This is a genomic window from Amphibacillus sediminis NBRC 103570, assembly GCF_001552275.1.
In the GTDB taxonomy this organism is placed as follows: Bacteria; Bacillota; Bacilli; order Bacillales; family Amphibacillaceae; genus Amphibacillus_B; species Amphibacillus_B sediminis.
In genome coordinates, this window is record NZ_BCQW01000003.1 from 57672 (window position 1) to 173014 (window position 115343).

The following is a 115343-nucleotide window of genomic DNA, read 5'->3' on the forward strand; positions in this document are numbered from 1 at the left end:
AAACCTACATGTGAATCTCCCATTTCACCCTCGATTTCTGCTTTTGGAACAAGTGCAGCGACAGAGTCAATAACTACGATATCGACAGCACCACTTCTTACCAAGGCTTCAGCAATCTCTAACGCTTGCTCTCCCGTATCTGGCTGCGATAATAAAAGTTCATCTACATCTACCCCAAGTTTGCCAGCATAAACAGGATCTAACGCATGCTCTGCATCAATAAAAGCAGCTGTGCCTCCCTGCTTTTGTGCTTCCGCAATTGCATGAAGTGAAACAGTCGTCTTACCTGATGATTCAGGACCATATATTTCAATAACTCGCCCACGTGGATACCCACCGACACCTAAAGCAATATCCAAAGCCAAAGAGCCTGTTGATACTGTAGCAACCTTGCGTTCAGCCTGCTCCCCTAGCTTCATTATTGAGCCTTTTCCAAATTGTTTCTCTATTGATTTCAAAGCCATATCTAAGGCCTGTTTACGATCACTCACGCGAATTCCTCCTCTAATATCAACTAAACCTATCATACCTTGTTTCAAGCAAACATACAAGCAAAAAGCGAATAAATGTTCTTATTTTTTCAAAAAAGAACAGAGCTACTTTTTAACAAATTTGAACAAAATCAATAAAAACTAGGAGCTTGAGGCCTCATTCTTTTTTAATGTTTGATACAGCAGTTCTAAGCCTTTTTTTACTGAACGATTACGAACCAGTTCTCTATTTTTCGGAAAATGATACAGCTGTAAAAGATAATTATCCTCCGATTGATACAGACAAATGTAAACGGTCCCTGGATCTTTTCCCTCTAATTGATCAGGCCCAGCTACTCCGGTAAAGCTAATTCCATATGTAGTATTAAATTTTTCTTTAGCTTGTTTGGCCATTTGTAATGCGCACTGCTCGCTCACCATTCCATGCAGCTCAATGATCGTTTGATCGATCCCAAGTACATTAACCTTAGCATCTGGCGTATAACTTACTATACTTCCCTTCAGAACATGGCCAGCTCCTGGAATCGTCACTAAAGCATCAGCAAATCTCCCCCCAGTTAAGCTTTCAGCTGCTGCGACTGTCGCTGATTGTTTGGTCAACAAATCAATGACCACTTCACTCAATGACTGATCATCATATCCATAGATATATGAGCCTACAAGCGCTTCTAATTCAGCTTGTGTAGCAGTAATGAGTTGATTGGCTCGTGCAACAGAGCCCGCTTTTGCTGTTAAGCGCAAGGCAACCTCACCATCAGAGGCTAATGGAGCAATAGTTGGGTTGGATTGTTGCTCAATAAGGCTCTTCACCTCTGTTTCAAGTTGCGATTCACCTATACCGATGAAGCGAAGCATTTTAGATACAATGACATCATTGAGCTCAAACCTATCACTAAGATACGGTAAGACAGACGCTGTCATCATATTTTTTAGTTCACTAGGTACACCAGGCATCATAACGATTGTAGATCCTTGAAAATCAACGATCATTCCTGGAGCAGTACCAACTTTATTCGGTATTAGGGTAGCTCCAGTAATCAATTGTGCCTGCTTACGATTATTTACTGTCATCTCACGATTAGTCCGTTGAAAATAACGTTCAACCTGAGTTAATGCTTCCTCATCCTCAGATAAATTTTGTCCAACAAATTCTGCTACCGTTTCGCGGGTTAAGTCATCATCAGTTGGTCCTAATCCTCCTGAGATCAAAATTAAGTTTGATCGCTTAACAGCCTCTGCCAAAACTGATAGCAATCTTTCACGATTATCCCCCACAACCTGATGGTAGTAGACACCTATTCCTTTTGTTGCTAACTGCTGTGAAATCCATTGAGCGTTCGTGTTAGCAATCTGACCAAGTAATAATTCTGTACCGACAGCAATAATTTCTGCTTTTACCTTTACCATTTAGTTCGACTCCTTCATCACGTGCCAATTCTTAATAAAATAATCAACGCCTGAGATTACCGTTAAAAGAAGAGCGATATAAAGGAGTACTTCACCTACCGGCCACCCTAAGTAGGAAAATGGATAATTATGTAGTAACAAGACCGCTATAGAAACCAATTGAAAGGTCGTCTTCCATTTACCAAGATTACCAGCTGCCAAAACAATACCTTCTCCAGCAGCAACTAGTCGAAGGCCAGTCACAGCAAACTCTCTAGATAAAATAATAATGACAATCCAAGCGGGTACTAGCTTTAGCTCAATCAACAGAATAAAAGCTGCGGAAACTAATAATTTGTCAGCCATTGGATCTAGAAATTTACCAAGGTTTGTGACTAAATTGAGCTTACGAGCGAAATAACCATCGATCCAATCCGTTCCCGATGCAACGATAAATAAACTTGCAGCGACTAAATGAACAACCGGCAACTGATTATGCCCAATATCGATTACGCCCCAATCTAACGGTAAAGCTAATAATAATATAAAAACAGGTATAAGTAGGATTCGAGATAAAGTAATACGATTAGGTAAATTCATTTTATTCTTCCTTTCTAAAGTTAAACGATTCGGTGAGAAATATTTAGGGTATACCTCTCATTATAAGCTAACATGCTTTATCTGATCTATCAAATGCGCCCTAGCGTATTTGCACCCAAATTTCATCGCGCTTCGCAACGTTCTCTGAGATCGGGCAGCATCTACCACAGGCTTTAACTTTATTCAGCAGCCGAGGCTTGTACCCCCACTGCATCAAAGACAAATAGGCATTCATCTCTCCACTTTTAGTGGTGGGAAACTTCTACTGAATCAAGTTAAAAGTTTTTGCCGCCTTCTAGACAATGATTCTATCAGTTAGCTAGTCTCAGTGAGAAACCCTTCTCATCATATTTTGAGAGAAGGGTCTAATGAGTATTATTGATCTGGTTCACTATTAATATACAACCATAATTGTTGAACGGCCGTCGGAGCGATCTCTTCCGAAAGCTCCAGTTCAAGATCATTGATCGAAATTGAAATGGCTCCTGGATTACCAAATCTTAAATAGACATAAGGATAGTCAGAGATGGTAAATGTTTGTGGTGATTGACTTAGTTGCAGTGTGTTATAGTATAAACTTTCACCTGTGTTTGTTTCAACCTCTAACCAATTACTATCTGTCGTTTCTATAGTCATTTCGATTTCATCATCATCAGTCTTAAGTAGATAAACGGATTGATTATTTTGGTAAGAATCGAGTGATAAAGTAGGGTTAACTTGCTCTGGTTCCTCATCACCTTCATCCTGATCTTCTTGATCGCGCTCTGACTGTTCGTTATCCTCGTCCGCATCAGAGCTTGGTTGATCCTCAGTTTCTGGTGGTAGCGACACCTGATCACCGGCAGACCGGTCAACCTCTACTGGGTCACTGCTATCCGGATCTGGATTCCAAGCTATACGCCAAATAAAGAAGAGCACACCTGTAATCAAGATAACCACAAAGATGGTCGGGAGCAAAGCAGCAAATGGCGACGTCTTAGAAGAAGAGGTCTTCCCTCTTGTTCGTTGCATTCTCGAATATTCTACTGCATTTTCCTGTTCGGGCTTTGGCACCTCACCTCTGTGTTCAGCTAAAAGTTCGTCAGGATTAAGACCAACCACTTGTGCATATTCTTTAATGAATGCACGCACATAAAAGCTACCAGGGATCAAGGAAAACTCACCTTTTTCAATGGCTTGTAAATGACGTGTTTGTATTTTTGTCATTTGCTGGACATCATCAAGTGAGAGTCCCTTTTCCAACCTCGCTTCTTTTAATCTTTCACCGATTTGCATCTATAACACCATCCATTACCTTTAACATCCTTTTCTTAGAAAATATAAACATACAACTCTATAATAAATGATTTTTCATTAATATAAAAGAGAGAATATCAGTTTGCTAAATTTTTCTGACCAAGTTTATATACTAAATATTAACAAATAAGTTGCAAGTCAATCACAACCTGCCGTTGCTTGCTACTTGGTCAACGTTACAGTTCAGCATTTTAATTGTTTACCAGCCTCCATAATCGGACACACTCTCCATTTATATAATTAGACTTGTTAGAAAGCAAAAAAGTTACTAAATTGTCTACATCATTTGTTGTGCCTATACGATTAGAGCGCTTCTTACTATTTCAGTCATGTTTTCGCTAATTATTGAGATACATATCTTTGGTGTGCCCTTCACCTATCACAATGTTCTTCACTTTTAACATTCTTTTCACCTCATTTAAAGAAGCTTCATCCAATTATATGATGATTTATTAATAGTGTAGAACAGTCAACTTTACTTAAAAGGAACACTACCTATCAAAATATTGCTCGGTAGCATTTAAAATTAACTGATTAACTTGGGAGTTTGCTTGCCTATTTAATCTTTTTTTGATAGGTTCCATTTTCTAATAGCTAAGCAAGCTTCACCAGAAAATTCGATCTTATCCTGTCCTTCCAGTGGATAGAGCCTCGTCGTCATGACATACTCGCCATCATTTATAAATATTTCTAAAGATGAAGTGTCAGAAAATATGTGTAGCTGAGTAAGCGATTCGACTAAAACCGAACGCTTATTCCTTCCATAACCTGATTCACCAAGTTCTAGCGTTAATATTTGTTGTCCTGCATCATAATTAATTAAGGTATCTTGGCGCAAATGAATGCTAAGCCCTTCTCCCAAATCAAGAACGTCGATCACCATTTCATATACCTCACCAGATAATTGGTTAGCTCTATTTCTTTTTCCGACCTCTAGTTTGCATGTAACCAATTGATCTCTTAACACTTGAAATTCAGAAAGTGGGCGTTGCATTAGTTTCCCATCTTTTATCGTAAGCTCGCGCGGCATTGTCATCGCATGCTGCCAGCCCCGCTCAATAGTCGGATTACTATAAGTGGGCTCAATATCTGGTAAACCCATCCAGCCCCACATAATACGTCTCCCTTGTTCATCCTCAAAGGTTTGTGGGGCATAAAAATCAAATCCATGATCTAGCTCTCTAAAAGGGGAGCTTGGCTGAAAATTTACCTTCTCCCAATTTGTCCTACCAAAGAAATAGCCAGACTGGTATACATTTTGATAGTGCAATCCATCTACTTCTATACCTTGGGGAGACATTAATAAGATTGCTTGGTCGCCAATCTCGAAATAATCTGGACACTCCCACATATAGCCCATTTTAGGTAAACTTTTTAAGAAGATACCACGAAATGACCAATCAGCTAAATTAGTTGATTGGTACACGATAATTTGACCCTCAGCATCATTAGTACGCGTGCCTAAAATCATGTAATAAAAGCCATCTTTTTCGAAAACTTTTGGATCTCTTATATGTTTTGTAAAACCAGCAGGGTAATGATCAGCGCCTATTAATAATTTCTTCTCGCTAAAGCTATAGCCATCTTTACTGGTAAAGTGGAGTATATTTTGTTCACGACCCTCGGTAATATAATCATAATCTCCTTGATAACGAACATTACCAGTGTAAAAAAAGTGGATGACTTCTTGCTTAATAAAGGCACTGCCCGAATAGACACCATGCACATCAGCTGGATGATCAGGAAATAATGCGATTTCCTCTTCTTTAAAATGAACAAGATCCTTAGATGTTTTATGTCCCCAATACTTCAGTCCACCTTCTGGATCTATAGGGGAATACTGGTAAAACAAATGATAAACACCACTAAATTGACAAACACCGTTCGGATCATTTAACCAACCCGTCGGTGGCATTTCATGATAAATCAATCGCCAGAAGTCCTGCTTCACCTTGTGAACAAGCTCTGGCTGTTTACTTGCTATACCCAGCCTTAATTCTTGTTGTAATGGATTCATTCTATCTCTCCCAACTTGACTTCAAATTAAAGAGTCTCCTGTTCTTATTTTATAAATTCTAATGTTTCTGTAAGGGTAGGTAATGATTCAACAGCACCATGTTTAAGTGTCGTTAATGCAGCATAACCACTGCAAAATGCAAGTAGTTTATCCATTTCTTTTACACTAATCTGTTCCAAATCATTTTTATTTACTTTTTCATTTGATAATTGAAATAGTAATGCAGCCACAAACGCATCGCCAGCTCCAGTCGTGTCAAGCGCTTTTACTTTATACCCGGGGTGCTCACACTTTAGCAAAGCTTGATTAAGTATACAAGCCCCCTTCTTCCCTTTTGTATAGACAACCCATTTAACATTCCCTTTGAATAAGCTTCTTAACGCTTCTTCTTCATTATCTATTCCAGTAATAAATGCTAGCTCCTCATCAGAAACCTTCACAATATGTGCTAGCGGAATGAATGCTTGAATGGCTTTCTTACATGCCTCTTCGCTATCCCAAAGTGGCAAACGTACATTAGGATCAAAACTAACTAAGGCATCATGCCCTAGTGCATAGTTTATGATTTGCTCATGTGCACCCTTTATTGGCGCATCAATTAAACTGACTGAGCAAAAATGCAAGATATCGTTTTCGCCTATCCGCATTTTAGCAACCTCATCAGCAGTTAGCAGCATATCTGCACTTGGCTTACGATAAAATGAAAATTCCCGCTCTCCATCTGCCTGCAAAGAAACAAAAGCCAAACCAGTGTTAGCTTGATCGGTTCTCAATGTCCAGGTTGTCTCTACATTATGATTCTCTAATTGCTCTAAAATATGATCGCCAAAAGCATCTATACCTAATTTGGAGATAAAACTACTTTGACCTCCAAGCTTTGCTACAGCCACAGCCACATTCGCTGGAGCTCCACCCATTACTCTTTTAAAAGCCGTGACTTCCTTAAGGCTACAATTTGTTTGGTTAGGTATAAAGTCAATCAGCGCTTCTCCTATGGTATAAACCTTTCTATTCATATCATTGCTCCCCTGACTATTATGATTTTAAGAGTGAGGGGATTTCGCCCTCACCCTTATTTTAGCAGATTTATCCACTTAATTAATTTCACTTTCAATTGTTTTGCTTTGTATCCGGACAAGGACAAACCCAACGACAAAAGCAATGACAATAACAATTAGGTATTGCATTAATGCACCCAAACTACTTGTATAAAGCAACAGCCCAGGAATAAATGTGATCCCCATACCAGTTGCCGCTAAGCTAAAGATATAGGTAACAAGTCCTCCAACTGCTCCACCTACCATACCTGATCCAAAAATACGGAAGTGGCGTAAATTCACACCAAATAATAGTGGTTCAGTAATACCAAATAATGTCGATGCTGAGGACGATAATGCATTGGCTCGCTTAATCTTATCCTTCATCATCAATGAAGCCGCAATCGCTGCGCCAAATTGTCCTGCCATACTTGCAGTAATTAGCGTCTGGAGGACATTTGTTCCGCCTGTATTTAATAGACTAATTTCAACAATCTGTAATGAATGATGTAGGCCTGTAATCGTAAGCAGCTGTTGGAACATAGCGAAAATAATGTAACCGATTCCTAAAGGCGCTTCCAAACCGTAAACGATAGCATTAATGACACCAGATTCTATTCCATGAAGGATTGGTCCTAAAACGAGTAACATCACAGCTATTGTTATCGTAATCGTTAAAAATGGTGTAAAGACAAGATCCATAATTTGTGGTATTACTTTACGCAAGCTTTTCTCTAGCTTCGCAACCATTAATCCCGCTACAATTGCCGGAATAACGGAGCCTTGATAACCAATTATCGGTATACCAAAGAGATATAATGGGTCAGCTGCTCCCTCAGCTACAGCCCAAGCATTTGGTAATTGAGGCGCAACCATCATTAACCCGACAACAATACCTACTATCGGGGTACCACCGAATTTTTTCGTTGCACTAAACACGATTAAGACCGGTAAAAACGCAAACGCTGTATCCGTTAACATTTGAAAAACAGTTAAAACTTCCTCTGATAGGTTTAAGCCTAGTTCTAGCAAGAGGCCTCTAATTCCCATAAGCAAACCGGTTGTAACAAGTGCTGGGATCAATGGCACTAAAATATCGGCTAGTGTACGTACAACCTTTTGTACTGGGCTTAAGTTTTGATAAACATCATCTTTAAAATTACCGGTTGATTCTTGATCCTTCTCCCCCATTTCTGCTTTTAAAGCACTGTATACCTCATTAACCCTACCAGTTCCAAAAATAAATTGATGCTGACCGGTATTAAAGAAATAGCCTTTAGAATCCGGGATGCTCTCTGTTTCTTCTTTATTTAACAAACTATCATCACGTAAAATAAGTCGTAATCGTGTCGCGCAATGCTCATAATTCTTAATATTTTCCTTTCCACCAACGACTTCTAATATTTTCTTGACTGTCTTTTCATTTGCCATGATCGATCCTCCTATTTATATACTTTATAATTATCCTTCCCTAATATGAAATCGATTTCATATTTACATAAAGAAAAAGTAAATACTCTTTCTTTATAAGCTTACCTTTTCTTTAAGCTGTTCCGAATAACCAAATCATAATCAATATAAATATCTTCTGCAACATATTTTTCTTCTTGATCCATTTGGTTAAACAATTGCTCAGCCGCGATTTGTCCACTAGTTTTGAAATTATAATGAACCGTTGTAAGCGGTGGTGACAAATACTGTGCTAGTTTAATATCACCAATTCCAGTCACAGATACATCTTCTGGAATCCGATAGCCACAATCTCGAATCGCTTGAATAGCCCCAATTGCTAAATGGTCTGTAACAGCCATTACAGCTGTTGGCAGCCTCTTTTCTAGTATACGTGTCATCGCTTTATAACCTGATTCAATTGAAAAATCTTCAATAGCCACTAAATCTGGATTGTAGGGAAGTTGATGCCTTTCCAATCCATCTAAGTATGCTTGTTTTCTAATTTGTCCAACCTCGATATCCCTTTGATCAACACCGATAAAGGCTATTTCCTGATGACCAGAGTCCACAATGTAATTAAACAAATCGGTTACTGCATTATAGTTATTGTACAAAACGCAAGTAAATCCTTCCATCTTTTGACCGATTATCACTAGAGGTACCGTTAAACGTCTAGCCACCTCAATATGCTGATCTGTTACCTCAGTAGCAGACATAATAATTCCATCAACTAATTTGTTTGAAAGAAATTTAAGTGAATTAATCTCCTCCTCTATTTGTTGATTGGTGTTTGCTATTAATAATTGATAATTTCTTGTTTTGGTAACTTGAGTAATACCGTCAACAATTCTACTAGCTGTCTCAGTACTTATTTTAGGAACAATTACGCCAATAATCTTAGACTTTTGATTTTTCAACGATTTAGCAATTTCATTGGGTTGATAGCCAACCTCCTTAATGACAGCCTCAACAGCTTTACGCTTATCAGCCTTCACGTAACCATTATTATTCATCACTCTGGAAACAGTTGCTGGTGAAACACCAGCCAGCTTTGCAATATCTTTAATCTTCATACATTCTCACCTAACTAACCTATGCTTCAAATCTATCCAGCACAGTTTTCCTCTAACACCCTATCACTTAATAATAAGGTGGTTTACTTAATTGAAATCGATTTCAGTTTTATTATAACAAAGATAATTTCTCTGTCAACAGATTGAAAAAAATCCTTTATTATGTGACGTGAATTGAAAAACTTGCTTCGTCTAATTGGACTAGGAAGCTTGAAAGTCGAAGACACACCTCTACGGAATTGTGTGTTTAGAAGGCGCATTAAAACAGTGATTCAGAGCTTGATTACACGCGCTTCGAAGCTTATCTATCATTCACGGTGCCTTTATCTTAAATTCGGTCGACACAGTCTGTGGCCCCCAACCTTTAAACGAATCTACCTTGCTTTTTCATCCTAACAAGTTATTTTTTCAAATCATGCAAGGGCAGGAAGTGACGAGACTCTCAACGGGATTAGCTGAAGCCGTACCCGTACCAAGAAGGGAGAAAAGTAAGAGTCTATGATTACATTGATTCAAGATTTACACTTGAAGGTATGTTTGCAAAATTAGCTTTAACCATCCAAAAGAAAAGCAATTGGACCCAATCCAACACATAAAAAAACAAACATTTAAGCCGTTTGAACGCACTTAAATGTTTGTGAAAAAATTGAATAAAATTGTCGGCAAAAATTCTTACCCTTGTCATTTGACAAAGAGCCTAAATCTTTCTGCTCAAGTCTATGTGCCAAATGTTAGCAAAAAAGTTGCAAGTCAATCACAACCTGCCGTTGCTTGCTACTTGGTCAACGTAACAGTTCGGCATTTTAATTGTTTACCAGCCTCCTGATAAACGGACACACTCTCCATTTATATAGTTAGACTTGTTAGAAAGCAAGAAAGTTACTAAATTGGCTACATCATTTGTTGTGCCTAAACGATTAGCAGGTATCTCACGCATAATCGCTTCTCTTTCTACCTCTGACAACTGCTGATTCATTTTGGTCTGAATAAAACCTGGGCTTATCGCATTTATCCTAATCTGACTCGATGCTACCTCTTGAGCGAGGGCTTTTACAAAGGCAATTTGCGCCCCTTTAACTGAAGAATAGAGCACCTCTTGACTTGCCCCTCGTTCCCCCCATAGCGAGGCTATCACTACAATATTACCTGAACGCTGTTGGATCATATTCGGTAAACAAGCCTGGCTAATCTGCCAAGTTGCTTTAAGATGAGTGTAATATAGCTGATCGATTGTTTTTGAATCAAGCGCTTGAAATAAACCATAACAAGGCTGACCCTGTGCAAACACAAGGTCAGTCGGCATAAAGGTTAAATGATTGATCAGCTGATCAATGCCGGTTTGATTCGACAAGTCAGCTTGTAGCAGCTCCAACACTGATTCATCAGGAAGTATGCCGCATAGTTGATCAATTACGGTACGATTAGTATGATAGTGTAATGACAGAGAGTAGCCTTGCTCTGCTAATGATTGAGTGATGGCTTGACCAATTTCACCACTAGCTCCAATAATTAAAGCATGCTTTCTCATAGGATTACTCCTTGCCTGGCTTTATTTGAAAAACCGCTACATTGTCTGATTTAATCCAATTATTTAAGAATTGGTTTGCTTCCTCTCGCGTCAGTTCTTCCAATACCGGTAATAATTCAAAGAAATCAATATCAAGCATCTGATATTGGCTCACCTGATTAGCGATCTCAGAAGTACTATTCATATCGCGTAATAAACCACCAATCATTTTACGCTTCATTCTTTCAAAGTCCTGTTCAGCAATTTGATATGTTTTAAATGTATCCAATTGTTCCTTCACTTTATCAGCAAACCGATCCGGATCTGATGTATTGCCACCAATAATGGAAAAAGCAAATTGCTTTTGCCTTTCGGTTTCAAAGCCAATGCTACCATCAATCAGGTCAAGATCATATAATTCTTGATAGTAGGCACCTGATTTCGAGTAAAAGTAATCTAAAAGCATATCTGCTAACAATTCCTCTTTTAGAAAAGCCTTTCCATCAGGATTAGGGTTTTCCTTAATCCCAACCATGCACTTAGGTACTGCCACAGGCATGGTAATCATCGCCTGTTTATTAGCAACATGATCTGGTTCACTCGGATAATATCGCTCAAGTTCAGAAAGTGTATCAAAAGTTTTCTTACTTTGATTAGCCTTGATTAATTCCATTATTTCTTCAGGATTAAATTGACCAACAATGGTCAATACCATATTTGAAGGGTGGTAAAAGGTATGGTAACACGTGTATAAATCATCTTTTGTAATGGCTTGAATCGACTGAACGGTTCCAGCTATGTCAATATTGACGGGATGCTCCAGATACATGGCTTCGATCACCCCAAAAAAGGCGCGCCAATCCGGCTGGTCATTGTACATTTGAATTTCCTGTGCAATGATTCCCTTTTCCTTCTCAACAGATTGATCGGAAAAATAAGGGGATTGAACAAAATCCAATAAAATCTCGATATTTTTGGCAATATCAGATGTAGCTGAAAATAAATAAGCCGTTTTCGTAAATGAAGTAAAAGCATTAGCCGAAGCACCGTTTTTAGTAAAGTCTTGAAAGACATCACGATCCTCTTTTTCAAAAAGCTTATGCTCTAGAAAATGAGCAATACCATCTGGTACGGTTATCGGTTGATCGCCATTAATAGGAACGAAGGTTTGATCAATTGAGCCGTAATCTGTCGTAAAAACGCCATAGGTTTGGGTCATTTCCGGTTTGGGTACAAGGACAACCCGTAAACCATTTTCAAGTGTTTCACGATAGACGGTTTCATTTATTTGCTGATATTCTGTTTTATGCATGAGCTTGTCCCTCCTTAGCTGTTAGAAAATAAGTGGTATCTAGCTTAATTTTATTGGCCATCTTGACAACGGCTTGGTGATCGACACGATCAATAGCTTCAATAAATTCAGCAACCGTACGTTGGGTTTGTGCCACTCTTTGATTATATAGGACTTCAATCATGCCAAACGGATCATCTAGTGTCTCTTTATACTGGTTTATAATTAATTTTTTCGCTTCTGCTAGCTCTGCTTCGGTAAAATCCCCTGCTCTCATCGCATCCATTTGCTGCAAGATAATGGTTTTTGCTTGATCAAAATCTGCTGGAGCAATACCACTAAACACAAACAATAGGCCTTTGTGACTCTCAAAGCGTGAAGCAGCATAATAGGCAAGACTATTTTTCTCACGAACATTAATGAAAAGTTTAGAGCTAGGGAAACCGCCGAAAATGGCGTTAAATACTTGTAATGCTGGATAGTCTTGATCAGCGAATTTCGTATAGGTACGGTAACCAAAGTGTAGCTTCCCTTGCTGTACCTCCTGCTGTTCAACTATTTCTTTTTCTTGATCAATCGTCTTATCTGAAACAGCGATTGACTTAACAGGTTCCGTCGTATTGTCACGATCGAATTGTTGCCCGATTAAGGCTTCGATATCGATCGTTTCAAAATCACCTAACAGATAAAGCTCCATATCATCGGTTTGAATGCTTGATTGATAATAATTAAAAAGATCTTTGGCTGTTATTTCTGTCAAATCCTCCGGATAACCATGTACATGTAAATGATACGGTTCATCTTGACACATTTCATCAATCATCCGGATATTCGCGTAATGCATTTTATCATCAACAATAGCTGCAATTTTCTGTCTCAAAGTCTGCTTTTCGCGTTCAACAATTTTCGGATCAAAACTCCCATTCACAACCTTAGGATGAAAGAGAACCTCACGAAAAAAAGCTAAAGCCTCTGATAAGATGTTTTGAGTAGTTGTTAAATAAGCCTGATTAGCTACTGTCATTCGAGCTGTTAAAATATGCTCTTCACCTTTTTTGGTTCCGTCCATCGACATAACAGCACCGTATAATTGATCAAGTGCTTGGCGGAACGCATTCGCTGTCGGGTATCGTTCTGTTCCTTGTTGCAAAACAAAAGGTAGTAACGCACGTTTCGTCACATCCTGTCGATTTAATGGGGCCCGAAATTTAGCGGTTAAATGAACGGTTTTAAATTTTTTACTATTGACAATATGTAAGGTATAGCCCTTCTTTTCGATGGTGCGCTCTTGTATTTCTAGCATTAAAATCCTCCTCAATTAACTGTGCTTTCTAACTATCATACCCTTTTTTCCAATCACCACTATATTTTACACTAAAAAAATAGCGGTAACAATTACCAACACTTATCTCTGCTTTAGCTCGGTTAAGGAATTCAGGCAAAATGTCTTTAAGAATAGCTTTTCCTATTTTAAAAACCCCAATAAGGACAATAAGAGCCATTCGGTCTTACTGGAATTCCTTATTGGGGTTCAAAAACAACGCTTATGGATGATTAGCTTTTAACGACTACCTTTAATGTAAGGCTCGCCATTTGCCTTCGGTGCCTCTGCACGTCCAATAAAGCCAGCTAATGCCAAAATAGTGAGTACATAAGGTGCAATAACTAAATACACATTAGGTACATTCGCTAAAAATGGTAAATTTCGACCGGCTACACTTAGGGCTTGCGCAAAGCCAAAGAAGATCGCTGCGCCCATAGCTCCTAAAGGATGCCACTTACCAAAAATAACGGCGGCTAAAGCCATAAAACCCTGTCCAGAAATGGTACTACCACCAAAGCTTAGTGAAATAGTTAGCGCATAGGTCGCTCCACCTAACCCAGCTAATAGCCCGGACAAGATAACAGCAATATACCGTATTCTCGTTACACTAATTCCGTTTGTATCAGCTGCCATCGGGTGCTCCCCTACAGAACGTAGGCGTAAACCAAATGATGTCTTATAAATAACAAACCAAGACAATATCGCAAAAATAATAGCTATATAAGAGGTATAGTAGGATCCACTAAAAAACATCTCACCAATAATCGGAATATCAGATAAAATTGGTATAGAACGCGTATAAAATGGTTGAGTAATTGAATCGGTTTGTCCTTTACCGTACCAATCATGGATTAAAAAGATACCAAGTCCAACAGCCATCATATTAATGGCTACACCACTTACAACTTGATTGGCATGAAAGGTTACTGCAGCTACCGCGTGCATGATTGAAAATACACCAGCAACTATCGCGCCAACCAACAAGGCTAACCATGGCGTCAATGAACCAAATGTTTCCGCAAAGGTAAGGTTAAAAACAATGCTTGAAAAAGCCCCCATCACCATTAAACCTTCTAGACCGATGTTAACAACACCTGAACGCTCACTAAATACACCACCAAGTGCCGTGAAAATGAGTGGAGCAGAATAAAATAAGACCATTGGCATAATCGATTGTAATAACTCAATGAATTGCATCTTAACGCTCCCCCTTTTTAAATCGAAGTAATACCCAACGAATAATATAGCTAGACGCTACAAAGAAGATGATAACAGCGATCACAATATCGACAAGTTCTGTTGGTACACCAGCGAGCGGTGGCATACGTAATGCACCGACTTTAAGTGCCCCAAATAGGATGGCGGCTAGTACTGATCCAATTGCTGTATTTGCACCTAAAAGTGCAACCGCAATGCCATCAAAACCTAAGTTTGTATAAGAGGCGTGTGTGTACATATAACCAAATGTACCAAGCCCCTCCATGGCACCCGCTACCCCTGCAAATGCTCCTGCAATGATCATAGCCATCATGATATTTCGTTTTACACTCATCCCTGAGTAATGCGCAGCATGCTTGTTATAGCCAACAGCACGTAGCTCGTAGCCAATTGTTGTTTTTTCTAACAAAAACCACATAAATAAAGCAAGGATTAAGGCAATGATAAAACCCCAGTGTACTTGGGAATAGCCAAATAACTCTGTTAAACCATCTGATCGTAGTGACGCTGTTTCCTTGATACGCTCAGATGTATCACCATTCTCTGATAGTACATTACGAATCATATAATTGGTTACGTGAAGCGCAATATAATTCATCATAATGGTGACAATCACCTCATGGACACCACGTGTAGCTTTAAGTAGACCAGGAATAAAGCCCCAAAAGCCACCAGCTAAACTAGCTATGAGAATCGCTAGTGGTACATGAATGACAAGTGGAAGATCAAAGTTAATTCCTACCCAAACGGCAGCCACCCAACCAATAAAGACCTGACCTTCTGCACCAATATTAAAAAGTCCGCTCCGGAAGGCAAAGGCGATGGATAAACCAGTTAGAATCAGTGGTGTCGATTGACGAATGGTCTCACCAAGGAAGTACATATTTCCAAAGGCACCGTTCCATAGTGCAACATAACCTTCAATTGGGTTATAGCCAAAAGATAGCATGATAATTGCACCAACAATCAGTCCCATAACTACCGATATAACGGGAATGAGAATATTAAATAATCGACTGGAAAACATTTATACATCACCTGCTTTCGCTTTGTTACTGCCTGCCATAAGTAAGCCGAGTTCCTGTTCATTTGTTTCTTCTGGCTTAACTTCAGCAACAATCTTACCATCAAACATAACAGCAATTTTGTCACTGACATTCATGATTTCGTCTAATTCAAATGAAACGAGTAAAACTGCTCTTCCTTTATCACGCTCTTCAATCAGTCGTTTATGAATATTTTCAATTGCACCGACATCTAAACCACGCGTAGGCTGTACGGCAATTAATAGATCAGGTGAACGATCAACCTCTCGAGCAATAATAGCCTTTTGCTGATTTCCACCTGATAATGCTCGAGCCTTCGTTCGTGGACTAGGCGTTCTAACATCATATTCTTCTATCAGTTTTGAAGCATGCTGATAGATATTTTTAAACGATAAGATCTTATACTTGGAATATGGTTTTTGATAGTAGGTTTGCAGAACAATATTTTCACCAATAGGATAATCTAGCACCAAACCAAATTTGTGACGATCCTGCGGAATATGGGCGACACCAGATTCTGTTACTTTACGTGGTGATAAGTTGGTCAGTGGTTTGTTATTTAATAAAATTTCTCCACTCTCAACCTTACGTAGCCCCGTAATGGCCTCTATTAATTCTGACTGTCCATTACCGTCTACTCCAGCTATCCCTACAATTTCACCTGCACGAATATCGAGATTTAATCCTTTTACCATCGTTGCAGCTCTCGCATCTTTAACCTCGAGATTTTTGACCGATAACACGACAGCTTCAGGGTTAGCAGCTTGTTTATCTGTTTTAAAACTAATATCTCGTCCAACCATAAGTGAAGCTAGCTCGTCAACATTGGTTTCACTTACATTAACTGTGCCAATCCCTTCTCCTTTTCGAATCACTGTACAACGATCACAGACCTCCATAATCTCTTTTAACTTGTGGGTAATCAAGATAATGGAGATGCCTTCTTTTATTAGTGCCTTCATAATGTTGATTAATTCTTTAATTTCTTGTGGGGTTAAAACTGCTGTTGGCTCGTCCAAAATAATCACATCTGCCCCACGATATAATGTTTTTAAAATCTCTACACGCTGTTGCATTCCAACAGAAATATCCCGAATTTTAGCTTTTGGATCAACACGTAAACCATAGCGTTCAGATAATTCGGTAATCTCTGCTTCAGCTTTTTTTAAATCTACGATTGCCCCAGCTTTTGTTGGCTCACTACCTAGAATGATATTTTGGGCAACAGTAAAAGTTTCCACAAGCATAAAGTGTTGGTGAACCATTCCGATTCCAAGACGATTAGCAACATTAGGATCAGTAATTTTGACTGGTTTACCTTTAACACGAATTTCTCCTTTTTCGGGTTGGTACAGACCAAAAAGGACATTCATTAGAGTACTTTTACCTGCACCATTCTCTCCAAGAAGGGCGTGAATTTCGCCTTTTCTTAACTGTAAATTAATATTATTATTAGCAACAATACCAGGGAATTCCTTTCTGATATTCAACATTTCGACAACATAATTATCCAAAATGTTCACTCCTTATTCAGCTGATTGGCAAAATCGTTAAATGAAGAGGGGAGAGTTACAACCCTTCATTTAATGACTTTAGACTCTGAGACCATCTTGCTATTTAAAGGCCGCTTAAAAAAGCCACCAAACAATAAGCGACATCCCTCTTTGGTGTCTTGTTTTTTCCGACGTTCTAAATGCGTGACGAAGCACAAACAAACGCCTCAACTTACTAGATGGTAACTTTTAACTTGTTTCAGCAGGTGCCTCCGGCGGATGCCACAGATTTTTAGATAAAATCTAGCGCAAATACGTACGATTAATTAAACTTATTAGGGTTTGAGTCATGGGGCAAAAATTAATATAGTGTTGAATCTAAGGACGAAATAAATCGGCTTAATATAGAGCTAATCGGCATCTAAGCAAGCCTATTAGCATTAGCTAAAACAAATGAAGCCTTATAATATCGTTACTAAGCATTTCTTAAAAAGAAAAAGGCTAGAGATCTCTAGCCTTTTCGCATTAATTAAGAGATTCTAAATACTCTTCCAATTCGTCATCTGTTTGCGGTATAACGATTTCACCGTTAAGGATCTTTTGCTGCCATTCTTGAACAGCTGCAGCGATCTCATCTGTAAATGCTTCTGTATTTGTATCAGCTACTGCAATCGCATCATCCTCAAGACCAAAGACAATTTGTTCACCACCAGGGAAATTCCCAGCTAATTGCATAGCTGCAACTTCTTGAACGGCTACATCTACACGTTTAACCATTGACGTTAGTGTTACATTATGGTCTCCTTGTTGTCCTTCTTCATATTGATCACGGTCTACACCGATAACCCATACATTAGCATCTGGATCATTTTCGACTCTGTTTCTTGCTTCACTGAATACACCAAGTCCAACGCCACCTGCCGCATGGTAGATCACATCAATTCCGTTGCTGTACATGTTGTTCGCAATAGAACGACCCATAGCATCATCACTAAATGATTCAGCGTAATCAACACGAACCTCGATATTAGGATCTACAGCCTTAACGCCGGCATAGAAGCCTGTTTCAAAGCGTTTAATTAGTTCACTTTCGACTCCACCAATAAAGCCAACTTGATTGGTTTCAGTTTTAAGCGCCGCAGCTACCCCAACTAAGAATGAGCCTTGCTCTTCTGCAAATGTGATACTAGCCACATTGTCGCCTTCTGCTACCTCATCAATAATACCAAAGTTTGTTTCAGGGAAGTTACCAGCTACTTCCTCAATAGCGTCTTTTAATGCAAACCCTACCCCAAAGATTAAATCATAGTCCTGTTGAACTAATAAATTTAAGTTAGGTAAGAAATCAGCAGCATTATCTGATTGAGCATAGTCGTAGCCAGCGTTACGTTCTAAACCGTGCTCTGCACCAAACGCTTGAATTCCTTCCCATGCGGATTGATTAAATGAGCGATCATCAACACCGCCCTCATCTGTTACCATGGCTAATGAGAAATCAGCTTTATCTTCTGTATCATCCCCAGCACCTTCTGTTTGCTCTGTATCTGTGTCATTTGTATCTTGGTCATTATCGTCACCATTAGAAGTGCCGCATGCACCTAGAACCATAACAGCAGCTAGCAATAAAGCAAGAATAAGCATTAATCTGTTCTTCTTCACCTTTATACCCCCAAAATTTTTTATTCATCGACCAATTTGATTAGGCATACTGGAAACATCAACACGACCTTTGGAGTGAAAGCTACAGACGTTTTCTCACCACATGGAAATGAAAAGCATCACTTCGAAAATAGTTTGCAGAGTACAAAATCGGCTGATGATCTTCAGTATAATGCATTTGTCTAAGTAACAGTAAGGACTGATCAGGACGACAATTTAAAATCGCAGAAATTTTTTCATGAAAGCCGATTGGTTCAATATGGGCATTCGCATATTGAATGCGTTTTCCCGTATAACGCTCAATTAAACGAAAAATTGAGTCTTGACTATGTATTTGACCAATTGGAATAAGATCATTATTCACTTTGTCAATACAATAGACAACTGGCTCTCCATCTGCTGTTCTAACACGCTCCACTCGAGCTATTGCTAGGACGTCCGACGAGTTAAACCTTTCCAAATCTGTCGCCGTTGGTTCAATTACTTCAGCTGCTACGTATTGCGTACCAGGAACTTTTCCTGCTTTCCTAATCATCTCGGACACACTACCTAGCTCTTCAATACCAGAAGAGTAGATAGGCTTAGGATTAACAAAAACACCCATTCCTAACCTTCTCGTTACGATGTTTTCTTCAACTAATTGATCAATGACAGCCTCCATGATTGTACGTGTTACGTGATAGGCTGTAGCTAACTCATAGAGAGGATGGAGCTTCTCATTTGGCGGATAGACACCTTGTTCGATGTCCTGTCGCAGCCGTGAAAGCGTCGCTTTAAACAGGTCATAATTATCATGTTCACTCGCCATTTAAAATCCTCCAGTAAGTAAATCAAATAGATTGGTCACTAACAATATACCATTTAAGATTAAATAAATAAACAAAAAATAATACAAATTACACAAAATCTCTTAAATACAAAAAAGTATTATTTATCTGAATATTCACTAATAAGAACCGTTCTTGGTTTTGATCCCTCATAGGGTCCAACAATCCCCCGAGCCTCCATCATATCTATTAAACGAGCTGCTCGCGTATAGCCTATTCTAAAGCGACGTTGTAGCATGGACACACTAGCACTTTGCATTTCCACGATGAGTTGTACCGCTTCGTCAAAAAGCTCATCTTCCGGCTCTGCTGGTCGTTGTTCTTGTTCATCTGGAATCATGTCCTCTTGATAATTCACTTGTTGTTGATCAATACAATGATCGACAATACGCTCAACTTCTTCATCAGAGAGAAAAGCACCTTGAATACGGGTTGGCTTAGACGCACCAACCGGTAAAAATAGCATATCTCCTCGACCCAGTAGCTTCTCAGCACCGCCCGAATCTAGAATCGTGCGTGAATCGGTTTGTGAGGAAACGCTAAAGGCAATTCTCGATGGGATATTTGCTTTGATAACACCTGTAATAACATCCACTGACGGCCGCTGGGTAGCAATGATCAGATGAATTCCCGCCGCACGTGCCATTTGGGCTAAACGCGTAATGGAGTCCTCAACATCATTCGATGCGACCATCATTAAATCAGCTAACTCGTCAACAAGTACAACAATATACGGGAGTAACGGTTGAGTATCCTGCTCAGAAGCCGTTTCATTATAGCGCTTGACATAATTATTGTAGCCTTCGATATTTCGATTACCCGTATCAGAAAACAATTCATAACGCCGCTCCATTTCGCTTACCACCTTCTTTAAGGCTTGAGAAGCTTTTTTTGGGTCTGTCACTACTGGAGCTAACAAATGAGGAATACCATTATAAATGTTCAATTCGACCTTTTTCGGATCAATCATCATCATCTTAACTTCATGTGGTTTTGCTTTCATTAAAATACTGGTAATAATTCCATTGATACAAACACTTTTACCGCTTCCTGTTGCACCAGCAACGAGTAAGTGTGGCATTTTGTTTAATTCAGCTACAACAGCATCACCCGAAATATCACGACCAAGGATAAAAGATAGAATAGAACTTTCTTGAGCTTGCTTTGTTTCGAACACCTCACGCAATGATACCATTGAGATTTCATCATTAGGGACTTCAATTCCAACAGCTGATTTACCCGGTATTGGTGCTTCAATACGAATGTCCTTAGCCGCAAGCGCCAATGCCAAGTCATCATGCAAGTTGACAATCTTGCTAACTTTCACACCCGCCTCTGGGTAAATTTCATATTTAGTCACTGCTGGTCCGACATGTACCCGTGTTACCTTTGCTTTCACACCAAAGCTATTAAAGGTCCGCTCAAGCTTGCGCACAACAGCTTGAATTTGTCCGCGTTCTTGTTGGTGTTTTTTGCTACTTGATTCATTTAACAAATGAATCGGAGGTAATTGATAATCAACATTCTCCATTTCGGTCATGGGGGCCACCGCTAGCGTTTCATCATCTTGATCATCATTTTGTTTTGCTGTTGCTTGTTCAGCTTTGTCCAGTATTTGGTCAGCATCATTGATCGCCTGCTCTGCATATGCAATTTCAGGAAACGCTTGAATAACCGGTTCCTCTTCCTCCCCTAGTTCAGACGGTTGATTCGTCATTTCAGTTTGTGCTTCATTATTGGTAGACTCTTGCTTTGCTTTTGCTTCTTTTTGTTGCTTCCGTCTTTCTTGGCGTTTCTTTTGTTTTTTCTTGGCATACTGACGGTAATGTTTCATTAAGCTTTCTATTAAATGACCAATCGAGATATTTGTCATAAAAATAAACCCAACAATTAACATAGAAACAGCTAAAAAGATCGCTCCAGTTGTTGAGAAAAGTACATATGTAAAAGCATAAAGACCAGCTCCAAGCATTCCTCCTCCTAATACGCGTCCATCAACGGTCCCATTTAAATAATTCATATATTGTGACCAGGTCATCCCAATAACTGAGGCTTGGTCTGAACTGGCTAAGTAATGTCGATATTGATCAATATGACTTAGGAGTAACATAGCTAAAAAAAGGATGAACAAACCTAGCATTTTACGTGTAAATAATTTAGGAAGCTTTCGTTTTACCATTAAATAGACTCCAATGGCAAATAGAGCTATTGATGCAACCATATACCAAAAGCCGAAAAAGAAGCGAAAAAAGTTTTCTAGCCATGCTGGAATGATACCATCGCTTATCGTACCAGCTCCACTTCCAAATATCGCCAATAAAATAAATAGAATACCATACAGCTCATACTTAAGCTGTGATTTTTGTTTAGCTGTTTTTCGTTTGTTTTTTTTACGAGCCATCGAGAAACCTCCTTTACCGTAAAATGTCAACTCTATCATTATATCATAATTTCCCTAAGAGAATCAGAAACTTTTGAGCTGTTTGCTATACCTACTCGAAAAATTCCATCATCAAATATAGTAATGTCTTTGTACTAGGGAAATTGAAAAGAGTACAATATCTGACCCAGATATTGCACCCAACTTTAATCAACGCAATCGCTCCTCGTCCTGACCGATACAGACAAGTACAAAGAGCTAACAAAACATCTCCACTAAGTAAGCTAAGAGTCGGCTTGATAAAGTAAAACTTCGTTCAATGGGGGGCATAGGATGTGCTCGTGCAGACGTTGCAACACGACGTCGCGAACTTAGTTAGCTTCCTCTCTTCCCTACTGAACGTGAGTTGAACCAATCGGGCCGTTACTGGCTGTTGGATCTCCCACTTAGACATGACGTGCTCCCTTATTTCTTGAAGGGGAAGGCTTACAAAAGCCCTTCGATGGGGCGAGTAATCGCAGCCCCAGCCAGTTACACTGCGATAAGCATTTAATCTGTAGCAGCAAACTTCTTTTTGACAATGCTCTAAGTTTTAGTCTTTTGATCGTGCTAAATCATTTAAATGAAAGGCTTGATGCAAGGCATTTATGGCTGGAACTAAATCACTATCTTTAACTAATACCCAAATCGTGGTATGACTATCGGCTGATTGCAAGATCTGAATCCCAGCATTGGTTAAACTCTCGACAATCTTGGCTGTCACGCCAGGGACACCTGTCATACCAGCTCCTACTAATGAAACCTTCGCACAGTGTGGAACAAACTTAGGCTGATAACCCAATTCTAGCAATACCGTCTGCGCTTTTTCACTGTGTAATTCTGGGATAGTATAAATCACACCACTAGGAAATATATTGATAAAATCGACTGATATACCTGCTTCCGCCATCGCTTTAAAGACTTGGGCGTGTAGGACCTCAACCTGCTGATCTGATTCAATTTTGACTTGGGTAATATTTGACATATGAGCAATACCCGTAATTAACCGATCCGGAATATCCTTGCCTTTACCTTGATCAGCTGAAGCTGTAACCAAGGTTCCGACATGTTCTTGAGCAGTTGAGCGAACCCGTAATGGGATCTTTGCCTGCATAGCGATCTCAACAGCACGTGGGTGAATAACTTTGGCACCTTGATAAGCTAAATTGCATATTTCATTATAAGTAACCACTTTGAGTGTACGGGCATCTTTTACCATGCGCGGATCTGCTGTCATGATTCCGTCAACATCAGTAAAAATATCGATAAATTTCGCATCTAAAGCCGCACCTAGTGCTGCTGCTGAAGTATCACTACCTCCTCTTCCTAGAGTCGTGATTTCTCCACTGTCTGTCTGGCCTTGAAAGCCAGCGACAACTACAACATCATTCACTTCAAGCTCTTGCTTAATACGATCCGTCTCCATTGACTTAATTTTAGCTGATGTAAAATCAGCTGTTGTAACAAAACCAGCCTGTGCTCCAGTTAAAGCTGTGGCTTGAAGTCCTTCTGCCTTTAATTCATTTGAAAAAACAACAGCTGATATCATTTCACCACAAGAGAGTAATAGATCCACTTCACGCTTTGAATGATAGCCATTCGGAAAGTCGATTAAGCTTAATAAAGAGTCTGTGGCATAGGGCTGTGGTGATCGTCCTATGGCAGAGACAACGGTCACCACTTTGTATCCTTCCCTTCGTGCAGCTTTAACATGCTTAATGGCTTGACTGCGGGTTTCTTTATTTTGAACAGAGGTTCCACCAAATTTTTGAATTAAAATCTCCATACATCCACCTCTAATTTACTTGAGCCAATTTTGATTAATCAAAGATTCTGCAATTTGAACGGAGTTCCAGGCTGCCCCTTTTAATAAATTATCTGATACAATCCATAAATGAAAACCATTAGACTGGTCTAGATCCTTTCTGATTCGCCCAACAAAAACATCTGGTTTTCCAGCTGCATCAAGTGGAGTTGGATAAATTTGATTGGATGGATCATCTACTAAGGTAACGCCAGGCGCTTGGATCAAGGTTTGTTGAATGGATCGAACTTCAGCTGCTTTGTCCTCTACTTCGATATAGACACTTTCGGCATGGGAAGTAAAGAATGGTAGCCGCACACAAGTTGCAGCCACAGCTAAGTCTTCAGCATGCATAATTTTTCTAGTTTCGTTAATCATCTTCATCTCTTCAAAGGTGTAGCCATTGTCTTGAAAGACATCGATTTGTGGCAGTGCATTAAAGGCAATCGGATAGTGCTTTGCCGCTCCTTTGACAGGGAGTAGCTTTGCGGTTAGGTCTTCACCATTTAAAAAGGCCTGGGCCTGATCCTTTAACTCCTCCACTGCAGCAGTCCCTGCACCCGAAACAGCTTGATAAGTCGAAACAATGACTCGTTTTAAACCGAATTTGGCTTGAATTGGTTTAAGCGCGGCAACCATTTGGATGGTCGAACAATTTGGATTGGCAATAATCCCTTTATGCGCTTTGATATCTTCTTCATTCACCTCTGGCACGACAAGAGGTACATCCTGATCCATACGAAATGCACTGGTGTTGTCGATCACAACAGCACCTCTCTTAACAGCTTCCTTAGCAAGGGATTTAGAGACAGATCCCCCAGCAGAAAATAACGCAATATCAATGCCTTCAAAGCTCTCAGGCTTTGCTTCTTCTAATGTATAATGAACACCCTTAAAACTCATCTTCGTTCCTGCAGAACGACTAGATGAAAGTAATTTTAATTGTTTAATAGGAAAATCTCTTATTTCTAGTGTTTCTAGCATCTTCTGGCCAACTGCTCCTGTTGCACCAACAACGGCTACATTATAGCTTTTTACTTCCGACATAAAAAATCCCCTCTCCACAAGCTTAATAAAATTGTAATTACTATTTTAACATATATTCTTATGGGGAAGGGAGTGATCGTTTAAATTTATTGATCATATTCTTATTATAAGCGCCTTAGTATGTCATAATGATGGGCTGATACTGTTCATGCTGTAAAGCAGCTTTAACTGTATCTACTAAATACTCCATCTTGGCAACAAGCGAGTTGGGTTTGCTAAATGGTGCATCTTGACCAAATGGAACGAAATAAATTCCTTTGGTGGCCATTAGGCGCATTAAATTAACACCGTTTAATCCTAAAGCATCATTAGTTGAAATCGCTAGTACTACAGGGGCTTGATTGCGCATGGTTGCTTTTGTTGCCATTAGTACTGGGCTATCTGTGATCGCATTGGCTAGCTTGCTCAGTGAGTTACCGGTCAATGGAGCCACTACCATGCAATCAAGTGGATTGGCTGGACCAAATCCTTCGGCTAGTTCGATTGAACGAACAGGACTATGGCCTGTTAATTCTTCTAAACGCTTCAGGTGATCTTCTGCATCCCCGAAGCGGGTATCAACAGTCTGTACTGTATAGGATACAACTGGCTGAACGTCAGCTCCTTCTTTGACCAACTTTTCGATCATTGGAAAGACCTGATCGTATGTGCAATGGGATCCTGTTATGCCAAAGCCTATCTTCTTATTTGTTAACACGAGGCTGCCGACCTACTTTCTATTTAGAGTCGTTGATCAATTGATCAATAACTTTGGCCAATATTTCCCCAGCCGTTTTAGGTGCAACACGTGCTGGTAAACCTAACGCATGAATACTGGTTAATCCTCGCTGATTAGCATATTCAAAATCTATTCCACCAGGCTTTGAGGCCAAATCAATTAGTAATGCATCTGTTTTCAATGTATTAATCTCGTTTTTATCAACAACTAGAACGGGTATGGTATTAATCAAGAGATCACACTTTTCAGTATATGCTGTAAGCTGATCGAGGTGAAATCCAGTAAAGCCAAGGGTCGAAGCTCTGGCGATGTCGCTTGCTTTACGGACACCAACGGCTACTTCCGCTCCCAATTTAGCAAACTTATCCGCAACGGTTAAACCGACTCTACCTAATCCAAGTACAATCACATTAGCATCATGCAAGGTGATTTTCATATGCTGAATGGCTAACATGATTGCTCCCTCAGCAGTTGGGATTGCATTATATATCGCTACATCATCACGTTCCATAAGCGGAATAAGCTTAATGTTGTGACACTTTACTACCTTATCTAAATATGGTGTTGATATGCCTGTAAAAACAAAACAATGGTTAGGTAGTCTACTGAACCAATCTTCTGGAATTGTTACGACTTGGTTGGAAAAAACAGCACTAATCTCCCCATTAACATTTACACCAGTAATGGGTAAGATCACTGCATCCAATTGACTTGGTTCCACTTGATTAAGGTCGACGGCACTCACCCCAAAATAGCCGGGATCTAATTGATCATAGCCAACTAAATTAATTTTTAGCGTTTCTTGACAAGCAAGTTTTTTGATTAATTCCAAATAGCGAGCATCACCGCCGATAACGGCAATCTGCTTTATTTCACCCATTACCTTATCACTTCCATTTCTAATCAAAATTGCTGGTTATGCACTATACTCTCTCTTTATCTTATGCCAGCGGCTTTTCACAGTGCAAATGATTAATGAAATAGGTGATTAACATAAGCATGTTAACCAACACAACATTACGACAAGATTAATAACAATAGATTGTAAAGCGTAGATTAGTTTTGGATCAAAGTTATTTCTAGACATAGGTTTTTTTCAATTAAGGCAACCTGAATGGTTACGTTACCGGTGAAAATCCCATACTTATCAACTCAATGTCCTGAATAATTAACTTAAAAGAGATAACATGTTATCAAGAATTTTTCACTAATGCTAATCCAATAATAAGAAAACCTAATCACAACACCAAAATGGTGTCGAGATTAGGAATGATTAATCTGTGCGGTTTACAATAATCGTGTCTTGGCCGATCTTTTTTATTTGTTGCCAGTTAATCTTTGTCGCACCTTGATCACGTTTCATACCAAACATACGGTAGCTCGGAATAATAAAGGCGTTAATCTGTCCCGTTTTTGGATCAAGTTCTATATCCGTCTGACCAAGTAACCCTAACCGTGAGCCATCCTGCAAATTCACGATTTCTTTACTACTTAAATCACGATAACGCATGTACTTCCCTCCCTCATTGTATGATATGAAAGACATAAGCAAAAAAGAAGTTGAAGTCGTATGCTTAAAATAAGTTGATAATCCATCAATTTTGTATATTTAAAATTGACATGTTACTTACTGGCTGTTGAATCTCCCACTTAGACATGACGTGTTCCCTTATTTCTGGCTCTCTGTCAAATGTGGTGGTGCGAATTTCACTCCACCATCGCTTTTGTTAAAAGGCTTTATACACAAATAGTGATTATGCATAGACCGCAGAGGGAAATATACTCGCTTTCCGCGGACGAACGCCCGAGCCTCCTCGCAAAGCCCCGCTGTGGGGTCTCGGATCGCCCGTTTTTCCGCAGGAGTCTCGCATATTTCCTCTGCTAAGTTCCTTTATGCCAAAGCTTACTAACCTCTTGTCACCACAATATTTTCTTTTTCAATCGTTCAAAATCTTTAATACCATATGACATACGCTTTGTCACTTTGATTGTATTATTGACACCTTCAATTTATCCATTGTTAAAAGGATACATAAATGACTGTAGAATCTCCTGTTTCCAACGTTGAAATGTTCTCCTTACTTTATGAAAAGACTCCATATTAGAAGCCTTCATAGCCAATAGACATTCTTCTAATCCTTGCGTAGCAGTCTTTTCATTACTCTCTTTAAACCATTAATCGAGCTTATTTTTTAGTTCATATGCTTCTTGTAATCGAGGATGTATTTTTACTAATTGGTTTACTTTTTCTCGCTCTTCATCTGAGAATTTATAGATGGATTTCCAAAGTAATTTCTTGCTTCTTTTCATGTGTATTCTTTCTTTTTTCTCCATATTTCGTTGTACTTCACGTCTTACTTCATCTAACTGTTATAACGGAGGGCACCACCACATTTAGTATAGAGCCTTATTTCTTGAAGTGGGAGGCTTTCAAAAGCCCTTCGATGGGGCGAGTAATCGCAGCCCCAGCCAGTTACACTGCGATAAATGGGGGATCACAATTTCAAAAAACAAAAAACAGGTGAAGAAAAACAATTCGTTTTTCTTCACCTGTTTGATTTAGGAATTGACTGCTCATTGTTTAAGCTATGATTTGTCTTTCTGTTTCTCTTGTTCATCTAATAGAACGGCTTTTCTAGATAAATTGATTCGACCTTGTCGATCAATTTCTTTAACTTTTACCATGACTTGATCGCCGATTTTAACCACATCTTCAACTTTATTCGTACGTTCAATCGCTAGCTCTGAAATATGAATTAACCCTTCTTTACCTTTAAATAACTCAGCAAATGCACCGAATTTCTCAATACGCTTGATCGTAGCTAAATACATCTCACCAGCCTGAACTTCACGCACAATATCTTCAATGATCTGTTTAGCCTTTTGGTTCATTTCATTATCTGTTGAGGAAATAAACACTTTTCCATCTTGTTCAATATCAATTTTAACCCCAGTTTCTTCGATGATTTTATTAATCTGTTTACCACTTGGACCAATCACATCACGAATTTTATCCGGATTAATGCTTAATGTTAAAATCTTTGGTGCATATTCTGATAATGTTTCATTTGGCTCAGCAATGACTTCAGCCATATGCTGCAGAATATGCATACGCCCTATACGTGCTTGCTGTAGGGCCTCTTCTAATATTTCACGAGATAGACCTTCAATTTTAATATCCATTTGTAAAGCAGTTACACCTTTTTCAGTTCCTGCTACTTTAAAGTCCATATCACCAAGAAAATCTTCCATACCTTGAATATCACTTAAAACGGTATAGTCTGAACCATCTTTAACCAATCCCATTGCGATACCAGCTACAGGAGCTTTAATTGGAACGCCTGCATCCATCATAGCTAGAGTCGAGGCACAAATACTAGCTTGTGACGTTGAACCATTTGATTCCAGTACTTCCGAAACCAAGCGGATGGTATACGGGAACTCATCCTCTGTAGGAATGACTTTTTCTAAGGCTCGCTCTCCTAAAGCACCATGCCCAATTTCACGACGGCCAGGTCCACGTATTGGTCCTGTCTCTCCTACACTAAAGGAAGGGAAATTATAGTGATGCATAAACCGTTTAGACTCTTCTAAATCTAAACCATCAAGGATTTGGACATCACCTAATGCACCAAGCGTACAAACACTCAGAGCTTGAGTTTGTCCACGTGTAAATAATCCTGAACCATGAGTACGTGGTAAAAGGCTAACTCGAGAGGTTAAAGGTCGAATTTCTTCTGGTTTCCGACCATCTGGACGGATTTTCTCTTTCGTAATCAAACGACGAACCTCATCCTTTACCATCTTATCAAGAATATCTTTTACTTGAGCAATAGTTGCTTCGTCAGCTTCTTGTTCTTCGTATGTGACGACAATTTCTTGCTTAACAGCATCAATCGCTTCTTCTCTAGCATGTTTTTCAACGACTTGAATCGCTTCAATAAGCTTTTGCTTTGCTGATTGTTCAAGTTCTGAAGCTAAATCTTTATTTAACTGGTAAAGATTAACTTCCATCTTTTCTATTCCTACCGTTGCGTAAATTTCCTCTTGAAACGCGACTAATCGCTTAATTTCTTCATGTCCAAACATGATTGCTTCAAGCATGACATCTTCTGAAACCTCATTTGCACCGGCTTCTACCATGTTAATGGCGTCTTTCGTACCAGCAACCGTCAAGTCGATATCACTTTTTTCCCGCTGTTCAGTTGTCGGATTGATAATAAACTCTCCATCGACACGACCTACAATAACACCTGCAATTGGACCACCAAATGGAATATCTGATACACCTAATGCGATTGAGCTACCAATCATAGCCGCAATCTCTGATGGAGCATTCTGATCAACACTCATCACCATACTAATGACTTGCACATCATTACGGAACCCATCAGGGAAAAGTGGACGGATAGGTCGATCAATTAAACGTGAGGTTAGAACAGCTTTTTCACTTGGACGTCCTTCACGTTTAATAAAACCTCCAGGAATCTTACCTACAGCATAAAGCCGTTCCTCGTAGTTAACCGTTAGTGGAAAAAATGGTAAATCCTTCGGTTCTTTTGAACCTGTTGCAGTTGCTAAAACGGAGGTATCACCATAGTGAACCATACATGCTCCGTTTGCTTGCTTTGCTAGCTCACCAACTTCAACAACAAAGGGCTTACCGGAAATTTCAGTTTTAAATACATGTTTATTTACCATACTTTTGAATTACCCCTCTCTTATGTGTGAATAACAAGCACACTTAAGCAAAAGCATCTAGACTATCGTAAAAGATGGTGAGGGCTGTCCAGCATATCCCGTTGCATCATATTATTATCTTGCTCCATCCTGATCAAAACATTAAATAAAAAATGATTTAATGCTTAGATCAGAATCGAGCGCAAGGATATAATGGCTGTTTAGATGCCCCTCGGCCGTTTACTCATGCTTGAGCTTAAGCTTAGCTCTCTCACTTTAAAATGCTAAAAACAGCCTTTTTACAGGTTGTTCAATATATCACCGAATAATTGCAGTGCATCTCCTAGAGTTTTTCTGCTGCCCATGCTCTAATCGCATACATCTTGCCACTCAAAACGGAGCCACTTAATTTGCTTCTAATCAGGCTTTTTGAACACTAATTTAGTAAAGAAGCTGATAACATTTCAGTGAGGAAAACGTCAACTGTTATTGACGCTTTCATCACTGAAATCAAGTCATTTTAACGCGAATTAGTTGAAATGAAATTAATATACAGAAAAAGCGGGAACATATCCCGCTTTTTAGTGCATTATCGACGTAAGCCAAGCTTTTCGATCAGCTGACGGTAACGCGTAACGTCTTTATTACGTAAATACGTTAATAAATTACGACGCTTTCCAACCATTTTTAATAAACCACGACGAGAATGATGATCCTTTTTGTGGACACGCAAGTGATCATTTAAGCTCGTGATTTCCTCAGTTAGGACAGCGATTTGAACCTCTGGAGATCCAGTATCGTTCTCATGTGTTTTGAATTCATTAATGATTTCATTTTTACGTTCTTGTGTGATTGCCATCCTTTTCACCTCCTAATAATACGAATTAAAACCCCAATCCCCTAGCAAGCGTTGGAGAAGCGCTTTGCCAAGTGGATGGTTTCCGTTAATTAGATTAACGCTTTTTTGAATAAAATGCAAGTCTTAGTTAGTATTTCTTGAAAAAAGTTGACGAATTTCTACTTCATCTTGTTTAATCCGTTCAATAAGGGTATCAACACTGTCAAATTTATATTCAGGTCGAATGAAGTTCTGCCAATGAATTGAGATCGTCTCATCATAAAGATCCCCATCAAAGTCGAGAATATGAACTTCTAATTTAACATCATTATCTGCTTCATCACTAACAAATGTCGGATTATAGCCTAAATTCGCCATCCCGTGTAGGCACTGATTTTTTGCTTGGACAGTGACATAATAAACGCCTGTACGTGGCAATGCCTGACTTGGGTCAATCTTCAGGTTAGCAGTTGGGAATCCGATTAAACGCCCTCTTTTATAGCCTGAAATAACGGAACCTTTTGTTGTTAATGGTCTCGTCAGTAGCTGTTTAGCAATGTCAACCTTCCCTTCTGCTAGTAAGTGACGAATTCGGGTTGAACTTACTTTCTCTTGGTTAACGGTATGCTTTTCGACAATCGTTACTTGAAAATGCCCTCTAGCATGTTGGTCAAGTGTATTTATATTTCCTTTACCCATATGTCCGTATGTAAAATCAAAGCCACAAACTAGATGGTTAATATTGAGATCGACAATGAAATGATTGATAAAGGCTTGTGGTGCTAGCTTGGCTAAATTCAAATCAAAATGAACGAGATAAAGAATATCGACACCAAGCTCAGCTAAAATCGCTTCTTTTTGTTCCAATGGTGTTAAATATGTGATGCGCGCTTTATCCTTTTTTAATATAGCTGATGGATGGGGAGTAAAGCTCATCACAGCTAACTTTTGGTTTGACTGCTCTGCAAGTTGTTTAGCTGTTTGAATGACCTTCTGATGCCCTTGGTGTATCCCATCAAAAAAGCCAATCGCACATACAGAGCTATCTTCTGTTTTTGGGATGTATTGATGTTGAAAGTCTAGTTGTATTTTTTGCACATGCGGCACCTCCTTACCTTTCACTATTAAAGACACGTAATGGTTTAATTTCCCCTGCCTTGGTCGGGTGGCTCTGGTAAATAGCTAGTAATTTTCCCTTATGTTCAACACGATATGCCCGATCACTATTCCAGTCATCCGGTTGTGATAATTTTTGTCCATTTAAAACACGGCTTACTAACTTTTCATTTACTTGATAAACAGGAAGATGACTTAAACCTGACTGAATGGGATAAAGACATTCAGTTAAGCGTGCACTATCTTTCAACTGTTCTAATTGTTCCAGTGTATAGGTTTGCTTTTTCGTAAAGTCAGCTGTACCTGTTCGGATAAGCTGCGACATATGAGCAGGATAACCTAGAGCTTTGCCAATATCAACAGATAAGGTGCGGATATAGGTACCTTTTGAAACAGTCGCTTGAAATTGAAATACTGCACGATCCGATTTAAAAGACAATGAATGCTCTATATAAGTAATATCATCAACTCTAACTTGACGAATAGGACGCTCTACTGGTTGATTTTCTCTAGCATATTGATAAAGTCTCTTGCCATTTACTTTCACAGCTGAATAGAGTGGAGTAACTTGTTCGATCTGCCCAAGAAAATTTAATAACACACGTTCAATCACTGTTTCCGTTATGGCGCCTTTGTTGACTGGGGTCTGTTCGATTACCTTCCCCGTCTGATCTTCAGTATCAGTCGCATAACCTAAAGTAACTTCAGCCAGATAAGTTTTACTTGTATCCGTTAAATAAGGAACAATTTTCGTTGCTTCTCCAATACAAATAGGTAAAACACCTTGCACTTCTGGGTCTAACGTACCTGTATGTCCAACTTTTTTCGTTGCAAAAATTCGCCGGAGTCTAACCACACAGTCATGTGATGTCATTCCAACAGGTTTCCACAATGGAACTATACCATTCATGGTCATTCCTCCAAACCTTCACTTCTAATAGACGTTGCTGAAAAAGCGACGTAATACGTGCCCGTTTATTCGAATCGTTTTCCAATTCAAATGATCTATATACCGCTAATATTTAGCCTTTAAAGGTTTTACGAATAAAACAAAACCCCTGTATCATTATAGACCAAGGGTTTTGTGAAGTAAAACATTATTCATTTGATTGATTTAGATTGCGAATTAAACTTTCAATACGATTTCCTGTTTCAATCGTTTCATCAATCTCAAATAATAATTCCGGTGTCTTTCGAAGGCGAATACGTTTGCCTATCTCAGAACGAATAAAACCTTTAGCTTTTGTTAAACCGAGTAATGTGCTTTGTTTTTCCTTTTCCTCACCTAGAATGGTTAAGTAAACGGTAGCCTGCTGTAAATCACCAGTTACTTCTACATCTGTGATTGTAACAAAGCCGACTCTAGGATCCTTAATCTTTCTTGTAATGATGTCACCTAGTTCCTTTTTCATTTGTTCAGCAACACGGTTTGCTCGCATTTCACTCATCAATGCTCACCTCAATTTCTAAATCATGGCCTTCTTATAGCTTTACCCGAACCATTGTTTTTCTACACGCGTTCGTTCTATTTCTGGAAAAGAATCAATTAATGCTAAGCAGGCATCTAGTACCTGCTCAGCGTGAACGCAATCTGGCGAAATGGTCCCAATTCCAATTAAGGTAGTTTGCCATAAATCTTGAAAGTCAAGCTCACTAATAGTTATGTTGTATCTATTTTGTAGCCTTGTTATCACTCGCTTTAAAACTGAACGCTTTTCCTTTAGTGAATGGGCTTCATAAATGAAGCATTCAATTTCAGCATACAAAATCATGTTCGTTCAATTTCTTCCATGATAAAGCATTCAAAAACATCACCGACTTTGATATCATGGAAGTTTTGTAGCGTGATCCCACACTCATAGTTTTGGTTAACTTCTTTAACATCATCTTTAAATCGTTTAAGGGAGTCAATTTCCCCTTCGAAAATAACCACACCATCACGAATGACACGCACGCCAGAATCCCGAGTAATTTTACCATCGGTTACATAGCTACCAGCAATTGTACCAATTTTTGATACTTTGAAGGTTTCACGTACTTCTGCTTGACCAATGACCTTTTCTTCATACTCTGGATCAAGCATCCCTTTCATTGCAGCTTCAATTTCTTCAATGGCTTTATAAATAATTCGGTGAAGACGGATATCTACTTTTTCTGTTTCGGCAGCTTTTTTAGCGTTTTGGTCTGGACGAACATTAAAGCCAATCACAATCGCATTTGATGCAGAAGCTAAGATAATGTCAGACTCTTTTATTGCCCCAACACCTGTATGAATAATATTAACTTTAACACCTTCAACGTCAATTTTCTTCAATGAAGCAGCCAATGCCTCAGCAGAACCCTGAACGTCAGCTTTAAGGATAATGTTAATATCTTTAATTTCACCTTGCTTGATTTGATTGAATAAGTCTTCTAAGCTGACCTTCGCTTGGTCACCACGACGTTCTTCAATTTGCTTCTGTTGACGGAGCTCACCGATTTGTCTGGCTGTTTTTTCATCCTTGAACACGACAAAACGGTCACCAGCTTGAGGCACATCACTTAAGCCTGTAATCTCAACTGGAGAGGATGGACCAACCTTCTTCACGCGTCTGCCTAAATCATTTACCATCGCCCGGACACGCCCATAAGTGTTCCCAACAACAATTGGATCTCCAACCTGTAACGTACCATTCTGTACAAGTAATGAAGCAACTGATCCGCGACCTTTATCTAACTCAGCTTCAATGACCGTTCCATCCGCACGTTTATTAGGGTTGGCTTTTAATTCCTCAACCTCAGCAACAAGTAAAATCATTTCAAGTAAATCATCGATTCCCTCACCTTGAAGAGCCGACATCTGAACAAAGATGGTTTCTCCTCCCCAATCTTCAGGAATTAACTCATATTCTGTTAGTTCCTGCATGACACGATCAGGATTCGCTCCTTCTTTGTCCATTTTGTTGACAGCTACAATAATAGGAACCTCTGCTGCCTTAGCATGGTTTATCGCTTCAACAGTTTGAGGCATAACCCCATCGTCGGCCGCGACCACCAAAATAGCAATATCGGTCACTTGAGCACCACGTGAACGCATACTAGTAAAAGCTGCGTGACCTGGTGTATCTAAAAATGTTATTTTCTTATCATTTACCTTTACTTGATAGGCACCAATATGCTGCGTAATCCCACCTGCTTCTCCTTCCGTCACTTTTGTATGACGAATCGAATCAAGTAATGTTGTCTTACCATGATCAACGTGACCCATAATGGTAACAACAGGAGGACGTTCAACTAGCTGATCTTGGTCATCTGCTTCAATATACTGAAGTAGGTCTGTTTTATCTACCTCGACTTCTTTTTCAACCGTCACATTATATTCGCTACAAATAAGTTCGATTGAATCATCGTCCAAATCTTGATTTTTAGTAGCCATTACTCCTAAAAACATCAATTTTTTAATGATTTCACTAGCTTCTTTCCCTAATTTACTCGCAAGTTCGCCAACAGTTAATGACCCAGAGTAGCTTAAAACCTGACTATTAGATTTAGTATTTACAGGCTTAGGCTCAGGCTTCTTTTTACTTGGTTCTTGCTTGGTGTTATCCGTGTTTGTAGACTTATGTTTTTTAGATGGGTTTGTTTTGGCTGGCTTCGCATTAGCTTCCTTCTGTGGTGTTGTTTTTGGTTTTTGATAAATTGCATCTAATTTAGTTAAATCTTGATCAGAAATGGTCGACATATGATTCGATACTTCTATTCCCATTTCTTTTAATTTATTAATCAATTCCTTGCTTGAAACATTATGTTGTTTGGCATATTCATAAACTCTTACTTTTGCCATACAGTCACCCCCGAATAATATTTAATCGAGTAATGAGCAAATCTTTTGAGCAAATCCTTGGTCCGTAATGGCTACTGCCACTCGTCCCGATTTACCGATAGCATGAGATAGAGCCTGCCGATCTGTTATGGAACGGTAGGGTACCTTGTAATATCGACATTTATCTGTTAGTTTCTTCCCTGTTTGAAAACCAATATCCTCAGCTAACAAGACAAGCTTTGCCTGTCCGCGCTTGATATCCTTTAAGATTTGATCCTCTCCAACAGATAGTTTGCGAGCTCTTGCCGCTAAACCGATCATATTCAAATATTTTTGCTCGTTACTCAATGTCTTCACCTTTAATTACACGTCTTAAATTCTGGTACAAGTCAGCAGTTTGCTTTGTTTGAAAGTGCCGTTCGATGACTTGTTTTTTTTCTGCCTCATCAACAACGGATAAATCATTCGATACATAAGCGCCACGTCCATTTTTCTTACCAGAAGGATCAACAAAGACGTCTCCTTCTTTCGTTCTCACAATACGAATTAATGATTGCTTCGGTTTCATTTCTTGTGTCACAATACACTTTCTAAGCGGAATTTTTTTATTCTTCTTAGGCATCGTCAAGCTCCTCCTTAATCAAATAAATCTTCATCCGCATCAAACAATGGTTCGTATTCCTGTTCTGGTTGGTCAGATAAAAGGTTTAATTCACTTGCGTCTGACTCACTTTTTATGTCTATTTTCCAACCTGTTAGCTTAGCGGCCAGACGTGCATTTTGACCTCGTTTTCCGATCGCTAGGGAAAGCTGATTGTCTGGTACAATCACCGTGGTTGCTTTTTGTTCTTCATTTACAATAACCTTTGTAACTTTAGACGGGCTTAGAGCATTAGAGACATAAACAACTGGATCATCAGAATATTCGACGATGTCTATTTTTTCACCCTTCAACTCATCTACAACGGTTTGGACACGCTGACCCTTTTGACCTACACATGAACCCACAGGATCCACTTCAGGATCACGGGCATATACAGAAATTTTCGAGCGATCTCCAGCCTCCCGAGCTACAGATCGAATTTCGACTGTCCCATCATATATTTCAGGGACCTCTGTCTCAAATAATCGTTTCAATAAACCTGGGTGAGAACGTGAAACAAAGATTTGTGGGCCTTTGCTTGTATTTTCCACTTTTGTAACAAATACTTTAATCCGATCATGCACTTGGTAGCTTTCTGTTGGCATTTGCTCTGATTCTGCTAATTTAGCTTCAACTTTACCTAAATCGATGTAAACAAATCGTGGGTCAACCCGTTGAATAATACCGTTCATAATATCTTCTTCTCGATCGATATATTCACTAAAGATGACACTACGCTCAGCTTCTCGGACACGCTGTGTAACGACCTGCTTCGCTGCTTGGGCAGCAATTCGGCCAAAGTCTCTTGGTGTTACCTCTACCTCAACAACATCGCCCAATTCATAATTAGGATTGATTTCTTTTGCTGCATCAATATGAAGCTGTTGTTGACTATCTTCAACCTGATCGACTATTTCCTTACGTGAAAATACATGCATACTGCCCGTTTCCTCATTTAAATCTACACGGACATTGGTTGCTGATTTAAAATTCTTTTTATAAGCCGAGATAAGCGCAGCTTCTAAAGCTTCAATTAATATATCCTTATCAATGCCTTTTTCTTTACTTAAATAATGAATGGCATCAAAAAGCTCCTTACTCACAATACTTCCCCCTTTAATTAAATGATACCGCTAATCGAGCCTTAGCCATTTTTTTGAACGGTATTTCAACGTATTTGGTACGTGCTTTATCTTTAATTTCTAATTTTGCCTGCTCATTTTCATCAAATGAAACTAATATGCCTTCATATTCTTTGGCACCATCAATAGGCTGGTAAAGCTTGACATAGACATGATGTCCGATATGTGCATGAAAATCTGCCGGTTTTTTTAATGGGCGTTCTGCACCAGGTGAAGATACTTCTAAGTAGTAAGGTGTTGAAATAGGATCACTGTCATCTAAGCGTTCACTCAATTGCTCTGATACTCGTTCACACTCTTCGATGTCTACACCGCCAGGTTTATCGATAAACACACGCAAAAACCAGTTTTTCCCTTCTTTTGTGAATTCAACTTCAACTAATTCTAGATTCATATCTGTTAAAATAGGTTGAACTAATTTTTCCGTTTGCTCAGTTACACTTGCACTCATATTTTCCCTCCTTTGAAATCAATTGACTGACTCAGCACATCAATATTCTTTCATTTAGTTTTAGACTTTATCGTGATTTTAACTTCATTCAGCAGAAGTCTGCCACTTGAGATGAGTACCTATTATTATCCCATTCAGTAGGGGTTCAAATCCCGGCTGAATAAAGTTAAAGCCTCTGGTGGATACCCAAGGCGAATTTGATTTAAGTCTAGAATACTTTACCAAATAAATAAAAGCAAACTGAAGACCAATCCAGCTCCGCATGAATAGGTCGGACAATGATAAATCCCTTGCCAAGCGGCAAGGGACAAAGCAGTCGACATTGAAATAAGCACGAAAACCGAACAAGCTGTAAGAAAGAGTGGGTTACCCCACTCTTTCCAAAAATACCAGTCGATTCAAAACTAACATCATTCTAACATATTTATCCCATCTAGGCAAGCTTAGTCACAATCAAAATAGCGATAATTGATTCTTCTCTTCCATCCCAGCTAAGCAACCATGGTTATCAAGATATTCTAAGACCGTTTTTGATATACGGCTTCTTTCACGCAAATCTTCTTTAGATAAAAATTCACCTTGTTCACGTGCTTTCACTATATTTACAGCTGCATTCGTACCTAAGCCATCAATGGCATTAAACGGTGGAATGAGACTGTTACCATCAACAAGAAAATCTGTCGCACTGGAACGGTATAAATCAACCTTACCAAATGAATAACCGCGCTCATTCATCTCTAAAGCAAGTTCAAGAACAACCACTAAGCTTTTTTCTTTTGGTGAAGCATCGTTACCTTTCTTGTAAATATCCTCAATTCGCTGACGAATCGCACTCGATCCTTTAATCATCGTATCGAGCTCAAAGTCACTTGCTCTCACAGTAAAGTATGCAGCATAAAACAGCAGTGGATGATGAACTTTAAAATAGGCAATCCGAATTGCCATTAAGACATAGGCGGAAGCATGTGCTTTTGGGAACATATATTTAATTTTCTTACATGAATCAATGTACCAGTCTGGAACATCATGTTTTTTCATTTCAACTATCCATTCATCTTGCAGCCCTTTACCTTTACGTACCGATTCCATAATTTTAAAAGCTAGAGAAGCCTCGAGCCCCTTATGCATTAAATAGACCATAATATCATCTCGACATCCAATTACATCAGGAAGCTGGCAAATCCCTTCATTGATCAGCTCTTGAGCATTGCCTAACCAAACATCGGTCCCATGCGATAGACCGGAAATAATAACTAATTCAGCAAATGTCTTTGGCTTGGTATCCTCTAACATTTGACGAACAAATCGTGTACCAAATTCCGGTACACCTAGAGTACCCGTTTCACACATAATTTGCTCAGGTGTGACACCAAGTACTTCTGGAGAAGAGAATATCTTCATGACTTCTTCATCATCAGTCGGAATGGTCATCGGATCCATCCCACTTAAATCCTGTAGCATTCTAATCATGGTTGGATCATCGTGTCCAAGTATATCTAATTTAAGCAAATTATCATGGATCGAGTGAAAGTCAAAATGGGTGGTACGCCATTCAGAATTTCGATCATCTGCTGGGTATTGAATCGGGGTAAAATCATATATATCCATATCATCTGGTACAACAATAATACCACCAGGGTGCTGGCCGGTTGTTCGTTTTACTCCCGTACACCCTTGAACAAGGCGATCGACTTCAGCATTTTTCAGATGGAGTCCGTGATCACTAGCATACCCTTTAACATAGCCATAGGCAGTCTTCTCGGCAACGGTACCAATCGTACCGGCTCGATAAACTTTGTCCTCACCAAACAAAACTTTTGTATAGTTATGGGCAACAGGTTGATATGCCCCTGAAAAGTTCAAGTCAATATCTGGTACTTTATCCCCTTTAAAGCCTAGAAAGGTCTCAAAAGGAATATCTTGTCCGTCTTTATGATAGGCAGTGCCACATTTCGGACATGTCTTATCAGGTAAATCATAACCACTTCCAAACTGGCCATTTGTGAAAAATTCATTATGCTTACAGTTTGGACACACGTAATGTGGCGGTAATGGATTCACTTCTGTTATTTCAGTAAAGGTCGCAATTAATGATGAGCCAACTGAACCACGTGATCCAACTAAATATCCATCATCTAACGACTTTTTAACCAATTTATGTGAAATCAGATAAATAACAGCGAAGCCATGGCCAATAATACTTTTTAATTCCTTCTCCATCCGCTCAACGACGAGTTCGGGCAAATCATCACCATAGATATTACGAGCATAAGCATAACTCATATCCCGAATCTCTTGGTCTGCTCCTTCAATATTCGGGGTATAGAGGTCTTTTTTAATTGGACTAACTGGTTCAATTTGATCTGCAATCGCTTGTGTCTGTGTCACTACTATTTCCTTAGCTTTTTCTTCTCCCAAAAAGTCAAAGCAAGCTAGCATTTCATCGGTTGTTCGGAATGGGACGTCTGGTAAGGTTTGCCGACTAAGTGGATTCCCATTTTGTGATTTAACTAAAATTTTTCGATAGGCTTTATCTTGTTCATCTAAATAATGAACATTTCCCGTAGCGACACACGGTTTATTAAGGCGGTCAGCTAACTCTACTAAATTACCAATAATATCATAGATTTGTGCCTCATTTTGAACAAGCTCCCGTTCAATCAATGGTAAATAATTTGCTGGTGGCTGGACTTCAATATAGTCATAGAAAGCAGCAACTTTTTCAGCTTCATCTGCTGACTTTTGCATCATCGTTTCAAATACTTCACCTTTGTCACAAGCACTCCCTACTAAAATACCTTCCCGATGAGCCGTGAGTTTAGACCTAGGTATGCGAGGAACACGATAAAAATAATCAACATGTGCAATTGAAATCAGTTTAAAGATGTTCTTAAGTCCTTGTTCATTTTGAGCTAACAGCGTAGCGTGATAAGGACGTGCTCTCTGATAAGCGTTACCTTCTCCCATGTGTAGATTTAACTGGTTATGGTTAACAATACCTTTTTCTTTCGCCTCCATAATTAGCTTCCATAGTAAATAACCCGTTGCTTCCGCATCATAAATGGCACGGTGATGCTGGGTAAGCTCAATATTATAATGCTTACATAAGATATTCAAACGATGACTTTTTAGTTGAGGTAATATAAATCGACCTAACTCTAGTGTATCGATGACAGGGTTATAGACTTGCTTCATGCCATGCTTTTCAAAACCTTGGTTAATAAACCCCATATCAAAGCTTGCATTGTGGGCAACAAGTACGTCGTCACCAATCCATTTCTTAAAATCTGCTAAAACCTCTTCAACCTCTGGGGCATCCTTTACCATATCATCTGTAATGCCGGTTAAGTCAATGGTCGTTTGCGATAACGGATGGTGTGGATTAGCAAAACGCTCAAAACGATCAATAATATCCCCGTTTTTTACTTTTACAGCTGCAAGCTCAATAATAGTATCATAAACAGCTGAAAGCCCTGTTGTTTCCACATCAAAAACGATATAAGTGGCCTCTTTCAGATCAATATCTGCTTCATTATAAGCAATCGGTACACCATCATCAACAAGATTAATTTCTACGCCATAAATCATTTTTATCCCATGCTTTTGACTTGCTGCATGGGCTTCCGGGTACGCTTGAGCAACAGCATGGTCGGTTATTGCAATGGCTTTATGTCCCCATTGCGCGGCCCGCTCCACTAATTTAGATACGGATACGACGGCATCCATTTGGCTCATCGTTGAGTGACTATGTAACTCGACGCGCTTTTCTTCTTCTAATGCTGTATCTTGCTTTAGCTTTGCCTTAATCTCATTAAGGTCGGTCATCATCATGGTCAACTCGTTTGAAAACGTATCGGTTTGAATACTGCCGCGAACTTTAACCCACATGCCCTTTTTGACAGCCTTGAATTTTTCTTGATCCTGATCACCCTTTGAAAACATTTTCAAAGAGAAGGAGTCGGTATAATCTGTTACTTTTGCAATTAATAAGTGCCGACCTGACCGTAGTTCTCGAATCTCCGCATCAAAAAGATAGCCTTGCAAAACAACTTTGCGTTCCTCTTCAAGAATATCTTTCATTTGAACAGGGTCTTCTTTAATTGGGTAGCCCAAAATTAATGGTTCATTAGATTTTTCTTGTTCACCTTTATTTGTCCGCTCTTGCTTTTCTTCGATTGCTTTTTTAACTAGCAGCTTATCCTCCAACGCCTTTTGCTCTCGGAATTTCTCTAAATCTGATTCAATGGACTCCACAATAAACTCTAATGGCCAAGACGAAATCCCTGCTTTTACACAGAAGGATTGATACGTACTAATTAGACGACTCTTTAAGATCGTAGCCTCTGTCTCATTTCTAGCTTTCAGGATCAATTTACGATCTTTAACTGTTGGCTGCTGTTCTATAAGCCATGTTTGATGTGCTGGAGAAATCCCTGGTTCTGATTCAATAAATTCACGCCAGTATCCAGCTACGTCTTCTTCATTAATAGTTTGGTCAATACAGTCTATTACAAATCCAACCGTGGCAATTTCTTCAAAAGATTTGCTTAAATTTAATTTTAAAAGACGATATTGTTGAATGGGTAAAGGCTTCTCAAGTTGAAAATAAAATGTCCAACGTTTCGCTTTTTTAAAAACTTCTAGTTTTTTAATTTGACCATTTCTATAGTGTTGAGCTTGATCTTGCTCACTTATATTAATCTGATCTAATAATACCTTTAATTTATCATGCCCAGATAATTTCATCACTAACCTCCTATATCCGCTCGATAGTGAAGTGGCAAAACCCTTGCCGACTTAAGAGACAAGGGTTTTAAATTATTTCAATAAATCAGATAAGTAATCAACTAATTTTGATTGATGACACTCTATTTGTTCACCTGTAGCGCGTACTTTACATTCAACAATCCCCTCGGAAGCCAACTTACCAACCGTAATACGATGAGGAATCCCAATAAGATCACTATCGGCAAATTTAACTCCCGCACGTTCATGTCGATCATCGTATAGGACTTCAAAACCAGCATTACTTAGTTCTTCATATAACTTATCACCTAATTCACGCTGTTCATCCTTTTTGCTATTTAGAACAAGCAAATGAACTTGAAACGGTGCAACTTGTGCTGGCCAAGTAATTCCGCGCTCATCATGGTATTGTTCAACCACAGCTGCCATTGTACGAGATACGCCAATACCATAGCAGCCCATAATGACAGCTTCGGACTTACCTTGATCATTTAAGTATTGAGCACCTAACTTTTCAGCATAATGCTTTCCGAGCTTAAAGACTTGTCCGATCTCAATTCCTTCAGCAAAACGAATCGTACCTCGACCATCTGGAGACGGGTCACCCTCTTGAATAAAGCGAAGATCGGCATAGGTTGCAGTTGGAAAATCTCTGGTAGGGTTAACGTTTTTGTAATGTACACCTTGTTCGTTGGCACCACAAGTCACATTGGCTACAGCCCGAACGGCATAGTCACAAATGATCTCCACTTGATCAGGCGCATTGATTGGACCAAGTGAGCCAAATCCTGCACCGAGTAGATCGATGGTCTCTTGTTCTGTAGCAAGCTCGACTGACTCAGCTTGCAAAAAGTGCCGTAACTTGATTTCATTAACTTCATGGTCACCTCTTGTAATGGTTAAAACGAAGCGATCATCTACTTTAAAAAGTAATGATTTCAACCCTTCCTCTAAGCGATGTCCTAAATAATCTGCTACTTCCTTCATCGTTTTTTGATTTGGCGTATCGACCTTCGTTAAAGGTAGCATTGACTCAGTTGACTGCTGATAAATATCTAATACTTCAGCCATTTCTATATTGGCTGCATAGTCTGATTGATCAGAAAAAGCGATCGTATCTTCTCCAACCTTTGATAATGCCATAAATTCATGGGTATCTTTTCCTCCCATTGCTCCCGAATCAGCGATGACAGCTCTAAAATCTAACCCAACCCGTGTGAAAATACGACTATAAGCTTGGTACATATCTTGATAGCTTTGGTCCAAGCTTTCAAACGAATCATGAATCGAATAGGCATCTTTCATAATGAATTCGCGACCTCTCAGGAGTCCAAAACGTGGTCTACGCTCATCTCGAAATTTCGTTTGAATTTGATACAAAGTCAAAGGTAACTTTTTATAGCTTTTAACCTCATCACGAATGATACTGGTCACGACTTCTTCATGTGTTGGTCCAAGGACAAAGTCGCGCTCATGTCGATCATTTAACCGCATTAATTCTGGTCCCATTTTGTCCCATCTGCCAGACTCACGCCATAAATCCGCTGATTGAAGAGCAGGAAGCAAGACCTCGTTAGCTCCGATCTTATCCATTTCTTCGCGAACAATCGCCTCAATTTTTTGTAAAACACGCTTTCCTAAAGGAAGAAAGCTGTATACACCTGAAAAATTTTGTCTAATATATCCTGCTCTAAGTAACCATTGATGGCTAGCTGCCTCTGCATCTGCAGGGGTTTCTTTCATAGTAGGGATTAATGTCTTACTTTGTCTCATCTTAAATTCCACCTTCTAATCATATCAAATCTACCTTGGCGTATTTGCGCCAGATTTTATCGAGCTTCGCTTGCTAACATTCCGCTAAAAATCTGTGGCATCCGCCGAAGGCTTCACCTTAATTTATCCAGGATTTTCCTTTCGCTGAATGATATACAAATAGCGATTCCTCACCACTCATAGTAGTGGAAGACTTCTGCTGAATGAAGTTAAAACTTATAAAAATAAACGTTGAATATCATTCCATGTTACGATAATCATAAGTAACATTAATAAAGCAAAACCAACAAAGTGAACTAAGCCTTCCTTCTCTGGCGCAATAGGTTTGCGTCGGATTGCTTCTATTCCAACAAATAAAAGTCTGCCCCCATCCAAAGCTGGTAAAGGTAAGAGGTTGATAATACCTAAATTCACACTTAAAGCCGCAGTCCAGTGGATAAAATTCCAAAAGCCTGTTTGCACAATTTGATCTGTTGCATCATAGATCCCAACAGGTCCAGATAACATATCAACTGAAAACTGTCCTGTAACTAACATACCTAAATTGACTAAAATGAGCTTTGAATATTGATAAGTTTCTTTCAAACTATGGGGAATGGCACGAATAAAAGATTTTTCAATGTGCGGTGTTACTCCAATTTGCCCAAACTTAAGCTCTTGCTGTTCAACTAGTCGAGGGACAACAGTAAGTGCCAACGTTTCACCATTTCTGATTACCTCCATATTAAGTGGCTGCTCAGGATAATCTCTAACAATGGTTTGGAACTCTACCCATTTAGAGATAGGTTCACCTTCAATAGCTATTATCTCATCACCTGTTTGAAAACCTGCTTCTTGGGCAGGACTATTAAGGCTAACTTCACCAATGATAGCTTCATCAACAGTTATACCATTAAATGCTCCTAAGAAAAAGAACAGCACAACAGTTAGGATAAAATTCATTAATGGACCAGCAAATAATTGCATTGCACGCTGACTTTTTGTTTTACCCGCAAATTGACGATTATAGGGCGCAATCTGAGTTGGCAGCTCATTCATCATATAGTTTGCATCTTCTGCCACCTGAAATTTCTGAATATTGTCTTCGCCAATCAACGACCCTCTTATCACTAATTCATGGGTCAAATCAGCACTTTCAACTTCAATAATTTGAGCCGTGGGATGTTTATCTTTATTATTGATAATAATCTGATTAACCTTGCTGCTATCATTGAAGGTAATACCAATATGCTGCCCAGGCTTTAATTCGATAAGCTCTGGATCGTCTCCCGCAACTCTAACATATCCACCCATTGGTAAAATACGAATTGTGTAAAGGGTCTCTCCTTTTTTAGTCGAGAATATTTTGGGGCCAAATCCGATAGCGAATTCTCTAACAAGCATGCCTGCTTTTTTGGCAAATATAAAGTGGCCAAATTCATGAACAAATACTAATAGACCAAACATTAAAATAAAGGCTATAATCGTATTCACGAGCTTCTCTCCTTTTATACTAGCAATTTACGTGTTCAATAACTTTACGTCTAATTTCAACATCAAGTGCATGAATGGTTGCTAAATCAGGAGCAACAATGGAATCATGCTCAGCCATTACTTGCTCAACTAATCGTTCAATGTCCAAAAATGGAATTTGTTCCTTGAGGAATAAACCAACCGCCTGTTCATTTGCAGCATTCAATACCGTTGGCATTGAACCACCTGTTTTCCCAGCATGATAGGCCATTCTTAAACAAGGGAAACGATCGAAATCCATTTTCTCAAAATGAAGCTTGCCAAGCTCAACTAAATTAAGCGACTTGGCCTTTTTAAGCGGGAGTCGATTCGGGTAGGAAAGTGCATATTGAATCGGAACTCTCATGTCAGCATAACCCAACTGTGCTATGACACTACGATCAACAAATTCAACCATTGAGTGAATCGTGCTTTCTTTATGTAAAATAACATCAATTTTATCATATTCGATGTCAAATAGCCAATGGGCTTCAATGACTTCGAGCCCTTTATTCATCATGGTAGCTGAATCAATTGTTATTTTAGCCCCCATGCTCCAGTTCGGATGGTTAAGTGCATCAGCTATCGTTACGTTACGCAACTGATCCCTACTTAAATCGCGGAAGCTACCACCAGAAGCTGTAATAATTAACCGCTCCAACTTAGCCGTGTCTTCACCTTGTAAGCATTGAAATATAGCAGAATGCTCACTATCTACGGGTAAAATATTGACACCATGCTGCTTAGCTAAAGCCATGACAAGGTGCCCCGCTATGACCAAAGTCTCCTTATTCGCGAGTGCAATTGTCTTTTTAGCTTTAATCGCCTCGATTGTTGGTTCTAGTCCGATCCTTCCCATTACCGCATTAACCACCAGATCAACTTGGTCATCTGTACTGAGCTCAATTAAACCGGCTACACCAACTACAATTTTAGCACGATCAACATAGGATGCTAAGGCTTCTTTTATCTCCTCTGTCGCCACTGCAATTCTTCGAGGTTGAAATTCTTTAATTAACGGCAGTGCGACTTCAAGATTCGTTCCAAACGCCATACTATGAAGGTCAAAGGCTTCACGATGAGCTCTAATTACCTCTATGGTTTGAATGCCAATTGAACCGGTTGCACCTAATAAGGCTATCTTTTTCAACATCTCACTCCCTTTACTTTATGATACGAATTGAATAAAATGCAAAAACGGGAAGACAAACAACCAGCTATCAAACCGATCAAGGATGCCCCCATGTCCGGGAAGAATCCATCCTGAGTCTTTGACAGCATAATTCCGTTTAAAAGCAGATTCAACCAAATCGCCAACTTGTCCAACCATACTAGCAAGACCAGACACAATAATGACAAGCATAAGGGAATGGGAGACAGGGTGGATAAGATGAAAAATAACTCCTACCACAACAGCTAGTAAAATACCTCCAACAGCACCTTCTATCGTCTTGTTTGGGCTAATCTCAGGCCATAACTTACGTTTACCAAAAAAACGACCTGAGAAATAGGCTCCAGTATCTGTTGCTAAAATAACAACAATACCATAAAAGATGTATTCGAGTCCGATTGACTGTGTTTCAATAAAATAGTGAAAGCCCAAACCGATGTAGATAGCTGACAAAATCATAAAACCCGCATCTTCAAAGGTAAATTTATTCTTTACTAATACCGTGTATCCTAGCAATAGTAAAGCAGTCATTAAAATGATTTCAAGCTGATAAGCATGAAACCAAGCAATGATTATAAATGGATAGTCAGGTAACAATAAGGTCCAAAGTAAGACCATCGTCATTAACATAGGGATCGGATAGGCAGTCATTTTCCGCATTTTAAGCAGCTCATAGAGTCCAATTGTACTGATTAAAAACATGACAAGATAAAAAGGCCAGCCCCCAATAAACACAAATGGAAAAAATAATAATATAGCGACAAGCGCAGTAATAATTCTTGTTTTCATAATTGTAACACCTTCTTCTAAGCCTCAAGCCCACCGTATCTTCTTTTTCTTTGTTGGTATGCTAACAAGGCTTGCTTAAATTCTTTTTCATTAAATGCTGGCCAATGAACATCAGTAAACCAAAATTCCGTATAAGCCAGTTGCCATAGTAAGAAATTGCTTAAACGAATTTCACCGCTCGTTCGGATGAGCAAATCAGGCTCCGGTAAACGAGCTGTAAATAACCGATCACTTATCATTGCTTCATTAATATCTTCAACAGAAATATGATTTGCTTTCACATCTGCAGTAATTGACTTCACTGTTTCAACTAGCTCTGACCGACTTCCATAGTTTAACGCAATATTTAAAATTAACCCAGTGTTATCCTGGGTACGGTCTATTGCATGTTGGACGGCTTGTTTGGTGTGCTTTGGAAGATCTTCAAAATGTCCGATCGTTTTAATCTGGACATTTTCCTCAATCAGCTCAGGTAAATACGTATCTAGAAATTCTTTAGGTAACATCATTAAGTAGTCAACTTCCTGCTTCGGTCTTTTCCAGTTCTCGGTTGAAAAAGCATAAAGAGTAAGAACCTTGATACCGTAGCCATTTGCTAATTTTACAATTCGTTTGATGTTGTCCATACCTTCCTTATGACCGGCAAACCTAGGTAATCCACGTTTATTGGCCCAGCGGCCATTTCCGTCCATAATAATCGCGACATGATCGGGTACAATTTTTAATTGATCAAGATCTTGCTCCATTTGCTGATTCCTTTTATCTTTAAAGGGCCATTTTAAAAATCCCATATCTTTTCCCCCATTGCCTGCATAAACTTACACATAAATTGAAACTTCGTTCAGTGGGTTTTTTTCCATCCTCCACTGAATATTAGTTGAACCAATCGGGCCGTTACTGGCTGTTGAATCTCCCACTTACACATGACCTGTTCGCTTATTTCTTGAAGTGGGAGGATTACAGAAGCCCTTCGATGGGGCGAGTAATCGCAGCCCCAGCCAGCTACACTGCGATAAATTAGAGACTGTTCAAACTATCATGACAAGATATAGCTGATGTCTCTTCCGTGTTTTTTCACCACTTGCATGTCAGTAATAAGCGCGTGGATGACACGATCTGTGGTTATATTCAGTCATTTGACTTTGTAATCAAATATGTCTTGGCGTATTTGCATCCAGATTTTATTGAGCGAAGCTCGATATAATCTGTGATATTCGCCGAAGGCTTTAACTTGAGTCAGCCGGGGTTTGAACCCTCTGTAAAAGGAATGCAAACTTGTAGAAGCGGGCGACTTCGGCTGAATGAAGTTAACACCTTTATACAGTTTACCATGTTATAGCCCGAGATTCACTAAGAAACTGTTTAAAAGATTATCCCCTTTAATCGAATTTTAATCATCGATGAGATTACCTTGATATAATCGATCACAGTAAGTAAATAATTAAGTTAATCCTATATCCATTGATGATTACATGGATACAATGACAGCAACTAACTGACACGAGTGGCAGCCTGTCATACAATGCGCACCTTATCGAGCAAAAGGTATTGCTGTTTGATTTATTTACACTTAGTTAATCTATCATGATCATATCATATTGCTTATCCAACGGCTATCCTTAGCAGACTAAGGCATTATTGTACAAAGAAAAAAGGTGGAACAAAAGACTGATCTTTTGTCACACCCTTTCCAAGCACGATCACACTTCCATAATTTCTGCTTCTTTTTCTTTCGTCAAATTATCTATTTTACTAATAAATGCATCGGTTTCTTTTTGGACATCGTCCTGATAATCTCGAAGATCATCTTCAGTGAGATCACCATTTTTCTCAGCCTTTTTAAGTTGATCATTCGCATCGCGTCGGACATTACGGATTTGCACCTTTGCTTCTTCAGCAAACTTTCCAACCACTTTAACTAGTTCTTTGCGTCGCTCTTCAGTTAAAGGCGGAATAGAGATTCGAATGACATTACCATCACTAGATGGCGCTAAACCAAGATCAGCTTTTTGAATCGCTTTTTCAATTTCACCAATAGAAGACTTATCAAAAGGTGTAATCATTAATAGACGTGCCTCTGGAACAGAAATAGTCGCTAGTTGATTTAACGGTGTCGGTGCCCCATAATAATCAACAAAGACACTATTCAGAATCGCTGGGTTCGCACGTCCGGCACGCACTGTTGCTAAATTTTTAGAAAATGATTGAATAGCTTGCTCCATTCTTTGCTTTGCTTCTTTAATTACATGATCAGACATCTTTAATTCCTCCTAATAATCGTTCCGATCTCTTCCCCGAGAACGGCTTTTTTTATATTTCCTTCTTCAGCTACCGAAAAAACTAATAGAGGTATATCATTATCCATACATAGTGATGAAGCGGTTGAATCCATTACCCCCAGCTCATCATTAAGCATTTGCATATAGGTAAGTTCTTGATATTTTTCAGCACTAGCGTCTAGCTTCGGATCAGCCGTATAAACACCGTCGACATTGTTTTTAGCCATAAGGATCACTTCTGCATCGATTTCGGCTGCTCGTAAAGCAGCTGTCGTATCAGTTGAAAAATATGGATTCCCTGTACCTGCGGCAAATATAACAACACGTTTTTTCTCTAAATGCCGAATCGCTTTTCTTCTTATATATGGTTCTGCAACCTGTCGCATTTCAATTGACGTTTGCACACGTGTTTGAATACCATAATTTTCTAAGCTATCTTGAAGTGCTAGAGAGTTCATCACTGTTGCTAGCATTCCCATGTAATCTGCATTAGCACGCTCCATGCCCATTTCACTACCAACTTTACCTCTCCAAATGTTGCCCCCACCTACTACAATAGCTATTTCTACTCCTAATTCGGCGACTTCTTTTACTTGTCTTGCAATTGATTGAATAATTTTAGGTTCAAGCCCATAGCCAAGTTCCCCACTTAGTGCTTCCCCACTTAATTTCAATACAATTCTTTTATAGCGTGCTGTCGTCATAATAACCTCCATTATGTAGAATTTACTTATATCTTACACTATCTTCTTAGATGAAACAATGATCATCCTAGATAGGATATTCCTCACTATGACATTCATCTCACACTTTGGAGTGGTGAGACTTCTGCTAAATGAAGTTAAATACTTGATTTCAAAATGCTTGTTCAAAGTGTTAGCAAATGATAAGCGTCGCAAGCCTTTGTTCACTTGTTTTTCCGCAATTTCAAGATCTGACGGTATACCGTTTGTTACTCAAACTGCTATGACCTAAAAGCTTGAAGAAAAAATCGATACGTTTACAATCGTTTTGACAAATAACCCCATATACTAATAAAGTGAAACTTCATTTAGTAGGCGACGCATAGGATGTGCTCGTGCAGACGTTGCGACACACGTCGCGAACGTAGTCAGCTTTCTATCTCCCTCACTGAACGTCATTTGAACGAAGCGGGCCGTTACTGGCTGTTGGATCTCAGACATGACATGTTCCCTTATTCTTGAAGTGGGAGTCTTACAAAAGCCCTTCGATGGGCGAGTAATCACAGTCTCAGACAGTTACACTGCGATAAAAATTTCTAAAGAAAAGGGAACACGATGTGCTCCCTCCGAACTTCACACTACCGTTGTTAAAAGTAGCTCATTATTTCTTCATTTGGTTTCTAACTTCTTCAGCAAAGTTATCTTCACGTTTCTCAATACCTTCGCCTACTTGGTAACGTGTAAAGGCTTGAATCGTTGCACCTTTATCAGCTACTAATTTTTCAACCTTTTGGTCTGGGTCTTTTACAAAGCTTTGTTCTAATAAACAAATTTCTTCAAAGAACTTACCTAGACGTCCTTCAACCATTTTTTCAACAATTTTTTCTGGTTTACCTTCATTTAAAGCTTGTTGCTTTAAAACTTCGCGTTCTTTTTCTACTGTGTCTGCATCTACAGCATCACGTGAAACGAAACGAGGGTTTACAGCTGCAATATGCATAGCAATGTCTTTAGCAAATGCTTCATCAGTCGTGCCTTCTACGACCGTTAAAACACCAATTGTTCCACCCATGTGAATGTAAGCACCAAATGCATCTGCATCTGTCTTTTCAGCGATGACAAAGCGACGAAGTGACAGTTTTTCACCGATTTTAGCGATATTGTTGTTAATAAATGTCTCAACAGTTTCACCATTACCATGTAATGGTTGTTGTAATGCTTCTTCGACTGAAGCAGGTTTTTGGCTAAGTAGATGCTTAGCTAGCTCTGTTAATAAAGCTTTAAACTGATCATTTTTTGTTACAAAGTCTGTTTCACAGTTAACTTCTAATAAGACAGCTGTATTTCCGTCTGTTAAAGTGTAAGCAGACCCTTCTGCTGCAATACGATCAGCCTTTTTAGCAGCTTTAGAGATTCCTTTTTCTCTTAAATAATCGATGGCTTTTTCCATATCACCATTTGTTTCAGTTAATGCTTTCTTGCAGTCCATCATACCTGCACCCGTTTTTTCACGTAGCTCTTTTACCATACTTGCTGTAACGGCCATTTTAGTTCCTCCTTAAATATACTTCATTTAGCATTAGTATTTACTTAAATCATTACAGACATAAATGATGCTTTTAGGCTGATAAAAAGGTGATAAAAGGTTCCCCTCTTATCACCTCTCAAAACCTTTTTTATTCTTCTTCAGTAGTGGCTTCAGTAACTTCAGCAGCTTCTTCTACAACTTCTTCTGAAACTTGAGCTTCTACTTCTTCAGTTTCTTCACCTTGTTTAACTTCTAAAATAGCATCCGCCATTTTACTTGTTAACAATTTAACAGCACGAATCGCATCATCGTTTGCTGGAATAACATAGTCAATTTCATCAGGATCACAGTTTGTATCGACAATTCCAACGATCGGAATATTAAGTTTGTGTGCCTCTGCAACCGCGATACGCTCTTTACGAGGGTCTACGATGAATAAAGCATCAGGAATTTTTTTCATTTCTTTAATACCGCCTAGGAATTTCACAAGGCGTTCTTTTTCTTTTAACAAACCTACAACTTCTTTTTTAGGAAGGACATCAAATGTACCGTCTTCTTCCATACGCTCAATATCTTTTAAGCGGTTAATACGTTTACGAATGGTACCAAAGTTAGTTAATGTACCACCTAACCAGCGTTGGTTAATATAGAATTGACCAGAACGAATAGCTTCTTCTTTAACAGACTCTTGAGCTTGTTTTTTTGTACCAACAAAAAGAACTGTTCCGCCATTTTCTGCTACTTCTTTAATGAAGTTATATGCCTCATCAACCTTTTTCACTGTTTTTTGTAAATCAATAATGTAAATGCCGTTTCTTTCCGTAAAAATGTATTTTTTCATTTTCGGATTCCAACGACGTGTTTGGTGTCCAAAGTGCACACCAGCTTCCAATAATTGTTTCATTGAAATAACTGCCATCTTACATTTCCTCCTAATTTGGTTTTTATCCTCCGCTTACTTCATTTTTATAGGATAACTGATTAACGCTCAGCACCATTCCTATCATCCATAAGCGTGTGTAATTAACACCAGAAGTAAATATACCACATTGAACTACGACAAGCAAGGCTTTTATTCGCTTTTTTGCTAGATTTGATTCGCATTGGATAAAATGTCACGTCTTTATCGCAGTGTAACTGGCTGTGGCTGCAATTACTCACCCCATCGAAGGGCTTTTGTAAGACTCCCACTTCAAGAAATAAGGGGATTTCTAAGTGGAGATCCAACAGCCAGTAACGGCCCGATTGGTTTAACTAACGATCAGTGAGGGAGAGAGCATGCTGACTAAATTTCGCGACGTCGTGTCGCAACGTCTGCGTTAGCACATCCTATGCGTCGAACCCCCACTACTTTATGTCTCCGATTGACAGGATTATTTTGATGTAGTGCTACTATGAAATTTAACAAGTAATTCTACTTCTGTTTTACCCCGATTTAATTTTTTTGCAATAGCTTCAACACTCTCGCCATTACTATACAGAGAGAGTACTTGAGCGGCAAAGGATTGCTCAAACTTATCCTGCTGCTCAGCGATTTGAACAGGTTGATAGCTTGGATACCGCTGCTCATTTGTCGGTTTATCCTCTGAATCAACTGTTTCACTTGTAAGAGGGGGGGTATGAGCATTATTCGACTTGGCGTGTGAATGATTCGTTATCGAAGCATTATCGTTTATGTGTTTAATCATTTTTTCATTTTCTTCACGTAATTCTAATAAGTAGACGGCTAATAAGTCCTCTATCTCTTTCTTTTCCTTCGTTAAATCAGCGAGTACCTGTTCTGGTCGGGCTAGTTTTTCTTTTAATTGTCTAATGATGATCAATGAAATAGCATGTAATAGAAAACTCAAAAACAATAGAATATAGAACATATAACTCCCTCTAACCGTTTATATCAATTTTTTTACCCAAATAGGGGTGTTCTGGTGACTTACCGTGAGTCTTAGCTAAATGAGAATGAGAACGAGGTTGTTTCTCTTCCTCTTGTTGTTTTTGCTTATCATTTTTGACTTGTTTTTTTTGCTCGAGTTCATTTACCGTTTTTCGTTTGGCCTCATCTGACTGAATTTGAGCCGATGCAAGCATATCCTGCATGAACTGACCTCGTTGCTGAAGCTGTTCTTGAATCTTACCTGCATCTTGAGTTCGTGGTAGACCAACCTGCATTTCTACTGCTTTCCAACTCATTTAACTCACTCCCTCCAGAACCTATAATGGGATAATTTGAATTTCTCCTTCTTTGATATAAACCTGTGTGAATTTGTAATTTGTTGTCGTTGACTTTTGATATTTACCAAAGCGTAAGTTTACATTCGGATACATGGTTCCTTTAACAATTAGCCGAGCTTTTTCTTCATCACCAATTTGCACATGCAGTGATTCAATCTGTGTATCAATTTTGCTCAACTTACTTTCAGTTACTTGAATCGTGTTACGTTGCTTTAACAATAGGATACGTTCTTTTTGTGTCAACCCACCTGACTTGGCTTTATTTTCTAGCTTTGCCCCTAAAGCCTTAAGCTTCTCAAGATCATTCAATAACGTTTTTTTGGCTAACTCTAACTTTGTTTCCAATAAAAATTGCTCTTGATCAATCCCAATCGCAATTTCGGTCTTGGTGTCCATCCGATTTCCAACATCTCTTGCAACGATGGTTACCCCAGCAGAGCAAACACCACCGACAATATTACCAGACTGGCAGAAAATGTGTTCTTTTGCGACGCAGTGGCTATGCATAATTGAGTTTTGGACAACAATGTTATTTTCCGCATCAACATTGGCTTGATTAATATAGCCAATGTTAACGTTCCCACCAGCTTTAATCGTTCCTTTTTTTAAACCAGAGATTCCTTCTGTAATGGTAATGTTTCCTCCTGCTTCAATCTGACTCGCTTCAACTAAACCATAGATTTGGATATCTCCATCAGCTTTTACTCGATAGCCTGATGGAACATTGCCACGGATGGTTACAGAACCAATAAAATCAATATTTCCTGTTTGCATGGTTAAATCACCAGAAATTTCATAGGTATCAAAGATATGAATCTTGCTTCCAGCGATACTTAATTGACCATCAATCATGGCATAGAACGTTTTGGATTGTTCATCGTAACGTACATTTTTCCCTGCGATCATTTTGATAGGTCGACCTTTTTTAGCAGGAAGATTCTTACCGAAAATATCACGACCTGCCTTTCCTGGAATTGGGTCTGTTATAATCGCAATTTTTTCATCACTTGTCAATGAAGGAATTTTTTTGACATCTCGAAAATCTCTCTTCTCATCGACACCAAAGTAATCATCACGATCACAGACAAAGTCAATTTTTCCGTCAACCCCATGCTTTGGTTCTACACCCGTTGCAACATTAATTGGGAAATAGCCTGGATCACATTGCTTGGTTAGCTTTTGTAGATTATCCTCGTTATAGCCAAAAATGATTTTATGGGATGCTAACCATTCTTTCATCATCTTTTCACTTAGTTCGTCTGGGTTATATTCTGCTAGCATATGAATCGATGCTGACATTTTATCAGCTGCTATCAGCAAATCAAAATACTCGTTTAAATCCTCCATATCAAAATCTCCTTCAACTTATCATTTAAGCATGGCAGCTTATTAAGATAGTGCATTTTTTAATTTAAATATCGCCTGCTTATGAATTTGCGATATTCGAGATGTCGTTAGAGATAACACTTGACCAATTTCTGTAAAAGTAAGCTCATCTTGATAAAATAAACTGATAACAAGCTGTTCATTTTTATTTAGCTTACTTATAGAATTCGCCAAATATTGGTAATTCTCCTCTTTTAATAATCGATCTTCAGGTGTTAATTGTTGATTGTCAATAATGGTATAGCCCAAACTTTCTTTAAAATCATCTGGGCTATCCCCAATTTTCTCCTCAATTGAGAGCAAATTAGCAAACCAAACATCCTTATAGCTCGATTCTACATCCCTTACTTTTAAATTTAAATATTCAGCTATCTCGGCGGCCGTGGGCTCACGATGATAAAGTTGGAATAGTTCCTGTGTTGCTTGTTCGATTTTTTTTGCCTTTTCTCTTGTTGATCGTGGCAACCAGTCTTCTTTTCTCAGGCCATCAATGATCGCTCCTCTAATTCGAAAAGAGGCATATGTATCAAATTTCAAATCGCGTTCTGGTTCAAATTTTTGTAAAGCATCATATAACCCCAAAAATCCCAAACTTCTTATATCATCTCTTGCTACATTTCGAGGAAGGTTGACTGAAATCCGCTGCGTATGATAATCGACTAAATACATATAGTGTTGAACGAGTCGATTGGCAGCTTCAGCATCTTTATGATCTATCCAGTTTTTCCATATTTGCTCGATCGTTAATTGCTCTGCAACCAACCTAATCGCCTCACTTTCTAAATTTCTTTTGTTCCTTGGCTAACCGTTCGTACACTTAGTCGAGTTGTCTCAGGAGAAAATTCAATCGTTCGACCACTATTTCCATAAACATCTTCAGCTATAATAGGAACGCGATAAGCCTTTAATGCCTCTTTTACGGCATCTACATTACGAACACCAACTCGAAGCATATCATTTGAAGAGCTAAACGAAAACATCTGAGCCCCTCCCGCTATTTTAGCCTTTAAAGCAAATTTCCTTGCTCCATCTTCGAGTAACGTATTGATCAAAAGTGGTATCGCTGTATCTGCATATTTAAATGGATTGAAAGCTGACTTCTTGGCTGAAGTAGAATCTGGTAGCATCACATGAGCCATTCCTGCCATTTTTAATGTGGCGTCATAAACGACAACGCCAACACAAGATCCTAAGCCTGATGTACGCAAAACGTCCGGTGATTTTGCAAATTGTAAGTCAGCAATTCCAACTTTAATAACTTGACCAACCATGGCAGTCACTTATCCATAACACCTAATTGGTTGAAAATCTTCGGGAAGGAGTCCGGATCTGGTAATAGGAAAAAATGCCCCCGAATCGGTTGATTGTGATCTTCTTGATCATCAATAATAGTCTCAATAATAATGGCGTAGTCACTAACCTGTGATAATTCTAGTAAACCTTCTGCTAGAATCGCACCTGCCATATCAATTGTAAGTAAAGGTACAGATGGTTGTAGTAGCACATTGATAAAATCAGAGAGTGCAGATAGATAAGAACCCGCCAAAATATTTCCCATCTCTTGTAGCGCCGATAGTGCCATATCATTAGGTTCAGCATCAGTAATTGAAAACTCAGTTAACCCCGTCATCTGTTTAACAAAACCATTTGCTTCTTCGGGTGATAAAACGAAAAACATATTGCCAGGTGCATCGCCTTCAATTCGGAGAAATACAGCAGCAATAATTGTTTCTGGTCCACCAGCAAGCTCCATCATCTCATTGTAATCAACGACTCTAACAGCCGGAACATGCATGTCCACCTTACGATTTAATAGCATTGACAAGGAAGTAGCAGCATTACCAGCCCCAATATTGCCTATTTCTTTAAGCGTATCGATTTGATAGTCTGTTAATGACTCAATAAATGACATAAATTACACCTTCTGTACATCAGAATGAGTGGTCGATTTTATTTCTTCATGGGATAATACTTTATCGATATTTAATAAAATCAATAAACGATCATCATGTTTGGCTACACCGTCAATATAATCAATCGAAACCGATCCGACCGTTTCTGGGGCTGGCTCTATTCTTTCCTTTGGTATATCGATGACATCATAGGCTGCATCGACAATAAGACCTACGTCCATATTATTATGCTGAATAATAATCGTTCTTGTGCTGTCAGTGTATTCCTGAACTTCAAAACCAAACCGGCTGCGCAAATCAATGATGGGTGTTACAACCCCGCGAAGATTTAATACACCTTTAACAAAATCAGGTGTTCCTGGAATACGCGTGATGTGCATCACCCGTTCAATTGATCCGACAAGATCAACGGGCATTGAATATTCTTCGTTAGCTAATTGAAAGACAATTGACTTTATAAACTCCGTTGTTCCTCCTACCATAGTCCTCACCCTCCTATTTAATTAGAGCATTTGTATCAACAATCAATGCTACCTGTCCATCACCTAAGATCGTCGCACCTGAAATAGCAAAGATATCGGTTAAGTAATTTCCAAGCGATTTCAATACTACTTCCTGCTGTCCAATGAATGTATCAACAATTAAACCTGCCATTTTCTCACCTTGTCGAATAATAACAACTGAATAATAGTCATCTTCTTCTACGTCCCCTGGGACTTCAAAGACTTCTTTTAATGAAACAAGGGGAACAACCTTTCCTCTGAAGTCAATAACCTGCTTGTTATGTGCATGCATAATGTCCTTTTTATGAACAATAGCTGTTTCGATTATCGACGAGAGTGGAATAGCGTATTTTTCATTTTGCACTTCTGTTAACATGACTGAAATAATAGATAAGGTTAATGGTAATTGAATTAAGAATGTTGATCCTTCATTAAATGAAGAATTAATCGATATATTACCTCCTAAAGATTCTATCGTATTCTTAACGACATCAAGTCCTACACCACGCCCAGAAATATCAGAAATTTTATCTGCTGTTGAAAAACCACTCTCCATAATTAGTTGGTAGACTTGTTTATCCGTATAACCATTTGCTTGTTCTCTCGTAATGATGCCGTTTGAAATTGCTTTTGTAATGACTTTTTCCCGATCTATTCCTGCGCCATTATCCGATATTTCAATAAAGACATGGTTACCACTGTGGTAGGCATTTAATTTTAAAATCCCTTCTTCTGGCTTACCCTTTTGCTTTCTTACTTCTGGCGTCTCAATCCCGTGGTCTAAAGCATTACGAATTAAATGAACAAGTGGATCACCGATTTCATCAATTACTGTTCGATCTAGCTCTGTCTCAGCGCCATAAATTTGCAAATCTACTTTTTTGTTTAAGTCTTTCGTCAATTGACGTACCATTCTTGGAAAACGGTTGAATACTTGATCAATCGGAACCATCCGCATATTTAAAATAATATTTTGTAAATCACCTGAAATCCGTGACATATGCTCAACCGTCTCTTGAAGCTCAGCATCACGTAATGAGCTAGCAATTTGCTCTAATCTTCCACGATCTATAACTAACTCTTCAAATAAATTCATTAACGCATCTAATCGCTCAATATTGACACGAATGGTCCGATTACTAACTTGTGACTTTGTTGTTTCCTTACCAGAATTTGCTTCACTATTATCCTGTTGTACAGCATTAGATTGGGTCTGAGTATATTCATTTTGTTCACTGATATTGTCGAGAGATAGCTCAGCAACGACCACCTCTTCAATTTCTGACACCTTCATAATTTTTTGTTTAATCATATCGGGTGTATCTTTAGTCACAAGGATAACATTAAAATCATACTCAAATTGTTCATCTTCAAGCTCCGTAACTGATGGCGTTGATTTAATCACTTCACCTATCTTTTCGAGTATTTCGAATACCATGTAGACACGAGCAGCTTTAAGTAAGCATGACTCTTGCAGTCGTACTGTTACTTGATAATTCGCAAAACCTTTTTCTTGTGATTGCTGTAAAACAGTTAATTCAAATTGGTCAAGCTGTTGTTCAATTTGGACAGAAGCCGACTGATTCACTGTTACAGCTGCCTCCTCATTAGCGGTGACTACTTCACCTGCCTCAATGGCTTGGAGCTGATTTACAAGATTTGTGACATCTTGCTTACCTTCCCCACCGTCTGTGATATCAAGGACCATGGATTCTAGCACATCAACTGCATTGAACACTACATCAATAATATCTGAATTCAAGGTAATCTTGTGATGGCGAACAGCATCCAAGACGTTTTCCATTTTATGAGTTAAATCAGCTAAATCCTGAAAACCCATGGTAGCGGACATACCTTTCAACGTATGCGCAGACCTAAATATTTCGCTTACAATTGTCAGATTACTAGGTTCTTTCTCTAACTCTAACAAATGCTCATTTAACGCTTGAATATGCTCTTTACTCTCTTCGATAAATACATCAAGATACTCATTCATTTCCATGCTATTCACCTCTGACTTTCAATTGATTAACCATCGTTTCTGCAATGTCTGGAAGTGCGACAACATAATCTACTAATTGCGTTTTTTCAGCTGCCTGAGGCATCCCGTAAACGACACAGGTTTCTTTTGACTCAGAAACGACAATTGTGTTTTCCTTACTTGACTTCATCTCAATCAGACCATTTGCCCCATCTGTACCCATACCTGTCATTACAACGGCTAAAAGCTGTTTATTTCTGAGCTGAGCCATTGATTCAAATAACACATCGACAGACGGTTGGTGACCGTTACGGTTACCTTCTCTTGAAACCTTAGCTTGTAAACCTTTAAATGTTTCTATAATTCTAAACTGAAAGCCGCCGGGTGCAATATAAGCTGTACCATTCTCCAATAACTCACCATCTTCTACTTCTCTGACGCGAATATCAGACAATTGATCTAAACGATTAGCTAATGAATGGGTAAATCCAGCTGGCATATGCTGAACAATAGCAATTGGAGCTGGGATATCTTTAGGAAGTCTCGTTAAAACCTGTTGTAAGGCCCGTGGACCTCCTGTTGATGTTCCGATTCCTACCAAGAAACCCGTCTTATTCTTTTCTTTTATTAAGTTTGGTTTAAACCGAAAAGAAGGGATGGGCTTAGTATTAGAATTAAGCTTATTTATGTTGCTTAGCTGGGCTTGAGAAGCGTGTATAACCTTACTTATAATTTCGGCTTCTTTCTCACGAATGTTTAGTGATATTGACCCAGATGGCTTAGCGATAAAATCAACCGCACCTAATTCCATAGACTCAAAAGTTTTGTCTGCCCCTTCTTTGGTTAGGCTAGAAAGCATAATAACAGGCCTTGGTTTAGTCTTCATAATTTGAGCTAGGGCAGAAATCCCATCCATAATCGGCATTTCTATGTCTAATGTAACGACATCGGGATTAAGTTGATCAATTTTAGCCAATGCATCTTGACCATTTCGGGCTGTATCCATTACCTGAATTCGGCTATGTGATGTTAATATATCTGAAATGATCTTTCTCATAAAAGCAGAATCATCTACGACCAATACTTTAATGGTCTGATCCATGGTTATCTACCTCTCTTTAAGCAGCCTCTTTAATTTTGTAATAAATGATGAAGGACTTTTATCATTGTCATTCTTATCTGTCTGATTTGATACGTATTTCATTGCAATCTGGTTTATAGCACGAGTAGCAGGGCTGCGCGTATCAAACATTGAAAAGGGAATTTGTTTGATAACAGCTCGTGATACCTTTTTGTCAAAGGGGATCATGCCGAGTACATGAAGCGTTTTAGCTAGAAACCGCTCTGAAACTTTCTGTAATCGTTGAATAATTTGCTGTCCTTCCTTGGCATTCTCTACCCGATTAACGAGTAAATAAAAAGGTAACGACGCATTCCTTTGATGAATATGCTTCATCATCCCATAAGCATCCATCATAGCAGTAGGTTCAGGTGTAGTCACGACGATACATTCGTCAGCAGCTAGAATGAACAGTAAACTTTCATCTGAAGCCCCTGCCCCCATATCAAAGAAAACATAATCATACTCGGAAGAAACTGTTTCAAATTGATCGATAAAATAATTAAACTTTGCTTCATCTAAACTAAAAAGATCTGAAAGTCCTGATCCAGCTGCTATGTAATTGATGGAATGTGGACCATGCTCAATAATATCATGTATAGGCAATTGCTTATCAAACATCTCTACAATGGTTGTATTAGCTTGTAAACCTAACAAAATGTCTATATTACCCATACCGATATCTAAATCAACAATTAACACTGCTTTACCCTGCCCTGCTAGTGATAAGGCAAAATTTAAGGTAAAATTCGATTTTCCTACCCCACCCTTACCACTAACGACTGCTATCGTTTTTGTCTGTCGTGTGGTAGTAAGCCTATTCATTCTTTTTCGTAAGTTGCTTGCTTGATCATGACTCATCATTATTTTGTGGTCCTATGACAAGCTCAGCCAGTAAATCTGGCGTAGCTTGTTTAATATCGTCGGGTACATCCTGACCATTCGTTAAGTAAGCAACACCTATCTGGTATCGGTAGGCTAAATTTACCACAGTTCCAAAGCTAGCTGTTTCATCTGTTTTCGTTAAAATTAAGCTGGTAAGGGGGATCGTCTGAAATTGCTTAAAAATCGCTAACACATCACTTGCTTTGGTTGTCATGGATAAAACGAGATAGGTTTCGATATCTTGCTCGAGATCTACAACCTTACCTAGCTCGGCAACATATTTTGGGTTGCGAAAATTACGTCCGGCAGTATCGACAAAAACAAGATCATACTGTTGAAATTTAAGTCTTGCTTTTTGATAATCTTCCGTCGTATACGCAATTTCAATCGGTATATCAAGGATTTTAGCATATGTTTTTAATTGTTCAATAGCTGCAATTCGATATGTATCAGCTGTAATCAGGGCGACCTTTTTATTGTCCTTTAGCATACTCATAGCAGCAAGCTTGGCAATCGTCGTTGTTTTTCCTACTCCTGTTGGACCGACAAGATGAATAAACTTTTTCTGAAAGCTTATTGATTTGACCTGATATTGAGAGAAGAGATGCTTAAGCTTCTGTTTTAATAAGATTTTGGCTTCTAAATAAGTATAATCACGTGAGCCAGCTTCCTCAATTGTTTCTTGGATAAGGGTTTGGGCAATCTCTGATTCTACCTCTTGCTCGACCAGTAGCTCTAATAATGATTCAAATGCCGCAGGAAACGATGGTCGTTCGTCCTGGCTAGTCTTTGCTTCCACCCATTTTCTAAGTGAACGTAATTCTTCCAGGACAATAGCCTGTTGCTTATCATCGTGCTTTAATGTTGTTTCTTTCTTCTTAAGCGTTGGCTTAATTTGAGGCTGTTTAGTGACTGGTTTGGGTTCAACTGCAGCTACCACCTCGATATTTTTCTTTTTAAACAAGCCAAGTAATCCACCTGTGTAGATTACTTTGGAGTTTAGTATAACCGCATCACTACCTAGCTCTTTTCTAACTTGTTGCATGGCTTCTGGCATTGTTGGTGCAATATATTTTTTTACTTTCATCCAGCTTTCACCACCCCAACACTTTGAACATCTAAGTTTGGTTCTAATTCATTATAAGATAATACAACAACTTGAGGGAAGAATCGATCAAGTAATTGTTTCATATACATTCTAATCGTTGGAGAGCATAAGATAATTGGTATTTCTTCTTGCAACGATACTTGCTCAACCTTCTCAGAAACGGATTTAATAATTCGCTGCTGGCTATCAGGATCTAACGCTAGGTAATTGCCATGTTCAGTTTGTTGAACATGATCCGCTATCATTTGTTCTACTTCACCTGCAACCGTTATTGCTCGTAACGTATTTGCTCCACTTGCATACTGTTTGGTAATTTGTGAAGCGAGAGCTTGACGGGCATATTCGGCTAATAGATCAGGATCATTCGTCATTTTACCGAAATCTGCTAATGTTTCAAAAATAACCGGTAAATTCCGAACAGACACTTGCTCTCGTAAAAGCTTGGCTAATACTTTTTGAATATCTCCAATACTTAACGGCTCTGGTGTTACTTCTTCTACTAAGATCGGATAACTTTCTTTCAGATGATCGACTAATTGCTTTGTTTCTTGACGACCAAGTAATAAGTGCGCATGCTTTTTAATGATCTCAGTAATGTGGGTTGATACAACGGAAGGTGGATCAACGACGGTATATCCAGATAATTCAGCATCATCTTTCAGTTCTTCTGTTATCCATTTTGCCGGAAGGCCAAAGGCTGGTTCGATCGTATCAATTCCCTCTAATTCATCCTGATCCAAGCTTGGTGTCATCGCTAAATAATGGTCTAGCATCAGTTCACCTTGGGCTACTTCGTTCCCTTTTACTTTTAACTGGTAAGCATTTGGTGGTAACTGAATATTATCACGAATACGTACAACAGGAATGACAATACCGAATTCTATGGCAAGCTGCCGTCTAATCATAACGATGCGATCCATTAAATCACCGCCTTGATTAGTATCTACTAACGGAATCAACGCATAACCAAACTCGAATTCAATGGGATCCATACTAATCAGATCAACCACATTTTCTTGGGACTTAATCTGCTTACTCGATTCTTCCTCTTCTTCCACTGCTTGATCTATTGGTACTTCTTTGGCTGTTCGATCTAGTAGATAGCCTCCTATAAGCAATACAGCACTGATTGAGGTTGTTAACCAAAAATTAATAGGTGTCAGACCAATTAAGAAAACCGTCCCACCTGCTATGTATAGTAACTTTGGATATTGAAGTAATTGCCCTGTAACATCATTACTCAAATTACCTTCTGAGGCAGCCCTTGTCACTACGATACCCATCGCAGTCGAAATTAACAAGGCTGGAATCTGACTTACTAATCCATCACCAACTGTTAATTGCATATAAGTAGACATGGCTTCCCCTAAAGACATATCAAATTGCATAACACCAATAATGAGACCAAAGATAACATTAATCAGTACGATGATAATACCAGCGATTGCATCACCTTTTACGAATTTACTAGCACCGTCCATCGCTCCATAAAAGTCTGCTTCTCGCTCGATCTTTTGACGTCGTTCCTTTGCCTGTTGCTCATTAATTAACCCTGCATTCAAGTCTGCATCAATACTCATTTGCTTACCAGGCATTGCGTCTAAGGTAAACCTTGCGCCAACTTCCGATACACGTTCACTACCTTTCGTGATAACAAGAAATTGAATGATAATCAGAATAATAAATACAACCAAACCTACCAATGGGTTATCTCCAATAACAAAAGAACCAAATGTATCAACTACATTACCAGCATCAGCTTCACTTAATATTGAACGTGTTGTCGATACATTCAAGCCTAATCGGAATAAGGTCATCAATAATAAGAGTGAGGGCAAAATGGAGAATTCTAGCGCCTCCGACGTATTCATCGCTACTAAAATAATAATTAATGAAATTGAAATATTTACTAAAATAAGGATACTAAGTAGCCACCCCGGCAAAGGGATGATTAACATAATAATAATGGTTATTACAAACAATAATACTGATAGATCTCTAGGCTTCATATTAGTCTCTCCTTACAAGCTGTATTATGCTTTTCGTTCAACCTGATATACGTAAGCTAAAACCTCCGCCACAGCTTGATAAAACGTTTCATTAATCACATGTCCAATTTCTATTTCAGCGTATAATGCTCTTGCTAAAGGGCGATTTTCTACAATTACCACATTGTGATTTTTAGCTATATCACGAATCTTAAACGCGACATAATCAACACCTTTAGCAACAACATAAGGGGCGTCCGCCTTTGTTTCATCGTACTTGATCGCAACGGCATAATGGGTTGGGTTTGTAATTACCACATCGGCGTGGGGTATCTCACTCATCATCCGCCGCATCGCCATCTGACGCTGCCGTTCCTTGATTTTTGATTTAATCAATGGATCCCCTTCGATATTTTTATACTCATCTTTTATATCTTGCTTTGACATTCTAATATTTTTTTCATAGTCATATCGCTGATAAGCATAATCAAATACGGCTAAGATAAGTAGGGCAATAGCTGCTGAAATTCCCATTGTCGTAACGGTTTGCCCTAAAAAGGAAAGTGCCCCATCTAAACTACCAAATGAAAGCATCATAATCTCATCTTTATTTGACCATAAAACATAGAAAGTAATCGTACCTACAATAGCAATTTTAAAAACAGATTTCAACAGCTCTACTAGCGCTCTCAACGAAAAAATTCGCTTAGCACCAGAAATCGGGTTAATTCGGTCAAGTTTCATCTGCAAAGGCTCTGTTGTATAAAGAAAACCCACCTGAATAATATTGGCTGCTAAACCAATGACTAGTGCAATCCCCATAATTGGTGCAATGGTTATAGCAATATAGGATAGGACATCAATAAAAATAATGTGAAGCTGATCAAATGTTATCTCCCACGACAAATATTCTGTGAAGACTTTTTGGTATAGTCCTGTTAGTCGTTCCTTCCAAAAGGGTCCGATTATAATAAAAGCAATAAAGATAAAAAACAATAACAAGGCAGTATTTACATCCTGGCTTTTAGCAACTTGACCTTTTTTTCTAGTGTCTTCACGCTTTTTTGGAGTCGCTTTTTCTGTTTTTTCACCTGAAAAAAATTGCAAGTCCAATCGTAATTGAGACATAGTAGCTAGACCCCTCCTAAAATACGCATAAAGACTTCTAGTATTTCAATAATATAGTTAAATAATCGTTGAACTAAACTAATATATAAGGTCATAAACATTCCTAAGACAAATAATGAAACCGTGATTTTAATCGGAATACCTACCACAAAAACATTAAGCTGTGGTACCGTTCTTGCTACAATTCCTAAAGCAACATCGACTAGAAAAAGGCAGCCAACAATCGGTATTGCCATTTGGAAGGCGATTAAAAACAATTGAGTAAATGTAGTCAAAACAGTTGTAATGTAACCATTTGAGCCTATATGAATGAGCTGATCAATTTTGATTAAGTCAAAGCTATAAAAAGCACCATTAATAAATAGATGATGACCATCTACAGCTAGTAAAAATAATAAGGCGAACATATGGAAGTATTGCCCGATTACCGGACTCTGAGCACCAGTTTGCGGGTCAACGACATTCGCAATGGCAAACCCCATTTGAAAATCAATGAACCCACCGGCAATTTGAACGACTGATAAAACAAGATAAGCTAGTAGTCCAAGTATAATACCAACTAATACCTCTTTAAAGATTAAGATAACATAGGCTAAATCAATAGTAAGTTCAGGTATATCAATGGATAACACCATGATCAAGCTCATGAAAAAGGCAAAGCCAACTTTAAACGGGTTTGGAATGTTACGATATGAAAAAATAGGCACAGTAGCTATAAAAGCAACAATTCGAGTGAAAATGAGTAAGAAAGCAGGTAAGCTATTGAGATCAAATAGTGTCAGCATTTGTTAACCCACAAACTGATTTAAATTCATCAAAATATTAGTAGCAAATTCAACAATTCTCGTCAGCATCCATGGTCCGAAAAAAACAAGTCCTAATAGGACCGCCACAATTTTCGGAATAAATGCCAAGGTTTGCTCCTGAATTTGTGTTGTTGCTTGAAAAATACTGACTAAAAGGCCTACCGATAATGCCAAAATTAATAATGGACCTGCTACCATTAATACAGTATATATTGCTTGCTCAGCAAGTGATATAATGAATTCTGCACTCATCACACTCTTCTCCTTTTATAAAGCTAATTGAATCCTGATAATAAAGCGTCAGTAATGAGATACCAGCCATCGACTAAGACAAAAAGCAAGACTTTGAATGGCAGTGAAATCATAACAGGCGGTAGCATCATCATCCCCATTGACATCAGCACACTGGCTACCGTCATATCAATGACAAGAAACGGAATAAAAATCAAGAATCCCATTGTAAAAGCCGTTTTTATTTCACTGATAGCAAATGCCGGAATTAAAGCCGTCAACGGAACATCATCAAGGGTTTCAGGCGTTTCTGCATTGCTATAGTTTAGGAATAAGGCTAAATCCTTCTGTCTCGTATGATTAGCCATAAAATTTTTAATCGGTGTACTAGCACGTTCATAAGCCTCTTCAAGACCAATTTCCTCATTAAAAAGCGGTGTTAGCGCTTCTTGATTGATTTCTTGAAAAGTTGGTGCCATGATAAAAAAAGTCATAAATAAAGCAATCCCTACTAACACCTGATTTGGTGGCATCTGCTGGGTAGCTAATGACGTTCGAGTGAACGATAGAACGATAACGATTCTTGTGAAACTCGTCAATAAGATTAGGATGCCTGGAGCTAATGAAAATATAGTTAACAAGATTAATAGTTGGACAGATGTTGTTACAGTTTCTGCATCAGTGCTTGAGAATATGTCAATAAGATTCATGTGTTATCGTCGTCCTTATCATTCAACCTCATTTGCTTGCGCTTTTCCTTTAGTGCATCAAGTTCACTCTTAAATAAAGAAGCAAACGGTTGGTCATGTTTTTGATTATTTTCATTAGCCTGTTTGGGTTGTTTTTTCAAATGAAAAAGTGATTGAATTGGATTTACAACTTGTCCATTTTTTTGCTCATGACTAGCTAAGATTTGATCTTTAATAGACGCATCGGTAATTTCTGTAAGTAGCTCAATATTATCACCAACACCAACAAGATAAATGCGGTCCCCGATTCGAAGCATTTGAGCAGACTTATTTGTTCCTAAGGATATGCCACCTAAATTCTCAAGCACATCGCCCTGTTTAGAAAATTGACCAGATCGATTGAAAAATTTAAGCAGTCCATATATTAATGCAATAATAATACCAAGTACTACCACGAGCTGGATGACTAAACGTGGTAAACTAGGTGGATTGCTATTAAGGATGTTCTGATCATTTCCGCCTGTCTCCTGTTGGTCAGACATATTCGCTTCATTTGGTTGATGAGACGAATCAGCTTCTGAATTAGAAGCTGCCTCTTCTTCATTCTCTTCCATATCCTCGTTACCAAATACATCACTAACTTTATCGCCTTGTCCCTCCACATATAATGTTGGCACGATAAGCTGTGCAGATAGAATTAAGGTTAATACAATTAGAAATTTCTTCATTTTATCAATCCAATGCTTTATTTATCGCCTCGATAACGCGGTCTGCTTGAAACGGTTTAACGATGAAGTCTTTTGCTCCTGCTTGAATAGCATCAATGACCATTGCCTGTTGTCCCATAGCCGAACACATTATGATCGTTGCATTAGGATCGATCGCTTTTATTTCTTTCAAAGCAGCGATTCCATCTTTTTCAGGCATGGTAATATCCATTGTCACTAAATCTGGTTTTAACTCCTCATATTTTTCAACAGCTTGACTACCATCCTGTGCTTCTCCTACCACATCAAATCCGTTTTTTGTTAAAATATCTTTAATCATCATGCGCATAAATGCTGCATCATCAACGATTAAAACTGATTGTGCCATCTTTATTCCTCCAAACCTTTACTTTAATTTATTTAAGCGATCTGATTGGCTAATAATATCTGTTACCCGGACGCCGAAATTTTCATCAATAACAACAACTTCTCCCTGGGCGATTAGTTTGTTATTGACGTGTATATCAACCGGCTCACCAGCTAGTTTATCTAACTCTAAAATAGATCCAGATGATAATTCAAGGATATCTTTAACGGCTCGCTTAGTCCGTCCAAGCTCAACCGTTACTTGTAATGGAATATCAAGTAACATATCTAAATTACGTTTTTCAGCCTGTGGCAGATTCACTTCATCAAACGTTGAGAAGGTTGCCGTTTGTGCTGTTGCACCTGCATGTGTTGGTTCACCTAACTGACGTGAGGAACGTTCCTCTGTCATGATCGATTGGTTAGCATTATTTGACATATAACCTTGCTCCCGATTTAAATTATTGTTATCCTGCTCTACTACTTGTTCTTGTGTGGCAGCTGCCTCCTGTTCAGCAGGGGCATTCAGTAAACCGTCTACCATCTCTTTAGCAAAATCTGTTGGTAATAACTGCATAATATTCGAGTCTACCAGCTCACCGATTTTTAACTGAAATGAAACCTTGATTAATACATCATCATCCGGTATATATTGCTGACTTGACTCGTCACTCACATCAATCATCATGGTTGATGGTGGTGAGATATCAACACGCTTTGAAAAGACTGTTGACATGCTAGTTGCAGCTGTTCCCATCATTTGATTCATCGCTTCTTGAATCGCACTCATTTGGATATCATCTAATGGTTTCTCTTCTTCTATTTTACCCTCTCCGCCGAGCATAAGGTCAGCAATGATGGCAGCGTCGTTCGGTTTTAAAACAAATAGATTAACACCTTCAAAACCTTCAGTATACTTGACTTCTACTCCTACGTGTGGATGTGGAAATTCCTTTTCTAAGTCATTGCGTTGAATGATCGAAATCGTTGGTGTTGTAATATCTACCTTTTGGTTTAAAAGCGTAGATAGAGTTGTGGCTGAGCTTCCAAATGAAATATTACCAATTTCACCTAAAGCATCCTTCTCAAGATCAGACATGATCATCGATGTTTGATCTTGATCTTCGCCAAACGGCTCGTTTTCAGCCTCATCGTCAGTGGTTAATAGTGCATCAATTTCGTCTTGAGAAAGCATACCATCATTCATCATTTTGGGACCCCCCTTTTATTTCTTCTAAGACTTGAACAGCAAGCTTATTCTTCTTATGCCCTGGTTGAACATAATAAATTGGCTCGTCCTCTGCCTGCATGATTAATGGTTGATCTATTGATTGATTTAGATGAAGGACATCACCTTTTTGTAAGTTTAATAGATCATAAACTGAAATGGTTGTCTTACCGAGAAGAACCTCTAAATCTAATGTTGTTGTTTCAATATTTTCGGTTAGATTCTGATATTCCTCAGGTTTGCGATCTTTTTGTGTTTCTGTTTGCATCCAATAGTGTACGGATAGTCTTGGCATTATTGGTTCTAATACCACATGTGGAACACAAATATTAATCATACCTGTACTTTCGCCAATTGTGGTATTTAATGATATAACCACTACCGTCTCATTAGGTGATACTAACTGAAGAAATTGTGGATTGACTTCAAATTCTTCTAACATCGGGTCAATATCGACAACAGAAGACCATGCCTCTTGTAAGTTATCTAATGATTTCTCAAATAGATTCGTCATGATGGTCGATTCTATCTCAGTCAGGTTATCAATCTTATTCAAACTGCTACCTTTACCACCTAATATTCGATCTAACATCGCGTATGCAATATTCGGATTTATCTCAAAAATAATTCGCCCTTCCAATGGTGCCATGCTAAAAATATTCAAAACGGTCATCGAAGGAACAGATCGAATAAATTCCTCATATGGAATTTGATCAACCGAAGCAACCGAAATATGTACATACGTACGTAATTGAGCTGAAAAATATGTGGTTAAGAGTCTAGCATAATTCTCATTAATTCTAGAAATACTTCTTATTTGATCTTTCGAAAAACGTAAGGCACGCTTGAAATCATAAACCCTTACTTTCCGATTACTTTCTTCTTGCTTCAACTGATTTGCATCCATCTCACCCGATGATAACGCTGATAATAATGCATCAATTTCATTTTGTGATAAAACTTCATCCGCCATTGGTCTCACCTCCTCCAAAGGAGTCTATACTACTGAACAATTTTACTAACAATATAAACGTCAGTAACTTCCCCTTCTTCCATTAACTCGTTCATATCTGATTTTAATGTTTCTTCTAATTTATCAAGTCCTGTTTGCAAATCTTCTGAAGTCATCTCGATAAACTCTTTAATTAGAATATTTTTAAACTGAAATTCTCTTAATTCAACTTCATCTCGAGCCTTACTATTATTGGTAATAATATTAAACTGAAGCTGCACATAGTGGCCATCCTGTAAATCTAAGTTTATTTGCTCTGTTGTAAATGAATACTCTACCTTTTCATCAATCGTCAGCTCTCGATTAGGATCATCTTGGTTTAATAAATAAATGATGACTGCACCCATCCCAGCAATTGCAACAACGGCTAAGATAACAATCATGGTTTTAAATACTTTACTACTCATCCTCTTCACCTACTTTATATTGCCAGCCGATTAAACCGATTTGCCGATAAAAAGCTTTTGTAAGCTGTCTAACTTCCTCCTCAGTTTCTCTGACAACTAATTTTTTTCCGTTTATCAGTGTTACTGTTGTGTCGGGAAAAGATTGGACACGTTCTATTAGTGCTGCATTCAATGTAAATGTTTCACCTTTAAAGCTTGTAAGCTGAATCATCTTTTATTTGGGAGCACATGGCTAGCACATGCTCCCCCCTCCCATCTAACGTTTCAGATTAACGAGCTCTTGCAATATTTCATCAGATGTTGTGATTATACGTGTATTAGCTTGGAAACCACGTTGGGCTATAATCATATCGGTAAATTCTTCTGCTAAGTCAACGTTTGACATCTCTAATGCCCCAGAAACAATACCAGCCGTTCCTTCAGATTCGGGTTCGATTAATTGCACCACGCCGTTAGCATCCGTGATCATCCCATCATTAACCGTCGAGCGGTACATATTAGAGCCTACCTTCTCCAAACCACCTGGGTTTGAAAAATTTGCTAACATAATCTGGCCTGCAACTTGCGTTTGATCATTTTCGTCAACGTAGTTAACCACACCATTCCCTTGAATACTAAAGCTTTTCATATCCTCAGGTAATTGAATTCGTGAAGGCTGACCATCTACATGACCAATTAAATATTGACCATTAGCGTTAACAATAAAGCCTTCATCATCTAAGTAGAGGTTACCTGCTCTTGAGTATAAGATCGAGCTTTCTTCTAGATCAACCCCAGCACCACCTTCTACGAGGTCCGTACCAAATACCAGCATCCCATCACCCTCTAGGGCAACATCTAACCCACGGTTAGTTGACTGGCGATTTCCTTGAGTATGAATTGTATCAATTGATCCTACTTGTGAACCTAAACCAACTTGAGCAGGGTTGATCCCACCACGGATACCAGTTGGTGCAGAAGCCCCTGAAATGGTTTGACTCATCATATCTTGAAATGATACACGAGACTTTTTATAACCTGATGTATTGACGTTAGCAATATTATTACCGACAACGTCAAGTTGTGTTTGAAAACCTTTCATTCCTGCGATACCAGAATAAAATGAACGTAACATTATCAATACCTCCTAAAAATGATCGGACTACTGTATCGTTCAGTCAACAGTGTCAAAGGCTTCCCGTTTAGGGTCCAGCCTATTATAAAATAATGGTGCCATTAATATTAGTGAAAATCCGACTTTGTGCCTCTTGTCGATCCATTGCTGTGACAACCGTTTGGTTGGTCGCACTGACAAGTAATGTCGCATCATTTGTTACGACAAGCGAATCAGTAATCCCTTTTTGCTTCGCCTCATTCACCTGAAACGCAATTTCCTTCCATTTATCCTCAGAAATCGTGATATTGCGTTCATTTAGTCGATGCTGCGCATGCTTACTAATTTTCAACTGTGACGTTTGTGCTTGATTAAGCACCTCGCGAAACGGTTGAGTGCTTGACTTAGCTTGAGTACGTCCGGTTACTGCTGGGAGTAAAGCATGCTTGGGCACATGTTGGATCCGGTGATCCATTTCGCTCCCTCCTTTTACTCAGCTTTAGACTCATTAATCCGAAGTATTTCATCGGTGTATATCTTATCATCGTTTGCTAATTCGATTACCGCAAAACCTTCTCTTTCACTAATCGCCACGACTTGACTTGTTACCATTTCCTTTGGTTCTTTAATCTTGCCCGTCTCTTCATCAATGGCATAATAGGTAACTTCTTTGCCAATTAGATGACTATATTGAATGACAGGTGAAACCATTTGATTTTGAACAAGTGCAGAAATAGAAGTGTTCATATTTATCATTTGTTCTAGCGTTGAGAATGTTGTCATTTGGGTAATAAATTCTCGGTCATCCATCGGATTAAGTGGGTCCTGATTCTGTATTTGTGTCATTAAGATACGTAAGAACTCATCTTTCCCCAGCTCTGAACTAGGTTGACTTCTTGGTTGATTTTTCAAATAATAGGATGGATCAATTGTCGTCACTTGCTACACCCTCTCATTCATAAGAAATTCTTCAAAGCTAACACTTGATTCCTGATCTTGATCATGCTCTTGTTCAAGCCAGTGATGATCCTGTTGCTCTTGCTGACCTTGATCTTCCGACTGGTTATAGCCACGATGCGTCTCAATTATTGCTTGAGAAAGATCATCCTTTTCAATAACAATGTTATGAGGAGAAAACATGTGACGAAGCTCTTTTGCATTAGCTTCCAAAGCTTCTTTAGCCGCCTGAGTAGATGCAGTCAGTTTTACCAGCATCTCACCATCTATTTCAGTTAATTCAACCAAAATATCTCCAAGTGATTCAGGCGCCAATTTGAGTAATAGTTGATTTGAGCCATTTAAGAAACTACTCTTGCTCAGGGTAACTTGTAATTTATCAATCAACTGTGACGCAAAGTTTTCAGCTGACAACGTTGTATCAGAATCACCCAAGTGGACAATGAGTTGTTCTATGGTGGTATGACCTTGAGTTTGGCTAAATAACTGTCCAAAAGTTGAATGATCGCCGGTTTCCGCATGACTAAGCCATTTAACTAAATCAGCTGTTGTAACCGTTGAATCCATCTGATAAGCTGCCTTCAAATTCAAAGACCATTTGTTTTGAAAATTGCTGAGTACTTGACTAAATATCTTAAAGTTAGGATGTTCAGCACTTGACTTTAACCACTGGCTGATCGCTTCTGGCTCCGTTTCACTAGCTTGTGTCCATTGCTTAAGTAAATCGAGCAATTGTTTAGTTTCCATACTTGTCAACTGGTTTAGCTTTGCTACCATTTCATTTAGAGACTGCGTATAAGACTGTACATCAAAGTTAGCGACTTCACGAATCGTTAGATGACCACTATACAATGACTGGTTAGATAATGCTTGCCACTCTTCCCCAGCACGAATGTCTTCTTCTTGTGTATTAACCTGCTGTAGTTGGATGAAAGCGATAAGCTGATTAATGAGTAGATTATCTTCATTTTCATCCAAATCTATCAGTGTTAAATCAAGTTGAGCAAGGGCTTCTAACAACTCATCCGCATTTGATACCTCATGTTCAGTCTCTTCTGTGATCCAATTAAAAAGCTGGTCAAGCTCTTCATTCGTTAAAGAAGAAAGATAGTCAGAGAGTGACATCGCTTCTTCAGTTGAGCCTGCAACCTTGATTTGCTTTTGTTCAACACTCAAATTGTTCACAAGCTCTCTGAAAGACCCTGTTGAATGAACTTCTACACCACTAGTGAGTCCTCCGGTTGACAATGGAGAAGGGATCATTAAACTGCTTATGTTCATTTTTTTCACCTCCTTTCAAGTCAAATAGAAGTTCTTAGTCGAGGAGCTGTTCGGTAAACTTCGCTGCCGTTTCAGGCTCCATCTCACTCAAAATAGCTGCTCGTTGGGCATCCTTTATTTCCTGTAATATAGTTAAAGCAACTTGTTGATCGGTACTACTTAAGATACTTGCTGCATTGGCTGGGGCCATTTCTTGATACGTTTTAGCTAACTTATTTAAACTATCATTAGCTAACTGCTGCTGCCCCTCTTGATCATTGTCTTTGAAGTTATCAAGCTGTTGAGTTAATCGGACTATCTCCTGATTCAACTGATCGAGCTCCGTTGATTTATTAGATAATTCTACTTCCAATGCTTCAATATTCTGTTGATGGTTTTCAATTTGACTTAAATATTGACGCTCTTTACGTTCAAATTCTGCTTCTTGATCCGTCGTGATCAATAGGTTTAAACCTGGAATCGAATTAGCTATCTCTTTTGCTTGACCAATTGGATCCATACCAAGCATAGACAGTACCGCAACTAAAATTGTGATGGCCAATGCTAATGGTACAATAATTAAGAGAAGCCATTTCAACACATTTCTTTTTTTCGGTTCGTTATATTCATTCTCTTGTAATTGAGCCTGCGCCATTTCCATCACCTATTTCCATGATTTAAATACATTCTTGATGCTATCTCATCATTTGTTTGATTTTCACGATAACGATCTGCCATCTGTCTTTTTAAGTGCTTTTTCTCAATAATTTTTTCGAATTTTTTTACCTCAACATGTGCTGATGTTAGCTTTTGTTGCTTACGTTCCATCACGAACCGTTTTTGATTAAGTTCAGTTTGAACGATATCAATTTTTTTCTTAATCTGTTCGATAAAAGCATAGTGTGTAGCTAGGGTTTTTACAGTACCTGACGAAGCCAAGTAATAGCTGTACTCCTTTTCAACTTGCTCCTTTTTTTGTAAAAGTAAGTAGAGCTGTTCAGCAACAAGCTCAAATTCATGGAGAGCTTCCTGATAGTCGAGCTGTGCTTGATTTTTGATTCGTTCCTGATGATCACGAATTTTGTTAAATGCTCTTATACTAGTCATTAGCGTTACCTCCATAAAGTACTTCCTTCATTAACTGAAGCGCCTGATCTCTGCTGCACTTCTCGTTAATATCTTGTTTTAAAAAGGAAATGATCTGGGGCTGCAACTGAATGGCTTCATCGATAGCCTTACTTGTACCACGTTTATATGCACCAATTTGAATCAATTCATAATTCTCTTCATATGTAGATAAGTGGTAGCGCAGATCGTTAGCGAGCTTTTGCTCTTGATCGGTTGTAATTTGCGGCATTACCCGACTAATCGATTTCAGAACATTGATCGCAGGAAATTGCCCTTGTTCAGCTAATTTTCGATCTAATACAAAGTGACCGTCAAGAATACCACGAGTTGTATCTGCAATTGGGTCATTAAGATCATCACCATCGACCAAAACTGTATAAAAGGCTGTAATCGTACCAAAGTTACTCGTACCTGTTCGCTCTAAAAGCTTAGGCAGGACGGCGAATACCGATGGGGGATAACCCTTAGTCGTAGGAGGTTCACCCGTAGCCAGCCCCACTTCTCGTTGTGCCATTGCTATTCGGGTGACAGAATCCATCATCAGATTGACATTATAGCCAAGATCTCGAAAGTATTCGCTTATGGCTGTAGCTGTGTAAGCCCCTTTGATTCGCATTAAAGCAGGTTGATCAGAGGTAGCTACTACAACAATCGAACGTTTTAAGCCTTCATCGCCTAAGTCTTTTTCAATAAATTCTCTTACCTCTCGTCCACGTTCGCCAATTAGGGCAATAACATTTATGTCAGCCTCACTATTGCGAGCAATCATACCAAGGAGTGTACTTTTACCGACACCACTACCTGCAAAAATACCCACACGTTGTCCTTTTCCTACCGTAAGTAGACTATCGATTGTTTTAACGCCTAACTCGATTGGTTCTACAATACGTGGTCGATCGAGTGGATTTGGAGGCATTTGCTCAGTATTAACATTGATTAGGCCGAGCGGTAACTTGGAATGATCCAGCGGTTGACCAAGGGCATCAATGACCTTACCTACTAAACGCTTTCCAACTTTGATCGTTAAAGGTTTATCGGTCGCTTCAACTAGACTGCCAGGACCAATTTCAGAAATTTGAGAATAGGGCATTAACAGGACATTTTCATCGTTAAATCCTACTACTTCTGCAGCAATCTTACTCCCTTTACTTGGGTGAATATAACAGACGTTCCCGATGCTTACAGCAGGACCAATTGATTCGATCATTAAACCGACAACACGTTTTATTTTGCCATAACGTTTATAAGAATCAATTTGATCAACAGCTTCAATATAGCTATCTATGCTCACGGTTGATCTCCTCCATAACCTCCAGCAACTCACGATTTATTTTTTCTAGTTGAACATCGACACTAATATCCAGTCGTGAATATGGTGTTTCGATAAGTCCATCGCCCTGCTTCAAATTAATTGAAGGATGGATCGATAAAACAACTTCAGGATCTAATAGTGTCATAAGCTGATCTTGATTACGTTGCACCAGTTCAAAATCTTCTGGGCTTGTATGTATTTTGATAAAAGGTTGCTCATGAACTTCCTGAATCGCTTGTTTAACCATATCAACAAAAGCATCAGACTCTTTTAATTGCTTAGCCACGATTTTGCTTGCTATTTTAACAGCTAGATGCAGGATAGCCGGCTCGCTTTGGTCAATGAGGGTGGCACGCTCTTCGATAGCTGCTTCAATCACTTGATCAGCTTGAAGCAGCTTATCATGATAGGCTTGAAGACCTGCCTCCGATCCCTCATCAAAGCCTTTTTGATAGCCGAGCTGTTTGGCTTGTTCAGCTAGAGCTTCCTTTTCTTGTTCCCAAGCAATTTTATCGTTCTCAATTTCCTGGCGAGCTAATTCTTGCTGTTCTTTGATTGCTTGTTGAGTATCTGTTAAGGCACGTTCAGCATTAGCCAATTCTTGGTTAATCTGATCTAACTTTTCTTGTTGATCGATTTGCTCTTGGTGAGTTGGATCTTGGTCAAGTTCCGGAAACGTAATCGGCTTTAAACCTATTATTCTATGATTACCTGTCTGCTTGTGTCGGTCGTTAGACAATGATATCATCTCCTCCACCACGGGCAATGACAATTTCACCAACTTCTTCTAATCGACGAATCGCAGCAACAATTCTGGTCTGTGCCTCTTCTACATCGCGCAAGCGTACAGGTCCCATGTATTCCATTTCTTCTTTGAATGTCTCTGCCATACGAGAAGACATATTACTAAAGATAATTTCTTGTACTTCTTCACTAGATACTTTAAGAGAAAGGCGAAGGTCATCATTTTCAACTTCTCTAATAACACGTTGAATCGCACGATTGTCAAGCGTAACAATATCTTCGAAGACGAACATGCGTTTCTTAATTTCTTCTGCCAATTCTGGATCTTGAATTTCAAGCGCATCTAAAATGGTTCGCTCTGTGCTTCGATCAACACCATTAAGTACTTCGACAACAGCTTGGATACCACCGGTTTGTGTGTAGTCTTGTGTAACGGTAGCAGAAAGCTTACGCTCCAGAATTTGTTCAACTTCATAGATGATTTCTGGTGAGGTAGAATCCATGATCGCAATTCGCTTGGCAATATCAGCTTGTACCTCTTGAGATAATTCTGATAAAATTTGCGCCGCTTGCTCCTTATCTAAATAAGATAGAATTAAAGCGATTGTCTGTGGATGTTCATTTTGAATAAAATTCAAAATTTGTCCAGGATCTGCTTTTCGCGCAAAATCAAATGGTTTCACTTGAAGTGATGAGGTTAAGCGATTGATGATCTTCTGAGCTTCCTCACCACCGACAGCTTTCTCAAGAACGGTTTTAGCGTAGCCAATCCCGCCTTGAGTAATGTAGTCTTGTGCTAAGGCAATTTGATGGAATTGCTCTAAAATCTCTTCTTTTTGATCTACTTCAACTTTCTTCACCGATGAGATTTCTAACGTTAGTCTTTCGATTTCTTCTTCTGTTAAATGTTTATAAACTTGAGCAGACACATCCGGACCAAGTGATATAAGCAGGATTGCTGCTTTTTGGCGACCGGTTAGTGCTTGTCTTTTAGCCATAAAGCTCCCCCCTAATCCTCTGAAATCCAAGTTCTAAGTAACTTGGCAAATTCGTCCGGCTTATCTTTCGCCATTTTTTCAAGTTGTTTTCTTTTAATTGAGCTTTCCGTATCTTCTGGATCCTCAATATCAGGGATGGCTTGTTCTACTTCAGTCTCTAATTCTGTCGTATATGCTAACTCATCGTCCTGCTCATTCCGTTTACGCAATAATAAAACAGTAAGCACAATCACTAATGCTAACAAAACACCGGCGATAATATATCCCCAAATTGGGATGGAAAATCCACTTGGTTGGGTAAGATCTGTTCCGGTAAACTCTTGAAAGACAATCGATGTATTCTGAACAGGATTTACTTCGCCGTATGACTGATCGATCGATGTCGTAATGATAGATTCAAGAATTGATGCAATCCCAGCTTCAACTTCAGCTTGCTCAGCTGCAGTTAATACTTCGGGATTACCCTCTGCATCAAGCGTCTCCTTACGACTATCAACAGCAACTTGAATGCCTAGATCCCTTAATTTATACGGGCTTTCACTTATTTCTCGCTGAATACGATTAAATTCATAATTAATCGACTCTTGCATCAGTTCATAGGTCCCTTGGCCTGTATCACCTGCTGGGTAATTAGCGATATCTTCTTCACCAGCACCAACTGTACCATCGAAGGCTCCCTCACCTGAATACATCTCGTTAATTGTTTCAATGCTGACAGGTAAACCTTCAATTTCCTCTTCATCAACAGGTTCAACAAGTTGTTCAACCCTGTTCTCTTGGGTAAAATCAATATCTGCGGTTACTGATGCAACAACTTTATCCGGACCAATCATCGTGCCCAGCATTTGCTGTACACGACGCTGAATATCACGTTCAATATCCTGTTTAATCGCTTGTTGTGTTGCATAAATATCCCCGCTCGAAAAATTATTTTCCTGATCTAAATCATAATGATTAAAGAATTGATCCATAATGACGATATTATCTGTTGGAAGGTTAGGGACCGATTTAGATATGAGGTGGTATAAGGCATTTATCTGTTCTTGTTCAAAGCGATAACCATTAGCTACTACTAAATTTATCGCAGCCGACGCCTCATCTTGTCGGTCACTAACGAAAATTTGTTCCTGTGGCAATGTAATCATTACATTTGCCTGCTCAACTCCTGAAAAATTGGTCAATAAGTTACCAAGCTCTGTTTGCATGGCGTCAAGTTTAATCATATCGAATTCATTGTCAGTCACACCCCAAGAGGTATTCTGACTGAAAAAGGAATAGTCTACACTACCGCTATCCGGAATCCCTTGTGCTGCAAGTTCTACTAAGAGAGCATCGGCCTTATCCTCTGGTACATAGATGGTTGCACCTGAATCGGCGACTTCATTGGTAACGCCTCTTTCGTCAAGCTCTGCCTTTATCTGACCAGATTCTTGAGCTGATAAATTACTATATAACGGAACCATTGGTGTGCGTGTGGCTAAGAAGCTCCCACCGATAACTATAGCAAGAAAGATAAATGCGGCTCCAATAACTAAACCTTTTTGCTTTGTCGTCCTGGTTTTCCATAATTCTATTAGTTTGTCTCGATAATCAATAAATTTCTCTCTCATTATGTGCCTCCATACCAAACAACATTCACTAGAAGTGCTTTAATTAAATTTGCATCCGCATAACTTCGTTGTAGGCATCAATAACTTTACCTTGCACCTCAACGGCCAAGCTCATGGCGAGGGATGATTTTTGTGCGGCAATCATCACATCATGCAAGTCATCTATTTCACCATTGACTAACATTTCAGTTTTATTGTCTGTCTCGACTTGAAGTTGATTTAATTGATTTATAGCGTTTTTTAAGTTTTCTGAAAAACTCGCTTCAGTTTTACTTTCAGCTGCCCTGTTCACTTGAACGGGTGTTGTTGGCTGTACGGCCTGTAAAAAGTGCAAATTTAGACTCATTTAACCCTTCCTCTCTGATCTAAGCATGCTTATTATCTGCCAATTTCTAATGCCTTTAATAACATACCTTTAGTTGCATTCATGGACGTAACATTTGCTTCGTAAGAGCGTGTGGCACTCATCAAATCAACCATCTCTTGTAAAGGATCGACATTTGGCATTTGAACGTAACCATCAGCTCCAGCATCAGGATGATTAGGGTTATAAACCATCATAAATGGTTCATCATCTTCCATAATCGCTGTAACTTTCACGCCGCTTCCAGTTCCTGGTTGCTTATTTCGAACCCGGCTTAATTGGTTAGCAAATGTTTGTCCTTGCTCTTGAAAGCGAACGGTTTTTCTTCGATAAGCTTCAAATTCACCATCTTCATTAATGGTCGCCCTTGTCGTTTCAGCGTTAGCAATGTTCGAAGATATCGTATCCATTCGGAGTCTTTGAGCAGTTAAAGCAGAACCACTTGTATGAATACCATTAAATATACTCATGATTAACGCCCTCCACGTATAACATTTTGCAGGGTATTAAAGTTTCCATTCAGACGATCGACTAGAGCCTGATAGTAGATTTGATTGGTAGCTAGCTCAGTCATTTCTTTATCAATGTCGACATTGTTGCCATTATGATTGTACTGCGTATGACGGTTTGTTGTAACTTTGAAATCTGTCTGTGAGCCACCAAAATCAATATGTCGATAGTCGGTTCGTTTCGCAACGAATTGATTGCTTGTTTCTTGATCTAGTAGGCTACTAAATTGGACATCCTTTGCTTTGTAATTAGCCGTATCCACATTCGCAACATTATTAGAAATGGTTTGGTTCTTTAACGCTGCATAATTTAACCCATGATGGATATTTTCCACTGTTCGTCCAAATATTGACATCATTCTCCCTCCTTAATCAATTATCTGCAAATTTCGTATGTAATCTAATTGTCATTGTATTGTAAAATAAGTCCACTGTCCATGCTCATTACAAAGTTTCTGACTTTAGTTACGAGCAACTTTTTAGAATTGTGATACTATCGGACTAATTCTTTTAAAACAGACGGCTTAGGGCTGTTTTTGTCGTTTTTTATCGAATTATTTAAATTATCACATATTTTTCCCGTAATATAAACAATTCTGACTTCTTTTATCTCTTTTAAACCGATATTGTTATAGCACACAGATAAATCGATAGACATAGTTAAATGCTAGCAACTGGTACTTTTGATGTTTTAATAGGACTTATGCCCCTTTTTTTGTAACATATGCTTATAAATCGCAATATATTGTGGTATTTTTCTCACAGACTATTAAAAAACCACTTCTAAATATCGATTAAAACAGCTTAGTATCTCTTTGTGCATCCAATATAACATTCAATAGCCTATCCGTCTGTACTAGTTAAATAAAGTAGAGGTAAAGTTTTTGTTAAGATGTGAAAAACGCTCCATTTTTTGGACTGATAAAAGGAAATAACTCAACTTTCGTAGTTAAAAAACACATAAGCCAAGTGCTATAATGAAAAGTCTGTATTTAAGTATGGACTGGATTGTTTATACTAGAGCTATGCGTCATGGATATTGGTATTAACACGAGAGTTTGTCACCGCGTTGGGAAGTGTGGACACTTCTCTTTTTGCAAGCAAGGCTTCAGCTCGCACTATTCCTGCTAGAGCGCTAGCCAGTCATTTTTCTTATTGCGATGGCTAACAAAAACCACTTTAACTGAAACCCATTTGCCTCGACAGTTTGGATACCAAAGCATGAGGTGTTTTTCTTTTGTAATGATTGCTTGGCGAGTAACCTAATATGTTGGTTGGCTACTTAAACTGTTTCAGAATTGATCCACATTTTTACTCTGCGAAAGTTGAGATAACAAAAAGAGCCTCAAGAAGGAAACAATCACTTCCTGAGGCTCTTTGCTTATCACTCTTACACTTAACCTTATTCATTTGTTTGTAATTTTTGTAGCTCAACTAAAAACTTATTATTTAACACTTTAATATAGGTACCTTTCATACCTAATGAACGTGACTCTATCACACCCGCACTCTCTAGCTTACGAAGTGCGTTAACAATAACAGATCGTGTAATTCCCACTCTGTCGGCCACCTTACTTGCTACCAATAGCCCTTCTTTGCCATCTAGCTCATTAAAAATATGCTCGATCGCTTCTAGTTCACTATAAGAAAGTGAGCTAATTGCCATTTGTACAACAGCCTTCGAACGGGCCTCTTTTTCAATTTCTTCCGTTTTTTCATGTAATATTTCCATCCCAACAACTGTAGCACCGTACTCTGCCAATAACAAGTCATCTTGGTTAAAGCTTTCGCTTAAGCGACTTAGAATAAGCGTTCCTAATCGCTCTCCACCACCTATGATCGGCACTATGGTAGTCAGTCCATTTTGAAAAAGATCTTTATTTTCAACTGGGAAAGCCGTATAAGGACTATCAATATCAATATTAGCTGTTGTTTCTTTAATATTAAATAAGCTTTCTGTATAAACTTCTGGGAATTGGCGCTCCTCTAGCATTGCTTTCATCCGTGCATTTTCGATTTGCTGATTAATAGAAAAACCAAGTAGACGCCCTTTACGACTTACAACAAAAATGTTAGCTGATATAATTTCTTGTAATGTACTGGCCATTTCACTAAAGTTGACTGACTTGCCGGTTGTTCCTTGTAAAATTGAATTAATTTTTCTAGCACGCTCTAATAATTCCATACTATTCCTCCATTCACATGTTATCCAATCACCATTGCTTATCTACTACAGAATGTATTGACTCAAATCTTTATCCTTAGCGATTGATGCTAGTTTTTCATCAACGTATTGAGGGGTTATGTCAATTGAAGGCATGGTAACTTCTGATGCTTCAAAAGCTAAATCCTCTAATAGCTTCTCTAAAATGGTGTGTAATCTTCTTGCCCCGATGTTATCCGTTTCTTGATTAACATGGTAAGCTATTTCCGCAATACGTGTAATAGCTTCTTCCGTAAAATTCACTTCAAGCTCTTCTGTTCTCAATAGCGCTTGGTATTGTTTAAGTAATGCATTAGAGGGTTCTGTTAGAATACGCTTAAAATCATCTACTGAAAGCTTTTCGAGCTCAACTCTAATAGGAAAACGTCCTTGAAGCTCAGGAATCAAATCTGAAGGCTTAGCCATATGGAAAGCACCTGCTGCAATAAACAAAATATGATCTGTTTTGACAGCTCCATATTTAGTCACAACTGTTGAACCTTCAATTATTGGAAGAATATCACGCTGAACGCCTTCTCTTGATACGTTAGCTTGATTTTCACTTTTACCTGCAACCTTATCAATTTCATCTATAAAAACCATACCGGCTTGCTCTACTTTATTTAACGCTATTTGTGTGACCTCATCCATATCAATTAATTTTTGTGCTTGTTGTTGAACTAATACTTCACGTGCTTCACTAACAGGAAGTTTGCGTTTTTTGATTTTTTTAGGCATAAATTGACCAAAAACATCCTGCATATTTAGCCCCATCTGCTCCATCCCTGAGCCTTGCATCATATCAAACATTGATGTTTGTTGCTCTTCGATTTCAACCGTCACGATCATATCTTCAAGTTCACCCAATGCCAATTTATGAGCAATTTGCTTTCGCTTCGTGAGCGCCTCATCATTGTTTTGCACATCGTCTTCCTCTTGATTGTCATCATTTGCTTGTGGGAAAAACATCTCAAAAGGGTTCTTGATATGATTTTGCTGTTTTTTGGCAACTGGAACAAGCAATTTGACAAGCTCTTCATTGGCTAGTTCTAAAGCTCTATCTTGGACAGCTTCCATCTTCTCTTGACGAACCATCCGTATCGCCATTTCGACTAAATCTCGAATAATAGATTCAACATCACGTCCGACATAACCAACTTCTGTGAATTTCGTTGCTTCTACTTTAATAAAAGGAGCACCGACCAGTTTAGCCAAACGTCTAGCTATTTCAGTCTTTCCTACCCCAGTAGGTCCAATCATCAAAATATTCTTCGGTACAATTTCGTCACGCATTTTTTCCTCTAGCTTCATTCTTCGTATACGATTCCTTAAAGCAATCGCAACAGACTTCTTAGCCTGGCTCTGACCAATAATATACTGATCGAGCTCACCAACAATTTGCTTAGGTGAAAGATCTCCTTTCAAACGGTTCACCTCCCTATCTCCTTTAATCTAATACCTCTAAGACAATTTGGTCATTTGTGTATACACATATCTCGCCAGCAATTTTCAACGCAGCTTCTGCAATATCTGCCGCTGTTTTTTCTTGACTATAGCGTTTTAATGCTCGACCTGCGGCCAATGCATATTGTCCGCCAGACCCAATCGCTAGAATGCCATCATCGGGTTCGATCACTTCACCTGTTCCAGAAACGAGAAGTAATGTTTCCTTATTCATTACAATTAACATGGCTTCTAGCTTTCGTAGCATTTTGTCACTTCGCCATTCCTTGGCTAACTCAACTGATGCACGCCCAAGATTACCGTTGAACGCTTCCAATTTTGCTTCGAATTTTTCAAACAATGTAAAAGCATCTGCCACAGATCCAGCAAAGCCTGCCAATACTTGACCTCTGAATAACTTACGAACCTTACGTGCCTTATGCTTCATAACAACCGCGTTTCCCATCGTTACTTGACCGTCTCCGGACATAGCACATTTCCCATTGTGATGAATGGCAAAGATGGTCGTGGCATGAAATTGTGTCTCCAAATCCTCACCTCATTATTCATTATTCTTTGCTCGTGGATGGCTTTTCATATAAACCTCTTTTAACCGATCTTTAGTCACATGAGTATAGATCTGTGTGGTCGAAAGATGTTCATGCCCTAATAATTCCTGGACAGCACGTAAATCTGCTCCTTCATTTAACATATGGGTAGCAAATGTATGTCTTAAAGCGTGAGGATGGACATGAATCGTTAAAGCAGCATCCTTTACTAATTTATTTAAGATAAAACGAATCCCTCGAGTCGTAATGGGATTCCCCTTCGCATTTAGAAACAACATATTGGAGTCATTTGCATGCTGCTTAACAAGGTGTGCTCTTCCATCATTTATGTATTTTTCTAAGGCAATTGCTGCAAACGAACCAAAAGGTACATAACGTTCTTTTCTTCCTTTCCCAAGAACAAGTACCGTTTGCAGTGAAAAATCAATGGCATCCACAGTTAAACTTTGGCATTCGCTAACTCGAATTCCCGTACCATACATTAGTTCTAACAATGCTTGATTTCGCTGTCCGAGTGGATCATCTAGCTGACTAACTTCAAATAATTGCTTCAGTTCCTCTTGATATAAAAAATGTGGTAATGAACGCTCAACTTTCGGTAGCGAGACAGATAAAAATGGGTTTGTTCCGACTATTCCTTCTCGTTCTAAAAACTTAAAAAAGGTGCGTAAACTTGAAATTTTCCTAGAAACACTTCTTCTGCCAAGCTTTTTCGCATATAAATCTGTCAAAAACAAACGGACTAGCCGATCATCAACATCTGTCAACGATTCTATTTTTTCCTTACTCATAAAAAGAAAAAAAGCTTCAATATCCTGATTGTAATACGTTAAAGTATAAGTTGAGACATTTTTTTCGATTTGTAGGTACATATTAAATTTTTGGTTAGCTAGCTCTAGTGCATTCACTGCTTCACCTCTTTAATGTAGGCGATTAAACCGTATCATATTATGGAAATTAAAGCAACTTATTTACCGAATAATAATAAAGTTCTGAATCCTTTCTAATGATAGCACAATGCTAAGTAAATCTTCAATTAAAGACTAGGCAGTGCGTTACAAGGAAATGCTTTAAATACTGCTATGTGTATGGCTGAGCAACCTGTCAAGCAAATCCTAACCAACGGCAAAGTATAGCGTTTTTCCACGATAAAGTCAACCACACATTAGTAACTTTTTCTCATTCAATTAGTTTATCGGCTGAGTCATGATATAGTTGATAGTCAACTCATATTTATTGACGTAAGATCATGTACAAATGAACCACTTGAGGCGATAGTAAGAGCAACCATCCTACAATCCGTTGTGAAACTAAGTAGGATTCGAATTATCGTCTATAGCCATAAAAAATGTGCATCAGCTAGATAAGCTCATACACATCGTTTTTTTCGGTAAAATAGATAGATTCTAGTTTTTCCATCCCGTGTTGCATCATATTATAAGTCATCGCTACTTTTTTGAGCAGTACAGGGAAACGAAAACAGAGCACAAAGTGAAAGTTCGTTCAGTAGGGGTTTCGACGGATAGGATGTGCTCAAGCAAACGTTACGACACAACGTCGTGAACTTAGTCAGCTTCCTCTCTCCCCCACTGAACGTGAGTTGAACAATCGGGCCGTTACTGGCTGTTGAATCTCCCACTTAGACATAACGTGTTCCCATATTTCTTGTAGTGGGAGCTTACCGCCAGTAACACTGCGATAAATGGTCCTGATCACTGTTTCTCTAATTCCCTGCTGATCAAAAACGATCAAGAAGTAACGGTTTTTAACTGATCATTTTATTCGATGCTAAACCATCCTTATTGTTGTACTTCTTCCTTGTAATCACAGGATGAACACTGAATTTGCGTACCCTTCTTAGCCTTTTTCTCTACGAGCAAGCTATTACATTTAGGACATGGTCTTGCAATAGGCTTATCCCATGAGAGAAAATCACACTCAGGGTATTGATCACAGCCATAAAATATACGGCGTTTCTTCGACTTACGCTCCACAATTTGTCCTTTTTTACATTTTGGACACGCCACACCAATTTCCTTAAGAATAGGCTTGGTATTACGACAATCTGGAAAATTGGAACATGCCATGAACTTACCATATCGGCCCATCTTATAGACCATTTCATGTCCACAATTCTCACACTTTTCACCGGCCGGTTCATCTTTTATTTCAACTTTCTCCATTTCCTGCTCAGCGATCTCTAAACGTTTTTCAAAGTCGCGATAAAAGTCATCAATAATTTGAACCCAATGTGTTTTTCCTTCTTCGACAGCATCTAAATCTGTCTCCATCTTAGCGGTAAAATCAATGTCAATGATTTCGGGGAAAAATTCTAATACTAATTCAATCACGATTTGGCCAAGCTCTGTTGGGACAAAGCGCTTGTTGTCAAGTGTTACATAGCCCCGCCTTTGAATCGTATCTAGGGTTGGTGCGTACGTTGATGGTCGACCAATCCCCTTTTCCTCCATTGTTTTCACTAATCTTGCTTCTGTATAGCGAGGAGGTGGTTGGGTAAAATGTTGATTAGGCTTTATCGCTTCAGCTTTTACTTTCATACCTTCCTCTAGTTCAGGAAGCAGCTTATCCTCTTCCTTGGCATTATCATCATTTCCTTCAATATATACCTTCATAAATCCTTTAAATTTAATCTTTGATCCAGTCGCTCGAAATTCCACACCATTCTGTATAAGCTGTACAGTCATTGTATCCATGACCGCTGGTGCCATTAAGCTTGCGATAAATCGATCCCAGATCAACTTATATAAACGATATTGATCACGTGATAGGGTACTCTTTAGCGAACTCGGATCACGAAAAGCAGATGTAGGTCTGATCGCCTCGTGTGCATCCTGAGCCTGATCTGAATTTTTATTTTTACGTACACTACCTAAATATTTCTGACCATAGTGCTCTGAAATATATTGCTGTCCTTCTGTTTGAGCTGTTGCTGATAAACGAGTAGAGTCGGTACGCATATAAGTTATTAATCCAGTAATGCCGCCTTCCTTCTTACCTAAATCAATACCCTCATAGAGCTGTTGAGCAACCATCATTGTTTTTCTAGCTCGAAAATTCAGCTTACGAGCAGCCTCTTGCTGTAAGGATGAGGTTGTGAATGGTAAAGCAGGATTTCTCCGTCGCTCCGTCTTTTTCACTTTATTGACGACAAAGGTTTCGTCCGGGATCATTTTCAAAATATTGTCAACCTCTACACGATTAGAGAGCTTAACCTTTTCACCGTTTACTCGGTAAAATGAACCTTGAAACTGATCTGTTTCTTTTAAAAATAAACCGTCAATTGACCAATATTCCTCTGGTTTAAATTGCTCGATTTCCTTTTCACGATCAATGATCATTTTAACTGCAACAGATTGAACCCGACCTGCACTAAGACCTTTTTTTACTTTTTTCCATAATAATGGGCTAATGTTATAACCGACTAATCGATCTAACACGCGTCGTCCTTGCTGGGCATCGACTAAATCCATATTAATACTACGTGGATGCTTGAAGGAATCTTTTATCGCATCTTTTGTTATTTCATTGAAGACGACCCGACAATCTGAATTTTCATCTATATCTAAGCTGTGTGCTAAATGCCATGCAATCGCTTCACCCTCACGATCCGGGTCAGCTGCCAAGTAAACTTTTTTTACTTTTTTAGCTGCTGCTTTTAGATCTTTTAACACAGGTCCCTTACCCCGAATTGTGATATAACGTGGTGAAAAATTATCTTTGACATCTACCCCCATTTGACTTTTAGGTAAATCACGTACATGCCCCATTGAAGCTTTGACTGTATATTTTTTTCCTAAATAACGTTCAATTGTTTTTGCTTTTGCTGGTGATTCTACAATTACAAGATAATCTGCCATTACCTACCCTCCCGAGAGGTTTTCCAATTTTTTATCTCTTAACTAATTAATGAAATAAATCTTCACTATTATTAAATACTTTTTCATCATTTGTCAAATCATTGTTGAAAAAAATCACTTAAACGGTTAATTGTTCATCCTATATTCCTGCAAAGTTCGACACCATTTTGAACGTAAATACTCCCATTCTTCTAAAATATCATAGGTATTTTGAACTAATTTTGCACCATTTTGAATTAATTTATGACAGCCGATTGATTGCGTCTGACTAATTGAACCCGGAACAGAAAAAACTTCTCTTCCTTGTTCTAAGGCTTGATCAGCTGTGATCAATGAGCCACTTTTTTCCTTAGCCTCAACTACGAGTGTGGCGAATGCTAGACCACTAATTAGCCGATTGCGCTCTGGAAATTGATAACGCTCTGGCTTCCGGTCAGGTGGATATTCAGAAATAACTAGCTGATCGATAGTGAGTTGTCGATAGAGTGAAAGATGATCAGGTGGGTAAGGATGCTCTAATCCACCAGCTAATACTGCGATTGTCTGTCCATTATAATAGTGAGCCAATCGATGGGCATAACCATCTATTCCAAGTGCCATGCCACTAACCAAGGTCCACTTACGATCTACTAATGGCTTGAGTAGCTGGTTGATATGACGCTTGGCGGCTGGGGATGGTACACGGGTACCTACAACTGCTAATGAAGGGGACTGATGAATGAGCTCCGCTTTACCTAGCCCATAAAGAACAAGAGGTGGGTCCGGAATTAACCTTAACAAAATAGGGAAATCCTGATCAAAAATCGTCCATATTTTATATGGCTTAATTTTCTTCATAAGTAACTCAAAGTAATACTGATCACGACAATAAGTAAACAGTCGCTTGGCACGCTCGACACTTAAATGATACTCATAGATTATATCATTAATCGTCATGTGATAAATGGAATTTAAGCTCTGATCTGTTTGAAGAAGTTCGTTTAATTTAGAGCGGCTTAAAAGTGAGGAATTTGAAAGGTGAATTAAACGGTTACGAGGATTATCCAAATGCTAACACTTCCAATCTGCTTTTCTCTCCATTTTAAGGGAAAAGATGCCCACTGTCTAGTCGATTAAATACGACTGATGATGATCTGAATAGTTAAAGTTTCATGCAAAATTTATCTGATCCATTTAATTTTTTAGCAAAAAAGGCACGAAACAGTAAACAGTTCCACGCCCATTTATGTTATGACTAGTCTGTAGCAATTTGCTATCTACTCCTCTTAACCCGTTCCCGATCAATATGATCTGCTCAGATAGCTAGTACTAAAGATCATAACGATTTGCCATAGGTTCAGTCAATTGTTCAAAAACTGCTTGACCCTATCAATATGATTAGTTATGACATAAGTTTACATTGACTTAATCAGGAACAACAGACGTCTTTCTCCCCAGAGATATGTATTTAGAATTTCACTTAACTGTTCCTTATCGATTACTTAAGGCTAGGGTTCGTGTTAAATAGCGTTGCATTAAGACTTGAACAGAGGTCAGTATTGGTGGATCATCCATTTTAGGCGGTCTTAATGTTAATTTAATTGGCGAAACTGGATCAAATCCATTAACGATCACAGGTTGGTCAAGCTTTGCTCTTAAGGTCTTTTCTGTTAATAGCATCGCTGTTGAGCCCATCTCCATCGAAATCGATGTCGTTAACAAATAATACCTGCCTGGTTTAACAGAATTAAACAGAAACGGACCTGCCTGATTAAGAATCGTACCATAAAGAGGTAGGCCCTCCGGGATAGGTTTAGCAAATAAACCAACTAAGATCACACCTCTAAAAGATGGTGTTGCCTCAATTGTTCCTTTTACGATCTGATTTGAAGTGAAAGCAGCTATTTTCTGTTGTTGATAGGCGCTTAATTGATGAATTTTCTTAAGGTGATCTTTCGTTACTAAAGCGGTATTGCGAAAAGCAGATGGTGATATTCCAACCTTTTCTGTAAAACGTGTGGTAAAAGTCCCTAAGCTTTGTTGACCAATTTCGAGTCCTATATCTCTTATACTTAAATGGGTGTGAATTAATAACTCCTTTGCTCTTTGAATACGCATTGATGAAAGAAAATAATGAGGTGGCAGACCTATTTTCTGTTTAAAAATACGTGAAAAATGATAAGGACTATAGGATACATGACGCGCTATTTGTTCAAGTGTCAAATCCTCATGTAAATTGTCTTGAATAAATTGAATGGCATGATTTATCTCTGGATACATTTCCATAAGCGAGTATCACTCATTTCCCATTTTTATCTTAGTATAACATAAGTTAGCGTACATTTGTTCGTTTAATAAACTTCTTTGTACTTAAAGTATGTTACTTTAAAAAAACAATATATCTAGCAGCATCCAACTTTTGATCTGCTAGTAATTACTCCTATGGGATTGAGACAAAAATTTAATTCGATATAAGAAAGCCGAACTTAAATAGGATGAGGAGAGATACCGTTTCGACAAAACACGTCGCTTTAGTCACCAGCACAATGGAAACACTTCGTAAAACTCAATGTCTCCCTAAACTCGATAAGGTTCTGGACATAGGATCTAGTTCAGTTAGGCGTTGCCACAGGGGATGCTGATTTAGTCTAACACATCTCGATGTCACCTTCCTTCATAACTAAACTAGATCAATGAATGTTCAACAAGTGGACAGCCTAATTCAATGATTCTTTGTGGTACCGTAGTGATTGTGAATGACTTTGGATTCAGTTTCTCATTGACTTCTTCCCAAAATAATGGTGTAGCAACAGTTGCTTCCACAGTAGCTCTAGTTGAATAAGGCGCTATGATCGTTTTACCGGGTGCATGTTGAATATAGTCAATATATAAGCGGTTTTTTCGATTCTTTTTCAACCTTTCAACAGTAAAATAGTTTGGATATTGATTAATGATAACTTCAGCCACTGTTTTCATGAATGCTCGCGTCTGATCAAAGGTCAATTTATTCTGGTTTAATGGTACATGAACCTGTAAACCGGTCTGACCAGATGTTTTGACATAGGATTTAAATCCCTTATCCTCAACGATATCTTTAATCAGATGAGCAGCCATAACAGCTAAATTAAACTGGGCTAAACTGGGAGGATCTAAATCAAAAACCATTTCGTCTGGATCTTCTGAATCAATGGTATGAAAAGGAACATGAAATTCTAGTGCCCCATGATTGCCAAACCATAATAAACTGGCTAAATTCTGACATAATATTGATTTTGTCTCATCACTATTATCAATCGATGCAATAAAAGATGGCGCATAATCAGGTAAATGTTTTTGATAAAAGGAATCTTCATGAACCCCATCTGGATACCGGATTAGTGTTAAACGCTTATTGATTAGTTTTGGCAGGAGAAATGGAGCTATTTCCCTTAAATAGAGTAAATAATCAAGTTTTGTGATGTTAGGAAAGAGTGTTTTTTCAGGCTTAGTTAATTCAACTTCTTCAGGTAGTTGGGCCAAAGCTTCTTGAACCAGGTTAGTCGTACATTTTTCTGGTTTAAGGTCAAATCTAAATTGTTTAAATACTGCTTCTCTTATTTCATGATCGCGCGCATCAAGGCAGTTGATATCAAGACAAATACTGGGCTTAATTAACCACTGCGAACGATTCTTCTCGCCATTTTTTTGAATAAATTTTATTAATGTCTGTTTTTCTTCTGGTTGAAAACCATGTTTGACTTTGCCCAAATTTATCAAGTGCTCCTCATGATAAACCTGCAGATCAATATAATCATTAGTAGGATTCCAACCGCTAACCACCCCTTGAATGACCCGATAGTTCTTAATTTTATACCAATTTGGTGTGCGTAATCCGTCCGTATAAATGGATTGTTTTTCTTTAGCGATAATCCCCTCACATTGATGAAGAAAAACAAGCTCCTTTAAGTCTTGAACATTATCTTGGTAATGAACGAAATGAAGCTGATTTGCTTGACCATCGAACAAGTCAAATATCCCAGCTAAGCGTTCTTTCCGTTCTATTAACGGAGTTGATTTTAATGAATTCCCCTTTACCATCAATAGATCAAAGCACTTTACTACTGCTGGTCGAGTCATGCTCGCTTCTGCGATTTTCGCTTCAGCTCTTAACCTCCCTCGTTGTTGCATCTTTGAAAAGATTCCTTGGTAGGGGGTCCTTAAAATCACCAGTTCACCATCCAAAAAAAGTGGGAGCTGATCGGCAATTTGGTTATGAACCTGCTGACATGCGGCAATAATTTCTGGAAACTGCTTTGTCAAATCTTTTCCGTTTCGACTTATCAACTTAATTTCTTCTTTTGTCCACTGCAAACCACATCGAAAACCATCATATTTAATTTCATAAATCCACTTATCTCCAACCGGTATATCATCTGTTAAGGTTGGAAGCATTGGTTTCCACATCTAATCACCCTTTCTAGTGTTTTATTTTTGCTAAAAAGCGCATTTTTATTTTGGAGAATGTAAAAGCTATCAAATAAAAGAGGTGAAAAACATGCATACGATGTGGAAGGGAAGTATCAGCTTTGGCTTAGTCAATATCCCCGTTAACCTTCATTCAGCTACTGAGAACAAGGATATTGCTTTACGCAATTTGCATAAAGAATGTCATACCCCCATTAAATATGAAAAGGTCTGTCCAGTCTGTGAAACAGAAATCAGTCAAGACGATATTGTTAAGGGTTATGAATATACGAAGAACAAATTTGTTGTCTTAGATGAGGAAGACCTCAAGTCGATTAAGGATGAAAAAGAGGATAAAACGGTAGAAATTGTTGATTTTATTAAGCTTGAAGAAATCGATCCAATCTATTTTGACAAAAGCTATTATTTATCGCCAAATGATGGAGGAACTAAAGCTTATGCGCTTTTACGAGAAGCATTAAAAGATACAAATAAAATTGGGTTAGCCAAAATCACCATTCGATCAAAAGAGCATTTAGCAGTTGTACGGTTCTATAAAAATACCCTAGTCATGGAAACAATATTTTTCCCAGACGAAGTAAGAGAAGTTAAAGAGGTTCCAAATGTACCCGAGCAAGTGAATATTGAGGCTAAAGAGCTTGACACAGCAAAATTACTGATTGACCAGCTTACGACAGAATTTGAACCGTCTAAGTATCAAGATGATTATCGTACGGCTCTTATGGAGCTAATCGAGCGTAAGAAAAATGGTGAGGAAATCGTGACTGCCAAAGCAACAAGGAAAGAAGATAACGTCACTGATTTAATGGAAGCATTAGAAAAATCATTGAAACAAACGAATAAGAAAAAAACATCAACTACTCGTAAAAAAACGACGAAAAAAAAGACAACAAGCAAGACAGGCTAGCCTAATAATACCGAATATAACTGAATTTTCGCTCAGTTATATTCGGTTCTAGCTTTCCCCTATTCTTTCTTAGCAGATTTCAACTTCAATGTTTAGATAATTTTTCTTTTTGCTGTTGGTCAATGTGATAAATATATGAAAACACCTCGGCAACAGCATGATAGAGTTCATCCGGAATTTGCTCATTTATATTTAGCTCAGAAAGTAATGCAACCAAACTTTTGTCTTCTTGGATCGGAATATCAGCTTTTTTAGCACGTTTTAAAATTTCCTCGGCAATATACCCTTTCCCTTTAGCAGACACAATCGGAGCAGAGGCTTTATCCTTATCATAACGCAGGGCAACTGCCTTTTTGTCTAGATTGGGTTTACTCATATTCTCACATCCCAGCTTTGATAGCCTTTTTTCTGCTCTGATGGCTTATGGGTTGAATTGATATGCTCAACGCGCTCAGGTAGTGGTTTATAATGAACAGAAGACAAGCTGTAGTTTAAAGCAGATAGACTTTCTTTTAACTGTGCTTTATGGTAGAGTAACTCATTTGTTATATCTTTTGTATCATTATAGACGGTTAATTGAATAATCCGATTTTGAATATGCATATCGATCACAGTGGTGCCTAACTGAGCTAAGTCTAGGTAAAAGGCAATCCGACAATAATTAGGATCAATTCGTCCATGCTCATTCTTCCGGCTATAGAATTCAAACTCGACCTCTTTTTTAGTTCCGATTAAACCTGGAATAGCGGCCGATATATACATAAACCGGCCATCATCGTTGATCATTGTCAGTTGTTGGCCTGTTAAGGTATGGAGTACTGCCTCGACCTCACTCTTCTGACTCACTGAATTTGATAGCACTTGTAATAAAAGCTGTTTTAAGGGAGTGGGTTTATCCGAAGCCATTGTTTTATCTTGAGCTAGCTGATATTCATAATCTAGTCCACTATTTAATAAAAAATCTTTAACTTGAATAAGAAACTGATCCTTAACTGGCCATTCAAAATTCTCCATTCCACTTTGATTGAGCTGGTGGAATAAGCTACTTTGTTGATCACGATTGAGTTGAAGGTTGACAAGCTGTCTCAACGGATTGGCAATTTCATTAAAGTGTGCTTCACTTGGTTGATGAACAAATTGTTCAATAGCTAACTGAACATTTGTTGGGCTTTCTGCCAATAGTTGCTGTTTAACCGTTCCATTACTCAGTAAAGCGTGCAGTAGTTCTCTTCCTTGATTAGCTATTTCAGGACGAGAAGAAGAAGCAAGCTCTAAGGCTTTACCAAGTTGATGAATTTGTTCTGGTTCTATCGCTAATTGTTTTTGAAAAAGTAACTTGACAAGCTCCTTTACTTCTTCCCGATTTAAAGGTTCTGTTAATTGTGGAGACTGATTCTGGTCAATTGATCTATCAACACGCTCTAATTCAGTTATTTGGCCTAAATCATCTAATAATTGGGGATGATGAGTAAGCCAGTTCGTGACTTCCTGTCTAATTGATGCTTCATTAGTCATAGGCTTTTGCAAGATGGCCGTCAAAAAATCTAATAATTGCTGCTCCTGATTAGTTAATGTCGTATTCTGTGATAAACTCTGATACAGCTGCTCAAGTTGCCCTTGAAAGGAATCAGTCAAAAGGGCGTGATAAGCTGAGAAAGTCACAGATGTGATTGGAAGTTGCTGTTCGAGCATTTCTAACAGAACGGTTCGAGCATGCTCTCCACTATTTTCTTGTAAAATGTTTAACGCTTGTTGTAAATCCGCTAGTTTAACTGGAAGCTCCTTAGCTAATACCTCTTGTACTAATTGTTGATTTTGCTTAGTTAAGCTTAGGTTAAGCTCCTTTAATAAGAGTGCTACTTGTTCGTCCAACGAGATTTGCTTCATCTGATTGGTTAACACTTTTAATTGTGGCATTTCAGCGATATGATCCACTTCAAATAAGTAAGTATCGCCAACATTTAATGGGATTTCAAGCTTAGCGGTAACGGTATGTTGCCCAATCTGTACAGTAGCAATATTATCTGGGAACAGTTGTGTGACTTTTCCAACCAATACTTGTCCTTGTCTCAATGTTAAATTCTCATGAGTTGGTGGGTGCATCGATGCTGACTGCCGATTTGTAATAGCTGAAAAAAATTCTGCCACTTTGCTTAACCTCCTCTACTTAAATCTTTTACAGGTGCAAATGTTCGTCTATGTATTGGTGATACTCCATAGGTTTTGAGCGCATGAAGATGAGCAGCTGTTCCATAGCCTTGATTGGTTGCAAATTGATAATCAGGGTATTTATCGTGATATTCCAGCATCATTTGATCTCGTGTTACTTTGGCAATAATACTAGCAGCTGCAATTGAGATGCTTTTCTGATCTCCTTTAATAATTGATTCACTAGGACAATTAAGCTGATTCAGTGAAACAGCATCGACCAAGAGCTGATCTGGCTTTGGTGTCAATGCTTGAATAGCTTGACTCATAGCTAGAATTGAAGCTTGATAAATATTGAGTTGATCAATTTGCTCATGATCGATAATCCCTATCCCATACGCAATTGCCTCTGATTTGATTTGTTCAGCAAAGAGCTCACGCTTTTTTGCCGATAACTTTTTAGAATCCGTTATTCCAAGTAGGCTACAGTTTTTAGGCAATATGACCGCAGCCGCAACAACAGGGCCAGCTAACGGACCTCTTCCTACTTCATCGACACCAGCAATCAGTTGTTTGCCTTGCTGATAATATTTATTCTCATACGTTTGCATCGTGTTTAATTGCATTTGTAAATGCTGTTCCTGTTCTTTCCGCCTTTTATAAGCCCTAACTGCCTGTTGTACACCCTTCCGCTTATCTCGAGTCAATAAATCGATCATCTCATCATTAAGCTGGTCCTTATTTAACAATGATTTGATCTCGGCAATCGACCAATTAGAATCTACCATATCAACACCTCTTTATCGTTATATTTTATATCGTCATGATCGAAGTAACATTTAGCCTATTCACTATAAAGTGAAACTTCGTTCAGTGGGGGGCACGCATAGGATGTGCTCGTGCAGACGTTGCGACACGACGTCACGAACGTAGTCAGCTTCCTCTCTCCCACACTGAACGTTAGCTGAATCAATCGGGCCGTTACTGTCTATTGGATCTCCCACTTAGATAATGACGTGTTCCCTTATTTCTTGAACTGGGAGGCTTACAAAAGCCCCAGCCAGTTACACAGCGATAAAATAGAAAGAAACGCAAATGCCATCATTAGATTTGCGTTTCTTTCATTCAATTAGATGGGGTCTCTAATGTGATCCGACCAATCTTACCGGCCCGAATATCACGAATGACGAGCTCTGCCGCTTTTTCGATATCGACAACTCCACCACTAGCTAGAGCACCTCGTGACTTACCGATCTGTTCGATCAGATCAACTGGTTCAGCATCAACTTTTTCTAGTTGATAGCGTTCTATAAGTAGATCAGGGTAATGCTGTTGTAAAAAGCTTAAAGCATAAACAGCAACATCCTCAATCGACAGGATCTGGTCCTTAATTGTGCCAAGCACAGCTAATCGATACCCAATCTCTTGATCTTCAAATTTTGGCCAAAGGATACCTGGCGTATCAAGTAATTCAAAATCTTTTTTGACTTTAATCCACTGTTGAGCAGTGGTAACACCTGGTCTATCGCCGGTTTTAGCAATTTTCTTATTTGCTAAGCGATTGATCAACGTTGACTTCCCCACATTAGGTATTCCAATGATCATTGCTCTTGCTGCTCGAGGACGAACGCCTTTTTTTTGTAAGCGAGCCATCTTCTCTGCTGCCATTTCCTTGGCCGCCTCAACAACCTGTTGAATATCCTGTCGATTCTCGACATCTACAGCAATCGCAGGCGTACCTTCTTTTTGATGATAGGCTAACCATTCAGCTGTGCGTTTCGGATCGGCAAGATCCTTTTTCATTAATACACGCAGCTTTGGTTTTTGCTGCAATACTTGGTGCAACATTGGATTTTGAGATGCTAGCGGTGCACGCGCATCAACTAATTCGATCACAAAATCAACAAGCTTAAGTTTTTCTTGCACTTCTCTCCGTGCTTTTGCCATATGTCCAGGAAACCATTGTATTGTCATTTTTTCACTCCTAATTCACCTTACCTATTCTGTTAATTGGCCAATAGATTAAGCTTGCTCTTCCCAAGATATCATCCTCATGAATCAAACCTAAATATCTGCTGTCGGTTGAATTTCTCCTGTTATCACCGAGTACCAGATAGTGATCTTCAGGGATAACAGTATAGGAGCCTGGTAGATCTGATAAAGAAAAATCATACGTATACTTGCCTTCACCTTCTAACTCTTGAACAGTTTGAGCAATGAAGGGTTCTGGGATAAATACTTGGTTAATATAGAGCTGATCATTACGAATCTCCACCTGCTCTCCAGGTAGACCGATAATTCGCTTAATATACTGCTTCTCCTCAGTTGCTTGAAAAACAATAACATCGAACCGTTTTGGTGATGTGAACTGATAAGATAGTTTTTCGATAATAAGATGGTCTTGGTCTTGTAATGTAGGAGCCATTGAGGGTCCATCGACAGCAATAGGGGTTAAGAAAAATAAGCGCACAAACCAAACGATCAAGAATACAATTGCCAGGGGTCTAACCCAGCCAAATCGCTTTTTTTTAGCTTTTGCCATCATATTCACTCCATTATTATCACAAAGAAAAACGAGTTTCTATTATAAGGGATTTTAAGCTATAGTTTTGGCTCAGCTCGTTATTATGTATGGTATATGCTTTACCAACTGAATTTATCCATATCGTGTACAAAATGTCGGTTTAGAAGCATGCAAAAATAAGCCAGCAATGAAACAACGCGACGCTTATCATTTAATGATTTTTGAACAACCTCTATGAATTATGGTACAACCAATCTGATCCCTATTAGTCATACTGTCTAAGGAAGAACCGAGCAAACTCCTTTTCAGATATCTTGGATAATTAATGCATAGAAAAAGAATCTCTCCATACAAAGAACAGTTTCTATTATTAGAATAGCATATGTTTGATCAAATAGCACGTCTATAGACGCACTTGAACCAAGAGCAAAACTCATGTATCAGGTCACGAGAGGTTGCCTTTATAACAAATAAAATCTCAAAGAATCAAATGGTTTTATGTTTTAGCTAAAAAACCAAAACAATAGACCTAATTCACCATACATCATGGCGTCTTTGGTCTATTATATTTCTGAGTGGATCTATATCACGTGCTATTTCCACTGAGCCTTGTGTACTTTGATTCTAGTTTGAATCAAGGCTAATAGCCTTTGTCAATTTTCCTAATCTACCTTCTCAATCTATGAAATAAACTGATAAAAATCTCCTTTTAATTCAATTAGTGAATCATAAGACCCACTTTCAACAATCGTCCCTTCTTCCATAAAAATAATTTCGTCATATAGCTTTAATAGAGTATGGTTAAGAGAATGCGTTACTGTAATAAGCGTTAAATTTTCTATATTAAGTAGGGTACGTTCAATGTCATATGCGGTTTTCATATCAATTGCAGAAGTCCCTTCATCCAAAATTAATAATGGTTTATTCTGTATTAAAGCTCTCGCAACGGCTATCCGTTGTCTTTGTCCTCCGGATAAATTTACACCATTTTCTCCGGTCTGTGAATTTAATGTTTTTTCTTCGTCTAAAAACAACTCCACTCCACTCATACTGAGCGCTTTCTCTAATTGTTCATTCGTATATGAATTATATAAGCAAATATTATCTTTAATACTTTCATCAAATATGTAAATATTTTGATGAATAATAGCACACATTTCTAATACGCTATTAATATTCATATCTTTTAATTCTATATTATCGTATAGAATTTGACCACGATAATTTGGGTAATATCCACTTAATAATTGAATAAGTGTACTTTTCCCACAGCCGCTTTTCCCAAAAATAACGTATTTTTTATTCTTTTCAAATCTAAATGATGTATGATTTAAAGCATTCTTATTCTTCCCATATCCAAAACTCAAGTCTCGAATTACAATATCCTTTTTAAATGTAGCCTTTTTATTACCTAAAAAGCCCTTTTCTTGATATTCAATCAAAGATTTTACACGATCGATTATGGGCATCATCCCTCTAATTTTGGGCCCTTGTTCCGAAAGCATCTGAATAGGTGCTGTTATATTTCCACTTACCTGAACCAAACCTAATAATGCCCCCGCAGTAAGTTGCCCTTGGATGATGAGATAGGCTGAGAACAAAATTACACCAACTTGAGCAAACAACCCTAGTAAAAGCGAAATCGATTCAATAAACGCATATAATTTATCTACTGACACTTTAGATTGATATAATTCACTTGTATTTTCTTGAAACTTATTCTGGATAGGATTGATCATGTTATTTGATTTAATTATTTCAAATCCTGATAAGATATCTTTTGATTTAATAGTTAATTTAGAAAGTTTTTCTGAATATATATTTTGTCTTTTTTGGAGCAAGGGGCTAAATATCGAAGGAACTACAATTAACAAAATTAAGGCGATAATTAAGGCAACTGAAACGATAGGACTTAAATAAAACATCACAATGAATGATGCCACAAAAATAATGACACTTTGTACTACCGAAAGTAGTGGAAGAAAATAATTTTCTTCTAATAATTTTATATCATTTGTTATAGCTGATATATAATCAGCAGAATTCACCGATCGAAAATCACTAATATTTTTTTTAAGTACACCATTAAATATATTATTTCTTAACGTATTATTAATTTTGCTGATTAATTTCTTACTAAAGAAGCCATACAGGTAGTAACTAATACCTAAACCTAAGAAAAAAAAGAGTGACTGTAAAATACCATTATAGAATTGCTCTAAATCAAGTTGTAATGCTACATCCATGATGTCCCTTAAAATTATTGCAACTAAAGCTGACATCACAGCGAAGATCAAACTAAAGCAAAGGGTAGCTGTTAATAACAACTTGTGTTCAAATATGTATTTTTTCATTCCCACTAAGCCTCTTTTCACTTTTATTTATCATTATAATTGTTTATATTTACATCTTTTAACTTTTAATAATCAAGTAAATTATATCACAATAAATGGAAGTTAAAATCGATTTGTTGAATATTAAAGCAATTATTTGAATTTTTTTATGTACCATACACATTAAAGTACAAAAAAGTTATAAATACCAAGGGTTAGAAAAATTTTAGGAGTGAAAACCAAAGCGTCCGAGGATACTCGTGAGTTGAATTGAGTGATACAATATGTGAACATATTGACCTTAATCGTTCGATTGAAAAATGACAGATGAAATCGAGGAGTCTCTTGCTGCTGCGGATAAGCTAATTAAAGAAAAAAGGTAAGTTAAGCAAACTTTTTGGTCTGATAAACAAAATATTACCTAGAAAATAAGTATCTTTCCCTCATTGAACAACACATCACTTATCGGCTCTATAGTCTGATTGAGAAGAGCATCTTCTAGCAAAATGATAAAGTGACCTTACTAGCTATTCCAGAAAAGTTTCTTAACTAACTAAAACGCCTCACTCCACAAACAGGAGAGAGGCGCTTTTGCTATGATTCTTTTAACGAATTTCTTTGATACGTGCTGCTTTACCACGAAGATTACGTAGGTAGTAAAGTTTTGCACGACGTACACGACCACGGCGTGTAACTTCAATTTTATCCACACGTGGAGAGTGAACTGGGAAAGTACGTTCAACTCCTACACCATAAGAAATCTTACGGACAGTGAATGTTTCACTAATACCACCATTTTGACGCTTAATGACAACACCCTCAAAAACTTGGATACGTTCACGTGTACCCTCAACTACTTTTACGTGTACTTTAACCGTATCACCAGGGCGGAATTCTGGGCGATCAGTGCGAAGTTGCTCCTTTGTAATGTCTGCAATTAATTGTTGCATGTATATACACTCCTTATTAACTAATGCTCATATCCGATAAGTTCGTGACAGCGGAACATCGTTTTCTTGACTGAGCTTCGCTCAAGTCCAACTGATAATATACCATAAATCAAAAGCTAATTCAAGCTTTAGTTCAATTCTGATCATCTTCCTGTAACCATGCTCGTTCTTGCTCGGTTAGAGGATAGTCTTGCAGTAAATCTGGCCGTCTTTCCATTGTACGTCGAAGCGATGTCTTATGCCGCCATTCTGCTATTTTTTCATGATGCCCTGAGCGTAGGATATCTGGGACTTGGTAGCCTCTAAAATTAGCAGGTCGCGTATAGTGAGGGTGTTCCAATAAACCGGTTGAAAATGAATCCTGTTGTGCTGATTCCTGATTTCCTAGGGCATTTGGCAGTAAACGTACAACACTATCGATCACAATCATTGCCCCTAATTCACCACCCGTAAGCACGTAATCGCCAATTGAGATTTCATCAGTGACCAAATGTTCACGAATTCGTTCATCATATCCTTCATAATGACCACATATAAAAATGAGATGGTCTTCCTTGGCTAACTCCTCCGCCTTTTTCTGTGTATAACGTTCTCCTTGTGGACACATTAGAATAATACGTGGAGAGTTCGATACATTTTGTTTAATATCTTCGACAGCTGAAAAGATCGGTTGGGGCATCAATACCATCCCTGCTCCACCCCCATACGGATAATCATCAACCTTTTGATGCTTATTTTCAGCATACGCGCGAAAGTCAATTGTTCGATACTGAAATGCACCTTGTTCTTGAGCCTTTTTCATGATTGATGACTGCATGACACCTTCAAACATGGCAGGAAATAAAGTTAATATATCAATTTTCATCATGACAACAACCCATCCATTGGTTCAATGACTACTTTTTTCGTCTGCGGATCTACCTGTTTAACGACTTGCTCAATGTATGGAATTAACAAATCCTTTTTGTTTGAGGGCTGCTTGACCACCCAAACATCATTAGCACCAGGTGACAGTACTTCACTGATTGTCCCTAAGTATTCACCGGAGGTTGTTTCTACCTTACATCCAATGATTTCATGGTAGTAGAATGCTCCTTCTTCAAGCTGTTCTTGATCCGATTGATGAATTTTTAGCATCCCTTGTTTAAAATGCTCGACATCATTAATGGAATCGTAGCCTGCAAATTTTAACATATCAAATTGTTTATGTTTTCTATGCTGCTGAATGGTTAAGGCAATCGGTTCTTGTTGCCCTTGTAGAAATAAATAAAGGATATTCCCTTTTTTAAAGCGGTCCTCAAAATCGGTAATCCGAACCACCTTTAGCTCTCCTTTAATACCATGTGTATTAACGATTTTTCCAACATTAAAATACTCAGACATCTTTATCACCTACTTATTTCTTTAAATGTTTATCATAAAAAAATGGACTCTAATTAAAATCCGCTTTTTTTTGATAAACATTCACTAAGCCCAATAATGTAAAACAGGGAAAGGTCCCCCTTCCCCTGTTTTACATAATATCCAGGTAAATACGTTTTTTTGTATTTGTACCTGCAGCATACACAACCGTACGAATTGATTTAGCAATTCGACCATTTTTTCCAATCACTTTTCCAACATCCTCAGGATTAACGGTCAGATGATAAACCATTTTGTTTGGTTCTTCTTTCTCAACTACCTTGATGTCTTCAGGGTGATCAACTAATGGTTCAACAATCGTTGTGATTAAGGCTTTCATGTTATCACGCTACCTTACTTTTGAGTTTTCTGGTCGTGGAATTTCTTCATGATGCCTTCATTAGAAAATAGATTTCGAACTGTATCGCTTGGCTTTGCGCCATCAGCCATCCATTTTAATGCTTTTTCTTCATCTAAATTCACTTCAACCGGATTAGCCACCGGATTGTATGTGCCAATTTGTTCGATAATGCGTCCGTCACGTGGAGCACGTGCATCAGCAACAACTACACGGTAAAATGGGTTTCTCTTTGATCCCATTCGCTTTAAACGAATTTTTACGGCCATATTTAGCACCTCCATATCTAAATGTTTTACACAAGTTTAAATTGTATCAGATGTTAGACAGTCTGTAAAGTGTTTTTACATTACATAAAGGGTAAATTAAATCCTTTTTTACGCTTTCCTTTCTTACCACCTTGCATTCCTGTCATTTGCTTCATCATTTTCTTCATTTCACTAAACTGCTTCAAAAGGCGATTCACTTCAGCAACGGAGCGACCAGAACCTTGAGCAATCCTTTTTTTACGGCTAGCATTGATTAATGAAGGGTCTTGACGCTCTTGTTTTGTCATTGATTTGACTATCGCTTCAACATGAACCAACTGCTTATCATCAAATTGAACATTCTTAAGACCTTTCATCTTGTTAGCACCAGGGATCATCGCCAAAAGATCATCTAATGGTCCCATACTTTTCACTTGTTCCATTTGGTCAAGAAAATCATCGAATGTGAAAGAAGCGGAGCGCATCTTTTCTTCTAGCTCTTTTGCTTTTTTCTCATCAACATTTTCTTGAGCTTTTTCAATTAAACTAAGGACATCACCCATCCCTAGAATACGTGAAGCCATTCGTTCAGGATGGAAGGCTTCTAACTGATCTAGCTTCTCTCCCATCCCGATAAATTTAATCGGTTTCTCTGTCACAGCTTTAATTGATAAAGCCGCACCACCTCTAGTATCTCCATCAAGTTTGGTTAAGACGACACCTGTAATATTAAGTTGTTGATCAAAGCTTTCCGCAACATTGACAGCATCCTGACCTGTCATCGCGTCAACGACTAGAAAAATTTCAGCAGGATCAGCCTTCGCTTTGATTTCAGTAAGCTCACCCATTAACCCTTCATCGATATGGAGACGACCAGCGGTATCAATGATGACATAGTCATAATGCTCTTCCTTTGCATGTGCAAGTGCTTCTTCAGCAATATCAACAGGGTTCGCATCCGTCCCCTTTGCAAATACCGGAATGTCTAGCTGCTTGCCTACTGTTTTCAATTGATCGATCGCAGCCGGCCGGTAGACATCAGCAGCCACTAGCAAGGGCTTACGATTATGCTTTTTCCTTAATAAATTAGCCAGTTTACCCGTTGTTGTTGTCTTACCAGCACCTTGTAAACCTACCATCATAATCACAGTAGGTGGACGGTCAGCTACAGCTATCTTACTTTGCTCGCCACCCATTAAACTCGTCAACTCTTCTTTAACAATCTTAACGACTTGCTGACCTGGTGTTAAGCTTTCCATAACTTCTGTCCCAACGGCTCGTTCTCTAATTTGCTTAACAAAATCTTTGACCACTTTAAAGTTAACATCTGCTTCAAGCAATGCCAACCTTACCTCGCGGGCCATTTCCTTTACATCTTGCTCGCTAACTTTTCCTTTACCGGTCATTTTTTTTATCGTGTTTTGTAACCGATCAGCTAAACCCTCAAATACCATAGAGGAAGTCCTCCTAATCTAATTCTTTTAGTACTTGTAAATATGCTTGGATTGAACGCTTATCTTCTGAAGTGATAGCAGCTGTTAGTTTATCTAAAGTTGCTTGTCTTTGCAGGAATTTATCATATAAGCATAATTTTTCCTCATAGCTCTCTAACATCGCTTCTGTGCGTCTTATGTTATCATAAACGGCCTGTCGTGACACATTAAACGTCTCAGCGATTTCACCTAAAGAGTAATCTTCTAAATAGTACAGTTCCATGTAATTACGTTGCTTAGGTGTTAATAATGCTTGATAGAAATCAAATAAAAAATTGACGCGGGTCGTCTTTTCTAGCATACCAACACTCCTTGTTAAGTGAAAAACCTTTACATTTAAATATTAGTTCAACAGACTAGGTACTGTCAAGTTAACCAATCGACTTAGCCTTCTAACATATCGGCAAATAAGCCATAAACAAATGCATTTGGATCGAAGGTTTCTAAATCGGTAACTTTTTCACCAAGTCCTACATACTTTACGGGGATGTTTAATTCCTTTCGGATTGCTAATACAATCCCACCTTTAGCAGTCCCATCTAATTTTGTCAAGACAATACCAGACACATCCGTTGCTTGGGCAAACGTTTTAGCCTGACTTAGAGCATTCTGACCAGTAGTTGCATCTAATACCAGTAAAACTTCATGAGGGGCTTGTGGAATTTCACGTTCGATCACACGTTTAACTTTATTTAACTCATTCATCAGATTGACTTTATTTTGTAAACGTCCAGCTGTATCACATAGCAGGACATCGACACCACGTGATCGAGCTGCCTGAATCCCGTCGTAGATCACAGCTGCGGGATCACTGCCCTCACTATGCTTAATAATGTCGACACCGACACGGTCAGCCCAAACCGATAGTTGCTCAATGGCTCCTGCTCTAAAAGTATCACCAGCCGCTAACAATACTTTTTTACCATCTGCTTTAAGCTGGTGAGCTAGTTTACCGATCGATGTCGTTTTACCAACACCATTTACACCGACAAATAAAATGACCGATAAACCATCTTGATTAAGGTTTAAGGGAACCTCATCAACAAAGTCACCATTACTATAAATCTGAACAAGTTGCTCAGAGATCAATTCCTTCAAATCGGAAGCATCCTTGATGTTTTGGCGTTTAGCTTCCATTTCTAACTCTTCCACTAATTCCATCACCGTATTAACTCCAACATCTGCTTGAATCAATAGTTCTTCTAAATCTTCAAAGAATTCCTCATCTACTTTACGGTACCGTGCCACCAAATCATTTAGTTTACTGGCAAATGAATGACGCGTTTTGCTTAAGCCCGATTTATATTTATCTGATACTTCCTCCGTCTCAGCCGAGGAGGTAAACTTTTCTTTTAGTTTTTTGAAAAAGCTCATTCTATTCCCTACTTTCTTTATGATTCAATTAAAGCTTCTGTCTCTTCTAATTTGACTGAAACAAATCGGGAAACACCCGACTCCTGCATGGTGACACCATATAAGACGTCCGCTCCTTCCATTGTTCCTTTACGGTGTGTAATGACAATAAATTGCGTCTGCTTACTGTACTCTTTTAAGTACCGACTGAAGCGATCAACATTGGCATCATCCAGAGCAGCCTCCACTTCATCCAGTACGCAAAATGGTACGGGACGAACTCGTAAAATAGCAAACAATAATGCGATCGCAGTCAACGCACGTTCACCACCAGAAAGTAGTGCTAATTGCTGTGCCTTTTTACCAGGTGGCTGTGCTTTTATCTCTACGCCCGTAGTCAGTAGCTGCTGTGGATCAGTTAATGTTAATGCAGCATGGCCTCCACCAAAAAGCTGACGAAAAACGGTCGAAAATTCCTCTTTAATTTGTGCGAAGGTATCATGAAAGCGACGTTCCATCTCCTGATCCATTTCTGAGATAACCGCATATAACGTTTCTTTGGCTTCTATTAGGTCTTGTTGCTGTTCAGCTAGAAATTGATGGCGCTCCTTGATCCGGTTATATTCATCAATCGCACCTAAGTTGATCGTCCCAAGCTCACTAATTGCTCGTTTAATTAGCTTTACTTCTTGACGCGCTTGCTTAATATCCTCTGCTTTTGGATAGAGCTGCTGTGCTTTTTCAAAGCTCATTTCATATTCTTCTTGCAAATGGGTTAAGCGATTTTCCAGTTCAACATCGAGACGATTCGCTTTTACCTCAATATTTTGGCGCTGTTCAATGATAGCCTGCCGTTGATTCCTTACAGTTTTAAGGCTATCCTCACGTTCAGTTAATAGCGTTGTAAGTTGAAGTCTTTGCTTACGTTTATCCTGAATGGATAAGGTCACCTGCTCCTTTTCTTCTTGATAAAGTAATAGTTTTTCGTCGAGTTGATCAATTTGGCTAATCCCTTTCTCTAGCTGCTCAATCTCAGCTAACTCTTGCTTTAACTTACTTACAGACGTCTCAACCTCTGTCAGCTGATGTTTAAGTTGCGTTACCTTTTCATCTTGATGAGTAAGCTCCTTTTTCTGCTCAGCCCAGCTAATTTCTAACGATTGAGCTTGGGCTCTTAATTGTGCTTGGTTTTGATCAAAATCTTGCTTTTGTACGTTTAATTGTTCAACTTGATCCTGTGTTTGCTCGATCGAATGTGCTAATTGAGCTAATAATGCTTCATGTTCAGCTTTCTTTGACTCAAGCTGATCACGTTCTGCTTGTACTTGAAGCTGATCTTGCTCAAAAACATGAAGTTGATCAGTATAATGTTTTAAGCGAATTCGGCAGGCCTGCAACTGACTATTTACCTGGTGGAATTGATCCTGTTGCTCTTGAATTTGATTGGTCAACGCTTTGATGTCAGTACGTAATGCAAACACATGCTGTTCTTGCTGTTCAATTTTTTCTGTAAAACGCGTTGCTCTTTCTTGATATTCAGCCAACTTTTTAGCTAAATTATCGAGTTCTTGGTCACGGGTAAATAATGATTGTCCTGATGATTTCCGAGCACCACCAGTCATAGAACCGCCAGGATTGACTACATCGCCCTCTAACGTCACCACACGATAACGGCGCTCTGTTAGTGCAGCAATCTGATTGGCATCCTTTAATGTCTTCGCAATGATGGTATGACCTAGTAGATAGTCAATAATAACTTGATAAATCGAATTTACTTCTACAGCCTGATTAGCCAATGTGACAAAGCCACTATGCCCCTCAATTTTCCTAATTAAGGACAAAGGCAATGTTTTCGGTTTCATGGTTTTAAGCGGTAGAAAGGTTGCTCTGCCCTGACTTGTTTCCTTCAAGAACTGAATGGCTGCTCGCCCATCACGCTCATCTTCAACAATAACGTGCTGAGCTTGGCCCCCAAGTGCTGTTTCAAGAGCTGCGGTATATTGGGTTGGTATTTTAATTAACTCAATCAAAGCGCCATGTACACGTTCTAACTTGTTATGATCACGCGCTTTTAAGACCGCCTTTACTCCTTGGAAAAAACCTTGAAATTCATCCTTCATTTCTTCAAGCATTTCTTTTCGTGAGCTAATTTTATCAATATGACGATTTCCTTGTTCAAGCTTTATCCGCATATCGGCTAAATCCTGCTCACCAATTGCTAGCTGGTTTTGCTTAGCTTCCAACTGATCTTCAAGCTGTTTAGTGTTGTCAGAACACTGTTCCGCTTCTAAAAGTAATTGCTGCTCTTTAGCGATTAGTCTCTCATGTTCTTCACTCTGATCCTCACGTTTTTCCTTAAAGACCGTAAACCGCTCATCTAATTGTTTAAGCTGTTGGGTAATGGCCTGAATCGAATGTTTGGTTGTTGCCTGATCATTCAGTAATTCGATATAATCTGCTTTACGTGATTCAATTTCCCGTTCAATGGTGTCGACATCCACCTTTAATTGTTCCTTCGCCTGCTTTAAAAGCTGTTCGGTTTTTGTCTTTTCTTGATTAATGTCTGAAAGTTTACCAACTTCTTTAGCAACTTGCTGTTGCAAAGCTAGCCTATTATCTTGAAGTCCTGATAAATCCTGCTCAAGTTTTTCTTTATTCTCTGCCGTGTACTTAGCGCGTTCTAATAAAACATTTTTCTCACCTGTTAGCTTTTCCAATGACTCCGTTATATGAAGTAATTGTTGTTGATCAGCTTCAATGGCTTGATCAATTTGTTCTAACTGAACTTCTTCCTCTTCTACTTTAGCTCCTTCTTTTTGCAGTTGAACCGAAAACTGTTGTTCTTTTTCTTTAAGCTGTTCAATTTCAGTTAAGTGGGCTTGCCACTGATCATGTAATTCTACAATCTCAGCATTTAGTAGTGCAATTTCGGTCTGAGTTAATTGCTCCTTCTTGCTAAGATAATCCTTGGCAATCGATGATTGTTGCTCCAGAGGGTCTAACTGCCCCTCAATTTCATAAATGATATCTTCAACGCGATTTAGATTCTCCTGGGTCTCAGCTAGCTTGTATTCAGCTTTCTTTTTGCGATTTTTGTATTTTAGCACGCCAGCAGCTTCTTCAAAAATGGTTCGTCTTTCTTCAGCCTTTGAGCTTAATATTTCTTCAACCTTTCCTTGACTAATAATAGAAAAGGCTTCCCTTCCTAGACCAGAGTCAAGAAATAAATCAATGATATCCTTTAAACGGCAAGGCTGTTTATTTAAGAAAAACTCACTATCACCTGAACGATAGACACGACGGGTTACACTAACTTCATGATAGTCAATCGGTAGTGTTCTTGCTTCATTGTCTAGTACAAGCGTTACCTCGGCGACGTTTAATGGCTTTCTCGTATCACTGCCTTGAAAAATAATATCCTCCATTTTGGAGCCACGCAAAGATTTCGCTGACTGTTCTCCTAATACCCAGCGGATGGCATCCGTTACATTACTTTTCCCACTACCATTAGGACCAACTACAGCTGTTACACCTGGGACAAAATCAACAGAAATTCGTTCAGCAAATGACTTAAAGCCAACTGATTCTAATCTTTTAAGATACACTCTGATTCACCTAATTCCGTATGATGATCTGCTTAATTGCGATTCATCTCTTTCTATTTTAACTAATTTATTTTATCATAAAGAGAGTCATGTTAGAAGGCTAGTTTAGCACTGGAGGAGAAATAATGGATTTAACTGTAGCAAATGAAGAAAATTTACAATTTATTTTAACACATATTGGTGAAAAAAAAAAAAAAAAATTAACAGTTGTCAATACTGCAATACTTGATCCAATCGATTACGACCTAAGTAAATATCATGAACTAAAGCTACTTTATGATCATATTGCTGAACGGGATTCACTATCTGTATCAGAAATCCAAGCTTTTATTGAGGAGTTATCTTCAATTCGAAAATAGGAAAGATAACCGTTGGCTCGTTCTTACGAAATCATTCGTAAAAACGAGCCAACGCTCAATTTAAGGATGTGTTAATTATATATCAAATCGGTCTTGACGTATTTATGTCCAGATTTTATCGTGCTTCACCCGATAAATTCCCGCTGAAAATCTGTCAGATCCAACGGTGACTATTACTTGATTCGCCCAGGGGTTTAACCCTTACTGAATGAAAATACATATCGGCTTTCATCTCACCACTAGAGTTGAAGAGTTCTGCTGAATGAAGTTAAAAGCTAGCAGATCGACCATTGCAGTTTTAAGCCTTGGAACGTACATCCCTTAAGACGTGAATCATGAGGCTACTATTAGATCTGATACTAATCATTCAATGTCATTTTGAAGACCTTCTTTAGGTCAATACTTCTTGTTGATCAAGCGCCTCTTTCGCTGCCCGTTGTTCAGCCTCTTTCTTTGTTCGGCCTCGACCTATTCCAGCCACTTCCTGATTAATCTGGACATGGGCGACAAATTCTCGATCATGAGCTGGACCATGCTCGGCAATAATCTCATATTCAATTTCAGCATGCTTATTTTGCTGAATAAGCTCTTGTAGCTGACTTTTGTAATCAAGTGCATGAGAGAAAGCACCCTCTTTTACCTTTGGATAAACATGGGCACTTAGAAAACGAACGACAACATCAAAGCCTTGATCTAGATATAAAGCACCAATAAAGGCTTCAAATACATCAGCTAGTAAGGCCGGACGTTTCCTTCCACCTGTACGTTCTTCACCTTTTCCCAATAAAACGTAGCGATCAAAATGCAAATCAGTTGCAAACTTAACAAGCGCTGGCTCACAAACGATAGAAGCCCGTAGCTTAGTTAATTCACCTTCCGCTTTATTCGGATAAGTACGATATAAATACTGAGAAATTCCTAACTCTAAGACGGCATCACCTAAAAACTCGAGCCGTTCATTGTCCTTATGGATACGATTTTTATGTTCATTAACATAAGATGAATGAGTGAAGGCTTGTTCGAGGATTTTTTGATTATGAAATGTTATGCCTAATTCTTCTTGTAGTGGTTTGAAGTTCATCTAAATAAAACACCTCCTTAGTTTAGCTCAAGTTATCATTTTTCACGAAGGAAACGCGATATGTCATAGCTTGCTCAGCATTAACTATTATTTCCGTTCACTGGGAATGGACAAGCCTCTGACCGCTAACCATAATTAGCACGAAAAAATGTTTCCTACACCATTATATCTTATCGTTTCTAACAGCAAAATGCAAAGGTCTCGTCTTAATAACGAGACCTTTTTGCTTAGGGCATCATGAATGCATTAACCTATACTTAAGCTTGGCTGTCTATGTAATTAACAGCATCGCCTACTGTATTAATTTTTTCTGCTTCTTCATCAGCAATTTCCATATCAAACTCATCCTCTAGCTCCATTACAAGTTCAACAACATCTAATGAATCAGCCTCTAAGTCATCTTTAAAAGAAGCTTCTAAGGTTACTTTTTCTTCTTCAACATCTAGACGATCGACAACAATCTTTTTTACGCGCTCAAATGTATCTGCCACGTGCATTCACCTCCTTTCAAATCTAATCCATTTACATCACCATTCCACCATCGACTTGTAAAGTTTGACCCGTAATATAATTAGCATCATCAGAAGCTAGGAAAGCAACAGCCTTTGCAATATCCTCAGCCTTCCCTAACCGCTCTAATGGAATAAGCTTTAATAAATCTGCTTTTAATTCATCATTTAATTCGTCTGTCATGTCAGTTGCAATAAACCCTGGTGCAATTGCATTAACTAAAATATTACGACTGGCTAGCTCTTTAGCCGCTGTCTTAGTCATCCCAATAACGCCGGCTTTTGCAGCTACATAGTTAGCTTGACCTGGGTTTCCTGTAATACCAACCACTGATGATATATTGATAATTTTCCCTGAGCGTTGCTTCATCATAGGTCTTGTCACAGCTTTGGTACATAGAAAGACACCTTTAAGGTTTGTGTTAATAACTTGATCAAATTCTTCTTCCTTCATCCTCATTAATAAATTATCGCGAGTAATGCCAGCATTATTCACTAAAAGATCAATACGACCAAATTGATCAACAACAGACTTAACCATTCCCTTAACCTCAGACTCATCAGAAACATTGGCCTGTATCGTGATAGTCTGTTGGCCAAGTGCTTTAATTTCACTCGCTACTTCTTGAGCTTTTACTTCATTGCCTGCATAGTTAATAGCCACATGATAACCTCGTCGCGCAAGCTCAAGTGCAACTTCGCGTCCAATTCCTCTCGATCCACCTGTTACTAATGCTACTTTACTCATCTTGATCCTCTCCTTTATACCATGCCATAAATTCACTAAATGAATCAGGATCTTGAATTGAAAATACTTTAGCTTTTCTAGAGACTTTCTTTACAAGACCAGCTAACACCTTGCCATTTCCAACTTCTACAAGTGCGTCTAAGTCTTCTTCAAGTAGTTTGGCTATAATTTCATGAAAACGCACTGGGGAATAAAGCTGCTTCACTAATAATTGCTTTAGCTCTGTTGCATCCTTTGTCTTCTCCGCTGTTACGTTTGCATAGACTGGGACTTCTGCTTGGTTAAAATCAA

Annotated in this window: 107 protein-coding genes and 1 pseudogene (2 of these 108 cut by a window edge); 2 read left to right on the forward strand and 106 right to left on the reverse strand. The window is 38.6% G+C overall.

Annotated features, from left to right (window positions below):
• The 87 genes and pseudogenes from recA to ligD form a co-directional block, all read right to left on the reverse strand.
• Window positions 1-491: the 5' end (the start) of a recombinase RecA gene (recA, locus tag ASE01S_RS03425; protein WP_067838383.1), read on the reverse strand. Its footprint begins 547 nt before the window's first position; only the first 491 of its 1038 coding nucleotides appear in the window; the start codon lies at window positions 489-491; the stop codon falls past the left edge of the window.
• A gap of 141 nt (window positions 492-632) precedes the next feature.
• Window positions 633-1898, reverse strand: coding sequence for a competence/damage-inducible protein A (locus ASE01S_RS03430; protein ID WP_067838385.1), 1266 nt, complete (start codon window positions 1896-1898; stop codon window positions 633-635).
• On the reverse strand, window positions 1899-2477 hold the full coding sequence (gene pgsA / locus ASE01S_RS03435; protein ID WP_067838386.1) for a CDP-diacylglycerol--glycerol-3-phosphate 3-phosphatidyltransferase: 579 nt from the start codon (window positions 2475-2477) through the stop codon (window positions 1899-1901).
• Window positions 2478-2852: 375 nt separating this feature from the next.
• On the reverse strand, window positions 2853-3752 hold the full coding sequence (locus ASE01S_RS03440) for a helix-turn-helix domain-containing protein (protein ID WP_067838388.1): 900 nt from the start codon (window positions 3750-3752) through the stop codon (window positions 2853-2855).
• 580 nt (window positions 3753-4332) lie between these two features.
• Window positions 4333-5790 carry a glycoside hydrolase family 32 protein gene (locus tag ASE01S_RS03445; protein ID WP_067838395.1) on the reverse strand — a complete coding sequence of 486 codons (1458 nt, stop codon included), beginning with the start codon at window positions 5788-5790 and terminating at the stop codon, window positions 4333-4335.
• A 44-nt stretch (window positions 5791-5834) separates the two neighbouring features.
• Window positions 5835-6806: a carbohydrate kinase family protein gene (locus ASE01S_RS03450; RefSeq protein ID WP_067838404.1), complete on the reverse strand. Its 972-nt coding sequence runs from the start codon at window positions 6804-6806 to the stop codon at window positions 5835-5837.
• A 78-nt stretch (window positions 6807-6884) separates the two neighbouring features.
• Window positions 6885-8258 carry a PTS transporter subunit EIIC gene (locus ASE01S_RS03455; protein ID WP_067838408.1) on the reverse strand — a complete coding sequence of 458 codons (1374 nt, stop codon included), beginning with the start codon at window positions 8256-8258 and terminating at the stop codon, window positions 6885-6887.
• 101 nt (window positions 8259-8359) lie between these two features.
• Window positions 8360-9352 (reverse strand): LacI family DNA-binding transcriptional regulator, encoded by a 993-nt coding sequence (locus ASE01S_RS03460; protein ID WP_067838411.1) that lies wholly within the window; start codon window positions 9350-9352, stop codon window positions 8360-8362.
• A gap of 811 nt (window positions 9353-10163) precedes the next feature.
• Window positions 10164-10880: an elongation factor P 5-aminopentanone reductase gene (ymfI, locus tag ASE01S_RS03465; RefSeq protein ID WP_067838422.1), complete on the reverse strand. Its 717-nt coding sequence runs from the start codon at window positions 10878-10880 to the stop codon at window positions 10164-10166.
• 4 nt (window positions 10881-10884) lie between these two features.
• Window positions 10885-12171, reverse strand: a complete 1287-nt coding sequence (yfmH, locus tag ASE01S_RS03470; RefSeq protein ID WP_067838424.1) for an EF-P 5-aminopentanol modification-associated protein YfmH — start codon at window positions 12169-12171, stop codon at window positions 10885-10887.
• Window positions 12164-13453 (reverse strand): EF-P 5-aminopentanol modification-associated protein YfmF, encoded by a 1290-nt coding sequence (yfmF, locus tag ASE01S_RS03475; protein WP_067838426.1) that lies wholly within the window; start codon window positions 13451-13453, stop codon window positions 12164-12166. Before yfmF ends, yfmH begins: the two co-directional genes overlap by 8 nt.
• Window positions 13454-13711: 258 nt before the next feature.
• On the reverse strand, window positions 13712-14671 hold the full coding sequence (locus tag ASE01S_RS03480) for an ABC transporter permease (protein ID WP_067838435.1): 960 nt from the start codon (window positions 14669-14671) through the stop codon (window positions 13712-13714).
• Between the two features lies 1 nt (window position 14672).
• The gene (locus ASE01S_RS03485) at window positions 14673-15719 is read right to left on the reverse strand and encodes an ABC transporter permease (protein WP_067838440.1); all 1047 of its coding nucleotides are present in this window, start codon (window positions 15717-15719) and stop codon (window positions 14673-14675) included.
• Window positions 15720-17231, reverse strand: a complete 1512-nt coding sequence (locus tag ASE01S_RS03490; protein WP_067838885.1) for an ABC transporter ATP-binding protein — start codon at window positions 17229-17231, stop codon at window positions 15720-15722. It abuts the gene before it with no gap.
• A 525-nt stretch (window positions 17232-17756) separates the two neighbouring features.
• Complete coding sequence (locus ASE01S_RS03495; RefSeq protein ID WP_067838888.1) at window positions 17757-18872, reverse strand: BMP family lipoprotein; 1116 nt, start codon at window positions 18870-18872, stop codon at window positions 17757-17759.
• 100 nt (window positions 18873-18972) lie between these two features.
• The gene (locus ASE01S_RS03500; RefSeq protein ID WP_067838443.1) at window positions 18973-19698 is read right to left on the reverse strand and encodes a GntR family transcriptional regulator; all 726 of its coding nucleotides are present in this window, start codon (window positions 19696-19698) and stop codon (window positions 18973-18975) included.
• Between the two features lie 119 nt (window positions 19699-19817).
• A complete protein-coding gene (locus ASE01S_RS03505) occupies window positions 19818-22118 on the reverse strand; it encodes an FtsK/SpoIIIE family DNA translocase (RefSeq protein WP_067838446.1) in 2301 nt (766 codons plus the stop codon).
• Between the two features lie 571 nt (window positions 22119-22689).
• Window positions 22690-23922: an aspartate kinase gene (dapG, locus tag ASE01S_RS03510; protein ID WP_067838449.1), complete on the reverse strand. Its 1233-nt coding sequence runs from the start codon at window positions 23920-23922 to the stop codon at window positions 22690-22692.
• 15 nt (window positions 23923-23937) lie between these two features.
• A complete protein-coding gene (asd, locus tag ASE01S_RS03515; RefSeq protein ID WP_067838454.1) occupies window positions 23938-24987 on the reverse strand; it encodes an aspartate-semialdehyde dehydrogenase in 1050 nt (349 codons plus the stop codon).
• A 115-nt stretch (window positions 24988-25102) separates the two neighbouring features.
• Window positions 25103-25684 carry a dipicolinate synthase subunit B gene (dpaB, locus tag ASE01S_RS03520; RefSeq protein WP_067838457.1) on the reverse strand — a complete coding sequence of 194 codons (582 nt, stop codon included), beginning with the start codon at window positions 25682-25684 and terminating at the stop codon, window positions 25103-25105.
• A 19-nt stretch (window positions 25685-25703) separates the two neighbouring features.
• The gene (gene dpaA / locus ASE01S_RS03525) at window positions 25704-26585 is read right to left on the reverse strand and encodes a dipicolinic acid synthetase subunit A (RefSeq protein WP_067838460.1); all 882 of its coding nucleotides are present in this window, start codon (window positions 26583-26585) and stop codon (window positions 25704-25706) included.
• Window positions 26586-26978: 393 nt separating this feature from the next.
• On the reverse strand, window positions 26979-27215 hold the full coding sequence (locus ASE01S_RS03530) for a YlmC/YmxH family sporulation protein (protein ID WP_067838463.1): 237 nt from the start codon (window positions 27213-27215) through the stop codon (window positions 26979-26981).
• Between the two features lie 407 nt (window positions 27216-27622).
• A pseudogene (locus ASE01S_RS16135) lies at window positions 27623-28072 on the reverse strand (transposase); the annotation flags it as partial.
• A 219-nt stretch (window positions 28073-28291) separates the two neighbouring features.
• Window positions 28292-30406 (reverse strand): polyribonucleotide nucleotidyltransferase, encoded by a 2115-nt coding sequence (gene pnp / locus ASE01S_RS03535; RefSeq protein WP_067838465.1) that lies wholly within the window; start codon window positions 30404-30406, stop codon window positions 28292-28294.
• 568 nt (window positions 30407-30974) lie between these two features.
• Window positions 30975-31244 carry a 30S ribosomal protein S15 gene (gene rpsO / locus ASE01S_RS03540; RefSeq protein WP_067838468.1) on the reverse strand — a complete coding sequence of 90 codons (270 nt, stop codon included), beginning with the start codon at window positions 31242-31244 and terminating at the stop codon, window positions 30975-30977.
• A 123-nt stretch (window positions 31245-31367) separates the two neighbouring features.
• Window positions 31368-32321, reverse strand: coding sequence for a bifunctional riboflavin kinase/FAD synthetase (locus tag ASE01S_RS03545; RefSeq protein ID WP_067838471.1), 954 nt, complete (start codon window positions 32319-32321; stop codon window positions 31368-31370).
• Between the two features lie 13 nt (window positions 32322-32334).
• Window positions 32335-33249, reverse strand: a complete 915-nt coding sequence (gene truB, locus ASE01S_RS03550; RefSeq protein WP_067838474.1) for a tRNA pseudouridine(55) synthase TruB — start codon at window positions 33247-33249, stop codon at window positions 32335-32337.
• A gap of 187 nt (window positions 33250-33436) precedes the next feature.
• Entirely contained in the window at window positions 33437-33787 is a 351-nt protein-coding gene (gene rbfA / locus ASE01S_RS03555) for a 30S ribosome-binding factor RbfA (RefSeq protein WP_067838477.1), read from the reverse strand.
• A gap of 42 nt (window positions 33788-33829) precedes the next feature.
• Window positions 33830-34111 (reverse strand): DUF503 domain-containing protein, encoded by a 282-nt coding sequence (locus tag ASE01S_RS03560; protein WP_067838483.1) that lies wholly within the window; start codon window positions 34109-34111, stop codon window positions 33830-33832.
• Entirely contained in the window at window positions 34108-36162 is a 2055-nt protein-coding gene (gene infB / locus ASE01S_RS03565; protein ID WP_067838484.1) for a translation initiation factor IF-2, read from the reverse strand. Before infB ends, ASE01S_RS03560 begins: the two co-directional genes overlap by 4 nt.
• Before the next feature lie 21 nt (window positions 36163-36183).
• Window positions 36184-36489 carry a YlxQ family RNA-binding protein gene (locus ASE01S_RS03570; RefSeq protein WP_083512006.1) on the reverse strand — a complete coding sequence of 102 codons (306 nt, stop codon included), beginning with the start codon at window positions 36487-36489 and terminating at the stop codon, window positions 36184-36186.
• The gene (gene rnpM / locus ASE01S_RS03575; protein ID WP_067838485.1) at window positions 36482-36763 is read right to left on the reverse strand and encodes an RNase P modulator RnpM; all 282 of its coding nucleotides are present in this window, start codon (window positions 36761-36763) and stop codon (window positions 36482-36484) included. Before rnpM ends, ASE01S_RS03570 begins: the two co-directional genes overlap by 8 nt.
• A gap of 14 nt (window positions 36764-36777) precedes the next feature.
• Window positions 36778-37887: a transcription termination factor NusA gene (gene nusA / locus ASE01S_RS03580; RefSeq protein ID WP_067838488.1), complete on the reverse strand. Its 1110-nt coding sequence runs from the start codon at window positions 37885-37887 to the stop codon at window positions 36778-36780.
• A gap of 13 nt (window positions 37888-37900) precedes the next feature.
• Window positions 37901-38377: a ribosome maturation factor RimP gene (gene rimP, locus ASE01S_RS03585; protein ID WP_067838491.1), complete on the reverse strand. Its 477-nt coding sequence runs from the start codon at window positions 38375-38377 to the stop codon at window positions 37901-37903.
• A gap of 453 nt (window positions 38378-38830) precedes the next feature.
• Window positions 38831-43123 carry a PolC-type DNA polymerase III gene (locus tag ASE01S_RS03590; RefSeq protein ID WP_067838494.1) on the reverse strand — a complete coding sequence of 1431 codons (4293 nt, stop codon included), beginning with the start codon at window positions 43121-43123 and terminating at the stop codon, window positions 38831-38833.
• A 72-nt stretch (window positions 43124-43195) separates the two neighbouring features.
• The gene (locus ASE01S_RS03595) at window positions 43196-44896 is read right to left on the reverse strand and encodes a proline--tRNA ligase (protein ID WP_067838497.1); all 1701 of its coding nucleotides are present in this window, start codon (window positions 44894-44896) and stop codon (window positions 43196-43198) included.
• Between the two features lie 216 nt (window positions 44897-45112).
• Entirely contained in the window at window positions 45113-46369 is a 1257-nt protein-coding gene (gene rseP / locus ASE01S_RS03600; protein ID WP_067838499.1) for an RIP metalloprotease RseP, read from the reverse strand.
• A 19-nt stretch (window positions 46370-46388) separates the two neighbouring features.
• Window positions 46389-47537, reverse strand: coding sequence for a 1-deoxy-D-xylulose-5-phosphate reductoisomerase (dxr, locus tag ASE01S_RS03605; RefSeq protein WP_067838501.1), 1149 nt, complete (start codon window positions 47535-47537; stop codon window positions 46389-46391).
• Between the two features lie 18 nt (window positions 47538-47555).
• The gene (locus tag ASE01S_RS03610) at window positions 47556-48347 is read right to left on the reverse strand and encodes a phosphatidate cytidylyltransferase (RefSeq protein WP_067838507.1); all 792 of its coding nucleotides are present in this window, start codon (window positions 48345-48347) and stop codon (window positions 47556-47558) included.
• A gap of 17 nt (window positions 48348-48364) precedes the next feature.
• Complete coding sequence (uppS, locus tag ASE01S_RS03615; protein ID WP_067838509.1) at window positions 48365-49138, reverse strand: undecaprenyl pyrophosphate synthase; 774 nt, start codon at window positions 49136-49138, stop codon at window positions 48365-48367.
• Between the two features lie 909 nt (window positions 49139-50047).
• The gene (gene frr / locus ASE01S_RS03620; protein ID WP_067838512.1) at window positions 50048-50605 is read right to left on the reverse strand and encodes a ribosome recycling factor; all 558 of its coding nucleotides are present in this window, start codon (window positions 50603-50605) and stop codon (window positions 50048-50050) included.
• A gap of 2 nt (window positions 50606-50607) precedes the next feature.
• Window positions 50608-51330 carry a UMP kinase gene (gene pyrH / locus ASE01S_RS03625; RefSeq protein ID WP_067838516.1) on the reverse strand — a complete coding sequence of 241 codons (723 nt, stop codon included), beginning with the start codon at window positions 51328-51330 and terminating at the stop codon, window positions 50608-50610.
• Between the two features lie 640 nt (window positions 51331-51970).
• Window positions 51971-52855: a translation elongation factor Ts gene (gene tsf / locus ASE01S_RS03630; protein WP_067838519.1), complete on the reverse strand. Its 885-nt coding sequence runs from the start codon at window positions 52853-52855 to the stop codon at window positions 51971-51973.
• Between the two features lie 130 nt (window positions 52856-52985).
• Window positions 52986-53756, reverse strand: a complete 771-nt coding sequence (gene rpsB / locus ASE01S_RS03635) for a 30S ribosomal protein S2 (protein WP_067838523.1) — start codon at window positions 53754-53756, stop codon at window positions 52986-52988.
• Window positions 53757-54210: 454 nt separating this feature from the next.
• Window positions 54211-54708, reverse strand: coding sequence for a DUF6115 domain-containing protein (locus tag ASE01S_RS03640; RefSeq protein ID WP_067838527.1), 498 nt, complete (start codon window positions 54706-54708; stop codon window positions 54211-54213).
• A gap of 10 nt (window positions 54709-54718) precedes the next feature.
• Complete coding sequence (locus ASE01S_RS03645; protein ID WP_067838528.1) at window positions 54719-55024, reverse strand: hypothetical protein; 306 nt, start codon at window positions 55022-55024, stop codon at window positions 54719-54721.
• 21 nt (window positions 55025-55045) lie between these two features.
• Window positions 55046-56413 carry a flagellar assembly protein A gene (locus ASE01S_RS03650; protein ID WP_067838530.1) on the reverse strand — a complete coding sequence of 456 codons (1368 nt, stop codon included), beginning with the start codon at window positions 56411-56413 and terminating at the stop codon, window positions 55046-55048.
• Between the two features lie 42 nt (window positions 56414-56455).
• Window positions 56456-57214 carry a FliA/WhiG family RNA polymerase sigma factor gene (locus tag ASE01S_RS03655; protein ID WP_067838532.1) on the reverse strand — a complete coding sequence of 253 codons (759 nt, stop codon included), beginning with the start codon at window positions 57212-57214 and terminating at the stop codon, window positions 56456-56458.
• A gap of 17 nt (window positions 57215-57231) precedes the next feature.
• A complete protein-coding gene (locus tag ASE01S_RS03660; RefSeq protein WP_067838896.1) occupies window positions 57232-57723 on the reverse strand; it encodes a chemotaxis protein CheD in 492 nt (163 codons plus the stop codon).
• A 5-nt stretch (window positions 57724-57728) separates the two neighbouring features.
• Window positions 57729-58364 carry a chemotaxis protein CheC gene (locus ASE01S_RS03665; protein WP_067838538.1) on the reverse strand — a complete coding sequence of 212 codons (636 nt, stop codon included), beginning with the start codon at window positions 58362-58364 and terminating at the stop codon, window positions 57729-57731.
• A gap of 3 nt (window positions 58365-58367) precedes the next feature.
• Window positions 58368-58847 carry a chemotaxis protein CheW gene (locus ASE01S_RS03670; RefSeq protein WP_067838541.1) on the reverse strand — a complete coding sequence of 160 codons (480 nt, stop codon included), beginning with the start codon at window positions 58845-58847 and terminating at the stop codon, window positions 58368-58370.
• Between the two features lie 13 nt (window positions 58848-58860).
• Window positions 58861-60870: a chemotaxis protein CheA gene (locus ASE01S_RS03675; RefSeq protein WP_067838544.1), complete on the reverse strand. Its 2010-nt coding sequence runs from the start codon at window positions 60868-60870 to the stop codon at window positions 58861-58863.
• 1 nt (window position 60871) lies between these two features.
• The gene (locus ASE01S_RS03680; protein ID WP_067838546.1) at window positions 60872-61951 is read right to left on the reverse strand and encodes a protein-glutamate methylesterase/protein-glutamine glutaminase; all 1080 of its coding nucleotides are present in this window, start codon (window positions 61949-61951) and stop codon (window positions 60872-60874) included.
• Between the two features lie 6 nt (window positions 61952-61957).
• Window positions 61958-62833, reverse strand: a complete 876-nt coding sequence (locus ASE01S_RS03685; protein WP_245630316.1) for a MinD/ParA family protein — start codon at window positions 62831-62833, stop codon at window positions 61958-61960.
• Window positions 62820-63941, reverse strand: a complete 1122-nt coding sequence (gene flhF / locus ASE01S_RS03690; protein WP_067838549.1) for a flagellar biosynthesis GTPase FlhF — start codon at window positions 63939-63941, stop codon at window positions 62820-62822. The genes ASE01S_RS03685 and flhF overlap by 14 nt, the downstream gene beginning before the upstream one ends.
• Window positions 63938-65971: a flagellar biosynthesis protein FlhA gene (gene flhA / locus ASE01S_RS03695; protein ID WP_067838551.1), complete on the reverse strand. Its 2034-nt coding sequence runs from the start codon at window positions 65969-65971 to the stop codon at window positions 63938-63940. The genes flhF and flhA overlap by 4 nt, the downstream gene beginning before the upstream one ends.
• 24 nt (window positions 65972-65995) lie before the next feature.
• A complete protein-coding gene (gene flhB, locus ASE01S_RS03700; RefSeq protein WP_067838554.1) occupies window positions 65996-67078 on the reverse strand; it encodes a flagellar biosynthesis protein FlhB in 1083 nt (360 codons plus the stop codon).
• A gap of 5 nt (window positions 67079-67083) precedes the next feature.
• Window positions 67084-67863, reverse strand: coding sequence for a flagellar biosynthetic protein FliR (gene fliR / locus ASE01S_RS03705; RefSeq protein ID WP_067838556.1), 780 nt, complete (start codon window positions 67861-67863; stop codon window positions 67084-67086).
• 3 nt (window positions 67864-67866) lie between these two features.
• Window positions 67867-68136, reverse strand: a complete 270-nt coding sequence (gene fliQ, locus ASE01S_RS03710; RefSeq protein WP_067838558.1) for a flagellar biosynthesis protein FliQ — start codon at window positions 68134-68136, stop codon at window positions 67867-67869.
• 23 nt (window positions 68137-68159) lie between these two features.
• A complete protein-coding gene (fliP, locus tag ASE01S_RS03715) occupies window positions 68160-68825 on the reverse strand; it encodes a flagellar type III secretion system pore protein FliP (protein WP_067838561.1) in 666 nt (221 codons plus the stop codon).
• Window positions 68822-69532 carry a flagellar biosynthetic protein FliO gene (gene fliO / locus ASE01S_RS03720; RefSeq protein WP_067838563.1) on the reverse strand — a complete coding sequence of 237 codons (711 nt, stop codon included), beginning with the start codon at window positions 69530-69532 and terminating at the stop codon, window positions 68822-68824. Before fliO ends, fliP begins: the two co-directional genes overlap by 4 nt.
• A gap of 4 nt (window positions 69533-69536) precedes the next feature.
• Window positions 69537-69899 carry a response regulator gene (locus ASE01S_RS03725; protein ID WP_067838565.1) on the reverse strand — a complete coding sequence of 121 codons (363 nt, stop codon included), beginning with the start codon at window positions 69897-69899 and terminating at the stop codon, window positions 69537-69539.
• 18 nt (window positions 69900-69917) lie between these two features.
• On the reverse strand, window positions 69918-71087 hold the full coding sequence (gene fliY / locus ASE01S_RS03730; RefSeq protein ID WP_067838567.1) for a flagellar motor switch phosphatase FliY: 1170 nt from the start codon (window positions 71085-71087) through the stop codon (window positions 69918-69920).
• Window positions 71077-72078: a flagellar motor switch protein FliM gene (gene fliM / locus ASE01S_RS03735; RefSeq protein ID WP_067838569.1), complete on the reverse strand. Its 1002-nt coding sequence runs from the start codon at window positions 72076-72078 to the stop codon at window positions 71077-71079. The genes fliY and fliM overlap by 11 nt, the downstream gene beginning before the upstream one ends.
• A 29-nt stretch (window positions 72079-72107) precedes the next feature.
• Window positions 72108-72524 carry a flagellar basal body-associated FliL family protein gene (locus ASE01S_RS03740; RefSeq protein WP_067838571.1) on the reverse strand — a complete coding sequence of 139 codons (417 nt, stop codon included), beginning with the start codon at window positions 72522-72524 and terminating at the stop codon, window positions 72108-72110.
• The gene (locus ASE01S_RS03745; RefSeq protein WP_067838574.1) at window positions 72517-72735 is read right to left on the reverse strand and encodes a flagellar FlbD family protein; all 219 of its coding nucleotides are present in this window, start codon (window positions 72733-72735) and stop codon (window positions 72517-72519) included. The genes ASE01S_RS03740 and ASE01S_RS03745 overlap by 8 nt, the downstream gene beginning before the upstream one ends.
• 45 nt (window positions 72736-72780) lie before the next feature.
• Window positions 72781-73638: a flagellar basal body rod protein FlgG gene (flgG, locus tag ASE01S_RS03750; protein ID WP_067838576.1), complete on the reverse strand. Its 858-nt coding sequence runs from the start codon at window positions 73636-73638 to the stop codon at window positions 72781-72783.
• Between the two features lie 82 nt (window positions 73639-73720).
• Window positions 73721-74092 (reverse strand): TIGR02530 family flagellar biosynthesis protein, encoded by a 372-nt coding sequence (locus ASE01S_RS03755; protein ID WP_067838579.1) that lies wholly within the window; start codon window positions 74090-74092, stop codon window positions 73721-73723.
• A gap of 14 nt (window positions 74093-74106) precedes the next feature.
• Entirely contained in the window at window positions 74107-74556 is a 450-nt protein-coding gene (flgD, locus tag ASE01S_RS03760; protein ID WP_067838581.1) for a flagellar hook assembly protein FlgD, read from the reverse strand.
• 3 nt (window positions 74557-74559) lie between these two features.
• On the reverse strand, window positions 74560-75855 hold the full coding sequence (locus tag ASE01S_RS03765; RefSeq protein WP_067838586.1) for a flagellar hook-length control protein FliK: 1296 nt from the start codon (window positions 75853-75855) through the stop codon (window positions 74560-74562).
• Window positions 75856-75889: 34 nt separating this feature from the next.
• Window positions 75890-76489: a MotE family protein gene (locus ASE01S_RS03770; protein WP_157065137.1), complete on the reverse strand. Its 600-nt coding sequence runs from the start codon at window positions 76487-76489 to the stop codon at window positions 75890-75892.
• A 5-nt stretch (window positions 76490-76494) separates the two neighbouring features.
• Complete coding sequence (fliJ, locus tag ASE01S_RS03775; RefSeq protein WP_067838592.1) at window positions 76495-76941, reverse strand: flagellar export protein FliJ; 447 nt, start codon at window positions 76939-76941, stop codon at window positions 76495-76497.
• Entirely contained in the window at window positions 76934-78253 is a 1320-nt protein-coding gene (gene fliI, locus ASE01S_RS03780; RefSeq protein ID WP_067838595.1) for a flagellar protein export ATPase FliI, read from the reverse strand. The genes fliJ and fliI overlap by 8 nt, the downstream gene beginning before the upstream one ends.
• Entirely contained in the window at window positions 78240-79013 is a 774-nt protein-coding gene (fliH, locus tag ASE01S_RS03785; protein ID WP_067838598.1) for a flagellar assembly protein FliH, read from the reverse strand. Before fliH ends, fliI begins: the two co-directional genes overlap by 14 nt.
• Window positions 79006-80016, reverse strand: coding sequence for a flagellar motor switch protein FliG (gene fliG / locus ASE01S_RS03790; RefSeq protein ID WP_067838601.1), 1011 nt, complete (start codon window positions 80014-80016; stop codon window positions 79006-79008). The genes fliH and fliG overlap by 8 nt, the downstream gene beginning before the upstream one ends.
• Window positions 80017-80027: 11 nt before the next feature.
• A complete protein-coding gene (gene fliF / locus ASE01S_RS03795; RefSeq protein ID WP_067838603.1) occupies window positions 80028-81626 on the reverse strand; it encodes a flagellar basal-body MS-ring/collar protein FliF in 1599 nt (532 codons plus the stop codon).
• Window positions 81627-81669: 43 nt separating this feature from the next.
• Window positions 81670-81972 (reverse strand): flagellar hook-basal body complex protein FliE, encoded by a 303-nt coding sequence (gene fliE / locus ASE01S_RS03800; RefSeq protein ID WP_067838605.1) that lies wholly within the window; start codon window positions 81970-81972, stop codon window positions 81670-81672.
• Window positions 81973-82004: 32 nt separating this feature from the next.
• The gene (flgC, locus tag ASE01S_RS03805) at window positions 82005-82460 is read right to left on the reverse strand and encodes a flagellar basal body rod protein FlgC (RefSeq protein ID WP_067838612.1); all 456 of its coding nucleotides are present in this window, start codon (window positions 82458-82460) and stop codon (window positions 82005-82007) included.
• A 2-nt stretch (window positions 82461-82462) separates the two neighbouring features.
• Window positions 82463-82855: a flagellar basal body rod protein FlgB gene (gene flgB, locus ASE01S_RS03810; RefSeq protein WP_067838614.1), complete on the reverse strand. Its 393-nt coding sequence runs from the start codon at window positions 82853-82855 to the stop codon at window positions 82463-82465.
• A 1046-nt stretch (window positions 82856-83901) separates the two neighbouring features.
• Window positions 83902-84684, reverse strand: a complete 783-nt coding sequence (codY, locus tag ASE01S_RS03815) for a GTP-sensing pleiotropic transcriptional regulator CodY (RefSeq protein ID WP_067838617.1) — start codon at window positions 84682-84684, stop codon at window positions 83902-83904.
• A gap of 45 nt (window positions 84685-84729) precedes the next feature.
• Entirely contained in the window at window positions 84730-86127 is a 1398-nt protein-coding gene (gene hslU / locus ASE01S_RS03820; RefSeq protein ID WP_067838620.1) for an ATP-dependent protease ATPase subunit HslU, read from the reverse strand.
• 22 nt (window positions 86128-86149) lie between these two features.
• Window positions 86150-86695 (reverse strand): ATP-dependent protease subunit HslV, encoded by a 546-nt coding sequence (gene hslV, locus ASE01S_RS03825; protein ID WP_067838622.1) that lies wholly within the window; start codon window positions 86693-86695, stop codon window positions 86150-86152.
• Between the two features lie 12 nt (window positions 86696-86707).
• A complete protein-coding gene (gene xerC, locus ASE01S_RS03830; protein WP_373277926.1) occupies window positions 86708-87622 on the reverse strand; it encodes a tyrosine recombinase XerC in 915 nt (304 codons plus the stop codon).
• 891 nt (window positions 87623-88513) lie between these two features.
• Entirely contained in the window at window positions 88514-90592 is a 2079-nt protein-coding gene (topA, locus tag ASE01S_RS03835) for a type I DNA topoisomerase (protein WP_067838626.1), read from the reverse strand.
• 126 nt (window positions 90593-90718) lie between these two features.
• The gene (gene dprA, locus ASE01S_RS03840) at window positions 90719-91639 is read right to left on the reverse strand and encodes a DNA-processing protein DprA (RefSeq protein WP_067838629.1); all 921 of its coding nucleotides are present in this window, start codon (window positions 91637-91639) and stop codon (window positions 90719-90721) included.
• Window positions 91640-92062: 423 nt separating this feature from the next.
• Complete coding sequence (locus tag ASE01S_RS03845; RefSeq protein ID WP_067838632.1) at window positions 92063-92857, reverse strand: AraC family transcriptional regulator; 795 nt, start codon at window positions 92855-92857, stop codon at window positions 92063-92065.
• Between the two features lie 399 nt (window positions 92858-93256).
• Complete coding sequence (gene ligD, locus ASE01S_RS03850; RefSeq protein WP_083512008.1) at window positions 93257-95014, reverse strand: DNA ligase D; 1758 nt, start codon at window positions 95012-95014, stop codon at window positions 93257-93259.
• A 91-nt stretch (window positions 95015-95105) separates the two neighbouring features.
• On the opposite strand from ligD, the gene ku reads away from it, so the two are divergent.
• A complete protein-coding gene (gene ku / locus ASE01S_RS03855) occupies window positions 95106-95942 on the forward strand; it encodes a non-homologous end joining protein Ku (protein ID WP_067838635.1) in 837 nt (278 codons plus the stop codon).
• 85 nt (window positions 95943-96027) lie between these two features.
• On the opposite strand, the gene ASE01S_RS03860 is transcribed toward ku, so the two are convergent.
• From ASE01S_RS03860 to smc, 15 genes are all read right to left on the reverse strand, one after another.
• Complete coding sequence (locus tag ASE01S_RS03860; protein WP_067838638.1) at window positions 96028-96318, reverse strand: EscU/YscU/HrcU family type III secretion system export apparatus switch protein; 291 nt, start codon at window positions 96316-96318, stop codon at window positions 96028-96030.
• Entirely contained in the window at window positions 96315-98090 is a 1776-nt protein-coding gene (locus ASE01S_RS03865) for a TP0910 N-terminal domain-containing protein (RefSeq protein ID WP_067838641.1), read from the reverse strand. Before ASE01S_RS03865 ends, ASE01S_RS03860 begins: the two co-directional genes overlap by 4 nt.
• 5 nt (window positions 98091-98095) lie before the next feature.
• Window positions 98096-98878, reverse strand: a complete 783-nt coding sequence (gene rnhB / locus ASE01S_RS03870; protein ID WP_067838644.1) for a ribonuclease HII — start codon at window positions 98876-98878, stop codon at window positions 98096-98098.
• Window positions 98879-99215: 337 nt separating this feature from the next.
• Window positions 99216-100064, reverse strand: a complete 849-nt coding sequence (gene ylqF / locus ASE01S_RS03875) for a ribosome biogenesis GTPase YlqF (protein ID WP_067838649.1) — start codon at window positions 100062-100064, stop codon at window positions 99216-99218.
• A 10-nt stretch (window positions 100065-100074) separates the two neighbouring features.
• Window positions 100075-100632, reverse strand: a complete 558-nt coding sequence (gene lepB / locus ASE01S_RS03880; protein WP_067838652.1) for a signal peptidase I — start codon at window positions 100630-100632, stop codon at window positions 100075-100077.
• A 662-nt stretch (window positions 100633-101294) separates the two neighbouring features.
• Entirely contained in the window at window positions 101295-102968 is a 1674-nt protein-coding gene (locus tag ASE01S_RS03885) for an ABC transporter ATP-binding protein (RefSeq protein WP_067838658.1), read from the reverse strand.
• A 584-nt stretch (window positions 102969-103552) separates the two neighbouring features.
• On the reverse strand, window positions 103553-103897 hold the full coding sequence (gene rplS / locus ASE01S_RS03890) for a 50S ribosomal protein L19 (RefSeq protein WP_067838659.1): 345 nt from the start codon (window positions 103895-103897) through the stop codon (window positions 103553-103555).
• Between the two features lie 133 nt (window positions 103898-104030).
• Window positions 104031-104762, reverse strand: a complete 732-nt coding sequence (trmD, locus tag ASE01S_RS03895) for a tRNA (guanosine(37)-N1)-methyltransferase TrmD (protein ID WP_067838908.1) — start codon at window positions 104760-104762, stop codon at window positions 104031-104033.
• Window positions 104762-105280 carry a ribosome maturation factor RimM gene (gene rimM / locus ASE01S_RS03900; RefSeq protein WP_067838661.1) on the reverse strand — a complete coding sequence of 173 codons (519 nt, stop codon included), beginning with the start codon at window positions 105278-105280 and terminating at the stop codon, window positions 104762-104764. Before rimM ends, trmD begins: the two co-directional genes overlap by 1 nt.
• Window positions 105281-105410: 130 nt before the next feature.
• Complete coding sequence (locus tag ASE01S_RS03905; protein ID WP_067838663.1) at window positions 105411-105638, reverse strand: KH domain-containing protein; 228 nt, start codon at window positions 105636-105638, stop codon at window positions 105411-105413.
• Between the two features lie 14 nt (window positions 105639-105652).
• A complete protein-coding gene (gene rpsP, locus ASE01S_RS03910; RefSeq protein WP_067838664.1) occupies window positions 105653-105925 on the reverse strand; it encodes a 30S ribosomal protein S16 in 273 nt (90 codons plus the stop codon).
• Between the two features lie 80 nt (window positions 105926-106005).
• Complete coding sequence (gene ffh / locus ASE01S_RS03915; RefSeq protein ID WP_067838667.1) at window positions 106006-107358, reverse strand: signal recognition particle protein; 1353 nt, start codon at window positions 107356-107358, stop codon at window positions 106006-106008.
• 13 nt (window positions 107359-107371) lie between these two features.
• Window positions 107372-107698 carry a putative DNA-binding protein gene (locus ASE01S_RS03920; RefSeq protein WP_067838668.1) on the reverse strand — a complete coding sequence of 109 codons (327 nt, stop codon included), beginning with the start codon at window positions 107696-107698 and terminating at the stop codon, window positions 107372-107374.
• Window positions 107699-107781: 83 nt separating this feature from the next.
• Window positions 107782-108771 (reverse strand): signal recognition particle-docking protein FtsY, encoded by a 990-nt coding sequence (gene ftsY / locus ASE01S_RS03925; protein ID WP_067838669.1) that lies wholly within the window; start codon window positions 108769-108771, stop codon window positions 107782-107784.
• A gap of 17 nt (window positions 108772-108788) precedes the next feature.
• Window positions 108789-112355 carry a chromosome segregation protein SMC gene (gene smc / locus ASE01S_RS03930; RefSeq protein ID WP_067838670.1) on the reverse strand — a complete coding sequence of 1189 codons (3567 nt, stop codon included), beginning with the start codon at window positions 112353-112355 and terminating at the stop codon, window positions 108789-108791.
• A gap of 125 nt (window positions 112356-112480) precedes the next feature.
• Between smc and ASE01S_RS03935 the strand changes: the two genes are divergently transcribed.
• Window positions 112481-112714, forward strand: a complete 234-nt coding sequence (locus ASE01S_RS03935; RefSeq protein ID WP_067838671.1) for a DUF1128 domain-containing protein — start codon at window positions 112481-112483, stop codon at window positions 112712-112714.
• 391 nt (window positions 112715-113105) lie between these two features.
• On the opposite strand, the gene rnc is transcribed toward ASE01S_RS03935, so the two are convergent.
• From rnc to fabD, 4 genes are all read right to left on the reverse strand, one after another.
• Entirely contained in the window at window positions 113106-113795 is a 690-nt protein-coding gene (gene rnc, locus ASE01S_RS03940) for a ribonuclease III (RefSeq protein WP_067838672.1), read from the reverse strand.
• 257 nt (window positions 113796-114052) lie between these two features.
• Window positions 114053-114286: an acyl carrier protein gene (locus ASE01S_RS03945; RefSeq protein WP_067838679.1), complete on the reverse strand. Its 234-nt coding sequence runs from the start codon at window positions 114284-114286 to the stop codon at window positions 114053-114055.
• Window positions 114287-114317: 31 nt separating this feature from the next.
• Window positions 114318-115058 (reverse strand): 3-oxoacyl-[acyl-carrier-protein] reductase, encoded by a 741-nt coding sequence (gene fabG, locus ASE01S_RS03950; protein WP_157065143.1) that lies wholly within the window; start codon window positions 115056-115058, stop codon window positions 114318-114320.
• Window positions 115045-115343, reverse strand: the 3' portion of a protein-coding gene (gene fabD, locus ASE01S_RS03955; protein ID WP_067838685.1) for an ACP S-malonyltransferase. The gene runs 646 nt beyond the window's last position; the window shows 299 of its 945 coding nt (coding positions 647-945); its start codon lies beyond the right edge, outside the window; its stop codon occupies window positions 115045-115047. Before fabD ends, fabG begins: the two co-directional genes overlap by 14 nt.

Bases quoted from the DNA above. Each gene is read 5' to 3' on its own strand.
- ASE01S_RS03430 (WP_067838385.1), bottom strand. From the start codon at position 1,898: ATGGTAAAGGTAAAAGCAGAAATTATTGCTGTCGGTACAGAATTATTA.
- pgsA (WP_067838386.1), bottom strand. From the start codon at position 2,477: ATGAATTTACCTAATCGTATTACTTTATCTCGAATCCTACTTATACCT.
- ASE01S_RS03440 (WP_067838388.1), bottom strand. From the start codon at position 3,752: ATGCAAATCGGTGAAAGATTAAAAGAAGCGAGGTTGGAAAAGGGACTC.
- ASE01S_RS03445 (WP_067838395.1), bottom strand. From the start codon at position 5,790: ATGAATCCATTACAACAAGAATTAAGGCTGGGTATAGCAAGTAAACAG.
- ASE01S_RS03450 (WP_067838404.1), bottom strand. From the start codon at position 6,806: ATGAATAGAAAGGTTTATACCATAGGAGAAGCGCTGATTGACTTTATA.
- ASE01S_RS03455 (WP_067838408.1), bottom strand. From the start codon at position 8,258: ATGGCAAATGAAAAGACAGTCAAGAAAATATTAGAAGTCGTTGGTGGA.
- ASE01S_RS03460 (WP_067838411.1), bottom strand. From the start codon at position 9,352: ATGAAGATTAAAGATATTGCAAAGCTGGCTGGTGTTTCACCAGCAACT.
- ymfI (WP_067838422.1), bottom strand. From the start codon at position 10,880: ATGAGAAAGCATGCTTTAATTATTGGAGCTAGTGGTGAAATTGGTCAA.
- yfmH (WP_067838424.1), bottom strand. From the start codon at position 12,171: ATGCATAAAACAGAATATCAGCAAATAAATGAAACCGTCTATCGTGAA.
- yfmF (WP_067838426.1), bottom strand. From the start codon at position 13,453: ATGCTAGAAATACAAGAGCGCACCATCGAAAAGAAGGGCTATACCTTA.
- ASE01S_RS03480 (WP_067838435.1), bottom strand. From the start codon at position 14,671: ATGCAATTCATTGAGTTATTACAATCGATTATGCCAATGGTCTTATTT.
- ASE01S_RS03485 (WP_067838440.1), bottom strand. From the start codon at position 15,719: ATGTTTTCCAGTCGATTATTTAATATTCTCATTCCCGTTATATCGGTA.
- ASE01S_RS03490 (WP_067838885.1), bottom strand. From the start codon at position 17,231: ATGTTGAATATCAGAAAGGAATTCCCTGGTATTGTTGCTAATAATAAT.
- ASE01S_RS03495 (WP_067838888.1), bottom strand. From the start codon at position 18,872: ATGCTTATTCTTGCTTTATTGCTAGCTGCTGTTATGGTTCTAGGTGCA.
- ASE01S_RS03500 (WP_067838443.1), bottom strand. From the start codon at position 19,698: ATGGCGAGTGAACATGATAATTATGACCTGTTTAAAGCGACGCTTTCA.
- ASE01S_RS03505 (WP_067838446.1), bottom strand. From the start codon at position 22,118: ATGGCTCGTAAAAAAAACAAACGAAAAACAGCTAAACAAAAATCACAG.
- dapG (WP_067838449.1), bottom strand. From the start codon at position 23,922: ATGGAGATTTTAATTCAAAAATTTGGTGGAACCTCTGTTCAAAATAAA.
- asd (WP_067838454.1), bottom strand. From the start codon at position 24,987: ATGTCGGAAGTAAAAAGCTATAATGTAGCCGTTGTTGGTGCAACAGGA.
- dpaA (WP_067838460.1), bottom strand. From the start codon at position 26,585: ATGGGTGAAATAAAGCAGATTGCCGTTATCGGCGGTGATGCTCGCTAT.
- ASE01S_RS03530 (WP_067838463.1), bottom strand. From the start codon at position 27,215: ATGCGTTATCGTGATTTAAGTAGTAAAGAAATCGTGAATTTGCAGGAT.
- pnp (WP_067838465.1), bottom strand. From the start codon at position 30,406: ATGGTAAATAAACATGTATTTAAAACTGAAATTTCCGGTAAGCCCTTT.
- rpsO (WP_067838468.1), bottom strand. From the start codon at position 31,244: ATGGCAATCACACAAGAACGTAAAAATGAAATCATTAATGAATTCAAA.
- truB (WP_067838474.1), bottom strand. From the start codon at position 33,249: ATGAATGGTATAGTTCCATTGTGGAAACCTGTTGGAATGACATCACAT.
- rbfA (WP_067838477.1), bottom strand. From the start codon at position 33,787: ATGAGTGAAATGCGAGCAAACCGTGTTGCTGAACAAATGAAAAAGGAA.
- ASE01S_RS03560 (WP_067838483.1), bottom strand. From the start codon at position 34,111: ATGATTTTGTATGCTGAAATTGAATGCTTCATTTATGAAGCCCATTCA.
- infB (WP_067838484.1), bottom strand. From the start codon at position 36,162: ATGGCAAAAGTAAGAGTTTATGAATATGCCAAACAACATAATGTTTCA.
- rnpM (WP_067838485.1), bottom strand. From the start codon at position 36,763: ATGCCTAAGAAGAATAAAAAAATTCCGCTTAGAAAGTGTATTGTGACA.
- rimP (WP_067838491.1), bottom strand. From the start codon at position 38,377: ATGAGTGCAAGTGTAACTGAGCAAACGGAAAAATTAGTTCAACCTATT.
- ASE01S_RS03590 (WP_067838494.1), bottom strand. From the start codon at position 43,123: ATGAAATTATCTGGGCATGATAAATTAAAGGTATTATTAGATCAGATT.
- ASE01S_RS03595 (WP_067838497.1), bottom strand. From the start codon at position 44,896: ATGAGACAAAGTAAGACATTAATCCCTACTATGAAAGAAACCCCTGCA.
- ASE01S_RS03610 (WP_067838507.1), bottom strand. From the start codon at position 48,347: ATGAAAACAAGAATTATTACTGCGCTTGTCGCTATATTATTATTTTTT.
- uppS (WP_067838509.1), bottom strand. From the start codon at position 49,138: ATGGGATTTTTAAAATGGCCCTTTAAAGATAAAAGGAATCAGCAAATG.
- frr (WP_067838512.1), bottom strand. From the start codon at position 50,605: ATGTCTGATCATGTAATTAAAGAAGCAAAGCAAAGAATGGAGCAAGCT.
- pyrH (WP_067838516.1), bottom strand. From the start codon at position 51,330: ATGACGACAGCACGCTATAAAAGAATTGTATTGAAATTAAGTGGGGAA.
- tsf (WP_067838519.1), bottom strand. From the start codon at position 52,855: ATGGCCGTTACAGCAAGTATGGTAAAAGAGCTACGTGAAAAAACGGGT.
- rpsB (WP_067838523.1), bottom strand. From the start codon at position 53,756: ATGGCAGTTATTTCAATGAAACAATTATTGGAAGCTGGTGTGCACTTT.
- ASE01S_RS03640 (WP_067838527.1), bottom strand. From the start codon at position 54,708: ATGTTCTATATTCTATTGTTTTTGAGTTTTCTATTACATGCTATTTCA.
- ASE01S_RS03645 (WP_067838528.1), bottom strand. From the start codon at position 55,024: ATGAGTTGGAAAGCAGTAGAAATGCAGGTTGGTCTACCACGAACTCAA.
- ASE01S_RS03650 (WP_067838530.1), bottom strand. From the start codon at position 56,413: ATGGAGGATTTAAACGAGTATTTTGATTTGCTGATAGCAGCTGATAAA.
- ASE01S_RS03660 (WP_067838896.1), bottom strand. From the start codon at position 57,723: ATGGTTGGTCAAGTTATTAAAGTTGGAATTGCTGACTTACAATTTGCA.
- ASE01S_RS03665 (WP_067838538.1), bottom strand. From the start codon at position 58,364: ATGTCATTTATTGAGTCATTAACAGACTATCAAATCGATACGCTTAAA.
- ASE01S_RS03670 (WP_067838541.1), bottom strand. From the start codon at position 58,847: ATGGTAGGAGGAACAACGGAGTTTATAAAGTCAATTGTCTTTCAATTA.
- ASE01S_RS03675 (WP_067838544.1), bottom strand. From the start codon at position 60,870: ATGGAAATGAATGAGTATCTTGATGTATTTATCGAAGAGAGTAAAGAG.
- ASE01S_RS03680 (WP_067838546.1), bottom strand. From the start codon at position 61,951: ATGGATCAGACCATTAAAGTATTGGTCGTAGATGATTCTGCTTTTATG.
- ASE01S_RS03685 (WP_245630316.1), bottom strand. From the start codon at position 62,833: ATGATGAGTCATGATCAAGCAAGCAACTTACGAAAAAGAATGAATAGG.
- flhF (WP_067838549.1), bottom strand. From the start codon at position 63,941: ATGAAAGTAAAAAAATATATTGCACCAACAATGCCAGAAGCCATGCAA.
- flhA (WP_067838551.1), bottom strand. From the start codon at position 65,971: ATGAAGCCTAGAGATCTATCAGTATTATTGTTTGTAATAACCATTATT.
- flhB (WP_067838554.1), bottom strand. From the start codon at position 67,078: ATGTCTCAATTACGATTGGACTTGCAATTTTTTTCAGGTGAAAAAACA.
- fliR (WP_067838556.1), bottom strand. From the start codon at position 67,863: ATGCTGACACTATTTGATCTCAATAGCTTACCTGCTTTCTTACTCATT.
- fliQ (WP_067838558.1), bottom strand. From the start codon at position 68,136: ATGAGTGCAGAATTCATTATATCACTTGCTGAGCAAGCAATATATACT.
- fliP (WP_067838561.1), bottom strand. From the start codon at position 68,825: ATGAATCTTATTGACATATTCTCAAGCACTGATGCAGAAACTGTAACA.
- fliO (WP_067838563.1), bottom strand. From the start codon at position 69,532: ATGAAGAAATTTCTAATTGTATTAACCTTAATTCTATCTGCACAGCTT.
- ASE01S_RS03725 (WP_067838565.1), bottom strand. From the start codon at position 69,899: ATGGCACAATCAGTTTTAATCGTTGATGATGCAGCATTTATGCGCATG.
- fliY (WP_067838567.1), bottom strand. From the start codon at position 71,087: ATGATGAATGATGGTATGCTTTCTCAAGACGAAATTGATGCACTATTA.
- fliM (WP_067838569.1), bottom strand. From the start codon at position 72,078: ATGGCGGATGAAGTTTTATCACAAAATGAAATTGATGCATTATTATCA.
- ASE01S_RS03740 (WP_067838571.1), bottom strand. From the start codon at position 72,524: ATGAGTAGTAAAGTATTTAAAACCATGATTGTTATCTTAGCCGTTGTT.
- ASE01S_RS03745 (WP_067838574.1), bottom strand. From the start codon at position 72,735: ATGATTCAGCTTACAAGCTTTAAAGGTGAAACATTTACATTGAATGCA.
- flgG (WP_067838576.1), bottom strand. From the start codon at position 73,638: ATGTTACGTTCATTTTATTCTGGTATCGCAGGAATGAAAGGTTTTCAA.
- ASE01S_RS03755 (WP_067838579.1), bottom strand. From the start codon at position 74,092: ATGGATCACCGGATCCAACATGTGCCCAAGCATGCTTTACTCCCAGCA.
- ASE01S_RS03765 (WP_067838586.1), bottom strand. From the start codon at position 75,855: ATGAACATAAGCAGTTTAATGATCCCTTCTCCATTGTCAACCGGAGGA.
- ASE01S_RS03770 (WP_157065137.1), bottom strand. From the start codon at position 76,489: ATGGCGCAGGCTCAATTACAAGAGAATGAATATAACGAACCGAAAAAA.
- fliJ (WP_067838592.1), bottom strand. From the start codon at position 76,941: ATGACTAGTATAAGAGCATTTAACAAAATTCGTGATCATCAGGAACGA.
- fliG (WP_067838601.1), bottom strand. From the start codon at position 80,016: ATGGCTAAAAGACAAGCACTAACCGGTCGCCAAAAAGCAGCAATCCTG.
- fliF (WP_067838603.1), bottom strand. From the start codon at position 81,626: ATGAGAGAGAAATTTATTGATTATCGAGACAAACTAATAGAATTATGG.
- fliE (WP_067838605.1), bottom strand. From the start codon at position 81,972: ATGAGTCTAAATTTGCACTTTTTACAGGCCGTACAGCCAACAACACCC.
- flgC (WP_067838612.1), bottom strand. From the start codon at position 82,460: ATGAGTATATTTAATGGTATTCATACAAGTGGTTCTGCTTTAACTGCT.
- flgB (WP_067838614.1), bottom strand. From the start codon at position 82,855: ATGTCAATATTTGGACGAACAGTGGAAAATATCCATCATGGGTTAAAT.
- codY (WP_067838617.1), bottom strand. From the start codon at position 84,684: ATGGAATTATTAGAGCGTGCTAGAAAAATTAATTCAATTTTACAAGGA.
- topA (WP_067838626.1), bottom strand. From the start codon at position 90,592: ATGGCAGATTATCTTGTAATTGTAGAATCACCAGCAAAAGCAAAAACA.
- ASE01S_RS03845 (WP_067838632.1), bottom strand. From the start codon at position 92,857: ATGGAAATGTATCCAGAGATAAATCATGCCATTCAATTTATTCAAGAC.
- ligD (WP_083512008.1), bottom strand. From the start codon at position 95,014: ATGTGGAAACCAATGCTTCCAACCTTAACAGATGATATACCGGTTGGA.
- ku (WP_067838635.1), top strand. From the start codon at position 95,106: ATGCATACGATGTGGAAGGGAAGTATCAGCTTTGGCTTAGTCAATATC.
- ASE01S_RS03860 (WP_067838638.1), bottom strand. From the start codon at position 96,318: ATGAGTAAACCCAATCTAGACAAAAAGGCAGTTGCCCTGCGTTATGAT.
- rnhB (WP_067838644.1), bottom strand. From the start codon at position 98,878: ATGGTAGATTCTAATTGGTCGATTGCCGAGATCAAATCATTGTTAAAT.
- ylqF (WP_067838649.1), bottom strand. From the start codon at position 100,064: ATGACAATACAATGGTTTCCTGGACATATGGCAAAAGCACGGAGAGAA.
- lepB (WP_067838652.1), bottom strand. From the start codon at position 100,632: ATGGCAAAAGCTAAAAAAAAGCGATTTGGCTGGGTTAGACCCCTGGCA.
- ASE01S_RS03885 (WP_067838658.1), bottom strand. From the start codon at position 102,968: ATGAAAAAATACATATTTGAACACAAGTTGTTATTAACAGCTACCCTT.
- rplS (WP_067838659.1), bottom strand. From the start codon at position 103,897: ATGCAACAATTAATTGCAGACATTACAAAGGAGCAACTTCGCACTGAT.
- trmD (WP_067838908.1), bottom strand. From the start codon at position 104,762: ATGAAAATTGATATATTAACTTTATTTCCTGCCATGTTTGAAGGTGTC.
- rimM (WP_067838661.1), bottom strand. From the start codon at position 105,280: ATGTCTGAGTATTTTAATGTTGGAAAAATCGTTAATACACATGGTATT.
- ASE01S_RS03905 (WP_067838663.1), bottom strand. From the start codon at position 105,638: ATGAAAGCCTTAATCACAACGATTGTTGAACCATTAGTTGATCACCCT.
- rpsP (WP_067838664.1), bottom strand. From the start codon at position 105,925: ATGGCCGTAAAAATTCGTTTAAAGCGAATGGGATCAAAGAGAAACCCA.
- ffh (WP_067838667.1), bottom strand. From the start codon at position 107,358: ATGGTATTTGAGGGTTTAGCTGATCGGTTACAAAACACGATAAAAAAA.
- ASE01S_RS03920 (WP_067838668.1), bottom strand. From the start codon at position 107,698: ATGCTAGAAAAGACGACCCGCGTCAATTTTTTATTTGATTTCTATCAA.
- ftsY (WP_067838669.1), bottom strand. From the start codon at position 108,771: ATGAGCTTTTTCAAAAAACTAAAAGAAAAGTTTACCTCCTCGGCTGAG.
- ASE01S_RS03935 (WP_067838671.1), top strand. From the start codon at position 112,481: ATGGATTTAACTGTAGCAAATGAAGAAAATTTACAATTTATTTTAACA.
- rnc (WP_067838672.1), bottom strand. From the start codon at position 113,795: ATGAACTTCAAACCACTACAAGAAGAATTAGGCATAACATTTCATAAT.